127 protein-coding genes, 1 pseudogene and 1 other annotated feature (2 of these 129 cut by a window edge) are annotated in these 113,002 nt (G+C 44.6%); of the genes and pseudogenes, 38 read left to right on the forward strand and 90 right to left on the reverse strand.

Going from position 1 to position 113,002, the window contains the following annotated elements; translation table 11 throughout:
• The 3 genes from mbl to QF06_RS21530 form a co-directional block, all read right to left on the reverse strand.
• Positions 1-778, reverse strand: the 5' portion of a protein-coding gene (gene mbl / locus QF06_RS16610; RefSeq protein WP_003227776.1) for a cell shape-determining protein Mbl. Its footprint begins 224 nt before the window's first position; 778 of the gene's 1,002 nt are visible here — the first part of the coding sequence; the start codon lies at positions 776-778; its stop codon lies off the left edge, out of view.
• Between the two features lie 165 nt (positions 779-943).
• Positions 944-1,225, reverse strand: a complete 282-nt coding sequence (spoIIID, locus tag QF06_RS16615; RefSeq protein WP_003221804.1) for a sporulation transcriptional regulator SpoIIID — start codon at positions 1,223-1,225, stop codon at positions 944-946.
• A 14-nt stretch (positions 1,226-1,239) separates the two neighbouring features.
• Entirely contained in the window at positions 1,240-1,350 is a 111-nt protein-coding gene (locus tag QF06_RS21530) for a protein usd (RefSeq protein ID WP_010886628.1), read from the reverse strand.
• 224 nt (positions 1,351-1,574) lie between these two features.
• On the opposite strand from QF06_RS21530, the gene QF06_RS16620 reads away from it, so the two are divergent.
• The gene (locus QF06_RS16620; protein ID WP_003227771.1) at positions 1,575-1,988 is read left to right on the forward strand and encodes a MarR family winged helix-turn-helix transcriptional regulator; all 414 of its coding nucleotides are present in this window, start codon (positions 1,575-1,577) and stop codon (positions 1,986-1,988) included.
• A 21-nt stretch (positions 1,989-2,009) separates the two neighbouring features.
• Positions 2,010-3,200, forward strand: a complete 1,191-nt coding sequence (locus QF06_RS16625) for an MFS transporter (RefSeq protein ID WP_021480789.1) — start codon at positions 2,010-2,012, stop codon at positions 3,198-3,200.
• Positions 3,201-3,281: 81 nt separating this feature from the next.
• On the opposite strand, the gene QF06_RS16630 is transcribed toward QF06_RS16625, so the two are convergent.
• From QF06_RS16630 to QF06_RS16650, 5 genes are all read right to left on the reverse strand, one after another.
• A complete protein-coding gene (locus tag QF06_RS16630; RefSeq protein WP_041850431.1) occupies positions 3,282-4,688 on the reverse strand; it encodes a right-handed parallel beta-helix repeat-containing protein in 1,407 nt (468 codons plus the stop codon).
• 104 nt (positions 4,689-4,792) lie between these two features.
• On the reverse strand, positions 4,793-6,265 hold the full coding sequence (gene pucI / locus QF06_RS16635; protein ID WP_014481153.1) for an allantoin permease: 1,473 nt from the start codon (positions 6,263-6,265) through the stop codon (positions 4,793-4,795).
• Between the two features lie 180 nt (positions 6,266-6,445).
• Complete coding sequence (locus tag QF06_RS16640; protein ID WP_032727108.1) at positions 6,446-7,804, reverse strand: MFS transporter; 1,359 nt, start codon at positions 7,802-7,804, stop codon at positions 6,446-6,448.
• Complete coding sequence (locus QF06_RS16645; protein ID WP_003227761.1) at positions 7,804-8,373, reverse strand: hydrolase; 570 nt, start codon at positions 8,371-8,373, stop codon at positions 7,804-7,806. The genes QF06_RS16640 and QF06_RS16645 overlap by 1 nt, the downstream gene beginning before the upstream one ends.
• A gap of 186 nt (positions 8,374-8,559) precedes the next feature.
• Positions 8,560-9,021, reverse strand: a complete 462-nt coding sequence (locus QF06_RS16650; protein WP_072175615.1) for a hypothetical protein — start codon at positions 9,019-9,021, stop codon at positions 8,560-8,562.
• A gap of 281 nt (positions 9,022-9,302) precedes the next feature.
• Between QF06_RS16650 and amtB the strand changes: the two genes are divergently transcribed.
• The 3 genes from amtB to bcrC all read left to right on the forward strand — a co-directional run bounded on the left by amtB (position 9,303) and on the right by bcrC (position 11,641).
• A complete protein-coding gene (gene amtB, locus QF06_RS16655; RefSeq protein ID WP_015251031.1) occupies positions 9,303-10,517 on the forward strand; it encodes an ammonium transporter AmtB in 1,215 nt (404 codons plus the stop codon).
• A gap of 11 nt (positions 10,518-10,528) precedes the next feature.
• A complete protein-coding gene (locus QF06_RS16660) occupies positions 10,529-10,879 on the forward strand; it encodes a P-II family nitrogen regulator (protein WP_003221829.1) in 351 nt (116 codons plus the stop codon).
• A gap of 180 nt (positions 10,880-11,059) precedes the next feature.
• Positions 11,060-11,641, forward strand: a complete 582-nt coding sequence (gene bcrC / locus QF06_RS16665) for an undecaprenyl-diphosphate phosphatase BcrC (RefSeq protein ID WP_003243362.1) — start codon at positions 11,060-11,062, stop codon at positions 11,639-11,641.
• A 40-nt stretch (positions 11,642-11,681) separates the two neighbouring features.
• On the opposite strand, the gene QF06_RS16670 is transcribed toward bcrC, so the two are convergent.
• Together QF06_RS16670 and spoIIQ are read right to left on the reverse strand one after the other, a co-directional pair.
• Positions 11,682-12,104 (reverse strand): VanZ family protein, encoded by a 423-nt coding sequence (locus QF06_RS16670; protein ID WP_029726047.1) that lies wholly within the window; start codon positions 12,102-12,104, stop codon positions 11,682-11,684.
• A 110-nt stretch (positions 12,105-12,214) separates the two neighbouring features.
• Positions 12,215-13,087 (reverse strand): stage II sporulation protein SpoIIQ, encoded by an 873-nt coding sequence (spoIIQ, locus tag QF06_RS16675; protein WP_014481160.1) that lies wholly within the window; start codon positions 13,085-13,087, stop codon positions 12,215-12,217.
• 140 nt (positions 13,088-13,227) lie between these two features.
• Here spoIIQ and QF06_RS16680 point away from each other — a divergent pair, with 140 nt between their 5' ends.
• The 3 genes from QF06_RS16680 (at position 13,228) to QF06_RS21920 (ending at position 14,524) form a co-directional block, all read left to right on the forward strand.
• On the forward strand, positions 13,228-13,719 hold the full coding sequence (locus QF06_RS16680; RefSeq protein WP_072692832.1) for a GNAT family N-acetyltransferase: 492 nt from the start codon (positions 13,228-13,230) through the stop codon (positions 13,717-13,719).
• Positions 13,716-14,234, forward strand: coding sequence for a DUF5362 family protein (locus QF06_RS16685; RefSeq protein ID WP_033884923.1), 519 nt, complete (start codon positions 13,716-13,718; stop codon positions 14,232-14,234). Before QF06_RS16680 ends, QF06_RS16685 begins: the two co-directional genes overlap by 4 nt.
• 158 nt (positions 14,235-14,392) lie before the next feature.
• Positions 14,393-14,524 carry a hypothetical protein gene (locus QF06_RS21920; RefSeq protein WP_032729201.1) on the forward strand — a complete coding sequence of 44 codons (132 nt, stop codon included), beginning with the start codon at positions 14,393-14,395 and terminating at the stop codon, positions 14,522-14,524.
• Here QF06_RS21920 and QF06_RS16690 read toward each other — a convergent pair.
• On the reverse strand, positions 14,521-14,955 hold the full coding sequence (locus QF06_RS16690) for a DUF5392 family protein (RefSeq protein ID WP_003244359.1): 435 nt from the start codon (positions 14,953-14,955) through the stop codon (positions 14,521-14,523). The two genes, QF06_RS21920 and QF06_RS16690, sit on opposite strands and share 4 nt — an antisense overlap.
• Positions 14,956-15,197: 242 nt before the next feature.
• Here QF06_RS16690 and cls (QF06_RS16695) point away from each other — a divergent pair, with 242 nt between their 5' ends.
• Complete coding sequence (gene cls, locus QF06_RS16695) at positions 15,198-16,646, forward strand: cardiolipin synthase (RefSeq protein ID WP_003243311.1); 1,449 nt, start codon at positions 15,198-15,200, stop codon at positions 16,644-16,646.
• 20 nt (positions 16,647-16,666) lie between these two features.
• On the opposite strand, the gene mta is transcribed toward cls (QF06_RS16695), so the two are convergent.
• The gene (gene mta, locus QF06_RS16700) at positions 16,667-17,440 is read right to left on the reverse strand and encodes a transcriptional activator Mta (RefSeq protein WP_043940212.1); all 774 of its coding nucleotides are present in this window, start codon (positions 17,438-17,440) and stop codon (positions 16,667-16,669) included.
• 144 nt (positions 17,441-17,584) lie between these two features.
• Between mta and QF06_RS16705 the strand changes: the two genes are divergently transcribed.
• Complete coding sequence (locus QF06_RS16705; RefSeq protein ID WP_014478231.1) at positions 17,585-17,968, forward strand: DUF5362 family protein; 384 nt, start codon at positions 17,585-17,587, stop codon at positions 17,966-17,968.
• 34 nt (positions 17,969-18,002) lie between these two features.
• On the opposite strand, the gene QF06_RS16710 is transcribed toward QF06_RS16705, so the two are convergent.
• From QF06_RS16710 to QF06_RS16795, 20 genes are all read right to left on the reverse strand, one after another.
• The gene (locus QF06_RS16710; RefSeq protein WP_029318720.1) at positions 18,003-18,644 is read right to left on the reverse strand and encodes an NAD(P)-dependent oxidoreductase; all 642 of its coding nucleotides are present in this window, start codon (positions 18,642-18,644) and stop codon (positions 18,003-18,005) included.
• 67 nt (positions 18,645-18,711) lie between these two features.
• Positions 18,712-19,113: an Rrf2 family transcriptional regulator gene (locus QF06_RS16715; protein WP_003227734.1), complete on the reverse strand. Its 402-nt coding sequence runs from the start codon at positions 19,111-19,113 to the stop codon at positions 18,712-18,714.
• A gap of 134 nt (positions 19,114-19,247) precedes the next feature.
• Complete coding sequence (ureC, locus tag QF06_RS16720; protein ID WP_015714862.1) at positions 19,248-20,957, reverse strand: urease subunit alpha; 1,710 nt, start codon at positions 20,955-20,957, stop codon at positions 19,248-19,250.
• Complete coding sequence (ureB, locus tag QF06_RS16725; protein WP_041850426.1) at positions 20,954-21,328, reverse strand: urease subunit beta; 375 nt, start codon at positions 21,326-21,328, stop codon at positions 20,954-20,956. Before ureB ends, ureC begins: the two co-directional genes overlap by 4 nt.
• Positions 21,325-21,642 carry an urease subunit gamma gene (gene ureA / locus QF06_RS16730; RefSeq protein WP_003227724.1) on the reverse strand — a complete coding sequence of 106 codons (318 nt, stop codon included), beginning with the start codon at positions 21,640-21,642 and terminating at the stop codon, positions 21,325-21,327. The genes ureB and ureA overlap by 4 nt, the downstream gene beginning before the upstream one ends.
• Positions 21,643-21,836: 194 nt before the next feature.
• Positions 21,837-21,995, reverse strand: a complete 159-nt coding sequence (locus tag QF06_RS21925; protein WP_120363539.1) for a hypothetical protein — start codon at positions 21,993-21,995, stop codon at positions 21,837-21,839.
• Positions 21,996-22,198: 203 nt separating this feature from the next.
• Entirely contained in the window at positions 22,199-22,462 is a 264-nt protein-coding gene (locus QF06_RS16735; RefSeq protein ID WP_231573524.1) for an ABC transporter, read from the reverse strand.
• Between the two features lie 220 nt (positions 22,463-22,682).
• The gene (gene csbD / locus QF06_RS16740; RefSeq protein WP_015251021.1) at positions 22,683-22,871 is read right to left on the reverse strand and encodes a stress response protein CsbD; all 189 of its coding nucleotides are present in this window, start codon (positions 22,869-22,871) and stop codon (positions 22,683-22,685) included.
• Between the two features lie 72 nt (positions 22,872-22,943).
• Positions 22,944-23,423, reverse strand: a complete 480-nt coding sequence (locus QF06_RS16745) for a hypothetical protein (protein WP_003244390.1) — start codon at positions 23,421-23,423, stop codon at positions 22,944-22,946.
• Positions 23,424-23,577: 154 nt separating this feature from the next.
• The gene (gene rapB / locus QF06_RS16750) at positions 23,578-24,711 is read right to left on the reverse strand and encodes a response regulator aspartate phosphatase RapB (RefSeq protein ID WP_003227715.1); all 1,134 of its coding nucleotides are present in this window, start codon (positions 24,709-24,711) and stop codon (positions 23,578-23,580) included.
• Between the two features lie 191 nt (positions 24,712-24,902).
• Entirely contained in the window at positions 24,903-25,928 is a 1,026-nt protein-coding gene (gene moaA / locus QF06_RS16755; RefSeq protein WP_043940213.1) for a GTP 3',8-cyclase MoaA, read from the reverse strand.
• 15 nt (positions 25,929-25,943) lie between these two features.
• On the reverse strand, positions 25,944-26,732 hold the full coding sequence (fdhD, locus tag QF06_RS16760) for a formate dehydrogenase accessory sulfurtransferase FdhD (protein WP_003227709.1): 789 nt from the start codon (positions 26,730-26,732) through the stop codon (positions 25,944-25,946).
• Between the two features lie 232 nt (positions 26,733-26,964).
• Positions 26,965-27,126 carry a hypothetical protein gene (locus QF06_RS21545; RefSeq protein ID WP_003227706.1) on the reverse strand — a complete coding sequence of 54 codons (162 nt, stop codon included), beginning with the start codon at positions 27,124-27,126 and terminating at the stop codon, positions 26,965-26,967.
• 94 nt (positions 27,127-27,220) lie between these two features.
• Complete coding sequence (locus tag QF06_RS16765; protein ID WP_003243553.1) at positions 27,221-27,895, reverse strand: vWA domain-containing protein; 675 nt, start codon at positions 27,893-27,895, stop codon at positions 27,221-27,223.
• Positions 27,896-27,947: 52 nt separating this feature from the next.
• Positions 27,948-28,088, reverse strand: coding sequence for a hypothetical protein (locus QF06_RS21930; RefSeq protein ID WP_003227702.1), 141 nt, complete (start codon positions 28,086-28,088; stop codon positions 27,948-27,950).
• A gap of 130 nt (positions 28,089-28,218) precedes the next feature.
• Positions 28,219-28,902 carry a vWA domain-containing protein gene (locus QF06_RS16775; RefSeq protein WP_003227700.1) on the reverse strand — a complete coding sequence of 228 codons (684 nt, stop codon included), beginning with the start codon at positions 28,900-28,902 and terminating at the stop codon, positions 28,219-28,221.
• A gap of 385 nt (positions 28,903-29,287) precedes the next feature.
• Entirely contained in the window at positions 29,288-30,319 is a 1,032-nt protein-coding gene (spoIID, locus tag QF06_RS16780) for a stage II sporulation protein D (RefSeq protein ID WP_029318715.1), read from the reverse strand.
• Positions 30,320-30,514: 195 nt separating this feature from the next.
• Positions 30,515-31,825 carry a UDP-N-acetylglucosamine 1-carboxyvinyltransferase gene (murA, locus tag QF06_RS16785; RefSeq protein WP_029726057.1) on the reverse strand — a complete coding sequence of 437 codons (1,311 nt, stop codon included), beginning with the start codon at positions 31,823-31,825 and terminating at the stop codon, positions 30,515-30,517.
• A 33-nt stretch (positions 31,826-31,858) separates the two neighbouring features.
• Positions 31,859-32,599, reverse strand: a complete 741-nt coding sequence (locus QF06_RS16790) for a YwmB family TATA-box binding protein (protein ID WP_043940214.1) — start codon at positions 32,597-32,599, stop codon at positions 31,859-31,861.
• Positions 32,600-32,733: 134 nt separating this feature from the next.
• A complete protein-coding gene (locus QF06_RS16795) occupies positions 32,734-32,964 on the reverse strand; it encodes a DUF1146 family protein (RefSeq protein ID WP_033883366.1) in 231 nt (76 codons plus the stop codon).
• 169 nt (positions 32,965-33,133) lie between these two features.
• On the opposite strand from QF06_RS16795, the gene QF06_RS16800 reads away from it, so the two are divergent.
• Entirely contained in the window at positions 33,134-33,607 is a 474-nt protein-coding gene (locus QF06_RS16800) for a hypothetical protein (RefSeq protein WP_043940215.1), read from the forward strand.
• 33 nt (positions 33,608-33,640) lie between these two features.
• On the opposite strand, the gene QF06_RS16805 is transcribed toward QF06_RS16800, so the two are convergent.
• The 18 genes from QF06_RS16805 to spoIIR all read right to left on the reverse strand — a co-directional run bounded on the left by QF06_RS16805 (position 33,641) and on the right by spoIIR (position 47,922).
• Positions 33,641-34,039: a F0F1 ATP synthase subunit epsilon gene (locus QF06_RS16805; RefSeq protein ID WP_021480810.1), complete on the reverse strand. Its 399-nt coding sequence runs from the start codon at positions 34,037-34,039 to the stop codon at positions 33,641-33,643.
• Positions 34,040-34,062: 23 nt separating this feature from the next.
• Positions 34,063-35,484, reverse strand: a complete 1,422-nt coding sequence (atpD, locus tag QF06_RS16810; RefSeq protein ID WP_003227686.1) for a F0F1 ATP synthase subunit beta — start codon at positions 35,482-35,484, stop codon at positions 34,063-34,065.
• Positions 35,485-35,509: 25 nt separating this feature from the next.
• Positions 35,510-36,373: an ATP synthase F1 subunit gamma gene (gene atpG, locus QF06_RS16815; RefSeq protein WP_003244388.1), complete on the reverse strand. Its 864-nt coding sequence runs from the start codon at positions 36,371-36,373 to the stop codon at positions 35,510-35,512.
• A gap of 76 nt (positions 36,374-36,449) precedes the next feature.
• On the reverse strand, positions 36,450-37,958 hold the full coding sequence (atpA, locus tag QF06_RS16820) for a F0F1 ATP synthase subunit alpha (protein WP_003243657.1): 1,509 nt from the start codon (positions 37,956-37,958) through the stop codon (positions 36,450-36,452).
• A gap of 16 nt (positions 37,959-37,974) precedes the next feature.
• Positions 37,975-38,520 (reverse strand): F0F1 ATP synthase subunit delta, encoded by a 546-nt coding sequence (locus QF06_RS16825; RefSeq protein ID WP_003243176.1) that lies wholly within the window; start codon positions 38,518-38,520, stop codon positions 37,975-37,977.
• A complete protein-coding gene (gene atpF / locus QF06_RS16830) occupies positions 38,517-39,029 on the reverse strand; it encodes a F0F1 ATP synthase subunit B (RefSeq protein WP_003244051.1) in 513 nt (170 codons plus the stop codon). The genes QF06_RS16825 and atpF overlap by 4 nt, the downstream gene beginning before the upstream one ends.
• Positions 39,030-39,191: 162 nt before the next feature.
• Complete coding sequence (gene atpE / locus QF06_RS16835; RefSeq protein WP_003151167.1) at positions 39,192-39,404, reverse strand: F0F1 ATP synthase subunit C; 213 nt, start codon at positions 39,402-39,404, stop codon at positions 39,192-39,194.
• Positions 39,405-39,449: 45 nt separating this feature from the next.
• Positions 39,450-40,184 carry a F0F1 ATP synthase subunit A gene (gene atpB / locus QF06_RS16840; protein WP_003242621.1) on the reverse strand — a complete coding sequence of 245 codons (735 nt, stop codon included), beginning with the start codon at positions 40,182-40,184 and terminating at the stop codon, positions 39,450-39,452.
• 7 nt (positions 40,185-40,191) lie between these two features.
• A complete protein-coding gene (gene atpI / locus QF06_RS16845; RefSeq protein ID WP_003243159.1) occupies positions 40,192-40,575 on the reverse strand; it encodes an ATP synthase subunit I in 384 nt (127 codons plus the stop codon).
• Between the two features lie 422 nt (positions 40,576-40,997).
• On the reverse strand, positions 40,998-41,627 hold the full coding sequence (upp, locus tag QF06_RS16850) for a uracil phosphoribosyltransferase (protein ID WP_003227670.1): 630 nt from the start codon (positions 41,625-41,627) through the stop codon (positions 40,998-41,000).
• A gap of 134 nt (positions 41,628-41,761) precedes the next feature.
• Positions 41,762-43,009 carry a serine hydroxymethyltransferase gene (glyA, locus tag QF06_RS16855; protein WP_043940216.1) on the reverse strand — a complete coding sequence of 416 codons (1,248 nt, stop codon included), beginning with the start codon at positions 43,007-43,009 and terminating at the stop codon, positions 41,762-41,764.
• Positions 43,010-43,215: 206 nt separating this feature from the next.
• Positions 43,216-43,758, reverse strand: a complete 543-nt coding sequence (locus QF06_RS16860) for a TIGR01440 family protein (protein ID WP_029318713.1) — start codon at positions 43,756-43,758, stop codon at positions 43,216-43,218.
• Between the two features lie 12 nt (positions 43,759-43,770).
• A complete protein-coding gene (gene rpiB / locus QF06_RS16865; RefSeq protein WP_043940217.1) occupies positions 43,771-44,220 on the reverse strand; it encodes a ribose 5-phosphate isomerase B in 450 nt (149 codons plus the stop codon).
• Between the two features lie 156 nt (positions 44,221-44,376).
• Complete coding sequence (prpB, locus tag QF06_RS16870; RefSeq protein WP_015384897.1) at positions 44,377-44,829, reverse strand: protein arginine phosphatase PrpB; 453 nt, start codon at positions 44,827-44,829, stop codon at positions 44,377-44,379.
• 75 nt (positions 44,830-44,904) lie between these two features.
• On the reverse strand, positions 44,905-45,462 hold the full coding sequence (locus QF06_RS16875; RefSeq protein WP_003227661.1) for a manganese efflux pump MntP: 558 nt from the start codon (positions 45,460-45,462) through the stop codon (positions 44,905-44,907).
• 78 nt (positions 45,463-45,540) lie between these two features.
• Positions 45,541-46,581, reverse strand: coding sequence for an L-threonylcarbamoyladenylate synthase (locus QF06_RS16880; protein ID WP_043940218.1), 1,041 nt, complete (start codon positions 46,579-46,581; stop codon positions 45,541-45,543).
• A 156-nt stretch (positions 46,582-46,737) separates the two neighbouring features.
• The gene (locus QF06_RS16885) at positions 46,738-47,181 is read right to left on the reverse strand and encodes a GNAT family N-acetyltransferase (protein WP_003244265.1); all 444 of its coding nucleotides are present in this window, start codon (positions 47,179-47,181) and stop codon (positions 46,738-46,740) included.
• Between the two features lie 66 nt (positions 47,182-47,247).
• Complete coding sequence (gene spoIIR / locus QF06_RS16890; RefSeq protein WP_003227654.1) at positions 47,248-47,922, reverse strand: stage II sporulation protein R; 675 nt, start codon at positions 47,920-47,922, stop codon at positions 47,248-47,250.
• Positions 47,923-48,062: 140 nt separating this feature from the next.
• Here spoIIR and QF06_RS16895 point away from each other — a divergent pair, with 140 nt between their 5' ends.
• Complete coding sequence (locus tag QF06_RS16895) at positions 48,063-48,425, forward strand: UPF0715 family protein (RefSeq protein ID WP_014478265.1); 363 nt, start codon at positions 48,063-48,065, stop codon at positions 48,423-48,425.
• 16 nt (positions 48,426-48,441) lie between these two features.
• Here the strand turns inward: QF06_RS16895 and QF06_RS16900 are convergent, their stop codons facing one another.
• Genes QF06_RS16900 through prfA form a run of 3 tightly spaced genes read right to left on the reverse strand, consistent with a single transcriptional unit; the run spans position 48,442 to position 50,727 of the window.
• Positions 48,442-48,729, reverse strand: a complete 288-nt coding sequence (locus tag QF06_RS16900; protein ID WP_003244050.1) for a DUF5316 family protein — start codon at positions 48,727-48,729, stop codon at positions 48,442-48,444.
• Positions 48,730-48,788: 59 nt separating this feature from the next.
• Complete coding sequence (gene prmC, locus QF06_RS16905; RefSeq protein ID WP_041850424.1) at positions 48,789-49,655, reverse strand: peptide chain release factor N(5)-glutamine methyltransferase; 867 nt, start codon at positions 49,653-49,655, stop codon at positions 48,789-48,791.
• Between the two features lies 1 nt (position 49,656).
• Positions 49,657-50,727, reverse strand: coding sequence for a peptide chain release factor 1 (prfA, locus tag QF06_RS16910; RefSeq protein WP_003227645.1), 1,071 nt, complete (start codon positions 50,725-50,727; stop codon positions 49,657-49,659).
• 125 nt (positions 50,728-50,852) lie between these two features.
• Between prfA and gloA2 the strand changes: the two genes are divergently transcribed.
• Positions 50,853-51,239, forward strand: a complete 387-nt coding sequence (gene gloA2 / locus QF06_RS16915; RefSeq protein WP_082044609.1) for an SMU1112c/YaeR family gloxylase I-like metalloprotein — start codon at positions 50,853-50,855, stop codon at positions 51,237-51,239.
• A 121-nt stretch (positions 51,240-51,360) separates the two neighbouring features.
• Positions 51,361-51,915 (forward strand): chromosome-anchoring protein RacA, encoded by a 555-nt coding sequence (gene racA, locus QF06_RS16920; RefSeq protein ID WP_015251007.1) that lies wholly within the window; start codon positions 51,361-51,363, stop codon positions 51,913-51,915.
• A gap of 33 nt (positions 51,916-51,948) precedes the next feature.
• Here the strand turns inward: racA and QF06_RS16925 are convergent, their stop codons facing one another.
• From QF06_RS16925 to spo0F, 11 genes are all read right to left on the reverse strand, one after another.
• Positions 51,949-52,908: an AEC family transporter gene (locus tag QF06_RS16925; RefSeq protein WP_003242497.1), complete on the reverse strand. Its 960-nt coding sequence runs from the start codon at positions 52,906-52,908 to the stop codon at positions 51,949-51,951.
• Between the two features lie 81 nt (positions 52,909-52,989).
• Positions 52,990-54,687, reverse strand: a complete 1,698-nt coding sequence (gene malS / locus QF06_RS16930) for an oxaloacetate-decarboxylating malate dehydrogenase (RefSeq protein ID WP_003244309.1) — start codon at positions 54,685-54,687, stop codon at positions 52,990-52,992.
• 289 nt (positions 54,688-54,976) lie between these two features.
• Complete coding sequence (locus QF06_RS16935; protein ID WP_024572668.1) at positions 54,977-55,564, reverse strand: thymidine kinase; 588 nt, start codon at positions 55,562-55,564, stop codon at positions 54,977-54,979.
• An 88-nt stretch (positions 55,565-55,652) separates the two neighbouring features.
• Positions 55,653-55,853, reverse strand: coding sequence for a 50S ribosomal protein L31 (gene rpmE, locus QF06_RS16940; protein ID WP_003151132.1), 201 nt, complete (start codon positions 55,851-55,853; stop codon positions 55,653-55,655).
• Between the two features lie 118 nt (positions 55,854-55,971).
• Entirely contained in the window at positions 55,972-57,255 is a 1,284-nt protein-coding gene (rho, locus tag QF06_RS16945; protein WP_003221939.1) for a transcription termination factor Rho, read from the reverse strand.
• Positions 57,256-57,285: 30 nt separating this feature from the next.
• Positions 57,286-57,447: a hypothetical protein gene (locus QF06_RS21935; RefSeq protein ID WP_003227632.1), complete on the reverse strand. Its 162-nt coding sequence runs from the start codon at positions 57,445-57,447 to the stop codon at positions 57,286-57,288.
• 214 nt (positions 57,448-57,661) lie between these two features.
• A complete protein-coding gene (gene glpX, locus QF06_RS16950; RefSeq protein ID WP_003242962.1) occupies positions 57,662-58,627 on the reverse strand; it encodes a class II fructose-bisphosphatase in 966 nt (321 codons plus the stop codon).
• Between the two features lie 30 nt (positions 58,628-58,657).
• Complete coding sequence (locus QF06_RS16955) at positions 58,658-59,947, reverse strand: UDP-N-acetylglucosamine 1-carboxyvinyltransferase (RefSeq protein ID WP_003227628.1); 1,290 nt, start codon at positions 59,945-59,947, stop codon at positions 58,658-58,660.
• A 378-nt stretch (positions 59,948-60,325) separates the two neighbouring features.
• Entirely contained in the window at positions 60,326-60,964 is a 639-nt protein-coding gene (gene fsa, locus QF06_RS16960; RefSeq protein WP_003227626.1) for a fructose-6-phosphate aldolase, read from the reverse strand.
• A gap of 119 nt (positions 60,965-61,083) precedes the next feature.
• Entirely contained in the window at positions 61,084-61,941 is an 858-nt protein-coding gene (locus QF06_RS16965) for a class II fructose-bisphosphate aldolase (protein ID WP_003243339.1), read from the reverse strand.
• Between the two features lie 180 nt (positions 61,942-62,121).
• Positions 62,122-62,496: a sporulation initiation phosphotransferase Spo0F gene (spo0F, locus tag QF06_RS16970; RefSeq protein WP_003227621.1), complete on the reverse strand. Its 375-nt coding sequence runs from the start codon at positions 62,494-62,496 to the stop codon at positions 62,122-62,124.
• Between the two features lie 165 nt (positions 62,497-62,661).
• Here spo0F and QF06_RS16975 point away from each other — a divergent pair, with 165 nt between their 5' ends.
• Positions 62,662-63,183: a DUF2529 domain-containing protein gene (locus tag QF06_RS16975; protein ID WP_041850423.1), complete on the forward strand. Its 522-nt coding sequence runs from the start codon at positions 62,662-62,664 to the stop codon at positions 63,181-63,183.
• 81 nt (positions 63,184-63,264) lie between these two features.
• Here the strand turns inward: QF06_RS16975 and pyrG are convergent, their stop codons facing one another.
• The 4 genes from pyrG to QF06_RS16995 form a co-directional block, all read right to left on the reverse strand.
• On the reverse strand, positions 63,265-64,872 hold the full coding sequence (gene pyrG / locus QF06_RS16980) for a glutamine hydrolyzing CTP synthase (protein ID WP_003227612.1): 1,608 nt from the start codon (positions 64,870-64,872) through the stop codon (positions 63,265-63,267).
• 241 nt (positions 64,873-65,113) lie between these two features.
• Complete coding sequence (gene rpoE, locus QF06_RS16985; RefSeq protein WP_014665742.1) at positions 65,114-65,635, reverse strand: DNA-directed RNA polymerase subunit delta; 522 nt, start codon at positions 65,633-65,635, stop codon at positions 65,114-65,116.
• A gap of 182 nt (positions 65,636-65,817) precedes the next feature.
• Entirely contained in the window at positions 65,818-66,957 is a 1,140-nt protein-coding gene (gene acdA / locus QF06_RS16990) for an acyl-CoA dehydrogenase AcdA (protein ID WP_043940219.1), read from the reverse strand.
• Positions 66,954-69,071 carry a heterodisulfide reductase-related iron-sulfur binding cluster gene (locus QF06_RS16995; protein WP_041850421.1) on the reverse strand — a complete coding sequence of 706 codons (2,118 nt, stop codon included), beginning with the start codon at positions 69,069-69,071 and terminating at the stop codon, positions 66,954-66,956. The genes acdA and QF06_RS16995 overlap by 4 nt, the downstream gene beginning before the upstream one ends.
• A gap of 154 nt (positions 69,072-69,225) precedes the next feature.
• Here QF06_RS16995 and cls (QF06_RS17000) point away from each other — a divergent pair, with 154 nt between their 5' ends.
• From cls (QF06_RS17000) to QF06_RS17010, 3 genes are all read left to right on the forward strand, one after another.
• Positions 69,226-70,422 (forward strand): cardiolipin synthase, encoded by a 1,197-nt coding sequence (gene cls, locus QF06_RS17000; RefSeq protein ID WP_003227602.1) that lies wholly within the window; start codon positions 69,226-69,228, stop codon positions 70,420-70,422.
• Between the two features lie 12 nt (positions 70,423-70,434).
• Positions 70,435-71,397 carry a UV DNA damage repair endonuclease UvsE gene (uvsE, locus tag QF06_RS17005; protein ID WP_003227599.1) on the forward strand — a complete coding sequence of 321 codons (963 nt, stop codon included), beginning with the start codon at positions 70,435-70,437 and terminating at the stop codon, positions 71,395-71,397.
• A gap of 80 nt (positions 71,398-71,477) precedes the next feature.
• Positions 71,478-71,750, forward strand: a complete 273-nt coding sequence (locus QF06_RS17010; protein WP_003227597.1) for a hypothetical protein — start codon at positions 71,478-71,480, stop codon at positions 71,748-71,750.
• Positions 71,751-71,791: 41 nt separating this feature from the next.
• On the opposite strand, the gene QF06_RS17015 is transcribed toward QF06_RS17010, so the two are convergent.
• The 9 genes and pseudogenes from QF06_RS17015 to arfM form a co-directional block, all read right to left on the reverse strand.
• Positions 71,792-72,316, reverse strand: a complete 525-nt coding sequence (locus tag QF06_RS17015; RefSeq protein WP_003227595.1) for a dihydrofolate reductase family protein — start codon at positions 72,314-72,316, stop codon at positions 71,792-71,794.
• A 9-nt stretch (positions 72,317-72,325) separates the two neighbouring features.
• A complete protein-coding gene (locus QF06_RS17020; protein WP_003227593.1) occupies positions 72,326-74,053 on the reverse strand; it encodes an ABC transporter ATP-binding protein in 1,728 nt (575 codons plus the stop codon).
• An 88-nt stretch (positions 74,054-74,141) separates the two neighbouring features.
• Entirely contained in the window at positions 74,142-75,644 is a 1,503-nt protein-coding gene (gene cls / locus QF06_RS17025) for a cardiolipin synthase (RefSeq protein WP_003227591.1), read from the reverse strand.
• A gap of 130 nt (positions 75,645-75,774) precedes the next feature.
• Positions 75,775-75,971: pseudogene (locus tag QF06_RS22185) on the reverse strand (YitT family protein); the annotation flags it as partial.
• A 158-nt stretch (positions 75,972-76,129) separates the two neighbouring features.
• Positions 76,130-76,801: a respiratory nitrate reductase subunit gamma gene (gene narI, locus QF06_RS17030; RefSeq protein ID WP_003227587.1), complete on the reverse strand. Its 672-nt coding sequence runs from the start codon at positions 76,799-76,801 to the stop codon at positions 76,130-76,132.
• Positions 76,798-77,352, reverse strand: a complete 555-nt coding sequence (narJ, locus tag QF06_RS17035; protein WP_003227586.1) for a nitrate reductase molybdenum cofactor assembly chaperone — start codon at positions 77,350-77,352, stop codon at positions 76,798-76,800. Before narJ ends, narI begins: the two co-directional genes overlap by 4 nt.
• A gap of 25 nt (positions 77,353-77,377) precedes the next feature.
• Positions 77,378-78,841: a nitrate reductase subunit beta gene (gene narH, locus QF06_RS17040; protein ID WP_043940220.1), complete on the reverse strand. Its 1,464-nt coding sequence runs from the start codon at positions 78,839-78,841 to the stop codon at positions 77,378-77,380.
• Positions 78,831-82,517 (reverse strand): nitrate reductase subunit alpha, encoded by a 3,687-nt coding sequence (locus tag QF06_RS17045; RefSeq protein WP_043940221.1) that lies wholly within the window; start codon positions 82,515-82,517, stop codon positions 78,831-78,833. The genes narH and QF06_RS17045 overlap by 11 nt, the downstream gene beginning before the upstream one ends.
• A gap of 194 nt (positions 82,518-82,711) precedes the next feature.
• Positions 82,712-83,188, reverse strand: a complete 477-nt coding sequence (gene arfM, locus QF06_RS17050; RefSeq protein ID WP_043940222.1) for a Crp/Fnr family transcriptional regulator ArfM — start codon at positions 83,186-83,188, stop codon at positions 82,712-82,714.
• 143 nt (positions 83,189-83,331) lie between these two features.
• On the opposite strand from arfM, the gene QF06_RS17055 reads away from it, so the two are divergent.
• Positions 83,332-84,051 (forward strand): YwiC-like family protein, encoded by a 720-nt coding sequence (locus QF06_RS17055; protein ID WP_014481214.1) that lies wholly within the window; start codon positions 83,332-83,334, stop codon positions 84,049-84,051.
• Positions 84,052-84,082: 31 nt separating this feature from the next.
• Here the strand turns inward: QF06_RS17055 and fnr are convergent, their stop codons facing one another.
• The 4 genes from fnr to QF06_RS17075 form a co-directional block, all read right to left on the reverse strand.
• Entirely contained in the window at positions 84,083-84,799 is a 717-nt protein-coding gene (fnr, locus tag QF06_RS17060) for a fumarate/nitrate reduction transcriptional regulator Fnr (protein ID WP_014481215.1), read from the reverse strand.
• 97 nt (positions 84,800-84,896) lie between these two features.
• The gene (narK, locus tag QF06_RS17065) at positions 84,897-86,084 is read right to left on the reverse strand and encodes a nitrate transporter NarK (RefSeq protein ID WP_015250995.1); all 1,188 of its coding nucleotides are present in this window, start codon (positions 86,082-86,084) and stop codon (positions 84,897-84,899) included.
• 135 nt (positions 86,085-86,219) lie between these two features.
• A complete protein-coding gene (gene argS / locus QF06_RS17070) occupies positions 86,220-87,890 on the reverse strand; it encodes an arginine--tRNA ligase (protein ID WP_015250994.1) in 1,671 nt (556 codons plus the stop codon).
• Positions 87,887-88,315, reverse strand: a complete 429-nt coding sequence (locus tag QF06_RS17075; RefSeq protein WP_003243604.1) for a YwiB family protein — start codon at positions 88,313-88,315, stop codon at positions 87,887-87,889. The genes argS and QF06_RS17075 overlap by 4 nt, the downstream gene beginning before the upstream one ends.
• 312 nt (positions 88,316-88,627) lie before the next feature.
• Between QF06_RS17075 and sboA the strand changes: the two genes are divergently transcribed.
• From sboA to albG, 9 genes are read left to right on the forward strand one after another with little or no spacing between them, the layout of a single operon-like run.
• Entirely contained in the window at positions 88,628-88,759 is a 132-nt protein-coding gene (gene sboA, locus QF06_RS17080) for a subtilosin A (protein WP_003222002.1), read from the forward strand.
• Complete coding sequence (gene sboX, locus QF06_RS21555) at positions 88,716-88,868, forward strand: bacteriocin-like protein SboX (RefSeq protein WP_010886632.1); 153 nt, start codon at positions 88,716-88,718, stop codon at positions 88,866-88,868. Before sboA ends, sboX begins: the two co-directional genes overlap by 44 nt.
• A gap of 24 nt (positions 88,869-88,892) precedes the next feature.
• On the forward strand, positions 88,893-90,239 hold the full coding sequence (albA, locus tag QF06_RS17085; RefSeq protein WP_015714887.1) for a subtilosin maturase AlbA: 1,347 nt from the start codon (positions 88,893-88,895) through the stop codon (positions 90,237-90,239).
• Between the two features lie 12 nt (positions 90,240-90,251).
• On the forward strand, positions 90,252-90,413 hold the full coding sequence (gene albB / locus QF06_RS17090; protein ID WP_003222006.1) for an antilisterial bacteriocin subtilosin biosynthesis protein AlbB: 162 nt from the start codon (positions 90,252-90,254) through the stop codon (positions 90,411-90,413).
• On the forward strand, positions 90,410-91,129 hold the full coding sequence (locus QF06_RS17095; protein ID WP_003227564.1) for an ABC transporter ATP-binding protein: 720 nt from the start codon (positions 90,410-90,412) through the stop codon (positions 91,127-91,129). The genes albB and QF06_RS17095 overlap by 4 nt, the downstream gene beginning before the upstream one ends.
• Complete coding sequence (gene albD, locus QF06_RS17100) at positions 91,122-92,432, forward strand: antilisterial bacteriocin subtilosin biosynthesis protein AlbD (RefSeq protein ID WP_003243158.1); 1,311 nt, start codon at positions 91,122-91,124, stop codon at positions 92,430-92,432. Before QF06_RS17095 ends, albD begins: the two co-directional genes overlap by 8 nt.
• Positions 92,422-93,582, forward strand: a complete 1,161-nt coding sequence (gene albE / locus QF06_RS17105) for an antilisterial bacteriocin subtilosin biosynthesis protein AlbE (RefSeq protein WP_010886633.1) — start codon at positions 92,422-92,424, stop codon at positions 93,580-93,582. Before albD ends, albE begins: the two co-directional genes overlap by 11 nt.
• Positions 93,583-93,586: 4 nt before the next feature.
• Positions 93,587-94,867: a M16 family metallopeptidase gene (locus QF06_RS17110; RefSeq protein WP_003227558.1), complete on the forward strand. Its 1,281-nt coding sequence runs from the start codon at positions 93,587-93,589 to the stop codon at positions 94,865-94,867.
• Positions 94,864-95,565, forward strand: coding sequence for an antilisterial bacteriocin subtilosin biosynthesis protein AlbG (gene albG, locus QF06_RS17115; protein WP_043940223.1), 702 nt, complete (start codon positions 94,864-94,866; stop codon positions 95,563-95,565). Before QF06_RS17110 ends, albG begins: the two co-directional genes overlap by 4 nt.
• A gap of 4 nt (positions 95,566-95,569) precedes the next feature.
• Here the strand turns inward: albG and QF06_RS17120 are convergent, their stop codons facing one another.
• Together QF06_RS17120 and QF06_RS17125 are read right to left on the reverse strand one after the other, a co-directional pair.
• The gene (locus tag QF06_RS17120) at positions 95,570-96,946 is read right to left on the reverse strand and encodes a YncE family protein (RefSeq protein ID WP_043940224.1); all 1,377 of its coding nucleotides are present in this window, start codon (positions 96,944-96,946) and stop codon (positions 95,570-95,572) included.
• A gap of 39 nt (positions 96,947-96,985) precedes the next feature.
• A complete protein-coding gene (locus tag QF06_RS17125) occupies positions 96,986-98,341 on the reverse strand; it encodes a YncE family protein (protein ID WP_043940225.1) in 1,356 nt (451 codons plus the stop codon).
• Positions 98,342-98,570: 229 nt separating this feature from the next.
• Here QF06_RS17125 and rapF point away from each other — a divergent pair, with 229 nt between their 5' ends.
• The 8 genes from rapF (at position 98,571) to QF06_RS17170 (ending at position 104,159) form a co-directional block, all read left to right on the forward strand.
• A complete protein-coding gene (gene rapF / locus QF06_RS17135; RefSeq protein ID WP_015250985.1) occupies positions 98,571-99,716 on the forward strand; it encodes a response regulator aspartate phosphatase RapF in 1,146 nt (381 codons plus the stop codon).
• Positions 99,700-99,819 (forward strand): phosphatase RapF inhibitor PhrF, encoded by a 120-nt coding sequence (gene phrF, locus QF06_RS17140; protein ID WP_009968329.1) that lies wholly within the window; start codon positions 99,700-99,702, stop codon positions 99,817-99,819. The genes rapF and phrF overlap by 17 nt, the downstream gene beginning before the upstream one ends.
• Before the next feature lie 252 nt (positions 99,820-100,071).
• A complete protein-coding gene (locus tag QF06_RS17145) occupies positions 100,072-100,551 on the forward strand; it encodes a hypothetical protein (RefSeq protein WP_015714892.1) in 480 nt (159 codons plus the stop codon).
• 148 nt (positions 100,552-100,699) lie between these two features.
• Entirely contained in the window at positions 100,700-101,488 is a 789-nt protein-coding gene (locus QF06_RS17150) for a membrane protein (protein ID WP_015714893.1), read from the forward strand.
• The gene (locus QF06_RS17155) at positions 101,475-102,149 is read left to right on the forward strand and encodes a hypothetical protein (protein WP_015714894.1); all 675 of its coding nucleotides are present in this window, start codon (positions 101,475-101,477) and stop codon (positions 102,147-102,149) included. The genes QF06_RS17150 and QF06_RS17155 overlap by 14 nt, the downstream gene beginning before the upstream one ends.
• 9 nt (positions 102,150-102,158) lie before the next feature.
• Positions 102,159-102,956, forward strand: coding sequence for a hypothetical protein (locus QF06_RS17160; protein ID WP_231573542.1), 798 nt, complete (start codon positions 102,159-102,161; stop codon positions 102,954-102,956).
• Between the two features lie 2 nt (positions 102,957-102,958).
• Positions 102,959-103,606 (forward strand): ABC transporter ATP-binding protein, encoded by a 648-nt coding sequence (locus QF06_RS17165; RefSeq protein WP_015714896.1) that lies wholly within the window; start codon positions 102,959-102,961, stop codon positions 103,604-103,606.
• The gene (locus QF06_RS17170; protein WP_015714897.1) at positions 103,599-104,159 is read left to right on the forward strand and encodes a hypothetical protein; all 561 of its coding nucleotides are present in this window, start codon (positions 103,599-103,601) and stop codon (positions 104,157-104,159) included. The genes QF06_RS17165 and QF06_RS17170 overlap by 8 nt, the downstream gene beginning before the upstream one ends.
• A gap of 48 nt (positions 104,160-104,207) precedes the next feature.
• Here the strand turns inward: QF06_RS17170 and speB are convergent, their stop codons facing one another.
• Together speB and speE are read right to left on the reverse strand one after the other, a co-directional pair.
• Positions 104,208-105,080 carry an agmatinase gene (gene speB, locus QF06_RS17175; protein WP_003227545.1) on the reverse strand — a complete coding sequence of 291 codons (873 nt, stop codon included), beginning with the start codon at positions 105,078-105,080 and terminating at the stop codon, positions 104,208-104,210.
• 60 nt (positions 105,081-105,140) lie between these two features.
• Positions 105,141-105,971, reverse strand: a complete 831-nt coding sequence (gene speE, locus QF06_RS17180; protein WP_003227543.1) for a spermidine synthase — start codon at positions 105,969-105,971, stop codon at positions 105,141-105,143.
• A gap of 201 nt (positions 105,972-106,172) precedes the next feature.
• Here speE and QF06_RS17185 point away from each other — a divergent pair, with 201 nt between their 5' ends.
• The gene (locus tag QF06_RS17185) at positions 106,173-108,248 is read left to right on the forward strand and encodes a transglycosylase domain-containing protein (protein ID WP_043940226.1); all 2,076 of its coding nucleotides are present in this window, start codon (positions 106,173-106,175) and stop codon (positions 108,246-108,248) included.
• A gap of 27 nt (positions 108,249-108,275) precedes the next feature.
• Here the strand turns inward: QF06_RS17185 and QF06_RS17190 are convergent, their stop codons facing one another.
• From QF06_RS17190 to QF06_RS17200, 3 genes are all read right to left on the reverse strand, one after another.
• Positions 108,276-108,713, reverse strand: a complete 438-nt coding sequence (locus QF06_RS17190; protein WP_231573525.1) for a hypothetical protein — start codon at positions 108,711-108,713, stop codon at positions 108,276-108,278.
• A gap of 135 nt (positions 108,714-108,848) precedes the next feature.
• On the reverse strand, positions 108,849-109,367 hold the full coding sequence (locus QF06_RS17195; protein ID WP_032727077.1) for a YwhD family protein: 519 nt from the start codon (positions 109,365-109,367) through the stop codon (positions 108,849-108,851).
• 13 nt (positions 109,368-109,380) lie between these two features.
• Positions 109,381-110,040 (reverse strand): site-2 protease family protein, encoded by a 660-nt coding sequence (locus QF06_RS17200; RefSeq protein ID WP_003243167.1) that lies wholly within the window; start codon positions 110,038-110,040, stop codon positions 109,381-109,383.
• Between the two features lie 108 nt (positions 110,041-110,148).
• Between QF06_RS17200 and QF06_RS17205 the strand changes: the two genes are divergently transcribed.
• Complete coding sequence (locus QF06_RS17205; protein ID WP_003222038.1) at positions 110,149-110,337, forward strand: 2-hydroxymuconate tautomerase; 189 nt, start codon at positions 110,149-110,151, stop codon at positions 110,335-110,337.
• Positions 110,338-110,379: 42 nt separating this feature from the next.
• Here QF06_RS17205 and QF06_RS17210 read toward each other — a convergent pair whose 3' ends face one another.
• Together QF06_RS17210 and thrS are read right to left on the reverse strand one after the other, a co-directional pair.
• Positions 110,380-110,799, reverse strand: a complete 420-nt coding sequence (locus QF06_RS17210) for a MarR family transcriptional regulator (RefSeq protein ID WP_021480847.1) — start codon at positions 110,797-110,799, stop codon at positions 110,380-110,382.
• A gap of 119 nt (positions 110,800-110,918) precedes the next feature.
• On the reverse strand, positions 110,919-112,835 hold the full coding sequence (gene thrS / locus QF06_RS17215; protein WP_043940227.1) for a threonine--tRNA ligase: 1,917 nt from the start codon (positions 112,833-112,835) through the stop codon (positions 110,919-110,921).
• Positions 112,836-112,888: 53 nt separating this feature from the next.
• Positions 112,889-113,002, reverse strand: a binding site (T-box leader) (it continues 108 nt past the right edge of the window).

Here is a 113,002-nt window from a genome sequence, read left to right on the forward strand (position 1 = left end):
TCGCAGCCTGAACAATAACAGCGACAGATTCACGAAGGGCTTCTTCAACTTCTTTACTGTTTACTGTAATTGTTCTTGGAAGACCGGAAACCATGTCCCGTCCGCGAATGGAAATTTCCTCGTGACGTGCGTCTGGGAAAACAGTTGCGACTTTAATCTTAATATCCTCCGCAGTACGTTCGCCGATCAGCAGCTTGTACTCGCGTTTGATATAATTTAAGATTTCCATGTCAAACTTGTCCCCAGCCATTTTAATAGAAGAGGAGGTGACAATATCGCCCATTGAAATAACCGCGATATCCGTCGTCCCGCCTCCGATGTCTACAACCATGTTACCGCTTGGCTGGAATATTTCCATACCCGCGCCGATAGCGGCAACTTTAGGTTCTTCTTCAAGGTACACATGTTTCCCGCCGCTTTTTTCTGCAGCTTCTTTAATTGCTTTTTGCTCAACGGATGTAATATTCGTCGGGCAGCAAATGAGCATGCGCGGCTTTGAGAACAGGCCTTTTACATTCAGCTTGTTAATAAAATGTTTCAGCATTGCTTCTGTTACTTCAAAGTCAGCAATAACTCCGTCTTTCAGCGGGCGAATCGCAACAATATTCCCAGGTGTACGTCCAACCATTCGTCTTGCCTCTTCGCCAACCGCCAGCACTTTGCCGCTGTTTTTATCAAGTGCAACAACGGAAGGTTCATTCAGAACAATTCCTTTACCTTTAACATGGATCAGTACATTTGCAGTACCGAGGTCAATACCAATATCCCTTGCAAACATCTATTTATATCCTCCTTGAAAATCTGTTTCACAGTAAATATCCACATTGTGCCCTAATTATATATATTATCATAAAATATAGAAAAAAAGTTGGAAGCACAATAAGTTCTTTACAAATTTTTGCGGATGTTTTATGAACGATTTCAAGAAGGCAATGCCAGGTGATTACGATTGCTGAACAGGCTCTCCTTCGAGAATTTCATCTTTTTTATATTTGAGCTTTGTCGCTTCTCCTCCTCTTAAATGCCTGATGGATTTATGATAATCGAGTATTTCTTTCACTTCGTTTGCCAAGTCGGGGTTAATTTCAGGCAGACGCTCTGTTAAATCCTTGTGTACTGTACTTTTGGAAACACCAAATTCCTTCGCAATGACACGAACGGTTTTCTTTGTCTCCACGATGTACTTCCCTATCTTGATTGTTCGCTCTTTGATGTAATCGTGCACACCACTCGACCTCCCTAAAATGGATGTGAGAAGTGTGAAATGAGATCCGTATTCTGTAAAGAGTCGTTCATTATGCCGCTTCTTCGTTGTATGGTTTTAAAAGTAAGTTTGTGAAATATGCCCACGATCCCTCACCTCAAACACTCTCTTTGTTAGGTTTGTAACAGTGTATTAGCATTCTTTTGGGAATATGCTAAAAACTCAATAAGGACAAGGGGTGAAACGAACTTTTTCAGATTCAGCAAACTATTTCGCGTCACTAAATTTTCATCTTTACAACTATTGATCGCTCCTGTAAAATGAAATAAGCAATTAGTTACTTAGGTAAGTTTTTTAGAAGGAGACCGACATGTCCTACGTCAACAGACACCTCATTCATCAAATCAACCAAAGCGCCCGCCTGATTGCCAAGAAAGCCAATGAACAGCTAGAGCCATTCGGCCTTTATTCATCTCAATGGTCAGTTTTATATTGTTTGCGTACGATCGGACCAATGACTCAAAAAGAGATTTGGTCCTATTTAAATGTGGAAGCGCCGACTGTGACTCGGACGATCAAACGCCTGGAGGAGAACGGCTGGGTTCAGAGACGGCAAGGTGAAGACAAACGGGAAAAACTTGTTGTCCTCACAAAAGAAGCCGAGAAAAAATACGAAGAAATCAATGTGAAAATGCTGAAATTCGAGGAAGAGCTGCTTGCAGATTTCCGGGATGAAGATAAAGAAGCTTTTTCTCATTTATTCCGCATGTTTTTACAACAATGAAAATAAGGAAGTGACATACATTTGAAAAAAACGGATGCGATATGGACCAAGGATTTTATTATGGTCCTGCTTGTCAATTTATTTGTGTTTGTGTTCTTTTATACATTTTTAACTGTATTGCCGATCTATACGCTGCAAGAGCTTGGCGGCACAGAATCACAAGGCGGGCTTTTAATCAGCCTGTTCCTTCTGTCTGCGATCATTACACGGCCTTTCTCCGGAGCCATCGTTGAGCGTTTCGGGAAGAAAAGAATGGCGATTGTATCAATGGCGCTCTTCGCCCTATCATCTTTTCTGTATATGCCGATTCATAACTTTTCCCTGCTGCTCGGATTGCGGTTCTTCCAAGGGATTTGGTTCAGCATTTTAACGACTGTTACAGGTGCAATTGCCGCTGATATTATTCCAGCCAAACGGCGCGGTGAAGGGCTTGGATACTTTGCCATGTCTATGAACCTCGCTATGGCGATCGGGCCTTTCCTTGGCCTGAATTTGATGAGAGTGGTAAGCTTTCCTGTATTCTTTACAGCCTTTGCGCTGTTTATGGTTGCGGGCTTACTTGTTTCGTTCTTGATAAAAGTGCCGCAAAGTAAGGACAGCGGCACGACTGTATTCCGTTTTGCGTTCTCGGATATGTTTGAAAAGGGCGCACTCAAAATTGCGACGGTCGGTTTGTTTATTTCTTTCTGTTATTCAACAGTCACATCATATCTGTCTGTATTCGCCAAATCAGTTGACCTTTCGGATATCAGCGGATATTTCTTTGTTTGCTTTGCGGTGACAATGATGATTGCGCGCCCGTTCACAGGGAAATTGTTCGACAAAGTCGGACCGGGCATTGTCATTTACCCATCAATCCTGATTTTCTCTGTTGGACTCTGCATGCTGTCCTTCACACATAGCGGCTTAATGCTTCTGCTTTCAGGGGCGGTTATCGGTCTTGGCTACGGATCAATCGTTCCTTGCATGCAAACATTGGCGATACAGAAATCTCCGGCTCACCGCTCCGGTTTTGCAACGGCAACGTTCTTTACCTTCTTTGACAGCGGAATTGCTGTAGGATCGTATGTATTCGGATTGTTTGTAGCATCTGCCGGCTTCTCTGCCATTTATTTAACAGCGGGGCTGTTCGTTTTAATTGCTCTGCTTCTCTATACGTGGAGCCAGAAAAAACCTGCAGAGGCTGAAGGAAAAGTGTCTATTGCAGAATAAATTTCAGGCTGCCGGGAAATCCCGGCAGTCTTTTTTACATATAAAAAACGGCGCTCTCTAAGAGAACGCCGCTTATAGCAATTATTCAATGACAGGCCGCGCAGGTGAATCAGGATCTAACGAAAAATCATAGGACGCTTCATCACGAAACATCGGATCGGCATATATGGATTGCTGATCGTTTTTTGTTGCTTTTCGATACGACGAAAATGAATCATATTCTTTCTTTTTCCACATCCATATGCCGTCTTGATCCGCTTCCTTGTGGTACACGTTATGATTGACCGTATTTCCTTCATTTTCTGTAAAATCGTTTCCGATAAATAATCTGGAATCACCAGCCGTCAATATATTCTTTTCAATTGTGTTGTTTTTCGTATCGTACTGCAGCAGCAGCTGTCCGCCGTACAGTCCCTTTGTGTCATTCCGGTACATAATATTGCGGGCAATCAGAGAATTGCTGGTGCCGCCCCGCTTTTTGTCATATCCTCCGATTGAAATACCGGTGTACGCATTGTTGTACACTTTGTTGTCTGTGATCTGAATGGCATTTGCATACTTTCCTTTGTGTTCAGACGTTGCTTCAATCCCAATATCGTTATCGTAAACTGTGTTGTTCTTAATTTCGATATCGTGTCCTCCATCGACATAAATCCCGCCCGCTGAGTATTCATCTCCATAAGCAGGATTGCCGTAAGTCGAGTTTTGATAAACTGTATTGTTTTCTACGACTCCGTTTCGCACGTAATCGTTTTTATCCGCGGTTCCCTCATAACCAATTAGATCAATCCCGATGTTATTATTGTTGCGGACCACATTGCCTGCAACTGTGAAGCCGTCGATATTACCGTTCAGCACAACTGCTTCACTCGCTCCAAGCGTCAGTTTCTCAACTGTATTGTCCTCGATTCGGATGTCTTTCATGCTGCCAGTCCCATAAACTGCGATTCCGTGAGCATTTCCTTCATCCGCTGTTGTCTTAATCCCCCGGATGTGATTATCCTTAATGGCGATATGACTGCTGGACCCTGATACATAAATCCCTATAGCAGTTGCTTCCTCAGATGAAACAGAAAGATCTTGAATTGTTAAACCGCTGATGGCAATGTCATGTTTATCGTGAATACGAATAAGCGGTGTTTCATATTCAGCGTCCGCAACGGATTCACCGCTAATCACGACGTTTTCATTTTCATAGTTTCGGAATGTGATAGGCTTTCCGTCCGTACCGCTGTGCTTTACTTCAAGGGTCTCATGATACGTGCCCTCCCGAATCATGACAGTTGTGCCGGCAGCAGCCTTCTCAGATGCGTGTGCCAATGTACGAAACGGCTTTTCTTTTGTTCCTTCATTTTGATCACTGCCATTTGGCGAAACATACAGATAATCCCCAGATCCTTCCTCATTCGCTTTTGTCTTATCATAAACGAAAGCGAGGATGACAGACGTTAAAACACCCGCCAAAAGAATAAAATACCATTTTCTCATTTTCGATTCCCATTTCGTTTTAGAATAGATTTCTAAAACCATTATAAATGTTCTATTTATGGAAAACCATTCAAAAATATGAAAATATACCGTCTAAATAGATCTTATTCAGCCTGGCTGACCTGCGCATGTTCAACCGTTTCAATTGCCAATGATGCAGGCGGGTGAACACGCATCAGAACAATGTAGAAAAGAAAGGAGATTAGCACACCTACAAACCAAGATATATCGTATAAGCTCTTCAATGCAGGAACATACATGCCAATCAGCGAAATCAGCGCCCCTAACATTGTGGCTGCAAACGCACGGTAATTGTAGCCCTTCCAATACACATACCGTCCTGTTTCGGAATACAGGTCATCTACCGAGAGCTCACGTTTGCGAATGATAAAATAGTCGGCCATCATCACGCCTGCCACCGGTCCAAGCATGCCGCCTATTAAGCCAAGAAACGCATACACGCTTGTCGCGCTCTCCATCAGCTTCCATGGAACCGTAAATAAAGCGAGCAACGCTGTGATAAAGCTGCCACGTTTGAAATTGATATATTTCGGCAGGGCATTCGCTATATCATAAGCGGGCGATACGATGTTCGCCGCGACATTTACAGAGATCGTGGCGATGCAGAGCGTGATCACGGACAAAACGATGACATAAGGGTTATCAAATCGCGCCAAAATATCGACAACATCCCAAATCGGCTCTCCGAACGCGACCTGCGAGCCGGAGGTCACCGTAATACTTGCGAATGCGAACAGCGCAAACGTTCCCGGTAAACCGTAAAATTGTCCTTTGATTTGCTCTTTTTGTGTTTCAGCAAAGCGTGTAAAATCAGGTATATTTAAGATCAACGTCGCCCAGATGCCGATGATGCCAGTAACTCCGGCAGCAAACGGCCAGAATGTTTCTGAAAACGTATGAAACTTTCCTGGTTGAGAGTATATCGGGCCCAATCCTCCGGCAATATCAACGGCCCACCATACCATGCCGCCAAATACCAGATATACTAAAGGCCCTGCCCACACCTCAAAACGTTTAATCGACTCCATGCCGTGATGCAATACGAGTAAATGAATGGCCCAAAAGAATACAAAGGAAAGCAAACCGGACAAGTGAATGCCGAGAATGTTCCACTCGCCGCCAATTTCTCCCCAGCCTGGCCACATATTCAAAAGCAAAATGTTCAGTGCCGTGCTACCCGCAAAGGTTTGGATGCCAAGCCACATGATAGCTGTAAACGCCCTTAGAAGCGCGGGGATATTCGCGCCGTATATCCCGTAAGAAGCCCGAATGATCACGGGAAACGGCAGCCCGTATTTTGTCCCCGCATGGCCGTTTAAGGCAAGAGCGCCAAATAGGATAAGTGATGCCGTAATAATGATCGCCAGCACCTGCCAAGGCGAAAGGCCGATCGCAATTAATCCTCCCACGGTCGCGTAGGTCGGTATGTTATGTATACATCCCATCCAAATGGAGGCAAAGTTCATTGCTTTCCACGTCCGTTTTTCCTGTCCCAAAGGCACCAGATCTTCATTGCTCAGCCTGTTGGATTGCTGCTGACTCTCTTTTAATTTCATAGCCGGCTCCCCTTTCCATATTGTCTATATGTCGTCACACGTTATGTTTTTTGACATTAGATGTCACTTAATATAACTGAAGAGTCAGACAATAACACTGGCTATGATATACAATTTTCCCGTTTGTATTTGAACAGCTTAAACAAGAAAAAGAGACAGACCTCAGAGCCCGTCTCTTTCTTAAGATGCAGTTTTCATTAATGCAGCAAATCTCACAGCCATTAACAGGCTTGCTCCGCCCGCTATAATCATAATGATTCCCATCATATCAAAATGGGCTGCCGTGATTTCTTTACCAAAAAGAATGCCAAGGATCACCGAAGACAAAATCGATCCTAGGTAACGGCAGGTTTGAAACAGGCCTGAAGTCGTTCCTACCATGTTGGAAGGACTCGTTTCCAGCATCGCTGCCTGAAGCGCGACATTGCCCAGTCCGTAGCCTATACCCAGGAGCGACAGAATGAGCCCTTTACCGATGGTCTGGACATTGATAAAAAAGATGGTTAAGAGCACGGCTCCAGCCGTCATCAAAAGTGCTCCCGCAAAGATCGGCTTGACGACACCAGATCGGTCGATCCATTTGCCGGTTAGAGGTGACACAACGATGCTCATTCCAGACATAAACAGCATAAACAGGCCGCTCGTTTGAACAGAAAGATGCATTTCATCCTGAAAGTAACTTGGCAAACCAAAAAATAAACAATAGAAGAAAACATTCAATAATATAAACTGAACATACACGGCTGACAGGTTTCGCTGTGTTTTAAACAGACGGACATCAATAAACGGCTTATCCGTTTTCAGCTCGCGCCAGACAAACGCACAGAGCAGAAGTAAGCCAAGCACACCTTCAACCGCATGCGGCGACGTGCTGAACGACAGCAAAAAGGATAGAAGGAAAATGATTCCCCCGGCAAATAAAACAATTCCAAGAATGTCGAGCTGCCGAATAATGGTTTTGATTCCTGCCCCTTTTTTCTGATCTTTCGGGAACATATACAGGCCCAATAAGAAGCTGAGGATAATAAACGGCAAATTAACGATAAAGATCGCCGGCCAGCCTCCCCATACAATCAAAAACCCGCCGACTGTCGGCCCCAGCGCCGTCATGGCGGACGCAAAAATAGAGAGTACAGCCAAGGCTGAAGCTTGGCGCTCATGAATATGATTCCGAATCAAGCCGACACCTGACGGATAAATCGCACTGCTCCCCACCGATTGAAACAGCCGCATGACCAATAATGTCATAAACGTCGGCGCAAACGGCGCTCCGATGGCAGAAACCGCAACAAGAATAAGCCCGAATAAAAACAAGCGTTTCCGCCCAATCAAATCACCGAGCTTTCCCGTTACGGGCTGCGCTACGGCACTCGCCAAGTAAAACGAGGAAATCAGCCAGGAAACCGTTGTAAACGAGAGGTGAAACTCATGCTGGATGCTATGGAGCGCAAGAGAGATCATAGACGAGTTCAGCGGATTCAGCATTGTTCCCGAAGCCACAGCTGTTAAAAAAACAGCTCGGCTTTTTTTCGATAACATCATTTCACTTGTTCCAGAAACTCTTCCGTTGTCCGCGATTTACCGATTCTCGGGAAAATAAAGCGCAGTGTGGCTTCATGCTCTTCATCGCTAAATGTGGACATGGCATCTGTAATAAAAATCTGCTGATAGCCAAGCTGAAATGCCTCCCGTGCTGTGCTTTCCACCCCGATATTCGTTGCGATGCCGCACAATACAATCGTATCAATGCCGCGACGTCTCAGCTGCAAGTCTAAATCTGTGCCAAAAAAAGCACCCCATTGCCGTTTTGTCACAGTATAATCGCCATCCTGCACACCGATTTCCGGAACAAATTCGGCCCAGTCCGCCGGCATTTCCCCTGAACCTCCCTGCGCAGGCTCATCCGTTTGCGGCTTCAGGGCGTCCGCTCCATCATGAAAGGCTACATTTACAAAGCTGATGAACCCGTTATGTTTCCGAAATTCATCTACGAGCTTTTTCGCGTTCGGGACAACCTGGCCGCTTTGATCAATCGGCACAATCCCCTTTTGTAAATCAATGATAACCAATGCTGTTTTTTGAAAATCAATGTTGAGTGTATTCATCATACGTCTCCTCCTGATACTGTTAGTGTTTCTCACATTGCATATTTTACTCTTCACACTGCCTAAGTTCTTTTATGATGCTTGTGAAATTCTCAGAAGGAGCGTTTTCTCATGATTTTTCTTTTATGTAGTAGTAACAGGTTGTGCATACGAACAAACCGGCAAGCACAGTAATCATAAGGGGCGTCATCACTTCATCACCTGCCTGCTGTCTATCGGTTCCTGCCTGAAAATGCCCATGAATTTGCGGCGGTCCATCCAAAGCAGGATAAGACACATAACCATTAATATCGTGCTAAGATCCTGCACGCCAATGTCAAAACAATAGTTAATCAAGACGATGTTCACAATAATGGGCATAAAAATAACCGCCCCTAATGCAGCCGTTCGCGGAATCAGTAATAAAACAGCTGCCAGGATTTCACCAAAACCTATAAACAGTTCATAGACATGAGAATAACCGAAAAATGTCCACGCGATCGTAAACCCCTTCCCGGCAGCCGCCTCGATTTCAGGCGTCACCTCGCCAAACTGGCCAATTACCACTTTCGCCAGACCGTACACGAAAAAATTAAAGGCTAAAAACAATCGGAACGTCGCGGGAATCGACTTGCGTACCGCTTTCCTCAGCCTGCCGCCTTTCTTCATCATACATCCCCCTCAGTGTATTATTTGATATAGTACACTTAATACAGTATATAGTATTCTAATTAATGTCAATTCCCTTTTCAGCTCATATGAATAGCTTCTTTTATAGATACAAAGTCTTATATCGTAAAAAATGCCATTCTCCTTTCTTTCCGTCCCTCGATAACATTCCTTAAAAACCATGTCAGGAAATCTTACATGAAAATGTTTTATCATTCTTTTTTCTCTATAATGAAGAAATATAATAATTGCTTTTTATTCTGAAAGATACGGAGGAATGAGACATGCAAATGGGCGATACAGTTTTTATGTTCTTTTGCGCTTTACTCGTGTGGCTGATGACCCCGGGATTAGCGTTATTTTATGGAGGAATGGTAAAGAGCAAAAATGTGCTGAGCACTGCCATGCACAGTTTCTCTTCCATTGCCATCGTTTCCATCGTTTGGGTGCTGTTCGGATATACACTTGCCTTCGCACCAGGCAATTCAATCATCGGCGGGCTGGAGTGGGCCGGCCTCAAAGGGGTCGGATTTGATCCGGGAGATTACAGCGATACCATCCCCCACTCGTTATTTATGATGTTCCAAATGACGTTTGCCGTTCTGACTACAGCGATTATTTCCGGGGCCTTCGCAGAGCGGATGCGATTCGGCGCTTTTCTTTTATTCTCGGTTTTATGGGCCTCTTTGGTTTACACACCCGTAGCGCACTGGGTATGGGGCGGCGGCTGGATCGGCCAGCTTGGAGCGCTCGATTTTGCTGGCGGCAATGTTGTTCATATTTCCTCCGGTGTGGCAGGACTTGTTCTTGCCATTGTGCTCGGCAAACGGAAAGACGGTACAGCGTCTTCTCCGCATAACCTCATTTACACCTTCTTAGGAGGAGCTTTGATTTGGTTCGGCTGGTTCGGCTTTAACGTCGGCAGCGCTTTGACTTTAGATGGTGTAGCCATGTACGCGTTCATCAACACAAACACCGCGGCTGCAGCCGGGATCGCCGGCTGGATCTTAGTAGAATGGATCATTAACAAAAAACCGACAATGCTCGGAGCGGTATCTGGGGCAATCGCCGGGCTTGTCGCCATTACGCCGGCTGCCGGATTTGTCACACCGTTCGCTTCCATTATTATCGGCATCATCGGCGGAGCTGTTTGTTTCTGGGGAGTATTCTCGCTTAAAAAGAAATTCGGATACGACGACGCGCTTGACGCCTTTGGCCTGCACGGGATCGGCGGCACATGGGGCGGAATCGCAACAGGATTATTCGCAACAACCTCTGTTAACTCAGCGGGCGCAGATGGGTTATTTTACGGTGATGCAAGCTTAATCTGGAAACAAATCGTCGCCATCGCCGCCACTTATGTTTTTGTATTTATTGTCACTTTCGTTATTATTAAATTTGTAAGCCTCTTCCTTCCCCTTCGCGCAACTGAAGAAGAAGAGTCACTTGGGCTTGACTTAACGATGCACGGGGAAAAAGCATATCAAGATTCTATGTGAGGAGTGACGCTATGAGCGGTCAAATGTTCAAGGTAGAAATTGTAACGCGTCCGGCAAATTTTGAAAAGCTGAAGCAGGAACTCGGAAAAATCGGAGTGACCTCTCTGACTTTCTCCAATGTACACGGCTGCGGCCTTCAAAAAGCACATACGGAGCTCTATCGAGGGGTAAAAATAGAAAGCAATGTATACGAGCGTTTAAAAATAGAAATCGTGGTCAGCAAGGTTCCTGTTGATCAAGTGACAGAGACCGCTAAAAGGGTGCTGAAAACGGGATCACCGGGTGACGGTAAAATATTTGTCTATGAAATCAGCAATACGATCAACATCCGCACAGGCGAAGAAGGACCTGAAGCACTTTAATATCGGTACGAGATTCGGACACTCCGGATCTCTTTTTTTGTGCACAGAATCCCCCCAGAAACCGCGATTCCTCTTCGAATTCTCTTCAAGCGCCGTTATTTCAGACAATCTCTATTTTTATTTGAAACTTTTCATGAGTAAGATTAGTCTACTAAATATAAAAATGTAAAAGGTGATTATTTGAACTACGAAATTTTTAAAGCAATCCATGGACTATCTCATCACAATTCAGTTCTCGATTCCATTATGGTCTTCATCACGGAATATGCCATTGTCGCCTATGCCCTTATCCTATTGGCAATCTGGCTGTTTGGGAACACACAAAGCAGAAAACATGTGCTATACGCAGGCATCACAGGAATTGCAGGCCTTGTGATCAACTATTTGATTACGCTTGTTTATTTCGAACCGCGCCCGTTCGTTGCGCATACAGTGCATACACTGATTCCGCATGCTGCGGATGCTTCATTTCCAAGTGACCACACGACAGGTGCATTAGCGATTTCTATTGCGATGCTTTTCAGAAACCGCAAAATCGGCTGGCCGCTTGTCATTTTTGGGCTTTTGACAGGCTTTTCGAGAATTTGGGTGGGACATCACTATCCGGTAGATGTATTGGGCAGCCTCGTTGTCGCCATCATTATCGGGTTCCTTTTCTTTAGATTTTCAGACCTGCTTCGCCCGTTCGTCGATTTGGTCGTGAGGATCTACGAAGCCATTATCAATAAACTGACGAAAAAACCAACCGATCAAAATTTCTAAGAAAGACAAAAGCCGGCGTCTGAAATCAAGACAGCCGGCTTTAATATTTTTCATACATCTCTTGTTTTCTTCGCTTCGCCAACACATATAAACCATAAAACAATCCAATACCAACAGCATCGATGAGCACATCCCGGATACAACCATTCCTGCTGAAGAAGAGCTGAAGAACTTCTGTGAAAAAAGCAAACGCGAACGAGCCGGCTGCAGCTGATCTTATGCTGCCCCGCTGTTTCCACAGCAAATAGGTCAGCACAAAGAAGGAAAACGCGTGCCCGATTTTTTGAATAAGCGCTTCAGGTATAGCAAGCTCTGTAAAATCCATGTCTAAAAAACGAGACATATCAGGGTGCGGCTGAAAATGAAAAGCCACCGTTTGTGACACGACCATGCCGCTGAAGCTTTCCGTACAGACAGAGAGCAGGATAAAAAAGATCCAGCCTGCGAGCAATAGGCGGTTCATGACATAACCTCCTTTATAACGTACGTGCCTACATGTAACTACATAGACGGTAAAACAAAGCAAAAAGTAACAGAAAAAAACGCCCATCACAAGGATAGACGTTTTCTTCATTAAGACTGTTCAGTGTCTTCTGTTGTGCTGCTTTCTTTAGAACCAGATTTGTCAGTTGAATCATCCTTTTTCTCACCGGATTTTTCTTCTGTTCCTTTTTCAGTTGATCCGTCCTTTTTCTCGGAAGATTGCTGAATGGATTCTTCTGTTTCTTGGGTGGCAGCTTTTTCTTCAGCAGCTGCTGCTTTTTCAATAGAAGAAACTGGTTTGTCCATAAAGTTTAACGGATTCATTGCGACCCCATCTTTACGGATTTCAAAGTGCACGTGGTTTCCGCTGTCTTCACTGTAAAGGTTCTTGCCAGATTTTCCGATCACTTGATTTTGTTTTACTTTGTCACCTTGCTCAACGCTTACTTCGGAAAGAGATTGATACACAGTCGATAAACCGTCGGCATGTTCTACTTCCACAACATATCCCAGCACTGGATCTTTTTCAGCTTTAACAACCGTACCGCTCAGAGAAGCAGAGACATCGAAATCTTTTCCGTCTTTCTCAGCTAAGTCAATTCCTTTGCTTAGGCTGTACGTGTTATTATAGGTAACGAGTGCTGCTTCTTTCTCTTCTTTTGCGGCATCGGTTTCATAGAACTTTTTCACAACAGAAACGTTTTCAGAATCAACAACCGGCATTGCGACATTTTCCATTGACTTTCCTACTTCAACTGCATCGTCGTTGTTGTCATATGCGGAGTTTCCGCCGTTATCAGCCAACTGATCCTTTACCTCATCATTTGATACTGATTGATACCAAAGGACAGCTGTTAAAATGACGGCCGCACTGACTAAGTAAATTGCAGGGAACACCCAGCGTTTACGAAAAAACTGCTGAAGTTTTTTGACTTGAGAAGTTTTCTTTTCTTCCTCTCTCATTGTTTCATCACCTCAGCAACATTCTGAACACTTTTCTGAAAATATATACAACCTATCCAAAAAAACTTTTTTAGATGTAGTTTGCACAGACTGAACGAAAATATGTATTTTTTTGAGAGGAGTGCCAAAAACGTATGAACATGACATTGCGTCTTGCTGAACATAAAGACTTGGAGGCTGTTGTGGCGATTTATAATTCAACGATTGCTTCTCGAATGGTAACAGCCGATACCGAACCGGTAACTCCTGAAGACCGGATGGAATGGTTTTTGGGACATACAGAGTCACGCCCGCTCTATGTGGCCGAGGACGAAAACGGAAACGTCGCTGCCTGGATCAGCTTTGAAACATTTTATGGAAGGCCAGCCTATAATAAAACAGCGGAGGTCAGCATATACATTGACGAAGCATGCCGCGGCAAAGGTGTTGGATCATATTTGCTTCAAGAAGCGCTCCGCATTGCCCCGAATCTTGGCATCCGCTCACTTATGGCCTTCATTTTCGGGCATAATAAACCAAGCCTGAAGCTGTTTGAAAAGCACGGGTTTGCAGAATGGGGACTATTCCCCGGCATCGCCGAAATGGACGGGAAAAGATACGATTTAAAAATTTTAGGGAGAGAGCTTTCATGATTAGTCTGGATAAAGATGAAAACGAAATTGAAAATCATAATGAAGAAAATAGCCTTGTTGAACAGGAGACTGCACCTGTTGAACAGGAGACCCGCCAGCTGAGCGCCTCCGCTGTCAAGTCGCTATCCGACATTGCCAAGTGGGGCAAAATTTCTGGCATCTTGTTAATCATTATGGGATCGCTTGTCACTCTGTCTGCTTTGATGACAGTGATTGGCGCCATCCCGGGCGTACTGCTCATTATATCAGGCGTATTTTTGATGCGCTCAGCAAAAGCAGCCGCGGAAACCGAAGGAAATCTAGCCGGCAGCGCTGGCGAAAGCATGCTTGAAAATTACGGGACATTTATAAAAATGCAGCTGTTTTATGCAGCATCTAGTATCGTTACTGTCCTGATCGGGATCATTGTAGCCATTTTCGTGCTGGTGGTAATCGGCATTGCTGCTTTTGAGAACACGCCTTCGTATGATGATCCGGATTCTTATTATTATGAGGATGATCCGGTGTTTGAATAATGATGAGACAGGACAGGGCATGAGTTCCATATAAACGGAACCATGCCTATTTTATTTGACTATTCAAAGCAGGCCGGCGTAAACACCAAATCCTGAAGCAAGCATACAATAGACATCTCTAGTAGAGGAAATCAACAAAGCAACGCTGTTACCCAGAAATGAATATCAAAAAAACGGATGAAGTCGGAATCAATCCGAAACCGCACTTTTTATTTCGGGTGTCTGCATGCAAAAAAACACACCTGGATCGTCTGGAAAAACTCAACAATCCGGGTGCAGCTCTTCTTTAATACATTTTTTTGCGTCTGTCTTCCTCAGTCAAAAATTCAACAAAACTCCGCATCGCAAAAGGCTCTTCCTTTATTTGTCGTGCGTAGGAGCTTTTCCGCTCTTCTGAAAGGATTTCGCTCTTTTTGATCCTGTTCAGCATATAGATGTGAACCGTTTTTTGGATTTGTTTATGCTGATAGCCTGCCTCTTTAAAAAATGCGAGCCCGAGCGCCGCCAAAAGGGCGAATATGCCTGCGCTGATCAGGGACTCCCTGTCAGCTGAAGCATGAAATAGAAAAGCAGCTAAATTAAAGAGAGAGAATGCAGCAAGCGGAATAGCAAGAAAACGGTAAATGACGGTTTTTTTCATGAAAGGCTGTACGGCCTTTTGAATTTTTTGCATTTCTGTTTTGATGAACCCCGGCATTTGTTCGACTCTGTAAAAGTTCATATAATCCTCCCCCTTTATTTGATGTTTCAAGCTTCACGAACGTTATCATATGTGTTTATTTTAACGCAGGTGCAAGCTGGTTTTAAAGAAATCTGCCCGTATTTTTCACGAAGAATCTGGATCGCCGCTCTTTATTCTTTTAAAATGTGAGTGTTATAATTTGTAATGGGAATCAGATCACTGTTATTCATGGAATACTAATGGCAATCTTCTTGATAAATATGAATGAGCGGGGTTACAAAGTGAGTATTTCTTCCATCCTTTTATCACTTTTTTTCATTTTAAATATTCTTTTGGCCATCATTGTCATCTTCAAAGAACGGCGCGATGCCAGTGCATCTTGGGCGTGGCTGCTTGTTCTTTTCTTTATTCCCGTTTTAGGCTTTATTTTATACTTATTATTCGGCCATAATCTCAGACGCAAGCATTTGTTTCAATGGGAAGACCGGAAAAAGATTGGAATTGAAAGGCTGCTGAAGCATCAGCTTGAAGATTTAGAAACCAAGCAATTTCAGTTTAACAACCGGGCAACCTTTGATAACAAAGATTTAATTTATATGCTGATTATGAATAACCATGCTGTGTTTACAGAGGATAATTCAGTTGACGTCATTACAGATGGACGGGATAAATTTCAGCGGCTGCTGAGTGACATTTCAAAGGCTAAGGATCATATCCATTTACAGTATTATATTTATAAAGGCGATGAATTAGGCAAAAAATTGCGGGACGCTCTCATCCAAAAGGCGAAAGAAGGTGTTCAGGTCAGAGTGCTTTATGATGAACTCGGGTCCAGAACGCTGAGAAAAAAGTTTTTTAAAGAGCTTCGCGAGGCTGGCGGGCATGTGGAGGTCTTTTTCCCGTCAAAGCTCAGGCCGATTAACCTGCGGCTGAATTACCGGAACCATCGAAAGCTTGTGATCATAGACGGTATGACCGGTTATGTCGGAGGCTTTAACGTCGGAGATGAGTATCTAGGGCTTAATCCGAAATTCGGTTATTGGCGGGATACGCATATCCGGCTGCAAGGAACGGCCGTGCACGCCATCCAAACACGGTTCATCCTTGACTGGAACCAAGCTTCTCATCACCATACGCTGACATATATTCCAAATCACTTTCCTGATTACGGCCCAAAAGGCAACGTCGGGATGCAGATTGTCACAAGCGGCCCTGATTCGGAATGGGAACAAATTAAAAATGGCTACATCAAAATGATTTCGAACGCCAAGCGTTCCATTTTGATACAAACACCTTATTTTATCCCAGATGCAAGCCTGCTGGATGCTTTAAGGATCGCTTGCCTTTCGGGCATTGACGTTAACATTATGATTCCGAACAAGCCCGATCATGCCTTTGTATACTGGGCAACACTTTCGTATATCGGCGATCTGCTGAAAGCCGGAGCCACTGTCTATATTTACGATAACGGCTTTATTCACGCGAAAACCATCGTGGTGGATGACGAAATCGCTTCAGTCGGCACAGCGAACATTGATGTCCGAAGCTTCAGGCTGAATTTTGAGGTTAATGCATTTATATACGATATCACCATTGCTAAAAAACTGGTTTCAACTTTTAAAGAAGATTTGCTAGTATCCAGAAAATTCACCTATGAGGAGTATCTGCAGCGCCCGTTGTGGATTCGAATAAAAGAATCCGTCTCGCGGCTGTTGTCGCCGATCTTATAAGATGTGCAAACCCCCGGCCTTTACGGCCGGGGGTTTTCCTGATGGTCACAGTAAATGATGATCGCCTCCCGCAAAAAAGCGGCAAGACCTTCTCCATATTGATTGATTGAATCGGTAAATCGCTCGTCAGTGATATACACTTCCCCGAGTCCTCTGAAAATGTCGAGTGTGCAATCGTAATGATATTGGCAAATATGATCGCGAAATGCCCCCACTGCGGCCTGAACCTCTGCATCATCGGGCCCATGTTTCATTCGCGCCGCAATTCGTCTGTAAATCGAATCAAATTCAGCCATGATCGTGCGCCAATCATCTGCCGAGTATGCAGATGTCCTTTTCTCTGTTTCTTCTGCGATTTCCTTACCATACAGCTTTCTGACTTCGTCAGCGTATGTCTGCTGATGCTCTTCAATGTCTTTCATGCTTAATCCGGCAAATAAATCTCTCTTATTCATCGTTTCCCCTCCATCAACGGACAAAAGCGTCCTGTCAATTGTTTGAATCATCTCATCCATTCTTTGTTTTTTCTTCATCAATATCTCCTTTTGCGACTGAAGTGCCGCTTTCCGGTCAAAATTCGGATGATCCAGCATCTCCTTAATCTCATCCAGACGAAACCCGATTTCCTTGAAAAATAAAATCTGCTGCAGTCTTTCCAGGTCTGCGTCACTGTACAAACGATACCCAGCATCAGTAAGCGCTGAAGGATTCAGAAGCCCAATATTGTCATAGTGATGAAGCGTCCGAATGCTAACGCCTGATATCTCCGCCACTTGTTTAACTTGATATTTCATACATAACACCTCCTCTTTTTTATCGTAAACAATCACGCAACGTTAGGGTCAATCCCCAAAATGTTATTTTCTATATACAAAACTTCTCACAAATAGTGTATAAAAGAAAAGTGAGTATTTTTTTGTAAAGGGGAGCCAGTATACATGAATCCTGAAACAATGAACAAAACCCTCATCAGCATTTCGAAATGGGGAAAAGCTACAGGCATTTTATTTATTATTATGGGCGCAATTACCGCGCTTTCAGGCGCGTTCATTTTTCTAATCGGTGCCGTGCCAGGCGTACTGCAAATTATTTCCGGTATCTTTTTGATGAGGTCAGCTAGGGAAGCAGGCCAAATGGCTGAACACAATAGCGGACAGTCTGAAGACTTAATGCTGGAGAATTACGCGAAATTCGTAAAGATGCAAGGGATTTATTTGATCGTAAGCATTGCTGTATCCATTCTTGCGATTATCGCCTTCTTCATCTTTTTAATGCTTGGGATTGCTGACGGCCTTTTCAGCGATACGTACAGCACTTATTAATGAGAAAAACCCGGAGCTGGCTCCGGGTTTTTTATTATTCCGCTTCGCTTACCACTGTGAAGCGTTCATTTTTGTGTTCGGGATGTTCAAGCTCGTCCAACACGGCAATGGCATAATCTGCATAGCTGATATAGCTGTCGCCTTTTGCATTTACGATGACATTGTCTTTTCCTTTTTGGTAAGAGCCAGTCCGTTTTCCTGCCGGATCAAAAAATGCCGCAGGACTGAGGAACGTCCAGGAAATGGAGTCTGTCTGCTGCAAATCTTTCAGGTTCTCGCCTTGATTTGATGCAGTTGGCAAATATTCTTTCGGAAATTCCGGCGTATCCATTAAACGGGTTGTTTTGGCTTCATCAACAAACAGGCTTCCCGCTCCTCCAACAACAAGCAATCTTGTGCGCTTCGCGTCCTTTAAGATGTTGATGAGTGCTCTTCCTGCTTCAACATGAAGATGTTCCTGGCCGGGTGCTGCTCCAAAAGCGTTTACGACTGCGTCGAAAGGCTTGATGTCTTCCGCAGTCAGTTCAAACACATCTTTTTCCAAAACCGCTACGTCCTGCCCCTGCACTTTTGAAGCGTTTCTGACGATGGCTGTCACTTCATGGCCTCTTGTTTTCGCTTCTTTCAAAATCTCGTTTCCCGCTTTCCCGCTTGCGCCGATAATACCAATTTTCATTTTTCATTTCCTCCTTATTTGTAACAATTTTAGTTACATGTTAGCGGTGAGAAGTCATCCCTTTTGATTAAAAGAGATGATTCATAACATCTTTTAATGACTTGCTTGCCAGTTCATTTTCCATCGCTCTTTGCACACTTTCAAACGTTTCATCCAGAGCGTTCTGAATTTTTTTCCCTACCGGACATTTCGGATTCGGGTTTTCATGAACCGCAAAGAGTTCTTCTTGCTTTTGGACAGCCCGGTACACTTCTAAAAGAGAAATATCAGCAGGATCTTTTTTGAGGCTTGCACCCGGCACCCCGGCGCGTGATGTGAGAATATCAGCTTTTTTCAGCAGGCTGATCATTCTTCGCACAACTACCGGATTCGTGTTGACACTGTCTGCAATGATTTCTGAAGATGTTTTTTCATCCATCGAGATGAGGGATAAAATATGAATGGCAACAGCAAGACGGCTGTTAATCATGTTTTTTCACCACCGTTGTAACTATAATAGTTACATTTGATTCGTTTGTCAACATCTAATATACACTAAATACACGGGTTTTGTGCACCGTTTTTAGTCAATAGAACGGCCGGATGCACTCCGGCCGCGTCTTATCAGAATAAGAAATATCTTTGTCCAAGTGGGACATAATCGACAGGCTGGCAAGACAATTCCTCCCCGTCAGCAAAGACCTGATAGGTTTTTGGATCAATCTCAATCTTCGGCAAAGCCGAATTCAGCTTCATATCCAGCTTGCTCAGCTTTCTGATATTTTTGACTGGAGAAATCCTTTTTTCCAGCCCTAAGCTTTCCGCCACACCACGCTCTATGCTTGCCTGAGACATAAATGTAATCGAGGTTGAACGGTTGGCTTTTCCGTAAGACGCATACATTTGGCGCATGAAAACCGGTTCAGGAGTCGGGATGGACGCGTTCGGATCTCCCATTTGCGCACGTGCAATCATGCCGCCCTTTAAGACCAGTTCCGGTTTTACGCCGAAAAATACCGGGTCCCACAGAACGAGATCAGCAAGCTTCCCTTTTTCCACCGAGCCGACTTCATGGCTGAGCCCGTGCGTAATTGCCGGATTAATCGTGTATTTGGCAATGTACCGTTTTGCGCGTACATTGTCATTTCCGTTTTCGCCGGCAAGAGCGCCGCGCTGTTTTTTCATTTTATCGGCTACCTGCCATGTTCGGATGATCACTTCACCGACCCGCCCCATCGCTTGGGAATCCGATGATGTCATGCTGATCGCACCGATATCATGGAGAATATCCTCCGCGGCAATCGTCGCAGCCCTGATTCTGGAATGGCTGAACGCCACATCTTCAGGCACTTTCGCATCTAAATGGTGGCAGACCATCATCATGTCAAGATGCTCATCCATCGTATTAACGGTATAAGGAATGGTTGGCGTTGTAGATGACGGCAGAATGTTCGCGTAAGAGGCGAGCTTCATAATATCCGGGGCATGGCCGCCGCCTGCACCTTCAATGTGATAAGTATGAATGACCCGGTCCCCGATTGCGTCGAGCGTGTTTTCCAAAAAGCCCGCTTCGTTAATCGTATCGGTATGGATGGCAACTTGAATATCAGTCTCGTCCACGACTTCCATACACGTTTTAATGGCGCTTGGCGTCGTGCCCCAGTCTTCATGAAGCTTAAGGCCGATGGCGCCTGCTTCCACCTGCTCGATCAGCGGCGCTTTATCGGATGCATTCCCTTTCCCTAAGAAGCCGACATTGATCGGAAACTCCTCGGCCGCTTCCAGCATCCTTGCCATATACCACGCGCCGGATGTACATGTTGTCGCTTTGCTTCCTGTAGCGGGTCCTGTTCCGCCTCCCAAAAGGGTTGTCACACCTGAAGAAAGCGCAACTTCCATCTGCTGAGGACAAATAAAATGAATGTGCGTGTCCACTCCCCCGGCTGTTAAAATTTTGCCTTCACCGGAAATCACCTCTGTCCCCGCTCCTATGACCATGTGCGGATCGACTCCATCCATGATATCAGGATTTCCGCTTTTTCCGACACCGACAATCCGGCCGTCTTTCACACCGACATCCGCTTTGACAATGCCTGTGTAATCCAATAGCACGACGTTGGTGATAACCAAATCCAAAGCGCCGTCCTTCCCTGTGATTCTGCCGTTTTGGCCCATGCCGTCGCGGATAGTTTTTCCGCCGCCAAAGATCATTTCTTCACCATATACTGTGAAATCCCTTTCGACTTCGATCCATAAATCCGTGTCGCCCAATCTGATTTTATCGCCCGTTGTCGGGCCAAACAGTTCCGCATATTCCTCCCGTGACATTTTCATCGGATTACACCCTCCATCCAGCCGGCTTGTTTTAAGTTGGCCAACGTTTTTTCTTTGCCGCGTTCATCGATAAACGTGTCGGCCATTCCGTTCAGCCCTCTAATTGTCTTGCGTCCTCTGATTTCCACTAGTGAGACCGTTTTCTGCTCTCCAGGCTCAAAACGGACCGACGTGCCTGATGGAACATCAAGACGCATGCCGATCGCCAGCTCACGGTCAAATAATAAAGCCCCGTTGGCCTCCGCAAAATGAAAATGCGAACCGACTTGAATGGAGCGTGATCCGGTGTTTTTTACCGTTACCTCCCGTATCTCACGCCCTTCATTAATCGTAATGGTTCCCTCAACAATTTGAAATGCTCCCGGCTTCATGACTTCACCTCCGCAGAAATTGGCTGATGTACCGTAACAAGCTTTACTCCATCCGGAAATGTGGCCTCCACCTGAATGCTGTCAAGCATCTCAGGCACCCCCTCCATCACATCTTTTTCCGTTAATACATGGCGGCCGGCTTCCATCAGCTCTGCTACTCCCTTCCCATCACGTGCGCCTTCCATAATAAAGCAGGTGATATAAGCAGCAGCCTCAGGATAGTTCAGCAGAACGCCCCGCGCCTTTCGCTGTTTGGCTAATTCCCCCGCTGCAAAAATGAGCAATTTTTCTTGTTCAACCGGTGTCAGTTTCATCTGTAGTCCTCCTTCTTTTGTCATATAAAGCAGATGCGGCTACTACGAATTTGCGGAACAGTCAGGCGGGACATCACCTCCCTTTCTTCGAGAATGGGGGTCATACGGAAAGATGCCTTTCAAAGCGGCATGCCGTTTCTTCATCAGCCTTGCCATGGTCAACAACCGTTCCCCTGTCGATTACAGAAAGATAGTCAGCACAGATTAACGCGTTTTCCAGACTGCGCTCGACTAAGATAACAAATGTCTTTTTTTCTGGAAATTTCTATAATAACTTGTCTGACTAGTTCGACAATTAAAATCTGAATTCCTTCCAATTGTTTATTAAGTAAAATATTTTTCAGATTTACCATCAGCGCTCTGGCGATTGCAAGCTGCTGCTGTTGGCCGCCTTTTCGCTTTGAACAAACGTTTGATTAAAATAAATAGCCCCCCTGTTTAGCCGGAAGCAGGCCTATGGAGTGGATGGCCGACTCCATTTCGGCCTAATACAGCGACAATCTGCCCCGGGCGAAGCTAAGGCTGTGCAAAACCATCGATTGATCATAACCAGACGTTATATTCCTGATGGCAGCCCGTTGTTTTGCTCCGCAACCGGAAGCATGGCATGGAGTCCAGTCTGAGGCGCCGTCCTCCACGATACCGAGAACCCGACTATTGCCATTAACTCCGCATCATGGACGGTCAATTCGCTGATCGCCACCGTTCCTCTTAACGAGTGAAGAAATCCGGCCCTCATTGAACGAATCCCCGCTTGTGTCGATATCAACTGTTTTTTCGCACTCCCGTTGCTTCCGACACTTTCTTCGGTGCAGTACATTCCGTCATCAAAACCCCTTTGTTTGATTTCTTCAAATGATGTTATAAAAGTTTACAACTTATGTCATTATTATATAGAAGAGGCCTATTAATTCAAAGAATATTTAAAAAATTTAGTTACATTGACCAAATCAGCTTCTTTTTTTGTTATATTTATTCACATCAGAAAAAGCGAACAAAAAAAGACAAGAAACATTTCGTTTCCTGCCTCTTCCGTACGATTAATCTTTATCTGAAAATTTATCCTTGGCTTTCCCGATATCCTTTTGGATTTCGCCTTTTGCCTTATCTTTTTTGCCTTCAGCCTGCATGTCCGTTTTGTCAGCCATATCTCCGACTTTATCCTTCACTTCTCCTTTGGCTTTATTGAAGCCGCCCTTCATTTTGTCTTTTACACTATCGTTACCCATGTTAATTCTCCCCTCTCAATTATGTGTGTACTTGTTACCTTCCCGATCTGAGAGGCAATAAACATTCTAATGTTATTTATCGATTTCGTAGCGCTCTCCGTAACGGAGCACCTTGTATATCGCCAGCCCGTCTGATGACTTTTTCTCCGAATATCGGACCGGCAGCAGGGCAAAAAACACATAATACGTAGAAAAATAGACAAACTGATAGAAAAACACATTCGGCTTTAATACACTGTGTATAATCAGCAGATTGATTGCAAAAATCGTGATGAGGTTAAACAAGCAGCCCCCTGCATACACGAGTGCATTTGAGAATCGATTGTCAATTTTCAACTCCCCGTACCGGCAAAAAGAATCGATAAAATAAATCGTTCTGAACCGTATGGGTCCAATTTTAAGCAGCGTTTTTCCCATGCCTATATCCAACGATCCCTTTCCGCCAAAAATAAAAGCCATAAAGCTGTGCCCTGAAACATGTATAATCTGTACAAGCGGCAGAACAATGAGGAAAGACCACAGAAACTTCACCATATCATTAAAACCAAACATTGAATTCCCCCTCACATGCATATCTGCATCCCAAAACGGCTTTTGTTCAAAAAACAGTGCTGTAGCGATTTTTCCTGTTCTCCCCGGAAATAAACGTTCCGATGCTCCCCTTTTTTTGCATAAAAAAAACCATCTGCCAGCAGATGGTTTTGTCTCATACTTCATATAAACAATCGTTCCTTTGAATCATCTCTCTCATGCTGACCGCTTTTTCATAAAAATACACCGCTTCTTTATATTGTTCGCGATGACTGAAATAAGAGGCAGCATCTAAAGCAAATTCTTCAATATATACATACAGGCCCTTTTCTTCCATATAATCAAATACTTCTTGAATCATATTCAAATTGACAGATTCCACATATAATGCCTGCAGAAATTTATATTTTGCCAGACTGAAGAAGTCGTTTCGTTTTTGGGCAATGGCAATCCCTTTTTCATAGTACCGTATCGCGGCTTCGCTATCTTGTTTTTTGAAAAGAACGCGAGTCAGGCTGAAGAGCGCTTTTGGAAGCTGTTCCAGCTGATAATCCTCGAAGACAGGAAGCGCTTTTTCAAAGTATTCGGCGGCCTGATCCAGCTCCCCCTTGTCATCATAGCAATTACCAATATTATAAAGGGCTGATCCGATCAAACGGGGCTGTCCTTCCAATAAAGCAAGGCGATACGCGTCATCTAAATGTTCAAGCGCTTTTTCATAATTTCTGTAGTCAATGTAGTTTCCTGATATGACGAAATGGCATTGAATTCTTCTGACTCTGTAAAAATCGTGAGCCTTATACGTCTCCAGCGCCTGTACAGCATGGTTCATGGAAAAGTGCGTCTGCTTCATAATATAAAAGACTTCCGCCACTTTAAAATGAAATTCCGCTCTTTCAATTTCATCTTCTACAAACGCAAGCATCTTCTCAGCTTTCCGATAAAAGGATATAGCCGAGATGTAATTGTTCTGTTCAAATTCGTACATTCCTCTAAACAAGTGAAAATAATACTCAGATAATCCGGAGATGCTGTCCTGATTGCTTTCCAGCGTTTTGATCAATTCACGATATTGAAGCTGAGATTCCTCGTGCAGGTCAGGCTTTACATAATCCAGCATAATTTGGTGCCGGTAGCTGATCAGCTGATAATACAGGAGAAGCAGCTGATCCTCTTCCATCTGTTCGATATCTAGATCAATTTCTTCTTTCAGCTTTACGGCATCAGCCACTTGAAATGCTAAAATGTGCTTATACCACTTATTGATTTTCACTCCTACTTGAGATGACGGGATCTCGTACGCGGCCATGCCCCTCCAACCCTTTCTATTTTCTAATTGGTTATATTTTATCATAATGTATGGCTTTGGAATTAAATTTTCTTACAATGATTCCTTCTTTATGCCTATCCTTATATATTTCGGTTTTTCTACGTATTTTTTGCACTCGGATTCTAATAAAAAAGCTTACCGGACAGTGCCGATAAGCTTTTGACTTCAAATTAACCGCCAATATAAGACATTTCCACTTTCTTTTTGCCAGATGCTTTTGATAGCGTACGATCGACTGAATACTGATCGATCCGATTTTTCCATACTGTCCCGATCATTTCTGATAGTTCGTCATCACTTAATTCCTGGCGAACCGGAGCTCTGAGGTCAAATCCGCTTGAAGCGAATAAGCAGGTAAACAGCTCTCCTCTCGCAGAAAGACGGGCTCTGTTGCAAGATCCGCAGAATGCATCAGATACAGATGATATGACGCCAATTTCTCCGGAGCCGTCCAAGTAGCGGAATCTGGAAGCCACTTCGCCTATATAATTAGGCGCTATCGGCTCAACCGGCATGTGTTTATTGATCAAATCTATGATTTCCGCCTTTGTCATGACGTCTTTCTTTTCCCATTGGTTGGTGTTGCCTACGTCCATAAATTCAATGAATCTCAGGATATGCCCTTTTTCTTTAAAATAACGGGCCATAGGCAGTATATCTTTTTCATTGACGCCTTTTTGAACGACCATATTGATTTTAACACCGAGCCCCGCTTGCTTCGCCGCTTCAATGCCTTCCAGCACCTTGCTGACAGAAACACCGCGCCCGTTTATCTTCTTAAAACGCTCGTCTTCTAAAGAATCAAGGCTGATCGTAACCCTTTTCAGCCCAGCCTCCTTGAGCCTCTTAGCATAAACAGGCAGCAGTGATCCGTTTGTCGTCATCGCGATGTCACGAATACCCGGTATGCGGGTCAGTTTTTTGATTAATTCCGGCATATCCTTTCTCATGAGGGGCTCTCCGCCGGTCAAGCGGATTTTTTCAACGCCAAATCTTGTGACAAACAATGTCGCAAGCCGTTCCAGCTCCTCAAATGAAAGCAGCTCCTCTTTCTTTAAAAAAGGATAATCCGGGCCGAATAATTCGGCGGGCATACAGTACGTGCATCGGAAGTTGCAGCGGTCTGTAACAGAAATGCGAAGGTCTCTCAGCGGTCTGTTTCTTTTATCCAACATCTGACGCGACTCTGTAATCATAGCTACAGCCCCTTCCTACTCCCTGATTCTCTCAGGGTGTGTATATACATTAAATGATCCGTTTCTGACAAATCCAATCGCTGTGATATTCAATTCTTCAGCCATTTGAATCGCAAGCTCCGTCGGGGCCGATTTGGAAATGACAATCGACACGCCGATTTTGGCCGCTTTTAACAGGACCTCTGATGAGATTCTGCCGCTGAACACAATCAGTTTGTCGCGTACGGACATCCCGTTTAGAAGGCAGTGTCCGTATAGTTTATCAAGTGCGTTGTGCCGACCGATATCGGTGCGCATCAACAGAAGCTTCTCTGTGTCGCAAAGCGCCGCATTATGGACGCCTCCCGTATCCTGAAACGTCCCGCTCCCTTGCTGCATGTCTTTCATAAGCGCCAGACATGCCTCAGGCGATATCTTGATTTGGCTGACAGCCGTCTTGGCTGTTTTGACATCCTGCTGAAAATAAAAATGACGGCCCTTTCCGCAGCATGAGCCGATCACCCGTTTCGTATAATCCTTTTGATCCAATGTCTCAGGGTGAACGAGGTCGACATATACAAAACCGAGACTTTCATCTATTGTAAACCTTTTAATTTCTTTTTGAAATCGTATAACACCCTCTGATGCGAGAAATCCGATGACAAGCTCTTCGATATGCTCAGGCGTACAAACGAGCGTCACAAATTCACTGCCATTCAGTATTACTGTCAAAGGGAATTCCGTCACCATCCGGTCTTCTACTTTGCTTATTTCCCCTTGTTCATAGCGCCATACATCCCTGACCGCAGTTACTTTATCGTTCAATGTCTCTTCCCCTCCGCAATGTTCCTGCCTTTATATTTTTTCACACTCCTCGGATTTTGTCGAATTCTGAGACACAAAAAGAGCCCTCTATATAAAGGGCTTTCACAGGATGTGATGACGGCGGTGTTTAGGCAGGGCGCCTAAGCATTTAGCCGCCGTTCCTTTTACCAATGTGCATTGACAACGAACGCGGGGTTTGTCGACACGCTGAGAGCCCTCTATATAAAGGACTCTATGTTTGATTATGCTGATTCTTTTTCAGAACCGTAAACAGCACAATAGCTGCGATCAAGGTGAGAATGCTGACAAAAAAGAAGGCTGCCAGTTTTAGAAGAACACCAAGCAATATGAATGCAACGGTGGCTATAAGAAAAATCATTCCGAATAATTTCATATGTTCAACCCCTTTTTAGGGTATGATTCCCGCCCAAATTGTTTTTAAACCAATAAAAAAAGGCGACTGGGGGAGCGCCTGATCTTTAGGTTCCTTACTCAGTAAATTTTTGTGCTTCTTTTTCCCAAGCCTGTTCGAACTCATCCGCACTGTTCGCTGAAATATATTCTCCACCGCCAGCGACAGCTGCTTGTTTCATCTCTTCATTACCCTTGACATCAAAGTTGAAGCCAATGATGTTTACAATCGTATCCACATTTGATGCACGGAGCTTTTCGATTTCTGCCGCAGGGTCTCCGCCGCACGTTTCTTCACCGTCAGTGATTAAATACACCACGTTTTTCCCGTCTGCGTCAAATGCTTCAAATTCTTTTCTTGTGTCTGCAAGTGCTTTGGCAATCGGTGTCCATCCAGTCGGCTTGAGCTCACTCAATGAATTGTCAAACAGAGACCCTTCATATGGATGAAGGCCGTAAATGGTTTCCGTCGTACTGCACGAAAGGGCTTTACCGGACAGTTTATTGTTCCCTGCATGCCCGAAAACGCGAAGCATAAGATTTGTATCCTTCGGAAGAAGTTCGGCAAAAGATTTTACTGATTTTTTGGCAATGTCTATTTTGCGCTCTCCTCCTGTTTTTTGAACCATGCTTCCGCTTCCGTCAAACAAAACAGCTACATTTGTATCAGCCTGTTTCTCAGCGGCAAAAGACGGGGAGGCAATGGAAACAGTCAACAATCCAATGATACCGGCAGCCAGCAATTTTTTCATATGATTACTTCCTTTCTTTTTCATATTTTCCAACTATATGTTGGATTCTTCTTTATGCTAGAATACGAAAATGCAAAAAGATATAGGACATGCTGCCTTTTGTGCTGCTTTCACGATCTGTCCAAAATCGCTTGAAATGCCGTTCATTTTTAGCCATTTCCGCCCAGAAAGCATAAACAGCTTGTGTGATCATTCATTCTTTTTTCGCCTTGATTATGACAGAAAAACGGAAATCTGCTACTATGCTACAGGCAGACAGCTAATTAGTTTTGAAGTTTTTGTTACATACAAAAAGAGGCTGACCATCACCAGCCTCTTTTTTCTTATTTAGATAACATTAGTGATTGCTGAGTGAAAATTTTCTCAACATCTTTTTGGGTATAAGCCGGGAAGTATTCACCGCCGCCTACTTTCGCAATTGCGTTCAGCTGGCCTTTGTATCCCTCTTTATAATCAAAGCCGATCACATTAACAGTGATATTGTCTTTTTGCAGTTCCTTTGCGGTTTTAATCGGGTTTCCTCCGCACGTTTCCTCACCGTCTGTCAACAGATACACCACTTTTTCCCCTTTTGCATCAAGCTGGTCAAAAGAAGATTTCGCCTCGTTCAGCGCTTTGGCAATTGGCGTCCAGCCAGTAGGCCCAATTGTATTGAGAGAATTGAGGAAGCTTTGCTCGTTAAAGCTTTGGAAGCCGTATACGTTGCGAATGGCTTCGCATGACTGAACTTTTCCGGAATTTTTATTATTTCCTTCAGAGCCAAACACGCTCATTTTCACCTGAGTTCCTTCTGGCAGTGAGCTCGCAAACTTTGAAATTTCTTTTTTGGCTGAATTAAATTTAGATACACCGTCTATTCTTTTCGCCATACTTCCGCTGGCATCAAGCAAGACCGCCACGTTCGCCGGCGCTTTAGCCTCCGTTTCTGTCTTTTCAGCTGCAAAAGCAGGTGAAGTTAATCCAAATAGCAATCCTGTCATCATGATCAGTGAAAATCTTTTCTTCATGTTCGTACCCCTTTACCAATTTGTTTCTGCGTGCAGATGTTCAACGCTGAACATAATCTATCGTAATCAACAAAAACCGAGAAATAAATAGGGCGGGCTTCCCCATTGCTGTTGTTTACTTTTGCATAGAAACCTATGTTTTTATTAGTGATTTCCACCTAACGCCCCTATGAAAAGAGAAGATTGTCCGCCTTTCGGCTTTCGTTATATGAGTCTGTCGAAGTCTGTCGACAAATGTGGATGACTTTACCACAATCTCAAAGCCTGAAATCAGGAAAAAAGGACTGATCCTTAAAGACGGCCAGAAGCTCCTCTAAACCGTTTCAGCTGCTCTTAGATAAAAGATATTCAGGAACAGAAAAAGACGCCCAATGAGCGTCTTTTTCTACTTTTTCGCCATATATTTATTCAAAAACGAATCTGCCTCAGAAATTTGTGTGCCTTGGTAATAATACTTTACAATGTCATCAACCGTTTTGCCTTCTTTCGCCATAAAATTCGCTCCGTATTGGCTCATCCCCACACCGTGGCCAAATCCTCTCGTCGTGACTGTAATTGTGTCTCCATTTCGCTTCCATTCAAAATCTGCGGAGTTGAGACCCAGCTTTTCACGTATGTCTCTTCCTTTCAGCGTCTTGCCGTTAATGACGGCAGTTGCAACCTGGTGGCCCGGTGTCTCGCCGGTAATCTTCCCTACTGCGCTAGATCCATCCAGCTTGACGCCAAGCTTTTGCTGAAATTCTGCCGCTGTAAAGGTTTTCGTTGCCTTATATTTCGGAGACTTTTTATCCCATGGGCTTTTGACGCTTTTTAAATATGGGATAGCACTTGTCCAATATGCTTCTGCATTCTCTGTGTAGCCGTTGCTTGTGGAGAAAAAGGAGGCTTCAATCGGCTGGTTGTTGTACGTTAAGATTTTGCCTTGCGTACTGGCTACCGCAGCTGTGATTTTCTTCAGTTTTGTCTCATAGCTTGTGCCCCACTGTTTTTTCAGCTCCGCTTTGTTTTTATACACCTGGAACATCTGTGTATCATCCACCAGTGAGCCTTTAGGAGCCTCAACCGCTGAATTTGACACCATCAGTCTGACAATAAATGTTCTGGCGGCGAGGGCCTGGGCTTTCAGTGCTTCAGATTCAAAGGTTGCCGGCATTTCGGAGGCGACGACTCCAATCACATACTCTTCAAGCGGAATGTCTTCTACGGATTGATTTGCGGTTCGATAGACGGGAATAGAAACAGGTGAAGCTTTCAATGTTTCTGCTCCTTTCGATGCTGGTTTCGTGCTGACTGCTGTCTTTTCTGATTCTACGCTGGCCCCTGCTTCCTTATTATGCTGGAATGGTATAACCAAGAGTGTGGGAACCAAGAGAATCAATGCACATAGTACGGATAGTGTGATTGCGAATTGTTTCATATTCAGCTGCCTCCTGCTCGGGATTCGACTCTAGTCTAGTCTATGGGCAGGGACAAGCTAATATGACTCTCGTTTTGGACAGAAACTTTATTTGTCATTTACGTATTCTTTTTTGCTATTTTGCGCATAATGATGATAATACACAAAAAATAAAAAACCAGTATGCCAGAGTGACATACTGATTTTCAAGTAAGTTTATGCATTTAAGTCAGAAACGACTTCTTTATTCTCTTGCTCAGAAGCAGACTCATCATTTACACGTTCGATGTCTGCGCCCAGAGCGGCAAGCTTCTGATGGAAATCAACGTAACCGCGGTCTAAGTGCTTCAATTCAGTAACACGTGTGTGACCTTCAGCCACTAACCCCGCAAGAATCAGCGCTGCACCTGCACGCAAATCAGTCGCTGCAACTTCAGCTCCCTGAAGCTGTACAGGACCGTTAATGATGACAGAACGTCCTTCAATCTTGATATCACCATTCATACGGCGGAATTCTTCCGCATGCATAAAACGGTTTTCAAAAACGGTTTCTGTAATCATGCTTGTGCCGCTTGCACGAAGCAGAAGCGCCATCATTTGTGACTGCATATCAGTCGGGAAGCCCGGGTGAGGCATTGTTTTGATGTCAATCGGTTTAAGTTCTTTCGGGCCGATGACACGCAGACCTTCACCTTCATCCTTAATTGTTACACCCATCTCTTCCATTTTTGCAATTAAAGAGGTGAGGTGCTCAGGAACCGCTCCTTTTACTAATACGTTTCCTTCAGTGATTGCAGCAGCAACCATAAATGTGCCCGCTTCAATACGGTCAGGAATAATATGGTGTTTTACGCCGTGAAGCTTTTCGACTCCTTCAATTTTGATGGTGCCGGTGCCAGCTCCGCGGATTTTTCCGCCCATGCCGTTGATATAGTTTGCTAAATCAACGATTTCGGGTTCTTTTGCCACGTTTTCCAGCGTTGTTGTTCCTTCAGCTAGAGCGGCTGCCATAATCAGGTTCTCTGTAGCTCCTACACTTGGGAAGTCCAGATAAATTTTTGCGCCTTGCAGTCGGCCTTTTACTTCAGCTTCAATGAAGCCATTACCGACTTTGATTTTTGCGCCCATTGCTTCAAAACCTTTTAAATGCTGATCAATCGGTCTGGAACCAATTGCGCATCCGCCCGGAAGTGCAACTCTTGCATGACCTGTACGCGCAAGAAGCGGCCCCATGACAAGCACAGACGCACGCATTTTACGAACATATTCAAAAGGTGCTTCAGTTTGCAAAGCGTATGAAGCATTTACAGTCACTTCATTATTTTCAAAATGCACATCTGCTCCTAAATGACGCAACACTTCGTTAATTGTATATACATCGGAGAGCGTAGGTACATCACAAATTACGCTTTTTTCTTCACTTGCTAATAAAGATGCAGCGATAACAGGTAAAACGGCATTTTTAGCGCCTTCAACTTTGACTGTGCCGTTTAACTTCTGACCGCCGCGGACGATGATTTTTTCCAAGGTATTCCCCTCCGCGTCCCTAAATTCTCTATATTAATATTCAGTCGTAACGATTGGTGTGCCAACCGTAACGGTATGTTTTCCGCCCATTCCTGCACTTCTAAGTGCAATTTGCAAATTCATTTTATGTTTCGAGGTCATAATGTACTCTTCCCACTCATCTGTAAACGCAGAAATAGAAACGAAATTTGGCTCAACTACATGTTCTACTGATCTTGCTTGAAATTCATTTAATAACTGATTTGCTTTTTTTTGCAAAACAATATTCATATTATCATCTAAGTGACCATTTAGACAAGTAAAAATAACTACTTTTTCTTGGAATATCCCAAGTGTCTCCCGTTCAAACTGTTCATATGTATCATTCCAGCTATCCGGTGTCTCTAGACTCATTTGCTCATATAATAAATACGAAGTTGGATTGTGTTTTTTGAGGGTTGTGACAAGCTGCAGTCTAAAAGAAGTGCGATTTTTTTTGTCAGTATATGTGCCAATTGCCTTTACGACTTTATCTTCCTGTGCAATCGTCCAATCATATTGACGATACTCTGATTTTAAACGTTGCACTTTTTGATAAAATTCTTTTTCGGTCAGTGACATGTTTTGTTTTGCATGCAATGTCCACTTATCTATTAGCACATCTTGGCGTTCCATCCCCTCTGCCATCTGTGCTAACGGCGTTAATTCACTCGCATGAATGGTATGGAAAACAGCAATGACGAAGCTTAACATGACGGAAATGATAATAGCGTGGCTTACTTGTTTTTTCTTCATGTTCATCTCTCCCCCTTATCCCCAGTTTTACCGGAGGCAAGAGGCGCCATACGTAAAAATCTTCGTCAAAACTCGAGCTATTCGCCTCAACCCGCTTCTCCCAACCATTTAATGATAATAATGTTCAAAACCTATTAAAATAGATAGGGAAGCTGCTGTGAATAATTGAGGTAATCTAAAAAGAAATTGGCAACGGCCGTTCCAATGGCGATTGTCAGCAAAATCATCAGGAGTCTTGCCTGCACGACTTTGCCTTTTTTTATTAACGGATCTATATTGACGGCTTGCAACGCCCACCAAGTCACTGCTATAAAAAACAGGTGAACGACAATGCCGATTGCAGCCTGCTGTCCCAATACACTCATCTATTACACTCCTTTCTCTGCGTTCATACCCTTTCTTATTATATAAGAAGCACAGATAAAGATGATACATTTTATACAGAACGGAATAATCACCCAAATCTAGGGCTAATCCCCGCTTAAAGTGCGATTCTTTTACATGGTATACTTTATTGGAAAGGAGCTGGCAAATGTGAATCATTCTTTTTTTCAGCCTGAAAAGCAATATGGTGAGGACCTGCCAATTTTTGATCAGGAATGGGAAGCAATTGCATTCTATTACGATTATAGACAGTCACAGATTGAAGAACTGAATGAATTGTGTCAGTTTTTTAACATTTCTCTTACTTATACGAGAGAAAGCCTTGAAGAGCTTGAAAACCTCTATTTTCAAAGTATACAAGAACTTTTGCTTGCTGATTGGAATCTTCCTATTGAAGAATTCGAGAAAATGATCAGTGTTTATCTTATAGATTGCGTGATTGCCCGCCATGAAGATGCTGAATGGGTTGTAAAACCTTATCCCTATAAAGACGGCGCTTATACACTTGGCTTTAGAAGACATCGCAAATCGTGGCATACAATGAATGCCTGTGATGGTTTATACCTGCGCCAAAAAGAGGATCGCCCGCTGCTGTCGCTGTTTGATTCTCTTGTTCGTTCATAAAAAAATCCTTCTCATAAAGAGAAGGATTTTTTCTTATTTCCCTGCTACATCCAATCTGTTCAAAGCCCGCTGTAATGCAAGCTCAGCCCGACGAATGTCAGTATCATCTGATTGAGTATTCAAACGCTCCTGCGCCCGCTGGCGTGCAGCTTCAGCGCGCTCTTTATCGATGCCTTCTGCTGTCTCGGCAGCCTGGGCAAGGATGGTGACCTGATCAGGACGGACTTCGACAAATCCGCCGCTGACGGCAACCATTTCAGTCTGCCCGTCTTTTTTCAGACGGACAGCGCCGATTTTAAGAGGAGCCACGGTTGGAATATGGCCTGGCAAAATACCGAGATCGCCGCTTTCGGCTCTCACACTCACCATTTCGATATCCGCATCGTATACTGGGCCGTCGGGAGTAACGATATTGACTTTAACGGTCTTCATGCTTTTACCCTCCTAGGACCAGATTAAACTTCTACACCCATTTCTTTTGCTTTCTCAACAACTTCTTCGATACGGCCTACAAGACGGAACGCATCTTCTGGAAGATGGTCGTATTTACCGGCTAAGATTTCTTTGAAGCCTTGTACCGTCTCTTTTACAGGCACGTAAGAACCTTTTTGTCCAGTGAACTGTTCAGCCACGTGGAAGTTCTGAGAAAGGAAGAACTGGATACGGCGTGCGCGGTGAACGACAAGTTTGTCTTCCTCGCCTAATTCATCCATACCGAGAATCGCAATGATATCTTGAAGCTCTTTGTAACGCTGAAGCGTTGACTGTACTTCACGCGCAACCGCATAATGCTCTTCTCCGACAATTTCAGGAGCAAGGGCGCGTGATGTAGATGCCAACGGATCAACCGCAGGGTAAATACCCATTTCAGTTAATTTACGCTCAAGGTTTGTTGTCGCATCCAAGTGAGCGAACGTTGTCGCCGGCGCCGGGTCAGTGTAGTCATCGGCAGGCACGTAGATCGCCTGGATAGATGTAACTGATCCAACGTTCGTAGACGTGATACGCTCTTGGAGCTGACCCATCTCAGTTGCAAGCGTCGGCTGATAACCAACCGCTGAAGGCATACGGCCAAGAAGGGCTGAAACCTCTGAACCCGCTTGTGTGAAACGGAAAATGTTATCGATGAAGAACAGTACGTCCTGTCCTTGTACATCACGGAAGTGCTCAGCCATTGTAAGGCCTGTCAAAGCAACACGCATACGTGCGCCCGGCGGCTCGTTCATTTGTCCGAATACCATGGCTGTTTTGTTGATTACGCCAGAGTCACTCATTTCGTAGAAAAGGTCGTTTCCTTCACGAGTACGCTCTCCTACGCCGGCGAATACAGAGATACCGCCGTGCTCTTGCGCGATGTTGTTGATTAATTCCTGGATTAATACGGTTTTACCTACACCGGCACCACCGAACAATCCGATTTTACCGCCCTTAATGTAAGGAGCAAGCAAATCAACAACTTTAATACCTGTTTCAAGAATTTCAACTTCTGTTGAAAGCTGATCGAATGAAGGCGCCTGTCTGTGAATCGGATCCTTTTTCGCATCCGCAGGAACCGGCTCATTCAAATCAATATTTTCTCCGAGAACGTTAAATACACGTCCAAGTGTTACATCACCAACCGGTACTGAGATTGGCGCTCCTGTATCTACAGCTTCCATACCGCGCTGAACACCATCCGTAGATGCCATTGCGATTGTACGGACTGTATCATCACCTAAATGAAGAGCGACCTCAAGCGTTAAATCAATACCTACTTCGTTTTCACTTGCAGCTGGCTGTGAAATTTTAATCGCATTATAAATTTCAGGCAAGTGACCGTCTTCAAAACGCACGTCGACGACCGGTCCTAATACCTGGCTAACGCGTCCTTTCTTCATCGCTATCCCTCCTGACAAAATCTTTCTATTCTAAAGCGGCTGCTCCGCCGACAATTTCCGTAATTTCTTGTGTGATGGCTGCTTGGCGAGCGCGGTTGTAAGAAAGCGAAAGTGAATCGATAAGTTCCTTCGCGTTGTCTGTCGCGTTTTTCATCGCCGTCATTCTTGCAGCGTGCTCACTTGCTTTACTGTCAAGAAGCGCACCGAAGATTAAGCTTTCTGCATATTGAGGAAGCAAAACCTCCAGAACCTCCTCTTCAGATGGTTCAAATTCATAAGACGCCGTTCTTTTTCCGCCGCCGCTGCCCAAATCAGATAACGGCAGAAGTTTTTTCTCCGTTACTTCTTGAGTAATGGCGCTGACAAAATGGTTATAAACAAGGTGCAATTCATCAAACGCACCGTCTATAAACATTTGAATCGTTTGACGGGCAAGATCTTTAATTTCTGTAAACGTTACTTCATCTCCAAGTCCTGTTAACTCGGAAATGATCGGAATCTCCCGTTTCTTAAAGAAATCACGGCCCACTCTTCCGATGGCAATCACCGCATACTCATCCTTAGACTGATGACGTTCTTGCATGGCCTGATAAGCACTCCGTAAAACCGAACTGTTAAAAGCGCCGGCAAGACCGCGGTCAGACGTAATGACAAGGTATGCCGTTTTTTTCACTTCTCTGCTGAGAAGCATCGGGTGCTTCACGTTGCCGGAAACTCTTCCGACGTTTGACACAACCTCTTGGATTTTATCCATATATGGCACAAATGATTTTGCATTGTTTTCAGCACGATTCAGCTTAGCCGCAGATACCATCTGCATGGCTTTTGTAATCTGACTTGTTTTTTTCGTTGACGTGATCCTTGACTTAATATCGCGTAATGAGGCCAAAGATTTCACCACCTTTTCTCTTCATCTGCGTAAAAAGAGAGAAAAAGAGAACCTTTTTCTCTCATCAGCATTCGAGTTAGTTGCTTGGTGCAAATGTGCGTTTGAAGCCTTCGATTGCAGCTTTGAAGTCTTCATCAGCAGGAAGGTTTCCTGTTTTCGCAATTCCGTCAAGCAGGTCTTTATGGTTTTGGTCAAGGTACATGTAGTACTCTTCTTCAAAACGTCTGATATCCGCCACAGGAATATCATCGAGATATCCTTTTGTCAGCGCATAAAGAATAGCTACTTGCTTTTCAACCGGAAGCGGCTTGTTCAGATCCTGCTTCAGCACTTCAACTGTACGCGCACCGCGGTTCAGTTTTGCCTGAGTCGCTTGGTCGAGGTCAGAACCGAATTGAGCGAATGCTTCCAGCTCACGGTATGACGCAAGGTCAAGACGCAAAGTACCTGATACTTTTTTCATCGCTTTGATTTGCGCTGAGCCGCCGACACGGGATACAGACAATCCGGCATTGATCGCTGGACGTACGCCTGAGAAGAACAAATCAGATTGCAGGAAGATCTGTCCGTCGGTGATGGAAATGACGTTCGTCGGAATATAAGCAGAGATATCTCCGGCTTGTGTTTCTACGAACGGCAGAGCTGTAATTGATCCTGCGCCTTTCGCGTCGCTAAGCTTTGCTGCACGCTCAAGCAGACGGGAATGAAGATAGAATACATCCCCAGGGAACGCTTCACGGCCTGGCGGACGGCGAAGAAGCAAGGACAGCTCACGGTAAGCGGCCGCTTGTTTAGAAAGATCATCGTATACAACAAGAACGTGCTTGCCGTTGTACATAAATTCTTCTGCCATTGTAACCCCAGCATACGGTGCCAGGTACAGAAGCGGTGCCGGCTGTGAGGCAGACGCCGTTACAACAATTGTATAATCAAGCGCGCCGTGTTTACGCAATGTTTCTACTACGCCGCGGACTGTTGATTCTTTTTGGCCGATCGCAACATATACGCAGATCATGTCTTGGTCTTTTTGGTTCAGGATCGCATCGATCGCAACAGATGTTTTACCTGTTTGACGGTCACCGATGATCAGCTCACGCTGGCCGCGGCCGATTGGAATCAGTGCATCGATCGCTTTGATACCGGTTTGAAGCGGTTCATGAACGGATTTACGGTCCATAACGCCTGGTGCAGGGCTTTCAATCGGACGAGTTTTGCTTGTAAGGATCGGGCCAAGTCCGTCTACCGGTTGGCCTAGCGGGTTTACAATACGGCCGATTAACTCTTCACCAACAGGAACCTCCATGATGCGGCCTGTTCTTTTTACTTCGTCTCCCTCACGGATCTCACTGAAAGGTCCTAAGATGACGATACCTACGTTTGATTCTTCAAGGTTTTGAGCCATACCCAAAACACCGTTTGAAAATTCGACAAGTTCACCGGCCATACAGTTGTCAAGGCCGTGCACACGTGCAATACCGTCACCGACTTGGATGACTGTACCTACGTCTTGAACTTCAATATCAGATTGATAATTTTGTATTTGCTGTTTTATCAGCGTGCTAATCTCTTCAGCTTTGATGCTCACTTAGGTTTCACCCCTTCTATCGATTTTCCCCGGCTAATTGACGTTCGATGCGCTGAAGCTTCCCGCTTACGCTGCCGTCATAAATCCGGTTTCCAATGCGGACTTTAATGCCGCCTATTAAATCCGTCTGCACTTCATTTCTGATTCTCAGTGAAGCGACTCCAGCTTTTTTTGCAAACACTTGTGATAATGGTAACATTTCTGCATCCGTCAGCGGTTTCACTGAATATACGATTGCGTCTTCTGTTTGACGGGCCACATTTGCGAGTTTGATAAACTCATCTGTGAGCTCAGGGACAATCGCGGCACGATGGCGGTCAATCAAAAGAAAAATCGTATTGAGTACGGACTGTGACAAAGAGCCAAATGCATTTTGAATCAGCTCTTTTTTCTTCGCAGCCGGCACCTTCGGATGGTTCAACACATCATTAAGCGCTTTTTCATTTTGAAATACTTGTTTTACAACAATTAGCTCTTCTTCTACTTGATTCAGCTGAGCGGACTCATTGGCTATATCAAAAAGAGCTGATGCATATCGTTTAGAGACAGCTGATCCACTCATCGGCTTTCTCCTACCTCTTTAAGATAGTCCTGGATCAATTTCTCTTGCGCTTGTTCATCCAGTTCTTTTTCGATCACTTTCGACGCAATCATGACAGAAAGAGACGCTACTTGCTCACGGAGAGCAGAAACCGCCTGTTCTTTTTCCTTCACGATTTCAGTTCTTGCTGCTTCTTTCAGACGTTCAGATTCTGCACGTGCAGCCTGAATAATCTCTTCTTTTTGCTTCTCTCCCAGTTTCTTTGCGTTTTCGATAAGAGTTTGGGATTCCTGTCTTGCTTCTTTTAAAAGAACGCGCTGCTCTTCAATCAGCTGCTGCGCTTCTTTATTTTTTTCTTCAGCAGACGTAATTTCTCCAGCGATGTGGTCTTCACGCTGTTTCATTATGTTTAATAGCGGCCCTAAAGCGTATTTCTTCAGAAGCGCTAATAAGATTAACATAGCTAACAGTTGGAACAGGATATCTCCGCCGTTAAACGACAATCCTAGTTCAAGTGGTAATTGAGACATCTACTACGGCAACTCCCTTCTGCAGGTTTTTCTTTGCTGATCCAGCAGCCGCACTTGTCTCTTTTCAGCCGGCAAGGCGGGATGCTTATCAGACATAAAGCAATGGCGAAGGTTCTCTTGGAATGATCTTCGCCATTTTTAGTTCATATAAGGCTTTTATGCTTAGCCAAAGAACGCTAAGAATGCGATAACGACAGCGATAATAGGAAGGGCTTCAACTAATGCGATACCCATGAACATAAGAGTTCTCAGTTCTTTACCTGCTTCCGGCTGACGGGCAATCCCCTCTACCGTACGTGAAACAATCAAACCGTTACCAATACCTGCACCAAGTGCGCCTAAACCAATTGCAATCGCAGCTGCTATTAAATTCATGAAAAAGTTCCTCCTTTAAAATGTTATCCGTTTGGATATAATGTTTTAATGATCATGACTGATTTTATGAGACATGTACACCATCGTCAGCATTGTAAAGATAAATGCCTGGATAGCACCAATAAATAAACTGAATGCTTGCCATGCCAGCATCGGCAGAATGGCACCGATTGTACCGACAAGACCGAGAGCCACGCTTTGCGAATAATGGCTTGTTGCTAATCCCGCAAGCAGGCCGAGAAGAATCTCACCGGCGAAGATGTTACCATACAGCCGCAAACCTAGAGTCAGCGTATTCGCAAACTCTTCGATGATTTTCATCGGGAGCATGAATGGAACAGGTCTTAAATAGTCTTTGGAATATTCCTTGAGCCCTTTCATCTTCACACCATAGTAGTGGGTTAAAGCAACAACCATCACGGCTAGCGTTAATGTAATGGCAGGATCGGCTGTCGGAGACTTCCACCAGAGCTCATGTCCGATTGTAATAGAGAACGGCAGCCCCAGCATATTCGACACAAATATGTACATCAGCAATGTGACACCAAGTGCCAAGAAGTTAGCCCCTGTTTTTAAATCCATTGTACTGCCAATAATATTGCGGACGAAATCAACAATCCATTCCATAAAGTTCTGGGCTTTTCCGGGACGGATCGAAAGCGTTCTTGTCGTCAATATAGCAATCAATAAAACAATCACACTCGCCACAGTAATCATCAGAATGTTTGTCAGATTAAAAGTAAGACCTAGAAATTCTATAGTTCTGTAACCATGATTCAAAGGGTTTTCACCTCTCTTCCATTGATGAACGTTTAAGCTGGATAAAGGAATCTATCATAATGACAGGGTATATTGTCATTAATCCAATAACTGTACTTGCCATATGAAAGTATTCGGGATTTTTATAGGCAACAGCCACAGCAAGAATCGCATTGCACCACCGCGCTGCGCTCCCGAGAGATCGTATGGACTTTCCTTTCTCAACAGCTCTGTCAAAAGCATTCATTCTTCTGACGAGCAGTAAAAAATTAAACAAACTGAAAACAGTTCCCAGAATAAGGCCTAAAAAAACGGTTTTATACGCTGTTAAACCATAACCCAGTACATACACTGCCAAAATGAACAATAAATATTTGCGTTGTCTGCTAAATGTAAGCTTGGGATCGTCCATCAATTATCTGTCTCCTGATGAAAAAATAATGTATAGCTTGGATACGGCAAAAATCAGCGGTTAACCCTTAGTAGAAGACCTTTTTTGACCGGCAAAACGGGCCTGTTCGAAAAAATCATTCATCCGCAAGCCTTGCAGGGATGCTGTTTCATTCGCTTAAATAAATCCTCATAATACGGGTTTGCTGAGAGGGTTTACATTGAGGATGAGGACTATAATGAAAGCTATGAAAACCTTCTCATAATACCCTCGTTTAGCATACAATAGCCCCTAACATGTGTCAATCTGTTTAAAGTTAAAAAACTTTTTATACTTTACGTCTCCACAGAATGTTCACATTTTCACCTATAATTGTATACAGATTCACCGAATAGCAAAAAACTGGATAAAAAAATGAAACCCCCTTTTGGGGATTTCATTTTTCATTTTGTTCCAAACATGCGGTCACCCGCATCTCCGAGACCTGGAACAATATATCCTTTTTCATTTAATTTTTCATCTAGCGCCGCAATGTAAATATCAACGTCCGAATGATGCTTCTGCAATTCTTCCACACCCTCCGGCGCTGCTACAAGACACATGAAACGGATATTTTTCGCACCGCGTTTTTTAAGGCTGTGAATGGCTTCAACTGCGGAACCGCCTGTAGCGAGCATCGGGTCAACCACGATGAATTCACGCTCTTCCACATCAGAAGGAAGCTTGACATAGTATTCCACGGGTTTTAAGGTTTCTGGATCACGGTAAAGGCCGACATGTCCCACTTTTGCCGCAGGAATCAGCTTTAAAATGCCGTCAACCATTCCCAATCCTGCTCTGAGGATAGGAACCACTCCGAGTTTTTTCCCTGAGATGACTTTCGATTTCGCAGCCTGAACCGGTGTATTGATATCCACTTCTTCCAGAGGAAGATCGCGGGTAATTTCAAATGCCATGAGTGTAGCCACTTCATCTACTAACTCTCTAAAATCCTTCGTACCTGTATTTTCATTCCGTATATATGTCAGCTTGTGCTGAATTAAAGGATGATCAAATACATAAACCTTTCCCATACTGTGTTTCAGCTCCTTTTTTATTGTCCCATCAACAATTACACACTTCTATTGATTCTACAAAAAAAGACATTGAGTTTCAAGAACATCGTCAAAAAACCCGCCGGGCATAAGCCCAAGCGGGTTTTAGGATCTTAATAATCTAATTCTTTATATAAAGGAAATTTATCAGTCAGAGCAGCTACACGCTGTCTTGCTTCTTCAAGTTTTCCTTCATCTTCGTGGTTTTTCAATGCAAGCGCAATGATAGCACCGACTTCTTCTAATGCGTCTCCGTCAAAACCGCGGCTGGTTACAGCAGCTGTACCAAGACGGATGCCGCTTGTTACGAAAGGTTTTTCAGGATCATATGGAATCGCGTTTTTGTTAGACGTAATACCGATTTCATCAAGTACATGCTCCGCAACCTTACCAGTCAGTCCGAGCGAACGAAGATCAACAAGGATAAGGTGGTTGTCTGTTCCGCCTGAAACGAGCTGGATGCCCTCTTTCGTTAAGGCTTCAGCCAGACGTTTCGCGTTTGAAATGACGTTTTGTGCATATGTTTTGAAATCGTCCTGCAATACTTCACCGAATGAAACAGCTTTTGCGGCAATAACGTGCATCAGCGGGCCGCCTTGAATTCCAGGGAAGATCGATTTATCAATTTTCTTGCCAAACTCTTCACGGCAAAGGATCATACCGCCTCGAGGACCGCGAAGTGTTTTATGTGTTGTTGTTGTAACGAAATCAGCGTAAGGAACCGGGTTTGGATGAAGGCCTGCCGCAACAAGTCCTGCGATATGTGCCATATCCACCATGAAGTAAGCGCCGACTTCATCAGCAATTTCACGGAATTTCTTAAAGTCGATTGTACGAGGATACGCACTTGCTCCTGCTACGATAAGCTTCGGTTTATGAGCGAGGGCTTTTTCACGCACGTCATCGTAATCAATATATTGAGTTTCTTTATCTACGCCGTACTCAACAAAGTTATATTGAACACCGCTGAAGTTGACTGGGCTTCCGTGTGTTAAATGGCCGCCGTGGGAGAGGTTCATCCCAAGTACAGTATCGCCTTGCTTCAAAATCGTGAAGTACACTGCCATGTTTGCTTGTGCGCCTGAATGAGGCTGAACGTTTACATGCTCCGCTCCAAAGATTTCCTTCGCGCGGTCACGGGCGATATCTTCAACGACATCGACGTGCTCGCATCCGCCGTAGTAGCGTTTGCCCGGATATCCTTCTGCGTACTTATTTGTCAAAACAGATCCTTGTGCTTCCATAACCGCTTCACTTACAAAGTTCTCAGAAGCAATCAATTCGATCTTAGTCTGTTGGCGTTCACGCTCATTTTTAATGGCGTTAAACACTTGTTCGTCTTGCGCAGGTAAATGTTTCATCAGCGAGATCCTCTCCTATCCGTATCCTGTTCTTTGTTTTTACCATCACTATTGTACATGGTTTTTAAGGCCGATGTAAAAGATTATTTTTAAAAAATCTAAATTTTTATTGGTAAAAACGAATATTAATAACTTAAATTTAATTTAAAGTTCGGAATTTATTTCACTGTCTTAAAATAAAAGAAAAGACTGGCTATGCAGTCCTTTCATTCGCACTCATAAACCGCCCGCACTCCGCCGATTAGTTTCGGCCGTGTACGCGCCAATGTCACATGAGCTGAACCGAGGCTGTTTTGAGAGACACGCACAGGGACAGCCACCGGCTTCAGATGCATGCCGATAAACGTATCGCCTATATCAATTCCGGCGTCAGCCTGAATGGCTTCAACAAGAACAGGAGACTTCATCTGCTTAAACGCATAAGACGCCATCGCTCCGCCCGCTTTTGGAACGGGCACGGCAGAAACGGTTGGAAGCCTGAACAGCTTGGCTGTTTCTGCTTCGACGACAAGCGCTCTGTTTAAATGCTCGCAGCATTGAAACGCCAGATGGATTCCCGTTTTTTCCCGGAGCTCAGCAAGTCCGCTGTAGATGCTTTCAGCGATATCTACACTGCCCGATGTGCCGATCCGGCTGCCGGCCACTTCGCTCGTGCTGCATCCAAGGACGAAGAGCTGATCTTGTTTCAATTCCGCTTGGTCCTGAAACTCAGACAGCATCGTCTTCCACGTTTGTTTCAACTCATTCATTAAACAGCACCCCTACAGGTTTTTCTCTTCATAATCTGAGATTTTCCCAATACGCGTTTGGTGTCTTCCCCCGGTAAACTCAGTAGTCAGCCAGATTTTTGCGATTTCCCGAGCCAAACCAGGTCCGATCACCCGTTCACCCATCGCAAGGATGTTTGTGTTATTATGCTCCCTCGTCGCCTTCGCGCTGAAGGTATCGTGCGCCAGCGCGCAGCGAATCCCTTTTACTTTATTAGCGGAAATGCTCATGCCGATGCCTGTCCCGCAAATTAAAATGCCTCTGTCAACTTCGCCGCTAATCACTTTTTCGGCCACCGGAAAAGCATAATCCGGATAATCGACAGAGCCGCTGCCGCAGTCACAGCCCATATCAATATATTCAATTTGCAATTCGTCCATTAACTCTTTGATTTCATTTCGAATGTGAACGCCGCCATGATCCGATGCAATGGCTACTTTCATCTGCTTTTCCTCCCAGCGTGTGTGATGCGGCCCGCCCGCTTTATTGACCGCGCAGCCTGTCCGCTCTTTGATTCACACCATATGATGTGCTTTTCACTATATTCTACTCCTTCACGCAGGATTTGCAAATGACCTGTTTACAGATTTTCTGACAACTTATCTGCGGTCTTTTTTCAGCTGTTTTGCCAGCTGCCGAAGAAGCTCTTCAAGCTCATCTCGCGTTTGTTTATAGATGTCAATTGAGCCGCCGAACGGATCGATGACATCACCATGGCTGCCTGTGACATATTCTTTTAACGTAAACACTTTATCACGATAACGTCCAAATTGGCTGGCAATGATCTGCTTGTGCTGATGGGTCATAGCCAGAACCAAATCAGCCGACTCCATATGTTCTTCAGTTAATGGAGAAGACACATGATTAAGGGCAATATGTTTTTCAAACAGCGCTTCGACTGCATGAGGCGTCGCTTTCCCATTAGGTGAAGCAAACACACCTGCCGAGCGGACATTGACATTCAGCCCTTCCATTTCTGCAATTGATTTAAAAAGCGCCTCAGCCATTGGGCTGCGGCACGTATTTCCAGTACAGACAAAAATAATATCCATGTCAGTCACCCCTTATTTTTCTCTATTATATATGAAGAAAAAAGAAACGGCGACTTCGTTTCTTTTATTGGTATATTAAATTGGCAAAAGCAGCTTTAATCCAAACACGATTAATATGATGCCCCCGAGCGCTTCGCTGTATGTGCCAAGCCATGACTGCACTTGTTTTCCGACCAGCAGGCCCAGCCATGTCAACATCATGCTGAACAGCCCGAACAGGGTAATTGTGAGGAGCGGATGCGAGCCGTATATCCCCAAGCTCAAGCCGACGGAAAAGCTGTCAAGGCTGACGCCGATGGCAAACAGCAATAAGCCCGGCCCTGCCGGTGACATGAATCGTTCTTCTGACTGTTTAAAAGAGGCCATAAGCATTTGAACCCCAAGAACAAAAAGCAGCGCCCCACCGATATAAACCGCTAACACGCCGAGGAGCCCTGACAGCATGTTACCGGCCGCCATCCCTGCGAGAGGCATGATGACGTGAAAGAGGCCGATGATGAAACCAATATAGAATATCTGCTTCTTTCTAAGTTTGACCATGCCCATTCCAAGGCCGACAGAAAAAGCATCCATCCCTAAAGCAAACGCCATGATGCTTAATGTAATCAGTTCGCCTATAAACAAATCCGACATACATAAATAACCCCCTTGGACACGCCCCGCTTTTTTAGCCTATGCGTGTCCAAAAAGGGTTAGAACATCTGACTGCTTTCAGCGAATCACTCTTCCTCCGGCGGCTTTCATCAGCCTGTTCATAATAGCAAGACCGACACCTGTATCCGGAAAGGATTCCGCTATAATGAAATCCACCTTATTCTCATCAAAGCTGCGCAAAGCATCATACAGCCCTGCCGCAACAGTCTCAAGCTGAGCCCGTCTTCCGCAGCTCTTCACATAATCAGCGGAATAAACGCCCGCTTTTTCTTCTGTCGTCAGGACACCGACCCGTCTTCCACCCTGTTGATATTCTTGAATGAGGTGCTGAATGCGCTCTGGGCTGCCTTCGCAAATGGCAAGAGGCGCTGTCGGCGCATAATGTGTATATTTCATCCCTGGAGAAATCGGCTTCTCGTTTTGGTCGCTGAGCCCTTTATCCACATGGATCGGCCCGATCACCGCTTCAATTTGTTCCTTCGTAATGCCGCCCGGACGCAGGAGAACAGGGATGTCGTCCGCACATGAAAGCACGGTTGATTCGACCCCGATTCCGGTAGGGCCTCCATCCATAATACCGGCTATGCGGCCATCCAAGTCGTGTGCCACATGCTCCGCTTTTGTGGGACTTGGCTTGCCTGATAGATTGGCGCTCGGTGCTGCAATCGGCAGTCCCGATTCGCGAATCAATGCAAGAGCAAGCGGATGATCCGGCATTCTAATGGCAACCGTTTCAAGACCTGCCGTTACACGAGGTGAAAGCGCACCAGGTTTGCAAGGCAGAATGAGCGTAAGTGCTCCCGGCCAAAACCGTTTCATCAATGTTTTCGCCCTTTCCGGCGCTGGGCCCGTTAAATCCTCAAGCTGGCTGATATCCGCAATGTGGACAATCAGGGGATTATCGCTCGGCCGCCCTTTCGCCTCATATATTTTTTTGACGGCATCCGTACTTTTTGCGTTTGCGCCTAGGCCATATACTGTTTCTGTCGGAAAGGCAACGACCTCATTTTCTCGGAGCAAAGCGGCTGCTTGTGTAATTTGTGGATCATTTGTGGATAACTCGTCAGTTACATCCACAAACCATCTTTTCGTTTTCATTTCTGACCAAACTCCTTATTCACAACAATAAAACGATTGTTTTACGCGTGTAATCCTTTTGAAAGTATAAAAGATGTCCTGTAATAAAACAAGCGTTATCCACAAATTGTGGACAACGCTAATAAAGAAGTGGATAAGTATGTGTATAAACTGCACTTATCCAGACGCTTTTTTCATCAAAACGGCTCCTTCTGTTTGCCGCGATTCACAGAAGTGATCAGAAGAAAACAGCTCCTCCGGTACACTCTCAGCTCTTTCAAAACCCATGGCCGTCAGAAAATCCGCAGAGGAATGCTGATTTGCTACTAGGTACACGGTTTTGATCTGATGCTTTTCGCACAGCACCTCCATGCTTTGAAAAAGCGTGACGATATGGCCTTGGTGAAGCTTGTCCGATATGACAAGTGATCGCAGCAGCCCCTGGTCACAGCTTATTTTTTCAATACCGAGGCATCCGGCAATGTTTTTCTCACTGTCCTCCAGCATAAGAAATTGAGTGAAGCCTTCTTTCACACCTTCATAGCTGGTTTTCGCCTGTTTTAAAAATGCCTCGAGCACATCTCCGTCTTTTTCCCTTGCCACCCGCAGTTGATAAAACATCCGTTCACCCCGTTTTTGCGTTCTTTCTTCCAATCTATGAGGCAAATCTATTTTTAGACCAGATGATTAGGAAAAAAGGTCGGAAATCCATTCGACTAAAAAGAATTTCACTTCTGTGCCGTCTTCTTTTTCTTCGTTCTCTTCTTTTTTGGCTTTTTCCGCTTTAGCGGTTACGTCCTCAAGCACTTTTTCAGTCTGCTTTTTTGAGGCTTCTTTATCTTCTTGTTCTTTGACGGCTTCCCCGTTAGAAAAATCAAGAAAGCAGAGGGGCGGGAACAGCACACACCACCAGTTGGCGCCGTCTCCGTTTCCAAGCGTAATCAAAATCGCTTCATACTCACCAGCAGGATATACCATGTTGCCGTAAAGCTTTGTCGGAAACGAGATTTTGTCAAAATCAACGGATATCGACTGATTCGCTCCTTCTTTCTCCATTGTTTCCTTTGCAATTGCTTTGATTTCAGGCAGCTTTGAACGAATCACGCGACGCGCTTCTTCAATAGAAGTAATATCCTTTACCCAAGTTGTGATTTCTTTATTCACCGCGTCTCTTATATGACGTTTTAATTGCTGGTCTTGATCACTATCGCTGTTTGCCAGTATTCTCAAACGAATCGCCTGATCAGGTATGACCACCGGCTGATTTTCCGATTTTTGTGCCGTCTCTTCTTTTGCCAGCCCTACGAGCGCTCCGGATAATAAAAGAAAGATATATATACAAATGATTACTGTTTTTTTCATCGGTCCCCACCGTTCCTCTCCGTGCTTTGTTTCTAGCCCTATTATGGACAAGGAGAGCCTGGGATAAACGTGCAGGGTGAAAAAAATCTAGCAAGCTGTTAATCTTATTTATGGTACGATAGTGTTTTAGGAGGTTTAAGATGAAATACAATTATACAGTGCTGTTATCAGCATTCACGATGTCCGTTCTTTATTCAGTAATTTATATTCATTCATTTATCATTGCCGCTCTCATCACAATGGCATTTTATTTTCTGTTTCCTTATTTGATCTTCGCACTGCCGCTTCAAATCATGATGAATAAAAAGCCGAAACGTTTCAGCCCTTTGTATCTGCTGTATTACCTTGCCGCTGCTTTTATTGCCAACGCGATCATTTTCGGCGTGCTTCAGCCTTCGGGACAATCTCTGTTTCAAAATACAGCCTTTTATCTTTTCGCTGTATTAACAGCTCTTATCTATTGGATATGGGATTCTGTTTTACTGCAAAAAAAGGAAGCCTAAGAGGCTTCCTTTTTTATTAAAACAAAATCGTCAGTAAATAACATAGAATGGAAGGTATCGCCGCAACAAAGAAAGCGGCCGCCATTTTCATGCGAGATGTACGGCCTTCTTTGGTTTCTGAATGGTAGTTTGCCCGCTGATCGCTTCCGCTTACAGCCAAACCCGATGTAATGATCGCGAGCCCCACTAAAACGAGAGACGCAACGCCAAAAATCGCTTCATATGAAAGAGCCTGCGGAAAAATGGTGCCAATCATGCTCTCAATCGCAATGAGCAGGATTCCTGCTGTCAGGGCCTTTTTCATGTTTACATCCCCTTTGCTGGTGTTAAACAGCTTGATCCATTCACTCGCCAGCAAGCTGCTTATTTATTTTTATGAATCAGAGCGCATATGGTTCTGTCTTTTCCATTAATATCTTTCAGCACTTCCACTTCCGCCCCCTTAAACGCCTTGAGGATCAGGTCTTTGACCGCCGCTCCCTGTTTCCACCCGATTTCAAAAACGACAAATACTTTATCCTTCATGACAAGCGGAATGTCTTCCATAAACCGCTTATAAAATTTCAGCCCATCTCCGCCATCGGTGAGCGCGTGCAGCGGCTCATGAAAACGGACAATTTCCGATAGATCAGCCATTTCTTCCTCTGAAATATATGGCGGGTTTGAGACAATGATATCCGCTTTTTTTCCCGCCTTAATAAAAGGCTCAAGCAGATCGCCCTGATAAAAGCGCACATTTGCTCCGAGTTTTTCTGCATTGGCAGAGGCGACTTGCAGCGCCTCTTTCGAAATATCGACCGCCGACACAGAAAAGTTTTGGTTTTCAAGCGCAAGCGTGACGGCTATTGCGCCGCTCCCTGTACCAACGTCAACAACTTCGAGCTTGCCGTCTTCAGAAAAGACACTCCGATATTTTTCAAGCAAATGAAAGACAACTTCTTCAGTTTCCGGCCGCGGGATCAGCACATCATCATTCACCATAAATTCCCGTCCATAAAAAAACTCTTTTCCTATAATGTATTGAACCGGCACGCCCTCTTTATGCATCTCAACGTGACGCTTAAAGCGATACAGCTCGTCTTCACCAATCGGTTCCTGTAAGCTTGCGAGCAGTTTGCTTCTCTCCATTCCGGTATCATAAAGCAATAGGAGCTCGGCAGCATTTTCTTCTCTTCCCGCTTCGGTTAAATAAGAAGAAGCCCATTTCAGGGCTTCGAATATCGTCTTCATCTTAACCTTCCGACTGCTGAAGCTTGCTTGCCTGATCTTCAACAATCAGCGCTTCAACCACTTCGTCAAGTTTTCCTTCAAGAATCTGATCAAGCTTTTGAATCGTCAAACCGATTCTGTGATCCGTCACACGGTTTTGCGGGAAGTTGTATGTGCGGATACGTTCAGAGCGGTCACCAGATCCGACTGCTGATTTCCGTGTTTGATCATATTCAGCCTGGGCTTCCTGCTGAAATTTATCATAGATTCTGGCACGGAGAACCTTCATTGCTTTTTCTTTGTTCTTAATTTGAGATTTTTCATCCTGGCATGATACAACAACACCTGTCGGCAAGTGAGTCAGACGAACCGCAGACATTGTTGTGTTAACGCTTTGTCCGCCCGGTCCGCTTGAAGCAAATGTATCGACACGGATATCCTTCTCATGGATGTCGACCTCTACCTCTTCTGCCTCAGGAAGACATGCCACTGTTGCAGTGGATGTATGGATGCGTCCGCCTGATTCTGTTTCCGGAACACGCTGTACGCGGTGGGCGCCGTTTTCATATTTGAGTTTAGAATACGCGCCGCTTCCTGTAATCATAAAGATGATCTCTTTGTAGCCGCCCGTTCCGGTTACATTCGCTTCCATGACCTCTGTTTTCCAGCCCTGAAGCTCAGCATAACGGGAATACATTCTGTACAGATTGCCCGCGAATAAAGCGGCTTCCTCGCCTCCCGCGGCTCCGCGGATCTCCATAATAACGTTTTTATCATCATTAGGATCTTTCGGGATCAAGAGCACTTTCAGCCGTTCTGACAGTGTTTCCGTTTCCTTCTGAAGTTCAGAAATCTCTTCCTTCACCATATCGCGCATCTCAGCGTCCAACTTCTCTTCAAGCATCGCTTTTGCATCAGCCAGCTGTTCTGACGCATCTCTGTATTGTCTATATACGTCAACTGTTTCTTGTATATCAGATTGCTCTTTTGAATATTCTCTTAGCTTTTTCGGATCGTTGACTACTTCTGGATCGCTCAAAAGCTCATTTAATTTTTCGTATCGTTCTTCAATTGATTTTAAACGGTCTAACACGGTCTTCACCTCTGTTTTCCTGTGCGTAACATTCTCATTATAGTATAGTGATTAACCCCAGTCAAAAGCATTTCAATCCCAGCTGGAAAAGCCCCCTCTGCTATACTGGAATTCGAGGAGGGATGATGTTGCTGAAATCCATACATCATATTGCAATCATATGTTCAGATTACGAAAAGTCGAAAGCTTTCTACGTACATAAGCTTTGTTTTCAGGTGATTCAAGAAACGTACCGCGAAGAGCGCGGCTCCTATAAGCTTGATTTGTCGCTTAACGGCTCGTATGTCATTGAGCTGTTCTCGTTTCCCGATCCGCCCGAACGACAAACCCGGCCTGAAGCCGCAGGCCTGCGTCACCTCGCCTTTACAGTCGTCAGCTTGGATAAGGCGGTTCAGGAGCTTCATGAAAAAGGAATCGAAACAGAGCCAATCAGAACAGATCCGCTGACCGGCAAGCGTTTCACCTTCTTTTTTGATCCTGACCAGCTTCCATTAGAACTGTATGAACAATAACAGTTTTTGAAGAAAAAAAGGAGATACCCACTTTCTTTGCCGAATCTTTTCTTGTTTTGTCTAACGGGAAGGGAACCGCATTCTATGGTCGAATACCTAGCTTAAAAGGAGGTATGGGATCATGAATACAAATATGGTAGCAAGTGAACTCGGCGTCTCCGCAAAAACGGTGCAGCGGTGGGTGAAGCAGCTGAATCTTCCGGCCGAACGCAATGAGCTCGGACACTATTCGTTCACGGCAGAAGACGTGAAGGTTCTAAAATCCGTTCAAAAACAAATCTCTGAAGGCACGGCGATTCAGGATATTCATCTGCCGAAAAGCGCTAAAAAGCGCACAGGCTTCCTTGTCCAAAAAACAAGTAGCGACACAGAACGAAGAATCGAGCAGCTTGAACAAAAGCTGGACACCCTTTTACAGCAAAGGCAGGACGAAAGCGAATTGATGGCAAGGATGTCGGAACTGGAACGCCAGCTGAAACAAAAAGCCGATGAAGGTGTATCTTACCAGCTGCTTCAGCACCGCAGAGAAATCGATGATATTCTTGCAGATCTGCAATCACTGACCTCACAAATGAAAGAATTCACCGCTCAGCCGATCCCCGAGACTGCTGCTGCTTCTGAAAAAACCAAAACAAGAAAAAAACCGCTGCTGTCACTGTTCAAATTTCAAACCTAAAGCAAAAAGCTCCCGTAAAGGGAGCTTTTTTTGTTACGCAGTAAGCGCGATAATGATTGGAAGTGAAATCAATGACAGAATCGCACTGACCACAAACGCAGTTGCAGTTTCTTCTTCTTGTTTCTCGAAACGAGTCGCAATCATGGCTGCAACGGCAGAACCAGGGAATGCAACAAGAAGGATTGCTTTTGTTGTTTGGTCAGCCGGAAGTCCGATAGCAAGAGCAATCAAGAACATTAACGCAGGCTGAACCGCAACTTTTAGTAACGCAATACCGATAGCCGGCATACTGAGTTTAATTTTACGAATACCAACGGTAACACCGACAGCAAAGAGAGCAACACCAGATGTTGTGCTTCCAAGCTGATCGAGCATTTTAACACCCAGCTCAGGAAGAGTGAAATTGAAAACCAGCACCAAGATCATACTGATTAACGGAGCAGCTGCAAGCGGCTCACAAAGACCATGCAGGATTGATTTTCCTGTCATCTTCCAGAAGCTGTCGCCACTCTCTTCGTTTTTCTTAGAAGACTCACCAACAGTAGCGATAATGATCGCGAGCGGATCAAGAATCGCGTTAACCACGATACCTGTGACCGCGATCGGAATCGCAACTTCATTCGCTCCGAATAAGCTTCCCAATACCGGGATACCCATAAATGCGAATGTCGGCTGTGCAGAGTTCAAAGAAAATACAGATGAGTTCGTTAAATCATACTTGAAAATAAATCTGCAAACCAAAAGAATGATGATATAGAAACCAACAATCCCAATAATTAAAGAAATCATTAAAGGTACTTGTGATAAAAATTCACTTCTGGAAGTTGTCAAAATACCAGCGATAAAGTGAGCTGGAAGTGCGTATTTCGTTACTAACGTACTTACCCCTTTTGCCGACTTGGCATCATAACTTCCAAAATGTCCTGCAAACCAACCCAGCACGATAACAAAGAAGATCGGCGCCAGGAGGATTAAGATATCTAAGATGCTCAAAATATTCTCCTCCAAATCCTATGTCCGTATACTTTAGCTTTACAAAAAGCTTTCCCTCGGACAGAAAAATTTACTCGCTAATTATTTCGCGATGACTTTTTTGTATTCAGGTGTCCACATTGCATCAAGTACCGCTTGTTTCACATCTTCAGGCTGACGATTTGCCACGCCATCTTTAATTGCTGCTTCAGCAACGGCAATCGCAACTTGGATAGAAACCTCTTGAAGCTTATCAATGCTTGGAAGCAATCCTGCTCCAGGTGTTTCAAGATCAACCATTTCAGCAATCGCATCAGCAGTTGCAGCAAACATAGCAGGTGTAATGATACGCGCTTCAGCTACAATTGAACCAAGTCCAAGACCAGGGAACGCGAATGCGTTGTTAGATTGTCCGATTTCATAAGAAACACCGTTGTATTCTACATTGTCAAATGGGCTTCCTGTTGCAATAAGCACTTTTCCGTCAGTCCATTTGAACAGATCTTCAGGAACAGCTTCAGCAAGGTGAGTCGGGTTAGACATCGGCATGATAACCGGACGGTCTACGTGAGATGCCATTTCTTTTACAATTTCCTCTGTGAATGCACCTGAAACCCCAGAAGTACCAATCAAGATCGTTGGTTTCGCTTGACGAACCACTTCATCGAATGGAATTTGACCTTTTTCATCGCGCTTCCAGTCTTTCACTTCATCCGCATTGCGAAGGTAAGGTTTTTGGAAATCAAGGATGCCTTCGATGTCTTCAGTCAGCAAGCCTCTGTAATCAAGTGTGTAGAAACGTTTGTTAGCTTCTTCTTCAGATAATCCGGCAAGCACCATTGTGTCACGGATTTGGTCAGCAATACCGATACCAGCAGAACCAGCACCGAAGATAACAACACGCTGATCTTTAATAGAAGCGCCGGTTTTCTTCATAGCGGCAAGCACACCTGCAAGTGTAATCGCGCCAGTACCTTGAATATCATCATTAAATGTCAGGATTTCATGATTGTATTTTTTCATGATGTTGCGTGCATTTTTGTTGCCAAGGTCTTCCCAGTGAAGAAGCGCTTTAGGGAAGAATTTCAATGCAGCTTTTACATAAGCGTCAATGAAAGCTTCGTAGCGTTCACCTTGAACACGTTCATGCTTGTTACCAATATATAAAGGATCGTTTAGAAGTTTTTCGTTATTCGTACCGACATCAAGCACAACCGGGATAACACGGCTAGGGTCAATACCAGCTGCAGCAGTGTAAACAGCCAATTTACCGATTGCGATATTAATACCGCCTACACCCCAGTCACCGATACCGAGAATGCTTTCGGAGTCAGTAGCAACGATAAGATCAATATCGCCTGCTGTCGCATGAAGGTTTTCAAACGCTTTTTCAATACCGTCAATGTTGTCGATTGACAAGTAGATTCCTTGAGGTCTTCTATATTCATGGCTGTATTCCTGAATCGCTTCACCAACTGTTGGCGTGTACACAACAGGAAGCATTTCGCGAAGATGGTTTTTCAGCAATTTATAGAAAAGAACTTCGTTACGGTTTGCAAGATCACTTAAGTAAACATTTTGACGAAGGCGGTCAGGCTGCGCTTGGAATTGCTCGTACGCGCGTTGTGCTTGTTGATCAAGAGAAAGTACAGTTGGCGGCAGAAGCCCTTCTAAGCCGAGTTCTTGTCTTTCTTCTAGTGAAAAAGCAACGCCTTTATTTAAAGTAGGAATAGATAAAACTTCTTTTCCTCTAAGAGTTGTTTCTAAGTGGCCTTCTTTCGTTTTTTTTATGTTATTCAAGCAAATCTCCTTCTTTCTTGAAATAGTTAACCAAGTTAAGTAATAACCCATCTAAAATATGACCGATCATGATCTTTATGCGACTTTGTGACAATTATTCGAACAATGTCTCAAAACTATTTACATTACGTAAGCTATTGTATGCCTGTCAAAATCAAAATTCAAGGGAAGAAAATTACTTAATTTTTTAATATACTTATTTAAATTTTTTAATTAAATATTATCAGAATATAAAAAAAACACCGGTGTTTTTAGCCGGTGCATTCTATCTTTATACCCATGTTTTGGACTATTTTTTAGATTTTCCTGGGACTTCGTGATGATGTCTGCATCTTGCTTCATACGATTCAGATGCACCAACCAAAATGACCGGATCATCGTAAGAAGCAGGTTTGCCGTCAATGAGGCGCTGTGTTCTGCTCGCCGGTGATCCGCAAACAGAACAGACGGCTTGCAGCTTTGTCACACTTTCCGCAATCGCCATGATATTCGGGACGACACCGAACGGCTCTCCCCTAAAATCCATATCAAGGCCTGCTGCTATCACACGGTAGCCTTTATCGGCAAGAGATGATAAAACCTCAACAATTTCCTGATCAAAAAACTGCACTTCATCAACCGCAACCACATCTGTACTTTCACTGATGTGATCCCAAATGTCCGCAGCAGACGAAATGGCATAGCTCGTCATCGATGTTCCATTATGGGAGACAACAGCAGCTTCGCTGTATCGGTTATCAATTACAGGCTTAAATACCCTGACTTCCTGCTTGGCGTAAGTCGCTCTCTTCACTCTTCTGATCAGCTCTTCAGATTTCCCCGAGAACATGCTGCCGCAAATCAGCTCAAGCCACCCGCTTTGTTTCATTATGTACATAGGCTTCGCTCCCCTCTCTCTGCCAGCTGTGTTTTAGACAATATAAAAAACAGGCAAGACTGCTGCTTGCCTGTTGAGAAATCTATTATTACTTAAGACCGTATTTTTTGTTAAAGCGATCAACACGACCATCAGCAGAAGCGAATTTTTGACGGCCAGTGTAGAATGGGTGGCATTCAGAGCAAATCTCAACGCGTACCTCTTCTTTTACTGAGCCTGTTTCAAATTCATTTCCGCAAGCGCATTTAACTGTTGCTTTTTTGAAATTAGGATGAATTCCTGCTTTCATTGTATCCATCTCCTTCCGCCCTGAATCCCGTGTGGAAACAGAGTTATTATTTCGGAGCATTGTCCGAAACGCATATGAGAAAATTATATCAGTGATTTACTTCTTTTGCAAATACAATTTACCTTCTTGCAGATGATAGATTTGCCTGTTTCCATTCTTGATTGAGAATATCGAAAAATTCCTGGTTTGTTTTGGTTTTTTTCATTTTTCTCATGAACTTTTCTGCGAAATCAGGTGAATCAGACATCGTTTTGCGGATAGACCATAAACGATCAAGATGCTCTTTAGGCACAAGCAGCTCTTCTTTGCGCGTTCCTGAACGGCGGATATCGATGGCAGGGAAGATGCGGCGCTCGGCAAGAGAGCGGTCAAGATGGAGCTCCATGTTGCCTGTTCCCTTGAATTCTTCATAAATGACATCATCCATACGTGAACCTGTATCGACCAGAGCCGTAGCAAGGATGGTTAAGCTGCCGCCCTCTTCGATATTTCTCGCAGCCCCGAAGAAGCGTTTCGGACGGTGGAACGCCGCTGGGTCAATCCCCCCGGAAAGCGTTCTTCCGCTTGGCGGAATCACTAAGTTGTAGGCGCGGGCAAGCCGTGTGATGCTGTCCATCAGGATAATGACGTCTTTTTTGTGTTCCACGAGACGCATTGCACGTTCAAGCACAAGCTCGGCCACTTTGATATGGTTTTCCGGCACTTCATCAAACGTTGAGCTGACGACATCCCCAGCTACAGAGCGCTCGATATCGGTTACTTCCTCAGGTCTTTCGTCAATTAAAAGCACGATCAGCTCTGCTTCAGGCTGGTTCGCTGTAATGCTGTTGGCAATTTCCTTCAGCAGCATCGTTTTTCCGGCTTTTGGCGGCGCAACAATCAATCCGCGCTGCCCAAATCCAACCGGCGCCATCATGTCCATAATTCTTGTAGACAAGAAGTTCGGCTTTGTTTCAAGCACCATTTGACGATCCGGGTAAAGTGGCGTAAGAGCCGGGAAATGCACACGCTCTTTTGCAGATTCGGGATCATCCCCATTTACTGCTTCAACGTGCAAAAGTCCATAGTAACGCTCATTTTCTTTTGGCGGGCGAACCTTGCCAGATACTTTGTCTCCGTTCCGCAAATCGAAACGGCGGATTTGTGAAGCTGAGATGTAAATGTCTTCTGAGCTTGGAGAGTAGTTGATCGGTCTCAGGAATCCGAAACCTTCAGACTGGATGATCTCGAGAACGCCTTCCATAAACAGCAGATCTTCCTGTTCTGCATTCGCTTTCAGAATGGCGAAAATGAGTTCTTTTTTTGTCAGTTTGCTGTAATAGGAGATTTTATAATGTCTTGCAAGTTCATAAAGCTCTTTCAATTTCATATTTTCCAAAGAGGAAATAGATACGTCTTTCATAAAAACACCACGCTTTTCATAGTCAATATCTTACTCTGAACATGTCATCTGCTGCTTTTGCACAACATCCGCCAAAGCACATTCTTTTTTTAACATAAAGGAACTTCTATCGGTAACACTTCCACCCATGATCGGCGCTTTTGTTAAAAGGATTGTCTTAATGAGTTTTGAAGGAAGCGAGGACAAAAACATGAGAAGATCAATACTTATATCGTCTGTATGCGGTAGAAATTGAAACTTTCCTAGTGCTTAAAAGAAGGTATTACGCAGTAAAATTCGCAGCACTCTTTATTTTTACCTTATTTCAAAAAATTATTCAACTGAAATAAGGTTTTGACACGGAATTGATAGAGTTGACGCTTTTCTGCAAAAGTTAAAGCGGGCTCACACCCGCTTTTTCTGTACGTTATGGACGGATTACAAGATTTGGTTTCTTTTTCAAGCTATGTCTGCCGTCAACGAAACGAACAGTGCCCGATTTTGCACGGATAACTAAGCTTTCAGTTGTACCGACAGAGCCTTTGAATTGAACTCCTTTTAACAGCTCGCCGTCAGTAACCCCTGTAGCTGCAAAAATCGCGTCATCACCCTTCACAAGGTCTTCCATGCGAAGGACTTTGCTTAAATCAAGGCCCATTTTGTGACAGCGAGTGATTTCTTCTTCGCTTTGCGGAAGAAGTTTACCAATGATTTCTCCGCCGAGTGCTTTTAGCGCAACAGCGGAAAGCACACCCTCAGGAGCGCCGCCTGATCCGAACAGGATATCAACGCCCGTGTGGTCGAAAGCCGTGTTGATGGCGCCTGCGACATCGCCGTCATTGATCAATTTGATTCTGGCGCCGGCCTCACGAAGCTCGGAAATGATTTTTGCGTGTCTTTCACGGTTTAAAATTGTGGCAACGACGTCCTCAACGTCCTTGTTTTTCGCTTTTGCCACCGCTTTAAGGTTGTCAATGACAGGTGCTTCGATGTCAATGCAGCCCACCGCTTCCGGACCGACTGCGATTTTTTGCATATACATGTCAGGAGCATTCAGAAGCGTGCCATGGTCTGCGACCGCGATAACCGTCAGCGCGTTCCAGCCGCCGCTTGCTAAGATGTTTGTGCCTTCAAGAGGGTCAACTGCGACATCAACGCGAGGGCCGTACCCGTTTCCGAGTTTTTCCCCGATATACAGCATTGGCGCTTCGTCCATTTCCCCTTCACCGATTACAACGGTCCCTTTCATCGGCACTGTATCAAAAACGTCTCTCATTGCACTTGTTGCCGCTTCATCAGCCTCATCTTTTTTTCCCCGGCCCATCCATCTTGCTGATGCCAATGCCGCAGCTTCTGTCACACGTACCAATTCCATTGATAAACTTCTTTCCATTTCAACACGATCTCCTCTCACAAGAAACCATTATGAATTTTGAAGCTGTTCTATTTCTTCGTCAGTCATTCTTTCACGCCAAATTGTCGCTCCAAGCCCCTCAAGCTTCTTCTCAAGGCTGCTGTATCCGCGGTCAATATGCTCCAGTCCCGTAATTTCCGTGACGCCATCAGCCATCAGTCCGGCTACCACCAAGCAGGCTCCGGCACGCAGATCACTTGCCTTCACTTTTGCGCCTTGAAGCTCGACAGGACCTGTGATGATGGCAGATCTGCCTTCTACTTTCATATTGGCACCCATTCGTCTCAGCTCATCAATGTGCTTGAATCTTGCCGAGTAGATGGTGTCTGTGACGACACTCGTCCCTTTCGCCCTTGTCAGGAGCGCCGTCATCGGCTGCTGTAAATCAGTCGGAAACCCCGGGTATACGAGGGTTTTGACGTCAACCGGCTTTAAGTTCTTCTGCCCGCCGACAATGAGAAGCTGGTCGTCGCTTGTTTCGATATGATAGCCCATTTCTCTCAGCTTTGCCGTTAACGACTCTAGATGAGTGGGAATGACGTTATCGATAATGACTTCCTTGCCCATTGCAGCCCCTGCAATCATAAATGTCCCGGCCTCAATTCTGTCCGGAATGATCGTATGCTTGCAGCCGTGCAGTTCCTTCACGCCGTCGATTCGAATCACATTGGTGCCCGCACCTTTGATTTTGGCGCCCATGCTGGTAAGCAATGTCGCGACGTCAATGATCTCAGGCTCCTTGGCAGCGTTTTCGATGATCGTTTTCCCTTCTGCCAAAACAGCGGCGAGCATAATGTTAATCGTTGCCCCAACGCTTACGACATCTAAATAAATCCGTGCGCCTCTCAGCCTTTCAGCTCGCAAATAAATGGCGCCTTGTTCATTGGTTACTTCAGCTCCGAGTGCTTCAAAGCCTTTGATATGCTGATCAATCGGACGGGGCCCTAAGTGACAGCCGCCAGGCAATCCAATGACCGCCTGCTTGAAGCGGCCGAGCATCGCCCCCATTAAATAATATGACGCGCGAAGCTTTTTTACTTTCCCGTTAGGAAGCGGCATGCTGATCATCGACGTAGGGTCAACAACCATTTCCCCATTCTCAAAATGCACGTTGCCGCCGATTTCCTTTAACAGGTCACGCAGCGTTTCAATATCTGAAATCTCTGGAAGCCCTTCAATTGTCACCTCGGAATTTGCCAAAATGGTTGCAGGTATTAACGCAACAGCGCTGTTTTTAGCGCCGCTGATATGTACTGTACCGTTTAACGAGTCACCGCCGGCAATATTCAACTTTTCCATGATAGTCTCCTTCCATAAGAAGATAGCTGCGGAGCTAAATAAAATGTCATTTTATTCTGTCTCTGCAAATAAAGCTCATGTCCAAAATCTAGCCAATTCGAAGAGAAAGAATACAACACATTGTAAAATATCAGGAAGAAAATAGCGAAGCTTTGGGGGGTACAGGTTTCAAAAGATGCACAGAGACCCGCCGGCTCGAGAGACATCGTCGTCATCCGGCAAAAGCAGTACGCATACCCTTCATTCCGATATCAGCTTCTGCAGCCCAATGATTCCTTCTCTGTAAAGCGGCGTCAGCATCTGAAGATCCGCTGTATCAGGTCGGTGAAATACAAAGGCCGCGGCAAACAGGCATAAAGCTGTTTGCCGCCCCTTTCATTATTTGTTCCAGTCTGCCAGGAATTGTTCGATTCCTTTGTCTGTTAACGGGTGTTTAGTGAGCGCATGAATGACTTTCAGCGGCATTGTGCCGATATGAGCCCCTCTAAGAGCAGCTTCTGTCACGTGCTGCGGATGGCGGATTGACGCTGCAATGATTTGCGTGTCAAGGCCGTGAATATCAAAAATCTGTTTAACTTCTGAAATCAGGTCAAGCCCGTTGTGGCCGATGTCATCTAAACGTCCCAGGAATGGAGATACATATGTTGCCCCCGCTCTGGCAGCAAGAAGCGCCTGGTTGGCATTGAAGATCAATGTAACGTTTGTTTTGATGCCTAAGTCAGTAAGTGCTCTTACCGCTTTTAAACCGTCAGACGTCATTGGGATTTTCACCGTAATGTTCGGAGCGATCTTCGCCAGTTCTTTTCCTTCCTCGATCATTTCCTCAGCTTTCAAAGAAATAACCTCTGCGCTTACAGACCCTTTCACGACGTCTGTGATCTCGCGAAGACGGTCGTGGAATGATACGTTAGCTTCCTTTGCTACTAAACTAGGATTCGTCGTTACACCGGCGAGAATTCCTAATTCATTCGCTTCTCTAATTTCATCGATATTGGCTGTATCAACAAAGAATAACATTTTCAAAAAGCCTCCCTGATTAAGAAATTTTCTGAACTGCGAATATGATTGCGCTTTCTAAAGATAGACGGAAAACCGCCTGTCAAGCTGTCAGGCGGCTATAAAAAGTTCCAATTGAATTAAGCTTGGTTTGAAGAACCAAATTCACGCATTTTACCGATAACTGTTTCTTTGATCGCTTCACGAGCTGGTCCAAGGTATTTACGTGGATCGTACTCGTCAGGCTTAGCTGCCAATGTTTCGCGAACAGCTTTTGCAGAAGAAATTTGGTTTTCAGTATTCACGTTGATTTTAGCTGTACCAAGTGAAATTGATTTTTTGATGTCAGCAGTCGGAATTCCAGTACCGCCGTGAAGAACTAGCGGAAGACCAGTTGATTTTCCGATCTCTTCCATTTCTTTGAAGCCAAGGTTTGGCTCACCTTTGTAAGGGCCGTGAACAGAACCTAATGCAGGTGCAAGGCAGTCGATGCCAGTGCGCTCAACAAGCTCTTGGCACTCTTTAGGATCAGCGTAGATTACGCCTTCAGCGATAACGTCATCTTCTTGTCCGCCTACTGTTCCAAGCTCAGCTTCTACAGATACTCCGTGGAAATGAGCAAGCTCAACAACTTTAGCAGTTGTTGCTACGTTTTCTTCAAATGGATGGTGAGAAGCGTCGATCATTACAGATGTGAAACCTGCATGAATCGCTTTCGCACAAGATTCAAAGCTTGAACCATGGTCTAAGTGAATCGCAACAGGAACTGTCACTTTGTACTCTTCCATAAGTGCTTTTACCATAGCAACGACTGTTTTGAAGCCGCCCATGTAGCGTCCCGCACCTTCGGAAACACCAAGGATCACTGGAGATTTTTCTTCTTCAGCTGCTTGTAAAATCGCTTGAGTAAACTCAAGGTTGTTTAAGTTAAATTGTCCTACAGCGTACCCTTTTTCTTTAGCTGTATTCAACATTTCCGTCATAGAAACTAAAGGCATGTCGAATGTCCTCCTTATGTAGCCTGATTGTCTTCTAGCGAAAAAAGCTTTCCACCCTAGCATGACCCATATATTGCTGTCATATGTAAATACTCAGATCGCTTTTTCTCCATAACTAGGATACCAACTTTTCGACAAATCGGCAACATAATGACATGATTCATTTGTTTCTTCTTTTTGTCAGTTAGACTTCAGGGGCAGATATTTTTTGACGGCGTCTCTGATTTCGTCGATGTCAAACGGCTTTGCAAAGTGCGTCAGGGCGCCCAATTCCTTCGATTCCTGGATCATGTCGAGCTCTCCGTATGCCGTCATGATAATGACCCGGATGTTTTCGTCAATGACCTTCATCCGTTTTAAGATTTCGATTCCGTCCATGCCGGGAATTTTCATGTCCAAAAGCACAAGGTCGGGCCGTTCTTTTGTCACAATGTCAAGCGCCTGCAGGCCGTTCGCAGCCTGAAACGTCTGGTAGCCTTCTTTATTGAACACTTCATTTAGCAAAATACGAATGCCGTATTGATCATCAACGATTAAAATTTTTTCATTCATCATTTTACACCCCAATATTATGATTTTCGTCAAAAGTAAGCAGTATTGTATGTATTCTGTTTGATTTTCCTATTTCCTTTAATTATAATAGTCTACTTTACGACATTTTCTGAGCATTTTCTCTTTTGTTGTATACTGATATTGTACGTTATAAAGGAGGATTCACTTATGTTGAAAATATTCACGACGCAGTTAACAGGTATTTTTTCCCGCATTCAGGATAAGGAATCTGACGCGATTGAAGATGGGGCGCGGCTGCTTGCTCAAGCGGTGATCAGCGGGCATTCCATTTATTTATACGGAGCAAATGAGCTTCAGGGCGTCTTTTATGAGGCCACCGAAAGCAAAGAACCCTTCCCATCTGTCAAAGCCTTTCCAGAAAGCGCTGAGGAAGTGACAGAAAGCGACAGGGTGCTGATGTTTTGCTCAGGGACGGGCACAGCCGAAGAACAGGCCCTCGCAAAAGAGCTTTATGAAAAAGGTGCGGGAGTCGTATGCGTATCGCCCGCAGCCAAAGACAGTGCGGGAATAGAACAGTATTGTGATGTGCATATTGATTCTAAATTAAAAATGCCGCTTGTTCCTGATGAAGAAGGCACCCGTTACGGGTTTCCCTCTTTAATGACTGCACTGTATGTCTATCACGCTTTATCGTTTACACTAAAAGAAATTCTGCAAGAGTATGCATAATATCTTATTGTACATGCTGGAACTTGCCGGAAACAAATAAAAAAGACTTGCCCGCTTTTGACAAACGGCAAGTCTTTTTTATTACTTCTGATTTGCAGCTTCGACAGACGCTCCGATAAAGCCTTTGAATAGAGGCTGAGGTCTTGTCGGTCTTGACTTGAACTCTGGGTGGAACTGAGAAGCCACGAACCAAGGGTGGTCTTTCAGCTCGATGATTTCAACAAGGCGTCCATCAGGGCTTGTGCCTGAGAATACGAAGCCTTGCTCTTCCATTTGCTGTCTGAATTCATTGTTAAACTCATAGCGGTGGCGGTGGCGCTCGTACACCACTTCATCCTGATACACTTCAAAGGCTTTCGTGCCTTCTTCAAGCTTACAAGGGTAAAGGCCGAGACGAAGCGTTCCCCCAAGATCCTCAACATCCTTTTGTTCAGGAAGAAGATCAATGATCGGGTATTGAGTTGACGGATCAATTTCCGCTGAGTGAGCGCCTTTTAAGCCCAATACGTTTCGTGCGTATTCAATAGACGCCACCTGCATGCCCAAGCAAATGCCCAAGAACGGAATGTTGTTTTCGCGCGCGTATTTTGTCGCGACGATTTTTCCTTCAACACCGCGGTCTCCGAATCCGCCCGGCACAATGATGCCGTCTGTTCCGCTTGTGAGTTCTGCGATATTGTTTTCTGTCACTTCTTCCGCGTTGATCCACTTCACTTTTACATCTGTGTCAAACGCATAGCCCGCATGGCGGAGAGACTCGACAACAGAAATGTATGCGTCAGGAAGCTCAACGTATTTGCCGACAAGGCCGATTGTAATCGTTTGAGACAGGTTGCTGACTTTGTTAACAAGCTCTTTCCACTCGGACATTTCCGCTTCTTTGCATGCCAATTTCATGTGCTCGCAAACAAGCTTATCAAGCCCTTGTTTTTGAAGCTCCAGCGGAATGGAGTAAAGGTTGTCCGCATCTTCACATTCAATAACCGCTTTTGTATCGATGTCGCAGAAAAGCGCGATTTTATCTTTCATATCTTGAGAAATCGGCATTTCTGTACGAACGACGATGATGTTTGGCTGAATGCCCAAGCTGCGCAATTCTTTTACGCTGTGCTGTGTCGGTTTTGTTTTTAATTCGCCAGCAGCTTTAATGTAAGGTACGAGCGTACAGTGGATGTACATTACGTTTTCACGGCCGATATCGCTCTTCATTTGGCGGATCGCTTCAAGGAATGGCAGTGATTCGATGTCTCCGACAGTACCGCCGATTTCTGTAATGACAACATCTGCGTTTGTCTCTTTCCCTGCGCGGTAAACACGGTCTTTCAATTCGTTTGTGATGTGCGGAATGACCTGTACGGTTCCGCCAAGGTAATCCCCGCGGCGTTCTTTTTTAAGAACTGTTGAATAGATTTTACCTGTTGTCACGTTGCTGAATTTATTCAGGTTAATGTCGATAAAACGCTCATAGTGACCAAGGTCCAAGTCTGTTTCAGCGCCGTCATCCGTTACGAATACTTCACCGTGCTGGTACGGGCTCATTGTTCCCGGGTCAACGTTGATGTATGGATCGAATTTCTGAATCGTCACGTTCAGTCCGCGGTTTTTCAGCAAACGCCCTAATGAAGCTGCTACAATACCCTTTCCAAGTGAGGATACAACTCCCCCGGTTACAAAAATATATTTCGTCATTTCGTTTGCTCCTCTCTTCGCTCTTAGCTACATTTTTAAAATGTACTATTTTATAAAAAATCATTTAGCCTTTTAAATGATTTATAAGAAAAATGAGGGGTGAAAATAAGAAAGCTCCCTTTCAATTTCTTGAAAGGGAGCATAACGTACTATGTTCTCTCTTCGTTTTTGAAGAGCCCAAAATACATACTACATAGTTCGACTATGAAAGTCAAGATCGTTTTGAAGATGAAATCTGATACTATTTAATTTCCTCTTCTTCATCATCATAGTCTTCATCATCTTCATCAACAATATCTTCTTCGATCTCAAGATCGTCGTCGTCTTCGTCAAGATCTTCATCGTCAAAATCGTCGGCTTCAAGATCGAGTTCTTCCTCAACTTCATCCAAATCAAGGTCGTCTTCGTCGATCTCTTCAAACTCGTCAAGATCAAGATCTTCTTCGACTGCTTTCTTCGCTTTTTTCTTTTTCGCCTTGACTGTCGGCTGAGTTTCTTCATCAAGCTGATCATACGGATACCAGCTGCGAAGCCCCCACGTCTGGTCAGAAAGCGCCAGGAAGCGGCCGTCAATGTTTAAATCTGTATAAAATTGAGCGATGCGGTCTCCAAGCTCTTCTTTTTTCACGCCGAGCAAAGATGCGATTTCATTTAAAAGCTCCTGAAAAGGAACTGGTTTTTTATGTTCTTCAAATAATTCGTGAGCGATTTCAACTAAAGCCATTTCCTTTAGCTCTTCCTGTGAATATTGTTTGATACCCAAGGTCGGACACTCCCTTTCTATTACTTATATGTATCTGTTTTATCAATAATGAAAGCGATTTTGTATCGTTCTTATACAAACCATACCTCTCATTATAAACAAAATAAAACAGAATATGCTACCCTTAACAGCGTTAATTTAAATAATTTTACAAGAGTGATCCGACTGAGAGATGTTTTCCGTTAATCCGCGAGCATTCTGGAGATGACCAGTCTTTGAATTTCTTGGGTGCCTTCATAGATTTGCGTGATTTTTGCATCACGCATATAGCGTTCTACCGGATAATCTTTTGTATAGCCGTAGCCGCCGAAAATCTGCACTGCTTCGGTCGTTACCTTCATCGCCGTATCTCCAGCCATCAGTTTGGACATGGCGGAAGCTTTTCCATATGGAAGACCCGATGATTCTAACCACGCAGCCTGATAGGTCAATAGCCTTGAAGCTTCTATCATTGTCGCCATATCCGCGAGTTTAAAAGCGATGCCCTGCTGCTCGCCAATCGATTTTCCGAATTGCTTTCGCTCTTTTGCATATTGAAGCGCCGCATCAAGCGCTCCTTGGGCGATGCCTACGGCTTTTGCAGCTATGCCGTTTCTGCCTCCGTCAAGCGTCTTCATCGCGATTTTGAAGCCTTCTCCTTCTTCTCCGAGACGCTTTGATACGGGCACTACACAATCTTCGAACATGATTTCCGTTGTCGGTGAAGAACGGATGCCCAGCTTCTTTTCTTTCTTGCCTGTAAAAAATCCTTCAAAATCCTTTTCTACTATAAAAGCGGTAATGCCTTTTTTCTTTTTCTCGGGATCGGTGACAGCAAAAACAATGTAAATATCAGCAACGCCGCCGTTTGTGATAAACACTTTGGAACCATTCAACACATAGTCATCGCCGATTCGTTCAGCTGTTGTTTTCATGCTGCCGGCGTCAGAGCCAGACCGTGCTTCGGTCAAAGCGAATGCGCCGATTTTCTCTCCGAGGGCCAGCTGTGTTAAGTACTCTGTCTTCTGTTCCTCCGTCCCAAAGGCAAACAGCGGCCAGCTGCAAAGAGAGATATGGGCGGAAAGCGTCACTCCGGTGGATGCGCACACTTTTGACAGCTCCTCCACCGCGATGACGTAGGCCAAATAGTCACTTCCGATTCCGCCGTAATCTTCAGGCCATGGAATTCCCGTCAGCCCCAGATTTGCCATTTCCCGAAACAGCTCGCGATCGAAGCGTTCTTGTTCGTCCCGTTCTGCCGCTGTCGGGGCCACCTCATGCTTCGCAAAATCGCGCACCAATTTTCGTATCATCTCATGTTCTTCTGATAATGAAAAATTCATTGCTTCTCCCCCATTTTCAGATCAGCGCCTAAAACGGATTGAGCCAGAAGCTCGACTATGTCGTACGTTTTGACTTGGTCTTCAGCTTCCTTCGCCTTTGTGCCGTCCCCAAGCATTGTGAGACAGTACGGACAGCCGGAACTGATCACCGATGGGTTGACTGCGAGCGCTTGCTCTGTCCTGGCGACGTTAATCCTGTTGCCTGTTTCTTCCTCCATCCACATTAATCCCCCGCCGGCTCCGCAGCACATGCCGGTTTCCCGGTTTCTCTCCATTTCAACAAGCTGCACGCCCGGAATGGCTTTCAAAATCTCTCTCGGCGGATCATAGACTTCATTGTACCGGCCCAAATAGCACGAATCATGGAAGGTAATCGTCTCATGAAGCGGGTGCTGCGGCTTTAATTTTCCGTTTTTCACAAGCTCGGCCAGCACTTCTGTATGATGATAAACCTCGCCTTCAAATCCGAAATCCGGATATTCATTTTTAAATAAATTGTATGCATGGGGATCGATCGTAACGATTTTTTTGACATCATTTTTTTCAAATTCAGAAATATTCTTCTCAGCCAGCTCTTGGAACAAAAATTCATTTCCGAGGCGGCGCGGCGTGTCTCCTGAATTTTTTTCTTTATTGCCGAGGATCGCGAAGGACACGCCCGCGTGATTGAGCAGCTTGGCAAAGGAAATTGCGATTTTCTGGCTTCTGTTGTCGTAAGACCCCATGGAGCCTACCCAGAAAAGGTACTCAAATTCTTTTCCTTCTTTTTTCATTTCTTTTACAGTCGGAATCTCAGCATCCGGCGCCTCGTTACGCCAATTTTCACGTTCCTTGCGGTTGAGTCCCCACGGATTCCCCTGCCGCTCAATACTTGTCATTGCGCGCTGGGCGTCACTGTCCATTTTTCCTTCTGTCAGTACGAGGTAGCGGCGGAGATCGATGATTTTATCCACGTGCTCATTCATGACCGGGCATTGATCCTCACAGTTCCGGCAAGTGGTGCATGCCCAAATTTCTTCCTCTGTGATGACGTCGCCGATCAAGCTTGGATTGTAATCAAGCGCCGCTGCGGCTTCCTGCGATCCGCTGCCCGCTGACGCCGCAGCCAGCTGATTGCCTCTCGTATGCCGAAACGCTGCTGCGGGCACCCATGGGGAGCGAGAGGTGACGGCAGCGCCTTTTTCCGTGAGATGGTCTCTGAGACGCAAAATCAAGTCCATCGGAGACAGCATTTTTCCGGTGCCTGTTGCAGGACACATATTGGTACAGCGGCCGCACTCGACACACGCGTATAGATCAAGCAGCTGAGACTGTCTGAAATCCTCAATTTTTCCCGCTCCGTAGCTTTCTTTCGTTTCGTCGGTAAAATCAATTTTTTCAAGTTTTCCGGCAGATTCCATTCGATTGAAAAAGACGTTTGCCGGGCCGGCGATTAAATGGGCATGCTTCGACTGAGGCACGTACACTAAAAAGCTAAGCAAAAATAGGAGATGGATCCACCATGCGGTATAGAAAATCACCGCCGCGCCTGTTTTCCCGACACCGCTAAGCATAAACGCAATACCTGAGGCAATTGGCTCGCTCCAAGAAAGCCCATGCTCATGCCAAATCAGATTCATCCCGTTCCCAAGCAGAACGGTCAGCATTAATCCTCCGATAAAAATGAGAACGAGTCCGGCTTTGAAACCGCGTTTCAGCCTCACGAGCTTTTCGATATAACGTCTGTAGAATGCCCACCCAACAGCAATTAAAATGAGAAACGTAACAATTTCCTGAAAAAAGGTGAAGGCGGGATAGACCGGGCCAAGCGGCAGATTCCGGCCGGGAGCCAGTCCTTTGATGATAAAGTCAATTGCTCCGAACTGAACCAATATAAATCCGTAGAAAAACATGACGTGAATGATTCCGCTTTTCTTGTCCTTGAGCAGTTTTTTCTGTCCGAATACATTCACCCATATGGCGTGAAGCCGTTCCTTGAACCGTTGATCAAATTGTTCTTTCTGGCCGAGCTTGATGTAGGCCAGTCTCGTTTTGACCAAGTAAACAAACAAATAGACAGCGTAAGCGGTTACAATCAGAAATAATAATGCATTTGCGATGAGAAAGCCGCTCATTCCAATTCCCCCTTTTTACTGATAAAGACCGCGATCCCCTACCCCCGAATCTGTATAAGATTATCTTTATGATAAATAATGAATGAGTGTTCAGTCAATAATTAAATTCCTGCTGTTCGGGCACACTACCTTTACTACGGAAAGGAGTGCCGGTATGAAGGTATTTATCGTGATTATGATCATTGTCGTTATTTTCTTTGCCTTGATTCTGCTTGATATCTTCATGGGCCGTGCCGGATACAGAAAAAAGGCGTACGAGCCTGTTTTTTCAAAAAAGAAGAGTGACATCGAATTGATCCACTGCGGCGCTGATCTCGTTGAGCGGATGATGAATGATATTCGCCAGGCCGCCTCTTCTGTTCACATGATGTTTTTTATTATGAAAAATGATGAGGTCAGCCACAATATGTATACCTTGCTGAAAACAAAAGCCCAAGCTGGCGTATCCGTTTATTTGCTTCTGGATTGGGCGGGCTGCCGGGCAATTAAAAAAACGGCGCTTCAGACGATGAAAAATGCCGGCGTCCATGTCCATGTGATGAATCGTCCCCGTTTTCCTTTTTTCTTTTTTCACATGCAAAAACGGAATCACCGGAAGATTACGGTGATAGACGGAAAAATCGGTTATATCGGCGGGTTTAATATCGCCGAAGAATATCTTGGAAAGAAGGCGAAGTTCGGCAATTGGGAGGATTATCATCTGCGCATGATCGGAGAAGGCGTACATGATCTTCAAACGCTTTTTGCTTCTGATCTAAAACGAAATACCGGAATCGAACTGGGTTCGGATGTTTGGCCAAAGCTTCAGCAAGGGACTATTTCTCACAAGATCTATGCGACCGACGGTTATTCCCTTGAAAACATATACTTGGCCAACATTGCCCAAGCGAAGAATCGCCTTACGGTTTGCACGCCTTATTACATTCCATCAAAACCGCTTCAAGAGGCCCTTATTAACGCAAGAAAAAACGGCGTATCCGTGAGAATCATTGTACCGATGAAATCAGACCATCCGCTGGTACGAGAAGCGGCTTTTACGTATTATTCGGAGCTCTTGGATGCCGGCTGTCTTATTTATCGTTATTATCAAGGGTTTTATCATGTAAAAGCCCTCATCATAGACGACCATCTCAGCATTATCGGAACAGCCAACTTCGATAAACGGAGCCTGTTCTTAAATGAAGAGGTGAATGTTGAAATTGATGACGAAGCGTTTACAAGTGAAGTCTATGCCACAATTGAGGAGGATATGAAAAAGTCGGAGCTGCTGACGATGGAGGATTTCAGCAAGCGCACATTCAGGCAGCGCCCGGCGGAATGGCTCGGCAGGGCATTATCTTATTTCTTATAAAGGAGAGTTCCTATGATTTTCAGATTCGGGTTCGTTTCAAATGCGATGAGCCTTTGGGATGCGTCTCCCGCTAAAACATTGACATTCGCGCGTTATTCAAAGCTTTCAAAGACTGAAAGAAAAGAAGCGCTTCTGACTGTGACAAAAGCCAATTTGCGCAATACGATGAGAACCCTTCACTATATCATCGGCCACGGCATTCCTTTGTACCGTTTTTCCAGTTCGATTGTGCCGCTGGCTACGCATCCCGACGTGATGTGGGATTTTGTAACACCGTTTCAAAAAGAGTTTCGGGAGATTGGAGAGCTTGTTAAAACCCATCAACTGCGAACAAGCTTTCATCCAAATCAATTCACTCTGTTTACGAGCCCGAAGGAATCCGTCACAAAAAATGCGGTAACAGATATGGCGTATCACTACCGCATGCTTGAGGCCATGGGCATTGCTGATCGCTCCGTTATCAACATTCATATTGGCGGCGCTTACGGAAATAAAGACACCGCCACTGCACAATTTCATCAAAATATAAAACAGCTGCCGCAGGAGATCAAAGAGCGGATGACACTTGAAAATGATGATAAAACATATACAACGGAAGAAACGCTTCAGGTCTGTGAGCAGGAGGATGTTCCGTTTGTCTTTGACTTTCATCATTTTTACGCCAATCCAGACGATCACGCCGACCTGAATGTAGCACTGCCCCGCATGATCAAAACGTGGGAGCGGATCGGCCTTCAGCCAAAGGTTCACTTGTCTTCCCCAAAATCGGAGCAAGCGATACGCAGCCACGCCGATTATGTTGACGCCAACTTTTTGCTGCCACTGTTGGAACGCTTTAGGCAATGGGGAACTAATATTGATTTCATGATTGAAGCAAAGCAGAAAGACAAGGCGCTTCTCCGCTTGATGGATGAATTAAGCTCCATCCGCGGTGTCAAACGCATCGGGGGCGGTGCGCTGCAATGGAAGTCATAAATGTGCAAAAATAGGTTTACGACTTGTCAGCTTTGGGAACTTAGGCTATATAAGACAACAATCGATGGAGGAGAAAGATCATGAAAAATATCAAGTCTCTGAAAGTAGCCGCACAGGCCTTTACTTTAAGAAATTTGATTCATCTTTATAAAATGTGCCATTCCGGAAGCCACGAGGTTTATATTTATTCAAAGAAAACGATGTGCAAAATCAAAAGCTTAATTGAGCTTGAAACGTTCCGCATGGCTCATAATGAAAAGGAATATCTGATCGTAGTTGAAGGAACAAAAGCATCACAGCTCATTGAAAAATTCCAAAATCTCATCGAGCCTGCTGAGAGAGAAGCGCTCTAACTTACATACAAAAAAGGATAGACATCTGTCTATCCTTTTTCTTATGCTCTTACATAATGGAGCTGAACCGCTTGTCCAAATTGTTTTGTCCCTTTTAACCGCAGTTTTGTTTCATTTGTTAGTTCGTGAAACAGCGGGATGCCGCTTCCTAAAACGACGGGAATAACAGTGATGATGAATTCGTCGATGGCATCTTCTTTCATAAAGTCATTCACAAGCTCTGCCCCGCCAGCTATCCAGATGTTTGAGCCTTTTTCCTGTTTCAAACGGGCAGTGAAGGCTCTGGCTCCCTCATTGATAAACGTCACATGTTCATCTTGATAACTGTCGGGCGATCCTGTAAAAACATAGCAGGTTTTATCCTGATACGGGAAAACCGGTGTTAGCACTTTAACGTGCTCATATGTGCTCCGCCCTAAAATGACTGTATCAACAGTCTGATAAAAATCACTGTAGCCGTTGTCACCTTCACCTTCAAATTCATCCAGCCAATCGATGCTTCCATCTTCTTTTGCGATCATCCCGTCCAATGAAACAGCAATGTACAGCACAGTTTTTCTTTCCATGTTCTCCTCCTATCGATGCACCATTTGCCCGAATTGCGCTTGATGCAGCCTGCTGTATAGGCCTCCGGCTTCGATCAGGTCTTGATGACGGCCTTGTTCTTCAATACCGTTGTTTGTGACGACTACAATTCTGTCCGCGTCTTTGATTGTTGCCAGCCTGTGGGCGATGACAAGCGTCGTGCGCCCCTCAGACAACTCTTGAAGCGCCTTTTGGATCGCCGCTTCCGTCTCTGTATCAAGGGCTGAGGTGGCTTCGTCGAGAATCAAGATCGACGGATTTTTCAAGAACATCCTTGCAATTGACAGACGCTGTTTTTGCCCGCCGGAAAGCTTCACGCCGCGTTCGCCAATCATAGTATCCAACCCATCGGGCATGTTATGGACGAGCTCTTCCAGATGCGCCTGCTTCACAGCTTGCCAAATGTCTTCTTCTGATGCGCCTAGTCGGCCGTAGGCGATATTTTCTCTAAGCGTGCCCGAGAATAAGAAAACGTCCTGCTGCACGACGCCAATCTGCCCGCGCAACGAAGAAAGCGTCATGTCTTTTATACTGATGCCGTCAATCGTAATGTCGCCCTCCGATGCTTCATAAAAACGCGGAAGCAGACTGCAAAGCGTTGATTTCCCAGCACCTGACGGACCGACGAACGCCACCGTTTCCCCCGCTTGAATGGATAGGTTGATGTCATTGAGGACATTGTGATGGTCATCATAGCCAAACGAAACATGTTTATAGCGGATATTGCCCTTCAGGCCGGAAACATCTCTCGCATCAGGTGAATCCTGAATGTCCGGCTCTGTCTCCATGAGCTCCATATAGCTTTTGAAACCCGCGATCCCCCTCGGATACATTTCGATAATGGCATTAATTTTGTCAATAGGCCTGAACAGCACATTTGTCAGGAGCACAAACGCCACAAATTCCCCGTACGATAAGGAGCCGCGAATGACAAACCACGTCCCGCACAAAAGGACAAACAGCGTGACAAACCGGGTCAGCATATAGCTGATTGACCCGTTTTTCGCCATGATTTTGTAGGAAGAAAGCTTTGTGACACGAAAACGCTGGTTGTTGACGGCGAAGCGTTCTTTTTCAAACGCTTCATTTCCGAACGCCTGCACAAGCCGGATGCCGCCGATGTTATTTTCTACACGCGCGCTGAAGTCTCCGATATCCTTGTTCAGCGTGGTAAATGCTTTGGTCATTTTTTTGTTGAAATAAAGCGCTAGCCAAATGACGATCGGCATAATGATAAACGTTAATAAAGCAAGCTGCCAGTTAATAAACAGCATCACTCCGAACGCCCCGAGAATGGTCATGACCGCAATGAATAAGTCTTCCGGACCGTGATGGGCGACTTCACCGATATACATTAAATCGTTCGTGAGCTTCGACATCAGCGTTCCCGTCTTGTTGTTGTCGTAAAATTTGAACGAGAGCTTTTGCAAATGGTCAAAAAGCGACTTTCTCATATCAGTCTCAATATTGATACCAAGCATGTGTCCCCAGTAGGTCACGATATACTGAAGAGCCGAGCTGAGCGCGTACACCGCAAATAACCCGATTGAGGTCGCGATGATCAGCCCCCAGTCCCTGCCCGGCAGCAAGGTATCAATAAAATAATTAACAATCAAAGGAAAACTCAGCTCCATTAAACCTCCCGCGATCGCTGAGAAAAAGTCGAGAAAGAACAACGTTTTATATGGTTTATAGTATGAAAAAAATTGCCGCAGCACCCTATCTTCCCCCAATGTATAAATAACTGATAATATTTCTCAATTATACTATACACGGGCTGTTTTGAAAGATCAGATTTCTTTTTTCTTACAGAACACCTGAAAACAGGCGGGCAAACGACTCTTTTGTCCGGTCAGCCACGCCTCTTTTATAAAAGCCGACAGGGCTGAGCTTTTCACTTTCCTGCATATCCTCTTCAAAATGGGCCTCAAGGGTTCGGATCGCTTCGGCATCCGTGAAGAACACATTCACTTCAAAGTTGAGCTGAAAGCTGCGCATGTCCATATTCGCGGTACCGACGGAGGCGAGATCGCCATCAATGATCATGACTTTTTGATGCATGAAGCCTTTTTGGTAGGAGTACACTTCAATGCCCTCAAGGAGCAGCTCCGGGAAATAGGACCTCGACGCGTATTGGGTCAAAAAGCTGTCGTTCTTCTCCGGCACCATAACCCTTACCTCTACCCCCTTTGTCGCCGCTGCTTTTAGCGCCGTGCGAATGGATTCATTGGGGACAAAATAGGGCGTGGCGATCCATATTGATTTCTGCGCTGAAGAAATCATTTCATAATAAAGGTCGCTCATGCTTTCCTTCATGTCAGGGCCTGTCGCGACAATTTGATAAATGCCTCCTCCTTCCACGGGAACCGGGGTATTGTACTCCTCTTGATCAATTAGCACTTCATTGGAGACATATTCCCAATCCAGCATAAAGATAGCGTGGAGCGTTTGCACAATTTCCCCCTCAAGCCGCAGGTGTGTATCTCTCCAAAATCCGATGTACGGATCTCTGCTGATATATTCCTTCCCAACATTTAATCCGCCCACAAAACCGGTTTTCCCATCGATGATCACGATTTTTCGGTGATTTCTGAAATTCAGCTTCTGGTTGAAAAACCCGTATTTCAGCGGAGAAAACGGGACGATGTCCACCCCCGCTTGTTCCATTCTCATAATATCTCTTCTTGCCAGCTTCATGCTTCCTGCCGCATCGTATAAAAACCTCACCTCGACACCCTGGCGCGCTTTCTCCATCATAATATCCATCATGCCGCGTCCGAGCATGTCTGATTTAAACATGTAGTATTCAATATGTATGTAAGATTCCGCTTTTCTCATTGCTTTGAAAATGTCCGGGAAGGTTTCTTCGCCGTTTTTCAGCACTTTGATGTTGCTTTTCGTATTGATATTCATATGGGCAGCCCTGATGGAATATGTAAAGAACCTCTCTTGATTGTCCTTCAGCCCTGTCACTTCGGGCGTTTCCTCCTTGTCAAACAGCTTCCTGAGCTTTTCCCTGTTGTACATTCGTTTTGTCTTAAACAGCTTTCCCTTTACATAAAGCTGTCCCGAAAACAGATAAAACACGTAGCCGACGATTGGAAAAAAGACAAGAATATGGATCCATAGCAGCGTGTGCTGCGAGGTGCGGTTTTCAAGAATTAATGAATAGATGCTGAACAAAATAATGCTTATATAGCAAAGCAATCCTCCGTAAAACTCAAGCCTGGAAACCGGAAAAAACCAAATGACATATGCCCCGATGAGCATCATATATAAAAAGAAAAATTCCAGTCTCCTTTTCAGCATCCTGATTCTCTCCAATCTGATTCAATTACCTCTGTATTACCTCTTTTTTCTAATCGATAAACCTTGTAAGTAAAAAACCTCTCCGCCAAAGGAGGAGAGGTTTAGAGAAAACTAACTGTCACGGAATTCATCCGCATCGTTTCTGCAGAAATAAAGCAAGACTATTGGCAACGCCGAGTGACAACATGAGCGGCAAGCTGAACCCGCTCAGCACTCCGGCAAGCGCCGAAAAGAAGGCGGCGCTGTGACTGCAAATACGGTGGATAGAGTAAATTTGATACCCATTCTGATGAGAGAAAATATATAAAACGGGAAATTGATCAGAAAGATATAAGGAGTTAGTCAGGCTGAATCATAATCTGGCTGTTCCGCCGGTTTAAAATGAGTAAAATCCTTGATGTTATTTCCATATACAAACATAACAGGATTCCCGGCAGCCCAGCCATTACCTTGGCAGAAAAAACCCCCTCTTGCAAGGGGGATTTTCACGAGCGTTTCCGATATACAACGTAGCTGCGGGTCAGATACTTGAGCGGCAGACTGAACACATGAACCAATCTCGTAAACGGCCACAGGATAAAAACGACGTATCCTATCACAATATGAAACTTAAACCATAGCGGGACACTCTCCATCAAAGAGGCGTCAGGCCTGAACAAAACGATTTCCCTGAACCAGGGCCCGACTGTGGTCCGGTAATCAAATCCTTTCGAATCAATGTTGAGAAACGTGGCCGCAACGCCTGACAGCATCATGAACAGCAGCAGGAGGAGCGTAAGGATATCGGATGGCGAGCTCGTTTTGCGGATCCTTTTGTCAAACAGCCTTCTGTACGTCAGGATGACAAGTCCGGTACATGCCGCAATGCCCGCCGGCAAGCCAGCGCCAATGGCCATTTTGTGATACATATGCTCTGAAATGCCAAGGGAAGCATACACGCCTTCCGGGATCAGAATCCCCATGACATGCCCACCGACAACGCACAGCAGTCCCCAGTGAAAAAGTGTGCTGCCCGCGGCGAGTTTTTTCTTTTCTAACATCTCGCTTGATTTCGCCGTCCAGCCAAATTGGTCATGCTGATAGCGGTAAATATGGCCGCCGATAAAGATTGTCAATACAATGTATGGCATAATACCCCAGAGGATCTGCCCGCTCATGCCTGAACAGCCCCTTCAACGCTTTCACGTACGCCAATGTTTTCAAGCGCGGCCAGCAGCACGTGCAGCAGTTCAGCGTATATACTGTCATTTTTTTCGAGACGGGATGCCAGCTCCCTCACATTGGACAGATATTTCTCAAACACGCTTCTCGCTGCTTCAATTTCTGCAGCCGCAGCAAATTCCAGCATCAGCGGCAGATAATCAGGCAGCTCTTTCTCTGTCGGCAGGAAACCGGATTGCTCGTATGCGTTTTTTAAATGCAGCAATTCAATGCCGCGTTCCCTTTGCTCGCCCGAGTTAAAGTAGGTGACATACATATTTGTTTTTTTCCCAAAGTCGAACGTATAGACATAGTGTTCAATCAGCGCTTCCGGTGAAAAGCTGGCTGACGCCTCGAAAAAGTGCAGCAGCTTCTCCCGGATTTGCCGGTTGCTGATTTCATGGATAAGAGCCTTCCAATCGGGAATCTCGGCTCTCCACTCTTCATCCGGATAAGAGAGAAGAGAGGAAAGAGCGGAGAACGTCATTTGCCGGTCTGTGGTGTTCATCTTGTTACACCTCATTTATCAAAAGTTAGAAACAGGAGCCGGGGCCGCCTGAAAATGATAAGCCGCAGCTCCCTTGTTCAGCATATAAATCTGAAACTTCTTCTCGATGACTGCTCGGTATCACAAAGCGGTCATCATATTTGGCAATCGCAAGCAGCCGATACATATCTTCAATTTGCTGTTCTGTTAAGCCGACACTGGAGACCAGTTCCGGGTCGATTGATTTATTCGTCTGGATCGCTCTCATATACTGGCGCATGACAGACATTTTCTTCAACGTTGACCGAATATGATCCGTATCACCGGCTGTTAACAGCTGCGCCAAATAATCTATCGGGATTCTCATTTGGTCGATAGCCGGAAAAATATCTTCCGCGGATTGCCGGCTGCCTTTTCCTTCAAAGAGATTCATAATCGGGCTGAGCGGCGGAATGTACCACACCATTGGCAGGGTGCGGTACTCTGGATGAAGCGGCAGCGCAATCTTCCAGTCAATGATCATTTTATAAATCGGCGATTGCTGCGCAGCCTCTATCCAATCAGACGGAATGCCTTGTTCTTTTGCCAGCTTGGCAACCTCAGGATCATTTGGGTCAAGAAAAACGTCCAATTGTGAATGGTAGAGATCCTTTTCATTTTCAACAGATGCCGCTTCCTCCACTTTGTCCGCGTCATACAGCATGACGCCGAGGTAGCGGATTCTGCCAACACACGTCTCAGAGCAGATGGTTGGCAGTCCCGCCTCCAAACGCGGAAAGCAGAGTGTGCATTTTTCCGCTTTGTTCGTTTGCCAGTTAAAATAGACTTTTTTATAAGGACAGGATGAGACGCAATATCTCCATGAACGGCATGCGTTTTGATCCACAAGCACAATGCCGTCCTCCTCGCGTTTGTACATGGCGCCGGATGGACAGGATGAGACGCATGCCGGGTTGATGCAGTGCTCGCAAATACGGGGCAAATACATCATAAAGACGTCATCGAATTCTGTTTTGATCGATTCCTCCATCTTTTGTACGTTGGGATCTTCAAGTCCCGTAATGTGGCCGCCTGCGAGATCGTCCTCCCAGTTCGGTCCCCATTCGATATTCATGAAATCCCCCGTCAAGGACGATTTCGGGCGTGCTACCGGCTGGTGTTTTTTCTGCGGGCTGTTCGTTAATGTTTCATAATCATAGTTCCAAGGTTCATAGTAATCATCAATTGACGGCTGATTCGGATTATAGAAAAGGCCTGCAAGCCGATTGGTTTTCGAGCCCGATTTCAGCTCGAGCTTTCCTTTTTTCAATGTCCAGCCGCCTTTATATTTGTCCTGGTCCTCCCATTGCTTCGGGTAGCCGATGCCCGGCTTTGTTTCTACATTATTGAAGTACATATATTCCGCACCGGAACGGTTTGTCCACGTGTTTTTGCAAGTGACGCTGCACGTGTGGCAGCCGATGCATTTATCCAAGTTCATGACCATACCGATTTGCGCTTTAATCTTCAAGCCAATCGACCTCCTTCAGCTTGCGGATGACGACATTCAGGTCGCGCTGATTCCCCGTTGGGCCGTAATAGTTAAAGCCGTAGCTGAGCTGGGCGTAGCCCCCGATCATCTGTGTCGGCTTGACGTGAATCCTTGTCGGGCTGTTATGGGTGCCTCCGCGGTTATTTGTCAGTTTCGTGCCGGGCACGTTGATGTGGCGGTCCTGGGCATGGTGCATAAACGCCATTCCTTTAGGAATCCGATGAGACAAAACGGCTCTCGCGACGACTACGCCATTTCGGTTGAAGCATTCAATCCAATTGTTGTCTTTGATATCCGTATCCTCTGCATCATCTTTATTCATCCATACGGTCGGCCCGCCGCGGAACAGCGTCAGCATCGGCAGGGAATCAAAATACATGCTGTGGACAGACCATTTATTATGCGGCGTCAAATAATTAAGGACGATTTCTTTTCCCTCTTGATCAGGCCGCTTGCTCAGAAACGGGCGATGCTGGAGGATCGGTTTGAATGTCGCCATCGTTTCACCGAATTCCATCATCAGTTCATGATCGACATAATAGGATTGTCTGCCTGTCAGCGTCCGCCACGGAATTAATTTTTCAACATTCGTTGTAAACGGCGAATACCTGCGCCCTCCTTTTTCAGAGCCGGAAAACGCTGGAGACGTGATCACCGTTTTCGGCTGGGCTGTAATTTGTTCGAACGTAAAGCATTCTTCCTCGCGTTCTTCCGCCAGGTCTTTCAGCTTCAGGTTCGTGATGTTTTCAAGTGATTCCCATGCTTTGACGGCGACCTTTCCATTCGAAGTGGATGATAGGGTTAAAATCGCTTCTGCTGCCTGCTTTGCTTCACTTATATTTGGACATCCCTTTGCGACACTGTCCGAGGTGATTTCTCCCAATCTCTGTTTGAGTGATTCATATTCATCGGCTATTGACCAGCTCATCCCTTTTGTTCCGCTCGGCTTTAAAGCAACGTTCGGACCAAGTGCAGTCATTTTATGAAAAATGTGTTTGTAATCCCGTTCAACGACTTGGATGTTCGGCATCGTTTTTCCCGGAATGGCTTCACATTCGCCTTTGCTCCAGTCATTGATTTTGCCGAATGGCTGGGCCAATTCCTGCATGGTGTCATGGAGGAGCGGCGTCGCAACCACTTCTTTCACGGGCTCCATATCGACTTCTTCTGCCAGATCGGAAACGGCTTTTGACAGCGCCTTGAAAATATCCCAGTCTGACTTCGATTCCCACGGAGCCGAGATCGCAGGAGCAAATGGATGAATGAACGGATGCATATCTGTGCTGCTGAGATCGTGTTTTTCATACCATGTCGCCGCCGGCAGCACGATATCGGAATACAGCGCCGTACCGGCCATTCGGAAGTCAAGATTGATTAACAAGTCGAGCTTTCCTTCCGGCGCCTGCTCCCGCCATTTGATTTCTTCAGGGCGGATGCTGTCGCTGTCGTCATTCATCAAGCCGTTTGTCGTCCCTAACAAATGCTTGAGAAAATATTCATGCCCTTTTCCTGAGCTCGAGATCAGATTTGCCCGCCATACGAAGAGATTTCTTGGGAAATTCACTTCATTATCAGGATCTTCAATCGCGAATTTCAGTTTTTTCTCTTGGAGCTGTGAGGCCACGTACGCACCAACGTCTTCAGGTGTTTCTGCCCCTGCTTTTTCAGCTTCTTTATACAGATCGATGCCATTTTGATTGAAAGTCGGGTAAGACGGAAGCCACCCCAGCCGCGCGGCCAGCACATTGTAATCAGCGTGGTGCTTGTAGCGGGATGACGCAGCAATCGGCGATGCCAAATCACTGATCGGCTGGTCCTCATACCGCCACTGATCTGTCGCAAAGTAGAAAAATGAGGTGCCGTTTTGCAGCTTGGGCACGCCTTCCCAGTCCTTTGCAGTTGCAATGGTCTGCCACCCTTCAGCAGGTCGGAGCTTTTCCTGCCCCACGTAATGGGCCCAGCCTCCGCCGTTTACGCCTTGGGCGCCTACAAGTAAAACAAGATTTAACACCGCTCGGTAGATCGTGTCGGAGTTGAACCAGTGGTTAATGCCGGCCCCTACGATAATCATGGATCGGCCGTCTGTATCGATCGCATTTTGGGCAAACTCTCTGGCAATCTTAACGACAGCTTCTTTTTTGATTCCTGTCATTTGTTCCTGCCAGGCAGGCGTAAACGGCTCAGGATCATCATAGGAGACAGCCGATCGTTCGCCGATGCCCCGGTTCACGCCGTAGTTAGCCAGTATCAAGTCAAACACGGTCGTGACGTACGTCTCTTCACCGTTCAGGTTCATTTTTTTAATAGGAAGATCCCGCTCGAGCACTTTGTTTCCGTCATTTGAAAAATAAGGAATGCGCACCGTGCCGATTTCATCCTCTATTCCGAGCACAGAGAGACGGGGTTCAATCGGTTCCCCGGTTTCTTCATCAATCATGTGCAGGTTCCATTTCTGCTGCCCGTCCCAGCGCGAGCCCATTGTCCCTTGGGGTATGGCAAATGAACTTGTCTGTTCATCCCAAACCGCAGGCTTCCACTGATCATGCTTTGTCTTCCGCCCGATGTCCTTCGCATGCAGAAACCGTCCCGCTGTGTATACGCCATTTTCTTTTGACAGGGTGACGAGAAATGGAAAATCAGTGTATTGCTTCGCGTACTCAATAAAACGTTCAGTTTCTTGGTTCACGTAAAATTCCTGCAGAATGACGTGACCCATCGCCATCGCAAGCGCCCCGTCAGTCCCTTGGCGAATACTCAGCCAGTCATCCGCGAACTTTGAGGATTCCGCAAAATCCGGACTGATCGAAATGACCTTAGCGCCTTTATAGCGGGCCTCCGCCAAAAAATGCGCGTCAGGCGTTCTCGTTAACGGAACGTTGGAGCCCCATGTGATGATATAGCCGGAATTGTACCAATCACTGCTTTCCGGAACGTCCGTCTGGTCACCCCAAATTTGCGGGGATGCTGGTGGAAGATCCGCATACCAGTCATAAAAACTGAGCATAGGGCCTCCGATTAACGACATAAACCGGGAGCCTGATGCATGGCTGATCATGGACATGGCCGGAATCGGAGAAAAACCGACGTTTCGGTCAGGCCCGTATTTCATCACTGTATACAACAGAGAGGCTGAAATCAGCTTCAGCACCTCCGGCCATTCAGCTCGCACAAAACCGCCTTTCCCTCTCGCCTGTTTATAGGACTTCGCTTTTTCAGGGTTTTCGACGATCGATTTCCAGGCTTCCAATGGATTTTGATGTTCTTGCAGTGCCTCCCGCCATAAATTAATCAGTACACCGCGCACATATGGATATTTCACACGCAGCGGGCTGTAGATATACCATGAAAAACTGGCCCCCCGCGGGCAGCCTCTCGGTTCAAAATCAGGCATATCCGGGCCTGTTGATGGATAATTCAAATTTTGCCCTTCCCACGTGACAATTCCGTTTTTCACATAAATATTCCAGCTGCAAGACCCTGTACAGTTAACGCCGTGGGTGGAGCGAACGACTTTGTCGTACTGCCATCTGTTTCTGTATACATTCTCCCAATCGCGATCTTCGCGGGTGGTTTGGCTATGTTTATTTGAATGGTGTTCGATAGGAGAGAAATAATTCAATCTCCTAAACAACGGACTCCTTTTCTTTTTCTTCATGAGAGTTCACTCCTTCCGAGTCAGGTGATACTAAGTTCACTATAAACAGAGACAGCGTGTTTCCTTGTGAACTATGTCACACACTCTGATTTTGTCACAAAATGTTCACACAAAGGAGAAGGAAGGCTGCGTTCAGGCAGAACGCTTGGGTCATTAGCCGCCTTTCATTCAAAGATCAAAAAAACCGGCTCTATTTAAGAACCGGGCTCAACGTTTTCATCCTGTGATGTATGCAAATACCGCAAAAATAATTGATAGGAACAAAAAACATTTTGCTGAAGCATAGCCAAAAAGTTCATTTGCAGCTGCGGATGATAAGACATCATTTTCTTAAATATGTAATATGGGATGTTGAGAATCAGAATGTCTGAAGTAGCATTGACTGAGATAAAGGGCGATAAATAAAGCCCGCCTTTTTCATCAATCGGAAACACATCGCCTTTTTCCCACAGCGCAACGGTTTTCGACCCTTCAGGGAGCCTTGTGTCCATAAAACGGACACTGCCTTTTAATACAATATAAACAGATTGAGAATGAAGAAAAGATGGAGACTGATCACATGAACCGCGGATAAACGTGCCGTTTTTCAGCAAGGTTTCGACAATGGATAGAGGCACTTCATTAAACATAGGAAGTTGTTTCAGAAATAATAAATAGTCACACTGATTCATAGGAAAACCTCCTGTGCTAAGGATAGCTTTAGTGTAGCTCGACTGAGCCTGTACAGCAGTGATGTATTTCACAGCCTGTATGATGAATGTCACTTATCAGGAGGGTGAATGCATTTATAATGAAAGAAAAAAGGAGGATTTCGATGAAGGCGCTGATTCCGAAGCAGCACGGGGCGTGGGCGATGCTGCTGATCCCATTTTTACTCGGCATGGTCAAGGGAGGCCCCGTTATTTGGCATATTCCGCTCTTCCTTGGTTGGCTTTTCCTATACTTAGCGGTTTATCCCGTTACGCTTGCCTTAAAAAAGAAACAAAGCAAACCATATCAAAAGTGGATGTGTTATTACGGTTTTCCCGCCTGCTGCTTTTTGATGATCTCGGTCTTTCATAAGCCGCCTCTCATCTGGGTGGGCGTTTCTTTACTGCCGCTGTTTCTCATACATATGTATTTTGCCCGCAGAAAAAACGAACGAGCCTTATTGAATGATGTTGCAGGTGTCTTGTTCTTTTGTTCGGGCGGGTTTGCGAGCTGCTGGCTGGGGATGGGAACCCTTGACGGCTGGGCTTGGTTTATTTTCTTGCAGTCTGCTTTATTTTTTATCGGGAGTTCCTTTTATGTGAAATCGGTGATCCGCGAGAGAAAAAACAGGGCATTTGCATACTGGTCATGGGGATATCACCTGCTGCTCCCCTTTTTATCCGCTCTTTTCGGAGCAGGATGGGCGTTTCTCGCTTTTATCCCGAGCAGCTTGCGGGCATGGTTTTTTCATGGAAGGGATTGGCCCGTAAAAACGATTGGCATTCTGGAAATCGTGAATGCCTGCTTCTTTCTTGCCGTCATGTGCCTGTTTATCACAAGGTAAAAAAACAAGGACACCGCTGTCCTTGTTTTTTTCAGTCAATATTGCAAATCTCCAGCGGGCAATTTTCACACTCAATCTCACATCGTAAATAGTCCCGCTTGTGCAAAATAATTTTTCCGGATTCGTCTATCGAAATAACCCCTTTTTTGCGGAGATCTCCCAGCATACGGTTGATGCTTTCCCGTGCAGCCGCACAAAACTTTGCCAAATCCTGATTTGTCAGGACAATGTTAATCAGAATGCCGTCGCTTCGCTCCACTCCGTAGCTGTTTGATAAGCGGATAAGGGTAGAATAGAGCGCCCCCTTTTTGCCATGAAGAAGCAGATCCCTGATTTTGGACTGAATCTTCCGGAGGTGCGTGCTCATCCATTTCATGAACTCAAATGTCAAAGCGCCGTTTTGGATTAATTCTTTTTCCAGTTTATTTTTATTAATGACGAGCACCTCGCCATCCTCTAGCACTTTTGCACTGAGCATATACCTTGGTTCTTCAGTGAAAAGTGTTAATTCTCCGACGATATCATGCTTTTGGCAGATTCTAAGCGTCAGGTCTTTTCCGTCAGATGTCAGCTTGCCGATTTCAATGAGTCCTGATTGAATCAGATAAAGCTCTTCTGCATCCATTCCTTCTCGAAACAAATACGTGTGTTTTTCCATTTTTCTTTTCGTGCTGATCGATTCCAGCAATTCATGCAGATCGCTGGATATAAGATCACTATCAGATGGTCGAACAGAGAGAAAATTCATGAGCTCACCTCGAAGAAAGTCACGTTGTGTGTTTATTGTAACGTGAATTGATTTGTACCCATCGAGAAAAAACTAACAATCTTGTGAATGCCCAGTGTTAGTTGATGCTCTGGCTGTTTCTCTCCGTGTGTGTTTTCATTCTTTCCTGCCAATACATCCATATGACAAGGACAAAACTGGCTAACGCCACCTCTGAAAGCGCCATAAACCCGATCGCGTACTGGCCTGTTGCCTGAAACACACTCGCCAATATGAGCGGAGGAAAAAAGCCGCCTAATCCGCCCATGGCAGACACAATCCCATTGGCAATCCCCGCTTGCTTCGAAAAATAGAAAGGCACCAGTTTAAAAACAGTCCCATTTCCTACGCCTGAGCAGACGGCCACAGTTAATGATCCAAACGTATAAAGGCCGATTGTCGGCGAGAACGATAGGATAATGCCTGATAATGTAAGCCCGGCAAAAACAAACATCAAGATGCGGAGCGGGCTCATTTTATCAGCCAGGAATCCGCCCGCAGGCCTGAGCAGCGTAGAAACCGCAATAAAGCCAGCCGTCCGCAAGCCGGCATCTGCAGGATTCAGCCCAAAATGCTCCACCAGAAAGTTCGGCAGATAGATAGTGAAGGCGACAAAGGCACCGAACGTAATAAAATAAAACAGGCTCAGAAACCATAGCACATGATTTCGGTAAACGGCTTTGATTTGAGTCTTAACAGAAACTTTGACCTTCTTCTCATGCCTGTCGCCAAACAAAACGTGCAGTAAGGCAAAGACAGCCAGCAAAACCAAATACATCTGCACGGTTGATTTCCACCCGACGGCTTGAGCGATAACCGGCGCTGCAAATGTCGTAACGGCTGTCCCGATATTTCCTGCACCGTAAATCCCATTGACGACACCGTGCTTTTCTTTCGGATAATATTTCGGGAGGGAGGTCACCCCAATGGAAAACACCGCTCCCCCGATCCCTAAGAAAAAGCCGCCTGCGATTAAATCAAACAGAGAATCCGCGATACTGATCCAAAATACAGGAAATAAAAGCAGGATGAAGCTGACCATAAACATGAGCCGCGCGCCAAACCTGTTCGTTAAATACCCTAAAGGAATGCGGAGAAGCGACCCGAGGATCACAGGAATCGCGGTCACTAAAGAAATCTCACCCTTGCTTAAATGAATATCTAATGTGATTTGGGAAATGAGTGATGAAATCAGCACCCAAACCATAAACCCTGCCACCAAGCTTAATGACTGTAACGATAATTGAATGTGTTGACGGTTGATCATTTGGCTTGCCCCTTTCAATGATTCAATAATCAGTCTTATCATACAAAAACTCGGCAAACAGGATTGTGAATTACATCACACGTTTTTCTCATAAAAAAAGGACAAAGCCCGAAGACTTTGTCCTTTTGTTCGTGATTACATTTTTTCCGGAGCCGATACGCCGATCAGCTGAAGCGCATTGTTCAGCGTAATTTGCGTTGCCTTCATTAAAGCCAGGCGCGCGCGGCTTTTCTCTTCATTTTCAGGGTCGATGACTTTCTCTGCGTTGTAGAAGCTGTGCAGAGCAGAAGCCAGATCATAAATATAGTTAGTGACACGGTGCGGAATTCGTTTTTCCGCTGCTTCCGCCACTGCCTCTGGGAAGCCGCCGATCGTTTTCAGCAGATCGTATTCTTTTTCTGATTGAATATGGCTGAAATCAAGATCTGCCGCCGGTTTAAGCCCCTGCTCTTCCCCTTGGCGAAGCATGCTGCAAATACGTGCATGCGCGTATTGTGCATAATACACAGGGTTTTCGTTAGATGTTGATACAGCAAGATCTAAGTCAAAATCCATATGGGTGTCTGCACTTCGCATTGCAAAGAAGTAACGCACGGCATCCAAGCCGACTTCTTCAATCAGGTCACGCATCGTTACGGCTTTACCGGTCCGTTTGCTCATTTTCATTTTCTCGCCGTTTTTGTAAAGGTGAACGAGCTGAATGATTTCTACTTCAAGCGTTCCTTTTTCATACCCCAGCGCTTCGATTGCCGCTTTCATACGCGGGATGTAGCCGTGGTGATCGGCGCCCCAAACGTTGATCAGCTTATCAAAGCCGCGGTCAAGCTTGTCCTTATGATACGCGATATCAGGAAGCAGGTACGTGTACGTGCCGTCCTTCTTGATCAATACGCGGTCTTTATCATCGCCGAACGTCGTGGAACGGAACCAAGTCGCGCCGTCTTCTTCATAGACATGGCCTTTTTCGCGGAGCGCTTCAAGCGCCGTGTCGATTTTTCCATTTTGGTACAGTGAAGTTTCGGAATACCACACATCAAACGGCACACGGAAGTTTTCCAAGTCCTTGCGAAGCTTGTCCAGCTCGTATTTCAGGCCGTATTCACGGAAAAACGCGAGGCGTTCACTTTCCTCTTCGTTAACGAAACGGTCACCGTATTCCTCAGCGAGACGCTTTCCGATCGCAATGATATCCTCGCCGCGGTAGCCATCCTCCGGCATCGGTTTTTCCAATCCGAGCGCTTCAAAGTAACGGACTTCAACAGAAAGCGCCAGATTGTTGATTTGGTTTCCCGCATCGTTAATGTAGTATTCGCGGCTTACATCGTAACCCGCTTTTGAAAGCACGTTGCACAAGGAATCGCCGACAGCCGCCCCGCGCGCATGCCCGAGGTGAAGGTCTCCCGTCGGATTCGCTGATACGAATTCTACCTGAACTCGTTCACCGTTTCCGATGTTCGTTTCCCCGTATGCTTCCCCTGCTTCCAGTACAGACGGAATCAGCTTTGTTAAATATTGATTGTTCATATAGAAATTGATAAAACCCGGGCCGGCGATATCCAGTTTTTCAATCGAAGCCTTTCCTTTATCAAAATGAGCGACAATCTCTTCAGCGATTTGACGCGGCGCTTTTTTTGCCACTCTTGCCAACTGCATCGCCATATTCGTTGAGTAGTCGCCGTGTGTTTTATCTTTCGGTGTTTCTAAAACAACATTGGGAATCTGGCTTTCTTCAGCCAGTCCCGCTTTCAGAACGGCCGCTTTGATTTCTTCTTTCAGCACGTCCTTCATTTGTTCCGCAATGTTCATGCGTGAGTTCCTCCCTCATACGTGATCGTCATATTATGTAAATGCTCCTGCTCGTCTCCGACATGCATGTCATATGCGATGCTGATACGGCCTTTTTCTTCATCGAGATCAGATTGAATCGATTTTGTGCTTGTTTTCAGCTCAAGCTCACCAAATGACATTTTATATTTAGCAATTGTGGAAGCTCCCGTTACGAAACGCTGATTCATTTTGACAGCGCCTGACCTCATGACCAGGACTTCGCCTTCGCTTACTTTCACAATCGTTTTGACTTTGCCTAAGTCGTGTTCTTCATAATAAGATAGATACACTTTATTTTGTTTTACATAGTAAAATCCGGTGGTGCGGAATTCGATGACTTCTTGGTTTCCGTCATCCTCGATCACAGACTTCACATGGAGTGTTATCGGTGTCTCTTGCTTCATTCTGACACGTCCTTTTCATCATTCCACTTTGACTTGAATAGTATAATCATTCGGTTTGTAAACTTCAACTGCTTCTATCTTACCATCATTGCTCATCAGATTTGAAGATAAACCTCATAAAAAGCATTTCCTTATATAGAAGAGAAAATCATATCACTAATTACCTTTAGGAAATGTTACATTTTTCCGAAATCTATCATTTCCTTTTCACATTTTTTTCAAAATATATGTATTGAATTAGTAATTTGATAGTTTTAAGATAAAAGTACAACATAGATCTGCTAGAAAAACAAAAAAAGGGAGGATTCAATTATGAAAAAAGCTGTCATTGTAGAAAACAAAGGTTGTGCAACATGCTCGATCGGAGCCGCTTGTCTAGTGGACGGTCCTATCCCTGATTTTGAAATTGCCGGTGCAACAGGTCTATTCGGTCTATGGGGGTAAGGATCTCCCAAAAGGGCATAGTCATTCTACTATGCCCTTTTTAAGTAAATTACAATTTTTAACTAAAATCTACCTCTTGGATATACATACACAACCGTTTTTCATTTGAATCATATGTATAGGGGATGGTATTTTGTTTATAGAGCAGATGTTTCCATTTATTAATGAAAGTGTAAGAGTTCACCAGCTTCCTGAGGGCGGCGTGTTAGAAATCGACTACTTGCGCGATAATGTCTCCATTTCTGACTTTGAGTATTTGGATCTCAACAAAACGGCTTACGAGCTCTGCATGCGCATGGATGGCCAAAAAACAGCTGAGCAGATTTTAGCTGAGCAATGTGCAGTGTATGATGAATCACCGGAAGACCATAAAGATTGGTATTACGACATGCTCAACATGCTCCAGAACAAGCAGGTTATTCAGCTTGGAAACCGGGCCAGCCGCCATACAATCACCACGAGCGGAAGCAATGAATTTCCGATGCCCCTGCACGCCACCTTTGAACTGACGCACCGCTGTAATTTGAAATGCGCCCACTGTTATTTGGAAAGCTCACCTGAAGCGCTCGGCACCGTGTCGATTGAGCAATTCAAAAAAACGGCTGATATGCTGTTTGATAACGGTGTATTGACATGCGAAATCACGGGTGGGGAAATTTTTGTCCATCCAAACGCCAATGAGATTCTTGACTATGTGTGTAAAAAGTTCAAAAAAGTCGCTGTCTTAACAAACGGAACACTCATGCGAAAAGAGAGTTTGGAGCTTTTGAAGGCTTACAAGCAAAAAATCATCGTCGGCATTTCTCTTGATAGTGTCAATTCCGAGGTCCATGACTCCTTTAGAGGGAGAAAAGGCTCTTTTGCCCAAACTTGTAAAACGATAAAATTGTTGAGTGACCACGGTATATTTGTCAGAGTCGCTATGTCTGTCTTCGAAAAAAACATGTGGGAAATCCACGATATGGCCCAAAAGGTTCGGGATCTCGGGGCGAAGGCGTTTTCTTACAATTGGGTTGATGATTTCGGAAGAGGCAGAGATATTGTCCATCCAACGAAAGACGCCGAGCAGCACCGCAAGTTTATGGAATACGAGCAAAATGTGATTGATGAGTTTAAAGATCTGATTCCGATTATTCCCTATGAGAGAAAACGCGCGGCAAATTGCGGCGCTGGCTGGAAGTCCATTGTGATCAGCCCGTTCGGCGAAGTACGTCCTTGCGCCCTCTTTCCAAAGGAATTTTCATTGGGAAATATTTTTCATGATTCCTATGAAAGCATCTTTAACTCCCCTCTCGTCCATAAACTGTGGCAAGCGCAAGCGCCGCGGTTCAGCGAACATTGCATGAAAGACAAATGCCCGTTCAGCGGCTATTGCGGAGGCTGTTACTTAAAAGGGCTGAACTCTAACAAATATCACCGAAAAAACATTTGCTCTTGGGCGAAAAATGAACAATTAGAAGACGTGGTCCAGCTTATTTAGGAGGGAAACGATTTGTCACCAGCACAAAGAAGAATTTTACTGTATATCCTTTCATTTATCTTTGTCATCGGCGCAGTCGTCTATTTTGTCAAAAGCGATTATCTGTTTACGCTGATTTTCATTGCCATTGCCATTCTGTTCGGGATGCGCGCGCGGAAGGCTGACTCGCGATGAGCATTTTGGATATACACGATGTATCCGTTTGGTATGAACGGGACAACGTCATCTTAGAACAAGTGGATTTACATTTAGAAAAAGGCGCCGTTTACGGGTTACTTGGGGTAAACGGCGCCGGAAAAACGACACTGATTAATACGCTGACAGGCGTGAACCGCAATTTCAGCGGGCGTTTTACACTGTGCGGAATTGAAGCGGAGGCCGGCATGCCGCAGAAAACATCAGATCAGCTGAAGACTCACCGTTACTTCGCCGCCGATTATCCGCTGCTATTTACAGAAATTACGGCGAAGGACTATGTGTCTTTCGTCCATTCGCTTTATCAAAAGGATTTTTCAGAGCAGCAGTTTGCCAGTTTGGCCGAGGCCTTTCATTTTTCGAAATACATCAATAGGAGAATTTCGGAGCTGTCCTTGGGGAACAGGCAAAAGGTTGTATTGATGACAGGCTTATTGCTGCGCGCTCCCCTGTTTATTTTGGATGAGCCGCTCGTCGGTTTGGATGTGGAATCGATAGAGGTCTTTTATCAGAAAATGCGTGAGTACTGTGAAGCAGGCGGAACCATTTTGTTTTCTTCTCATCTGCTCGATGTCGTGCAAAGATTTTGTGATTATGCGGCTATTCTTCACAACAAACAGATCCAAAAGGTCATTCCGATTGGAGAGGAGACCGATCTGCGGCGGGAATTTTTCGAGGTGATCGGCCATGAATAACATAATCCCTATCATGTCTTTGCTGTTCAAACAGCTTTACAGCCGGCAAGGGAAAAAGGACGCCATCCGCATTGCCGCAGGCCTTGTCATTCTGGCCGTGTTTGAAATCGGGCTGATCCGCCAGGCCGGCATTGATGAATCGGTGTTGCGCAAAACGTATATCATACTCGCGCTTCTTTTGATGAACACATATATGGTGTTTCTTTCCGTGACATCACAATGGAAGGAATCTTATATGAAGCTGAGCTGCCTGCTGCCGATTTCTTCACGGAGCTTTTGGCTCGCCCAGAGTGTCGTTTTGTTTGTCGATACCTGTTTGAGAAGAACTTTATTCTTTTTTATTTTACCGCTGTTCTTATTTGGAAACGGAACGCTGTCAGGGGCGCAAACATTGTTTTGGCTCGGCAGGTTTTCGTTTTTTACCGTTTACTCCATTATTTTCGGAGTTGTGCTAAGCAACCACTTCGTCAAAAAGAAGAACTTGATGTTTCTGCTGCATGCGGCGATATTCGCCTGTGTATGTATCAGCGCCGCTTTGATGCCGGCCGCCACGATTCCGCTTTGCGCGGTTCATATCCTGTGGGCGGTGGTCATTGACTTTCCTGTCTTTCTGCAGGCGCCTCCGCAGCAGGGCAAGATGCATTCATTTATGCGGCGATCTGAATTTTCGTTTTACAAAAGAGAATGGAACCGATTTATCTCTTCTAAAGCGATGCTGTTAAATTACGCGGTAATGGCGGTATTCAGCGGCTTCTTTTCGTTCCAGATGATGAACACCGGCATCTTCAATCAGCAAGTGATTTATATCGTGATTTCCGCGCTTTTGCTCATCTGCTCGCCGATCGCCCTTTTGTATTCGATTGAAAAAAATGACCGGATGCTGCTCATCACGCTTCCGATCAAGCGAAAAACGATGTTTTGGGCGAAATATCGCTTTTATTCAGGCCTATTGGCAGGCGGATTTCTCCTTGTCGTGATGATTGTGGGTTTCATCAGCGGCCGTTCGATTTCAGTTCTCACTTTTTTGCAGTGCATTGAGTTGCTGCTGGCGGGAGCGTATATCAGGTTAACTGCGGATGAAAAAAGGCCCTCCTTCAGCTGGCAGACGGAGCAGCAGCTATGGAGCGGTTTCTCAAAATATCGGTCTTATCTGTTTTGTCTTCCCCTATTCTTAGCCATATTAGCCGGCACCGCTGTATCCTTGGCGGTCATTCCGATAGCCGGTCTGGTCATAGTCTATTACCTGCAAAAACAGGATGGTGGTTTCTTTGATACAAGCAAAAGAGAACGGCTTGGAAGTTAACCTGCTGAAGACTCATCAATTTTCAACTATTTCAATCGCCGCGAGCTTTCTGAAACCGATCGAAAGCGCGGCGGAACCTGAGGAAGAAACGATTTATTTTTACGGCGCCGCCGCATACCTGAAGGAGCAAATCATTGACGCTTTTGGTTATGCTGCCGGCAGCCGTTTCATGTACTCAGCGAATCTCTTTTTTGATCAGCAGCTGAAAACCTGCGGGACCCGTTTGATTCACCCATTATATAACGGGAATCTTCATGTTGACGCCCTGATGAAAACTTTTGCAGACTTGTCTTTCCCTTCTTCTCTTTCATTCGAAGCATTTGAAAAGGCCAGGAATGAGCTGCTGCTGAAAATCGAAAAGAAATTCACTGATCCCTTCTCCTACTCGGCGGCTCGCTTGGCTGAGGAGGTCTTCGGAAACCCGATGTACGGCACAGGCATGTTTGGCCGGAGAGACAGGATAAAGGCGATTCATCCTAAACGGTTTCTCGACGCAACGGACTTTATCGTTGATTTAGTGTCCCAGCAAAAACAGCTGAACATATTGGGACAAGTACAAGCATGTGATGTTCGGGGACATGCCCCGCAAACGTCCGCTGTAACGTCCGGAAGAATACCCGTAAACCGGCATGTTTTTGAAACAGAGACACGCAGCGCTGCAGGTCCTTCCGTCTTGACACTCGGATTTGACTGCGGAGAGATGAAAGATGCCAGCGATTATATCAAAATACAGCTAATAGACGGATTACTGGGAAAGTACGGCCATTCCGCTTTATTCAAGCACTTCAGAGAGAAGGATCTGGCAGTCTATCACGTTATCACCCGTTACGATGTCATGAACAATTTGCTGCTTGTTTCAATATGTACAGATCAGCTTCATGAGAAAGACATTCCCCCGCGCGTTTTGGAAGCTGTCTCAGCTTTTCATACAGATGAGCGGGAACTAGAACAGGCAAAGCAGTTTTTACGCAATGAATTGCTGCTGCAATTCGATTCTCCCGAAGGTCTATTGGCCTATATGGGGGTCCTGCGCCGCTTCTCCTGCACGAAAGAAGCCTTGCTGGATGGCATCTCAGCGGTTACATGCCGTGATGTATTGCAATTCATAGCGACCATCAATTATATCGGAGCTCATGTAGTAAGGGGATGAAGAGATGGAAAAGAAAGCCTTTTTTCAACAGCTGGATGAACGAACCGATATCAGATACACAGACAGCGGACTAAAAATATTCAGATTGAAATTCCCCCGCGCCCACCTGCGGCTGTGCAATGTAAAAATCGATTTTGGAAGCCGGGATGTATGTATACGGGCAGAATCCGGTGATACACTGCTTCCGTATGGCACAGCACATTTTTTAGAGCATCTTCTCTTCTGGCATAACGGCCGCAATCTGTACAGTGATTTTTTTGCGCATGGCGCGCTTTTAAACGCATTCACTACCTACACCGATACCAATTTCATGTTTACCTCATTACCGGATCGGCTCAGACAAACGATTCCCATCCTGCTTGATGCTTTATGGAACCACTCATTTGACAAGAAGATTGTCGCTCAGGAAAAAGCTGTGATTACAAGCGAAATTCAAACAGCACACCTTAACCATCAGCTCTCATATCATTATCAGCTGATCAGCATGCTTTCTCCCTCCTCACCAGCTGCCGTTTTCCCCGCAGGCAGAATCGAAGATATTGAGGCGCTGGACATCAGTGATTTACAAAAAGCCTATAAGGCTGCCTACCAAGCCCATCGGATGACGCTGTTTTTGATTGGGGGCTCAGAAAATACAGAAACGCTTTTGCCTCCTCACCTCCAGCTGGAAAAGCGTCCGGATTATCATGCTGAAAGAAAAATCATCCCGGCATGCCCTCCAGCCCTCTCACAAAAAATGGTGCTGGGTGATGAGGAGCGGATGGAAGATACATGGACCGGATTACAGATCGGCGCACTTCCCGGGCAAAACGATCTGTTGTCGATAAAGCTTTATTGGGATATCGCGGCTCGTATTCTATTTCAATTAGATTCACCGTTTTTTCAAGAGATTCAGCAAACGTACCGCCTGGAAATCGATCGCTTGTCAGCCGAGACTTATATCTATGAGGATGGCGGTTTCTTGATCCTTCACAGTCAAGGGACCCATTCTTCAGCTTATATCGATGTGGCTTCATACTATGTCACACAGAAGAAAGAACAGGTTGCCGCCTGGCTTCAATACGGCAAGGACTCTTTGACAGACGCGATCATTTATGACAGCGATTATGTGCGTAAATGCTTCGAGTGGGCAGCCGAGTGTGACAGGTGCGATTGCTCGTTTCTTGACATGTACCACATCATTCAAGATATGGATGCGCAGGTTTTCTTGTCTCTCATTGATGCAATGGCATCTTCTAACAAAGCGATCATTCACGTTTCTCAGAAAGAGGCGATCAGACAATGAAAAAAAACACTGTCTTTACCCTTTTATTGCTGCTTATAGGTATGGCGGCTTATTCCTTCGGCTGGGTTCAGGCCGTTGCCGAAGCCGCCGCCCAATATGTACAGATGATCAACAATGACGCTGTGCGGCTCGGGCTGCTGGCTTGTACCGCTGCCCTCCTGATGCTGCCTGCTTTTCTCTATCTTCATTATGTCACCCAATCCGTGAAAAACATGACAGCAGCTTTTCAGAAACTCACACAGTCTCATCAAAGCTGCTGTGACTTTCAGCAACACAACTTGTGCAGCCGATATGCAGAAGACGTCAAATCGCTGCGTGACAGCTATAAAAACGTCCGCCAAACATACGTGATGGCTGCCGTGTTGTGCCAAGTCATCATATTCGGCTGCATGTTCGAAATCGTTAAAGCCGTCCCTTTCCGCCTTCACACGCACCCTGCCCTTTCAATGGGACTTGCGATGCTACTGATTCTGTATTTATTGTTTTGCATGCGAACGTATTTGCGGCAGCTTTTCCGGCACGGCAGCCTGTTCAGAAAAGTGTTTGCGGGAGTGCTGGCAGCAGCCGGGGTTTGGTGGATGCTCAGTTTCTCTATAAGTGAACTTCTGTTTCTGATTATCCTGGGTGCCATCCAACAAATCGGATCATTTATTTATAAACGATTCTCTTATCGCAGCACCGCTTCTCTTGATCTATAAATAGCTACATCGCAATCGCAGACGGACCCGCGCCAACCGGAATCACCTTCACGGCTGTATAATCACTTGTGCGGTACACAGTCACAGCATTGTCGTTGGGCTGTGCCGCATAAATATACTGTTTGTCCGGCGTTACGGCGAGGTCAAAAGCGCGGGGGAGAGACACGTTTGCAATGATCCTCTGTCTGGCCGTATTAACTACGTATAAGTTATTAATGAGAAACGGTTCACTATATGGCTCTAGAAAATAAGCTCTAGTGCTATCGAGAGAAAATACAATCGTCCTCAGCGTTTCAAATAAACGGCTGAAGTCCCCTCCCCTGCTTAATGGTGACAAACTAATCTCCGTTACACCTTTCGGCCACAGCTCACCATTCAACACGTACGCAAAATTTCCAGCGTAAGGAGTTGCAATTAAACTGGGAAATTCAAATGAATCTATGATACTTTCTACCAACTGCCCAGTATTTGCATCATATTTATCAACCGACCAACTGCTTCCATTAGCGGTATAGACATACTGTCCATTCGGATCAAGAGCAAAGTCTAAAGCGCCGGGTATCGGAATGACATCAATGACCGATTGAGAGGCCGTGTTAATCACATATATAGATCCGGCGGCCATCACGTATGCGAACTCATCTGTTGGATCAAATTCGATCTTTCTCGGCCCTCCTCCAACAGTAATGGTATTTATGATAGTTAATGTTTTATTATCAATCACTGAGACAAGGTTGGTATTTCCATGGAGGATATACGTGAATGCTTTATCGAAAGTAACGCCTAGATTAGTTGGGACAGCAGAAAACGGGATTGTTTTTACAACAGTGTTTAAATCTGCATCAATAACCGAAACCGTGCTGTCTCCAGTATTGGCAGTAAACACATACGATTGAGGGTCTGGTGATGGCGGTAAAACAAGTGTCCCGGTCACCGTAAGCGGACTGCCGTAGAAAGGCGGTACAATGAGCAGATCTTCCACTGTTATTTGACTGAAATCAGGACAGCGGCCAGACTGTGCTGCATAATAAACAACTTGATCAATCTCTTCAGTATGAATCACAGAAACCGCCCCATTGCCTTGTCCATATTGATTTCGCACAGGCGACACACTGACAAGAAGCGTAATGGTCCCTTGTACTCTCACAGCATATCGAACACCGATATCTTCTGGTTCCGGCCCAGTCTGGATTAAGCAAGGCTCACTGATACAGGACAAATTGTCTGTACTCCATGTAACAGCCGCTGACGCTTCGGCCGAATCAACCTTGAAGCCCTCAGGGATATCTATCGGCACTTGAAACGGCGCTTCCCGGCTAATTTCCTCATCACAAAAACAGAAACAATTTTCCTGTAAAGCAGAAAGATCATTCTTTTTCATGATTTCACGTCCTTTTAGAAATGCACAACATATAGTTGATTAAATCGCAATAGCTCCCGGTGAAACCCCAAGAGATATGACAGTCTCCACGGAGTAATCATCCGTGTTGTAAACAGTGATGCTCTGTTCTAGAACATGAGTTGCATACAGAAACTCGCCATTCGGGGTAAACGCAAAGTCTCTTGCCGACTGCGGAACATTTCCTATAACGCCTGCTCCATTTGGACTGACAGAATATAAATTGCCAGTGAAGCTGTCATGTAAATACACCTCTGATCCACTCGTAAACATTACATATAGCCCGTCAGGCTCCAGCTCTTGGGTATCCCTGATCGTAAACGTATTTAAATCAATAACCGTCAAATAATTGAATAAGAATTCTTGTTCTAATACATACGCATACCGCTCCGTAGAATCTGTTTCTATGGATGATACGATAAGCTCTCGTTCAAACGTTCCTAAGACTTCACCGGTAGATAAGTCCACTTTTTGCACTAACCCAAAATTAAGAACATAGGCGAACAACCCATTGGGGTCAATTGCAATATCAAAACCTTCTACAGGAATAGACCTCTCAACAGTCAACGTATCAATTCCAATCACATAAATGGCAGTACCGGTGAAAACATAAGCAAACTCATGATTAGGGATAAATCTAATCAATCGAGGCGGCTGATCCAGCAATATAGTTGCTGTCACTGTTAATGTGTCATAATCGATGACAGAAATCACATTATTGTTGGGATGTAAGACAAACACAGCGCTTTTATCTGGCGTAATTTCAATACCTGCCGGATTGTACGGAAGAGCAATCGTTGTCACAACAGTATGGGTGTTTGTATCAATCACAGAAACTGATTGATCATTTGGATTCGCTGTAAACGCGTAGACGGGTTCCGGCTCCGGTACAAGCACAATCGTCCCCGTCACCGATAAAGGACTGCCGTAAAACGGCGGAACAACAACAAGGTTCTCAATCGTGATGTCACTGATATCCGGGCAATCATCCGGTTCATCGGAATAATAGACGACTTGATCGATTTCTGCATTGTGAATGACGGAAACAGCCCCGTCCCCTTGTCCATATTGATTTCGCACAGGTGAGACACTGACGAGTAGCGTAACGGTTCCCTGCAGGCGCACTGCAAATTGAACACCGACCTCATCAGGCTCTGGCCCCGTTTGAATTAAGCAACGGTCACTGACACAAGAAAGGCTGTCTGCATTCCACGTCACGTTTGCAACAGCTTCAGCCGGATCAACGACAAACCCTTCAGGTAATTCAATCGGTGCTTGAAACATGGCTTCTCGGCTTGCTTCTCCCTCACAAAAACATAAGCACTCTTCTTGTTCTGCTCCTGCTTTTTCTTTAAAGGAAAGCTTATTTTTTCTCATACCTTCACTTCCTTTTCAGAAATACACTGCTCACGCAGATACAACAGAATATGGAAGGTGAATGTGTTTGCTTGTACAAATTGCCGAGGGTAAAAGTGGTTTTTAAAAAGTATTTCCTCCAACATGCGGTGTAACGAAAGAAAAAATTGCGGTTTTTTTGCGCTTCTCACAAGAATGTTGATGATAAAATATGACATATATAGAATTATGAAGGGAGGGATTTGCAAAAGTGACAGGTGTCATATCTTCTTCTTCCATCGGAGAAAAGATTAACGAATGGTATATGTACATACGCCGATTCAGCATACCCGATGCAGAATATTTGCGACGAGAAATCAAGCAAGAGCTGGATCAAATGGAAGAAGATCAAGACCTTCATTTGTACTATTCACTGATGGAGTTTCGGCACAACCTGATGCTTGAGTACCTTGAACCGTTAGAAAAAATGAGGATTGAGGAACAGCCGAGACTGTCTGATCTGCTGCTTGAGATTGATAAAAAACAGGCTCGTTTAACTGGTCTGCTTGAGTACTATTTTAATTTCTTCAGAGGCATGTATGAGCTGGATCAGCGGGAATATCTGTCGGCTATTAAATTTTTCAAAAAGGCCGAAAGCAAGCTGATATTCGTTAAGGATCGGATAGAGAAAGCTGAGTTTTTCTTTAAGATGTCTGAATCTTATTACTATATGAAACAAACGTATTTTTCAATGGACTATGCACGGCAAGCATATGAAATATACAAAGAAAATGAAGCTTATAATATAAGATTGCTGCAGTGTCATTCTTTATTTGCCACCAATTTTTTAGATTTAAAACAGTATGAGGATGCCGTCTCACATTTTCAAAAAGCTTATTCTATGGCAGAAGCTGAAAAGCAGCCCCAATTAATGGGAAGAACTTTGTACAATATCGGGCTTTGTAAAAACAGCCAAAGCCAATATGAGGATGCCATACCTTATTTCAAAAGAGCAATAGCTGTTTTTGAAGAATCAAATATTCTTCCTTCCTTACCTCAAGCGTATTTTTTAATTACACAGATCCATTATAAATTAGGAAAAATGGATAAAGCTCATGAATATCATAGTAAGGGAATGGCTTATTCACAAAAGGCCGGAGATGTAATATATTTATCAGAGTTTGAATTTTTGAAATCTTTATACTTATCAGGCCCGGATGAAGAAGCAATTCAAGGATTTTTTGATTTTCTCGAAAGTAAAATGTTGTATGCTGATCTTGAAGATTTCGCTATTGATGTGGCAAAATATTATCATGAACGTAAAAATTTTCAAAAAGCTTCTGCTTATTTTTTGAAGGTGGAACAAGTAAGGCAACTTATTCAAGGAGGAGTGAGTTTGTATGAAATTGAAGTCTAAACTATTACTCTCTTGTCTGGCTCTAAGCACTGTGTTCGTGGCAACAACTATTGCAAATGCACCTACACACCAAATTGAAGTTGCACAACGAGGAATGATTTAATGAATACAACCGGTTTTCACCGGTTGTTTTTTTGTTAAATACACAATCGGGACAAAAGTTTTATTTTTTGAATCTCTAAATATTATTACTAACTAATTTAAATTGGTTACCTAACCCACAAACATAGGAAACAAGATAATTTTTATTATATGAAAATAAAAATATGTTTACTTTTCCTTTTTTTTGAACTAATATATATATGACTTAAGTTCAGTATCACTTCAATTGGAGTTTAAAAATGGAGGATTTATTTTGAAAGTTCAATTCAAAAAAAGGATTAGTTTACTCATCATCATGTTTGGGATCGCAGTTTCCTCACTGGGTGTTACACAGGCGGTTCATGCAAAAGCAAATACGAGCGATTCAAGGGTGCATTTTACTTTCAGATGGTACAGCCCTTACGACTATACAACTGCTCGAAGAAAACAAAATAGAAGCTACATGTATATGCATCTCCTAAAGAAAGATGATGGAGGTAAATTTAATGTATGGGCAGAGGCAGATAAAAACGTTCACTCTGGCGGGCGCGACTGGCACAATGTATCCGGTGGTGGAACTCACGAAGGAACAGTACACCCGGGTCATACATACTTATTTTCCAACACTGCTGTTGAAGATTACGGGAGAAATGTACCCGTAAGGTTTGGCGGTTACAGCCGCAGCAGTGATTCCTTCTCAACTGATTGGAGTCCTGACAGCGTAAAACCTAAGGGAAATTACACAATCTATTAATAGCTTTCTCAAAACAAAGCGATCTTACATTAAACATGTAAGATCGCTTTTTAAGGTAAAAATAATATCCACTCTTCAAGATTGTTTATTAAAATAAAACTATCCAAAACTCACACAGAGTTTTAATAAAAAAACAGGAGCCTCGCACATGATTTCTTTCTTTTTAAAGCGTTTATTGAAAAATAAAGAGATTTATTTTTCTTTATTCATTAGTATCGTTCTTATGATCGTCAGTTATCTAGGTATACTCTTCTTTCATCAGAAGATCAATCTTCCTTATGAAATCCATAACTCACCGTTTTTATCGAATATTGCAGAAGGAAATACAACCTCAGCTCAGACTGTCTGGATTCTCATTCTTCCGTTATTAGCATCACTTCCAATGTCCGGTATGTACCGTGAAGATAAAAATACTGGATTTTTTATGAATGTTATAACAAAAACAACTAAAAAGAAATACTTTACAGTATTATTCGGATTGAATGTTGTGATTTCTTTTTTGGTTATTTTTTTACCGTTATTATTAAACCTTTACTTGCTGATGATGACATATCCTTCAGTAAATCCGGACGGAATCGTCAATTATATGGACCCAATCGTTTTGGGCGGAACTGATTTAGCAAACCTTTATTATGAAAACTCGCTGATTTATACTCTCATTTTATTTATACTAAATGGTTTGTACGGTGCCATTCTCTCTTCCATTGGATTAGCTTTATCATTTTTTATTAAAAAGAAATATTTTGTTTATATCATACCTTTCTTAATTAATTTGATAGGCTTTACTTTACTCAACAACCATTACAATCCAATGAAATATATTGTTAACGATGGAGGGTTTTTGAGTGTAGATAAGTTTATTTATTTGAACCTTAGCGTGTTCATTGTAACTACTTTACTTTATATGTGGGGAAAAAAACGCCGTGTTTTATTATAATACTCTAAAATCAACATTAAGAATGAAGTGGCCGGGTATCACCGTCGCATTACTGCTGCAGTTAATTGCTGTTTATTTCTTTTTTCATCAAGAAAATGGTAGTGATGATAGTTTTGTACTGGAAAATATTTTTTCCTATTGGCATCTCGTTTCTATTTTATGCCCTGCTGCCGTTGTATTTTCTGTTTTGATCTCATCCGATTACTTTTCAATTTATACTGTAATCCGAGTAAACAATGCACCTTATCTAACAATGATATACCTTTTAAAAACACTTTTATTTTCAGCAGTATACGGGATTATCATTATGGGTGAATTATATACTTTATGTGTATTCAATGATACGGGACTATTGTATGTGACCCCGATATCTTTCATCACTCATGTCTTTGCATTTATTTTCATTTGTTATGTTGTTTCATTTATTTTACTGTATTTGAATCAAATCATTGTAGTTTTTCTATTCATTCTTTTATTTTTAATTGATTACCTTGCATGTAATGGTATGCTCTTTTTAAATGGTTTTGTACTGGAATTAAGTGATTCGGCTGAATTATTATTGATTAGATTAGGGATTATGTTGTTATTATTCGGGATTTCTATAGAATCTATAAAGCGACGCAATTATTTACAGCAGGTTGAGGAGAAAGGAGCAAACTGATTGTCTTTTATGAATATGCTGAAACGTGATATTGTCATGCGTTTCAATGAAAGTAAGATTACATACTTTGTCATTAGCTTAGCTGTTGCCCTCCTTCTTTTATGCTTCCTCTGGAATAGCAATAAGACGGGACAGCTAGAACATCAAAGTTTTTCCGACAGCCTGACCACACTATTTCATTCGATGAATTTCTTTGATCTACATATCTTATATACACAGCATAGATTATCTATCCCTCTACAATGGATTAGTTTTCAAGTGCTGCCTTTGTTGATTGTGGGTAATTTTATGTTTAGTGACATTCAAATTTCTGGAGCTTATATCCTTCCAAAACTCCCCAAAAAAGGAGTATATATATTCAGCAAACTTCTGTCACTGTTTGTTCTGATTGTATCTATTTGGTGTGTATGGCTTTTTATATACATTATGTTATTTACCTCATTTAATGGCTTTACAGCAGAACTGAACAGCAAGGTAATATTATTTATGTTAATTCAAATCTTAGTTTCGTTTATGTATGCAGTTTTGCTAGAAACTTTAACTTTCATGATATCTTTTATATCAGCATTTATTATTATTGTTGCTTATATTGTAATATCTATTTTTTTTCACAGCTCTTTATTCATCGCTTCATTTGCTATGGCTGGAAAGTGGGCTTTTATTGATTATTCGCGCATGAACATTAACTACTCAGATGGTCGTTTTTTTCATGCCTCTGACTTTTTATTAATTGCACTTATTTTCTGTGCAGCTTGTACTTTTATTAGCCTAGTTTTTATTAAAAAAACAGATATTTTAGGAGAGTAAATATGACGTCGTATATCGAGTGTAAAAATATAGTAAAAAAATTAAAGGGAAATCATGTATTAGATGATATCAGTTTTTCAATTAAAGAAAACGAATTTGTCGTGTTAAGAGGCCATAATGGATCTGGAAAGACAATGATTTTAAGAGCCATCGCCGGACTGCTAACATTAACAAAAGGCGAAGTTTCTGTTAACGGCCTCGTGATCGGAAAAGATATTGACTTCTCTGAACATACAGGTCTGTTAATTGAATATCCGAGCTTCATCCCTGTCTATTCGGGATTTCAAAATCTGAAATTCCTTGCTTCTATCAAGAAAAAAGTATCTGATGAAGAAATCAAAGAAGTAATAAGAAAAGTTGGGTTAGACCCCGAAGATAAGCGTAAAGTCAAACGCTATTCTTTAGGGATGAAGCAACGCTTAGGAATTGCTCAAGCAATAATGGAAAAACCCAAATTACTTCTTTTAGATGAACCGACAAATGCCTTAGACAAAAAAGGGATTAATCTTATACTGGATATCCTAAAAACCGAAAAAGAAAACGGCACAACGATTGTAGTGGCTAGTCATGATGATACGCTATGTGAAAATAGTGTTGTCGACAGAATTATTGATATTAGTGAAGGTAAACTGGAGGATACAGATGAATAAACGTTGGATTTTCTTTATTGTTTTATTAATAATAGTAACATTCAGCTGTGTTCGTTTCTATACAGTGAATGCCCAAAATGATAAATATACTCCAAAAAATATTAATATTGCCGCAAACCAAACAATCGATACAGGAAAAGGAATAAAATTTCATATTTTAAAACCATTAAAGCCGGTCAAGTCATTTGATAAAGATACAAATTCCATAAAATATATATACATTTTGCCTTTTAATGCTGAAAATACTTCTAATCATAAAATTACTCTAGAAGATCTTTCACCGGACGGAAAAAACTTTTTATTTTTTGGTCAGTATCAATATAATAAACAATTGATGCCTTATAATTATGATTTGCCGGATAAGTATCAATTCAATACAGAGATTCCACCAGGGAAAACAGTACTAGGATATGTAGGATTAAGTTTGTATCCCGACGAAAAAGTAAATTATAAAAATTTCAATCCTGAATCATCAAAAGTATCTGCTTATTATACTGTAATAGACGACGAATCTAATAAAAGAATTTCTTATAAAATGACTTTAAATAATTAAAAGATAAAAAAGGGCCTGGATGTAATTCAGGCCCTTTTTTATTAAAAACTATTTCACAAACCCAAGCAGCATTTCACGGATGATTTTGCTGGCTGTGTTTGCCGTTTGCTCTGAGTGGTCGTATACCGGCGCGACTTCCACTAAATCAGCGCCCTTTACGTTTACCTCTGAACGCGCAATTTCATGGACGGATGCAAGCAGTTCTTTAGACGTGATGCCGCCGGCGTCAACCGTTCCTGTACCCGGTGCGTGTGCAGGGTCTAATACGTCAATGTCAATTGTGACATAAACCGGACGGCCCGCCAGCTTCGGAAGCACCTCTTTCAGCGGTTCAAGCACTTCAAATTTTGAGATGTGCATGCCGTTTTCCTTCGCCCATTCAAACTCTTCTTTCATGCCGGAACGGATTCCGAATGAATACACATTGTGCGGTCCGATCAATTCTGCCGCCTTACGGATCGGCGTGGAGTGAGAAAGCGGTTCTCCCTCATAATCAACACGAAGATCTGTATGTGCGTCAAAATGGATAATCGCAAGGTCTGGGTATTTCTTGTACATCGCTTTAATGACAGGCCATGACACGAGGTGCTCCCCGCCCATACCCATTGGGAACTTCCCTTTTTCTAAAATGCTGTCCACGTACTCTTCAATCATATCCAGGCTTCGCTGCGGATTTCCGAACGGCAGCGGAATGTCGCCAGCGTCAAAGAAGTTCAAGTCAGCCAGATCGCGGTCTAAATATGGGCTGTATTCCTCAAGGCCGATTGACACCTCACGGATTCTGCTTGGACCAAAGCGTGAGCCCGGGCGATAGCTGACTGTCCAGTCCATCGGCATGCCGTAAAGAATGGCGTCCGCCTCTTCCCACTCGGGACGGCTCGCGATAAATACTTTTCCTGAATAAGCTTCATCAAATCTCATCTATAATACCCTCGCTTTCCTGTAAAAAAGCGCAAGATTCGCTCCTGCGCCATACCTTCATTATTTAATCAGGTCACTCACAAATTTCGGCAGAACAAACGCCGCTTTATGAATATCTTTTGTGTAATATTTCGTCTCAATATCGAAGAAACGGCTGTCTTCCACTGCAAGCGGATCATATTTTTTCGAGCCAATTGTAAATGTCCACAAACCGCTCGGATATGTCGGAATGTTCGCCGTATACAGCTTCGTAATCGGGAAGATTTCCTTCACGTCGCGCTGTACATTTGTGATTAATTCCGGTGTAAACCATGGGTTGTCCGTCTGTGCGACAAAAATGCCGTCTTCTTTCAGCGCTTTAGCGATTCCTGCGTAGAATCCTTTTGTAAACAGGTTTACAGCCGGTCCGACTGGTTCAGTCGAATCTACCATGATGACGTCATATTGATTTTCAGATTTTGCAATGTGCATAAATCCGTCATCTACCTGCACGTCAACGCGCGGATCATCCAGTTTGCCTGCGATAGAAGGAAGGAACTTTTTAGAGTATTCGATAACCTTGCCGTCAATATCTACAAGTGTCGCTTTTTTCACGCTTGGGTGCTTCAGGATTTCTCTGATAACGCCGCCGTCACCGCCGCCGACTACGAGAACGTGCTCCGGATTTGGGTGCGTGAATAATGGGACATGCGCCACCATTTCGTGATAAACGAATTCGTCTTTTTCAGATGTCATCACCATGCCGTCCAAAAAAAGCATGTTGCCGAACTCTTCTGTTTCCACCATTTCTAAATGCTGAAACTCCGTTTGTTCTGTATGTAACGTCTTGTTAACCTTCATCGTAATGCCAAAGTTTTTCGTCTGCTTCTCTGTGTACCAAAGTTCGCTCAATTGTCATCTCCCTTTCGAGGCTGTATTCATTTATTGTAAGCGTCTTATCAGCTTTTATTCTCGGTTGAAATCTCATTTTCACCTAAGGAAAAAGTATAGAGGATGGCGGGGAAAAAGTAAAGATGCGTCCTGTTCTACGATGTTTAAAAACGATCTTTTTTTCTCATAATAGTAGAAACATAAAAAAAGGGGGAACCCGTTGTGGATGCAATGACAAATAAACGGCTGAGACTGACGCTGAAAACCGTTCGCGCCTTTATCTTTTTAGGGGCTTTTGCGGCCTTGGCGGCAGCTGCCATGTTTATGACTGTCATTTTGATAGCCAAATACCAGGGCGCTCCCTCGGTGCAAGTGCCGCAATCCACGATTTTGTATGCGAGTGACGGCTCAAAGCTCGGGGAAACGAACTACGGCGAAAAGCGCTATTGGGTCCCCTTAAAGGACATGAATCCGACGATCGTAAAAGCGACAGTGGCGATTGAAGACCAGAATTTCTACGATCATCACGGCTTTGATTATAAACGCATGGCCGGCGCGGCGCTTGCTGACCTCAAAGCATTTGCCAAGGTTCAGGGTGCAAGCACCATCACCCAGCAATATGCGAGAAACTTATACCTTGAACACGACAAAACGTGGAAACGGAAATGGAATGAGGCGTTCTACACGATCCGTCTGGAACAAAACTATTCTAAGGACGAGATATTAGAAGGCTATTTAAATACGATTTACTACGGACACGGCGCCTACGGCATTGAAGCAGCTTCCCGCCTGTATTTCGGCAAGCATGCCAAAAACCTGACGGATGCGGAGGCGGCGCTTTTGGCAGGTATCCCGAAAGGCCCTTCCGGCTATTCACCGTATGTCAATGAGACGAAGGCCAAGGAACGCCAGAAAACGATTGTGCGGATGATGGAAAAGCAGCAGATGATCAGCCAAAAGAAAGCGGATGAATTGATCAAGGAACCTCTTTCCTATCAGCCTTTGAATAAACAAGTTTCCAAGAGAAAGGCTCCTTATTTCTACGACAATGCGATGAGAGAGCTGGAGAAAAAGCTCGGCATGACACGGGAGCAAATTGAAACGAGCGGGTTAAACGTCTATACAACGGTAGATAAACGGATGCAGCGCATCGCCGAGGAGACCATTACCGAAACGGTTAACGCGGGCTCTGACATTCAAGTCGGGTTTTCAGCCATTGATCCCCGCACCGGAAACGTTCTCGCCCTTGTCGGCGGCAGGGATTATCAAAAAAGCCCGTTTGACCGGACGACACAGGCGAAGCGCCAGCCTGCTTCGACGATCAAGCCGTTGCTGTACTATAAAGCGATTCAGAGCGGATTTACGCCAGTCACTTTGATGAAAAGCGAAGAAACCGAGTTTCAAATTGATGCAAAGGGAGAAACCTATTCTCCAAGCAACTATAACGGGTACTACGCCAACAAGCCGATTACGCTTCTGCAGGCGCTGGCGCTTTCCGACAATATTTACGCTGTGAAAACGCATCTTTTTCTCGGCACGAACAAACTTGTAAAGACGGCAAAGGAATTCGGCATTACCGCCCATCTTCAAGCACTGCCGTCCCTGGCACTCGGCACCGAACCCGTACGTCCGATTGAGATGGTCAACGCCTATGCCATGCTCGCAAATGGCGGAAAGAAAATCGAACCGACTTTTATTTCAAGAGTAACGGACGCAGCCGGCCACGTGCTGTACGAAAACCCGAATCAGCATAAACAGGTGCTTGATGAAAAAGCCGCTTTTGTCACAGCGAGTATGATGACAGGCATGTTTGATACCGATTTAAATGGATATACGTCGGTTACGGGGCGAACGATAGCCAACCGCCTGACAAGAACGTATGCCGGAAAATCAGGAACCACCAGCGCAGACAGCTGGATGATCGGCTTCAATCCGAAGCTGGCCGCCGGTGTTTGGACCGGCTATGACAAAAACAGCACCATCGACTCGGTCGAAGAAAAAAGCTATGCTAAAACCATTTGGGCGGACTTCATGGAGGACGCGCTCAAAGGCGAACCGGAAACCGCGTTCAAGCCGCCAAAAGGCGTAACCGGTGTGTACATTGATCCGGAAACAGGCTACTCATCAGGTCCCGGCTGTGCCGCTAAGCATTACACATATTTTGTGAAAGGCACAGAACCAGCAAACGTGTGCTACGGGGCAGAACCAGCAAAACAAACAAAAGACCGGCTTCCATCCAAAGAAAAGCCCGCTTCCGAGAAAAAATGGTGGGACAAATGGCTGGGGCGGCATCATTGAAAATAACCCGGCTCCTCGGAGGCCGGGTTATTCGTATGGTTGGTCAATGACCCATGGAAGAAGCGTAACACAATCGAGCTGAATAATTGGTTTTGGAAAACCCTTAGGAATGTAAATTTGGTGTTGCGGCACTGAAAATGAAATATGCCACGAGAAATCAATCTTTTTCGGATTCCATTCTTGTTTTCCTTCAACAATACGGCCTACTATAAAATAACTCGCTATATAAAAGTGCAGATGATCTTTTACCCCATGATAATTTATATCTGTGCATTTGGACGGAATGAGGCCGAAACTTTCTAATACTTGTGCTTTTTGGACTGGCAGTTCATTCACTGCCTCGTAATAGTTAAGACAGTTACCGCATTCACACATATCCTCTATATCTTTCTCATATTGCTTTCTCGTTTCTTCCACGTCGGCTTTTATCAACCAATCGCCGACTCGAATGGTTTCGAACATCATATCCCCCTAAAAATGAAAAACCCCGAGTCTTGTTTCGGCTCGGGATTTTCCATGTCCTATTTCTGTATCACCAGTTTACTCAATGTTTATGAAAAATATCTCAAATACTTTAAAAATTCACAGAAAATTCATAAATTAATTGTTTTCCGGAAGCAGGCTCTTTTTTAACTCATCTGAGGAACGGTCCCATAGGCCCTGATCATGCTTTTTCAGAAATTCGCCTAGTACACGCTTCGAGCTGTCGTCCATTTTATCAACGATGATTTTCCGTTTCATGGATTTATCCATCAAATTCACATGCTCAGGCAGCGACTTGTAGCCTCTTCTGATACTTCTGTCGACCGTCATTTCACAGGCTGTCACACCAGCGTAATAAGGCCCCTCTTCTTTTCTGTCAATCGTTACCCACACAAGCCAGTATGGTTTTCCGTTCGGCACTTCTTCTTTATTCGGGAGAAATTTAATTCCTTTTTCAACGGTGCTGCGGGCATGCATGGCGCCGATGTCTACGAACGCTTCTTTTTCTTCTACATCAACGAATACGGGAGAAATGTTATCAAGGCTGAGTGCCCCTACGCCAAAACCGCCGTGTCCGTCTGTCGGATCACTTTTGATAATATTAAACCCGATTGATTTTTTCTTTTTTTCTTCCATGAAGTTCTACCTCCTACAAAAGCGGTTGAAATATCGCTGAAAACAGCTTTAAAATCGAATCTCTTCCTGCATTGAGCATCGGCCACAGCACGTAAGATCCTAGCGGTGTCACAAACAGCACCAAAAATACGATAAAGCCGTAGCTCTCCGCCTGCGTCATTTTGGCACGCACGCCCGGCGGAACGAGATCTTCTATAATTCGATAGCCATCGAGCGGAGGAAGCGGCAGCAGATTAAATAAAAACAAGACAAGATTCAGCTGTATCCAAATAGAAAAAAACTGATCCAGCCCCGTGCTGAACGCCGCAAGCATTTCCATTCCGTACGCATGCATCAACACTAACAAAAAGAAACCAATAAACGCAAGAATCAGGTTACTGACGGGCCCGGCTATAGATACGAGCACACCGGCAAGCCGAGGCTTCTTAAAGAAGCGTCTATTCACGGGAATGGGGCGCGCCCACCCGAAGCCGGCCACCAAAATCAAAATGGTTCCGAACGGATCAAGGTGTTTAATGGGATTCAGCGTCAGTCTTCCTTGTTTTTTCGCCGTATCGTCACCGAATTTGTATGCGACATAAGCGTGGGCAAGCTCGTGCATCGTAAACGACACAATTAGCGTGATGACGAGGTATGGCATTAAAGATAACGGATAATATAAAAAACGGTCCAAGTGAGATATCCCTCTTTCTCAAAATGCAAGAATTTACTTTATTCAGTATACTATAAGAAGCCTCTTTTTCTAAAGAGAGGAAACGAGATAAAGGAGGATTCAGCACCCATGCCATACGTAACTGTCAAAATGCTCGAAGGCCGTACAGACGAGCAAAAACGCAATCTTGTCGAGAAAGTAACAGAAGCCGTAAAGGAAACAACCGGTGCTTCTGAAGAAAAAATTGTTGTCTTTATAGAAGAAATGAGAAAAGACCATTATGCCGTCGCAGGCAAACGCCTGAGCGATATGGAATAATCTCTATAAAGCCGGCGCTTCGCGCACCGGCTTTTATTATCCCTATTGAGCCAGCTTCGCAATAATCGCCAAGAACGTCTTTTTCTCTTCGGCTGTTAAACGTTTAAACATCCCGTCAATCAGCTGCTGGCGGTTTTCGATCATTTGTTCAGCCGCTCCCCGGCCCGATTCAGAAAGCGTAATCCATACAGTGCGGCGGTCATTATTATTTCTGGATCTCTCAATAAACCCTTCCTGCTCTAAATGATTCAGAGCTGTGGTCGTGGCAGAGGGAGACAGTGTGACCTCCTTCAAAATATCCTTTATGGTGCAGCTCCCATGTCTGTATATGATCCGCAGAATAAACCCTCTTACATTATTCACGTGTTTCGGAACGGTGGCTTCATCTAATTGCTTCGTGCTTTTCAAATATTTTGTAAGTGCGTGATCCAGCAAATTTGCTTCCAGTTTGTCATGGTCCATGTCAATTTCCCCATTTCGAGATGCATTCATAACATACGAACGATATGATTTACTTATTATTTTACTGATTCCGAATAGGGAAAGTCAAAAAAGCAAAATATGAATTCACAGCTTTTATCCTACATGCCTCGATTTTCCACCTGTTTCACAAGCTCATCTTTAAATGTCTGAAAAGGAACTTGTTCATTCTGCTGATATCCGAATTGGCGGACGTTTACCGCATCCTCCTGCTCCTCATGATCTCCAAGCACCAGCACGTACGGAATTTTTTGCACCTGCGATTCTCTGATTTTATAGCCCAGCTTCTCATTGCGCTCATCAATGCCGGCTCTTATCCCCGCCTGCTTCAGCTCCGCCTGCACCTTTCTGCAATAGTCTAAGTGAACGTGCGAAACCGGTATGATTTGAACCTGGATCGGTGCGAGCCAGACTGGAAAAGCCCCGCCGTAATGCTCGATCAAAATGCCGAAGAAACGGTCGATTGAGCCGAAAACCGCTCTGTGGATGACAACGGGACGAACCTTCTCATTGAGTTCGTTGATATATGTTAAATCAAATTTTTCCGGCATTTGAAAATCAAGCTGAATTGTCGCGCATTGGTGGCTCCGTTTCAGGGCATCTTTTATATGGAAATCAATTTTCGGCCCGTAAAACGCCCCATCGCCTTCATTGATCTCATAAGAGAGGCCAAGCTCCTCAAGGACGCGTGCTAAGGCACGTTCCGACGCTTCCCAAAGGCTGTCATCGCCTAATGAATCCTCCGGGCGAGTCGAAAGCTCAACAGAATACTCGAAACCAAATGTCCGATATACCTCATCAATCAGCCGAATCGCTTCTTTGATCTCACTCTCAATCTGATCCTCCCGAACGAAAATATGGGCGTCATCCTGACAGAACGTCCGAACGCGAAGCATTCCGTTTAAAGCGCCGCTGTATTCATGGCGGTGCACCTGTCCGAATTCCGCCATGCGAATCGGCAGATCCCGATAAGAATACAGGCTGTTTTTAAAGATGAGCATGTGGCCGGGGCAATTCATCGGCTTCATTGCGAATCTTGTATCATCCACTTCTGAAAAGTACATATTGTCGCGATAATGGTCCCAATGGCCTGACTGCTCCCATAACCGCTGATTCATCATAAACGGCGTACGCACCTCATCGTAGCCGGCATTTGTTTGCAGCTCACGCGAGAAGCGCTCCAGCTCATTGCGGACAATCTGCCCTTTCGGCAAATAAAACGGCATCCCCGGCGCTTCTTCAGAAAACATAAACAGCCCTAACTGTTTGCCGAGCTTGCGATGGTCTCGTTTTGCCGCTTCTTCTAGCATATGCAGGTGCGCATCCAAATCTTTTTTCTTTTGAAACGCAACCCCGTACACCCGCTGCAGGACTTCATTTTTGCTGTCTCCGCGCCAATAAGCGCCTGATACTCTTGTCAGTTTGAACGCCTTGATCATCCCTGTAGAAGGAAGATGCGGCCCTCGGCACAGGTCAACGAATTCCCCTTGCTGGTACAGTGTGATATCCTCCCCGCGCGGAATATCCTTTAAAATCTCAAGCTTGAGCCGCTCGTCTTTTTGTGCAAACAGCTCTTCAGCTTCTTCGTAAGAAACCTCTATACGTTTGATTTCAAGGTTCTCATTTATTATGTTTTTCATTTCTTTTTCGATGGCCTCTAAGTCTCCTGATGCCAAGCTTTTCCCCAGCTTCATGTCATAGTAGAAGCCGTCTAAAATCACAGGCCCTACCCCCAATGACACTTCGCCGTACAGCCGTTTTACTGCTTGGGCCAGCACGTGCGCTGTTGTGTGGCGAAGCACCTGCAAGCCTTCTTGTGAATCGAGTGTGACAATCGAAAGCTCAGCATCCTCCTCCAGCTTGAAACTGAGATCAACAAGCTTGCCGTTGACCTGACCTGCGGCCGCCTTCTTTTGCAGACTGGAACTGATCGAACCAGCCGCTTCTTTGATTGTGATGCCTTTCGGATATTCCTGGATCTGTCCGTCCGGAAGCTGAATGTGTACATGTTTGCTCATTTTAGAACACTCCTTATTCATTGTTGTATATAAAAAAACACACCCGTCCCGCAGATAGGGACGAGTGTGTGATTAACCCGTGGTTCCACCCAAGTTCCCGACAAATACTATGTTGTCGGCTCGGTGCTGTAACGCAGCATAGACGGCATTGGTTACTTCAGTTCCCC

Origin of the sequence: Bacillus sp. YP1 (assembly GCF_000877815.1) — a bacterium.
In the GTDB taxonomy this organism is placed as follows: domain Bacteria; phylum Bacillota; class Bacilli; order Bacillales; family Bacillaceae; genus Bacillus; species Bacillus subtilis.

What these genes read in the sequence shown, in the direction of transcription:
- spo0F (WP_003227621.1), bottom strand. Translation starts at nt 62,496, where the DNA reads ATGATGAATGAAAAAATTTTAATCGTTGATGATCAATACGGCATTCGT.
- QF06_RS16860 (WP_029318713.1), bottom strand. Translation starts at nt 43,758, where the DNA reads ATGAATGAGTTGAAACAAACGTGGAAGACGATGCTGTCTGAGTTTCAG.
- ureA (WP_003227724.1), bottom strand. Translation starts at nt 21,642, where the DNA reads ATGAAACTGACACCGGTTGAACAAGAAAAATTGCTCATTTTTGCAGCG.
- pyrG (WP_003227612.1), bottom strand. Translation starts at nt 64,872, where the DNA reads ATGACGAAATATATTTTTGTAACCGGGGGAGTTGTATCCTCACTTGGA.
- QF06_RS17165 (WP_015714896.1), top strand. Translation starts at nt 102,959, where the DNA reads ATGACGTCGTATATCGAGTGTAAAAATATAGTAAAAAAATTAAAGGGA.
- amtB (WP_015251031.1), top strand. Translation starts at nt 9,303, where the DNA reads ATGCAAATGGGCGATACAGTTTTTATGTTCTTTTGCGCTTTACTCGTG.
- arfM (WP_043940222.1), bottom strand. Translation starts at nt 83,188, where the DNA reads ATGAATCAGTGTGACTATTTATTATTTCTGAAACAACTTCCTATGTTT.
- atpF (WP_003244051.1), bottom strand. Translation starts at nt 39,029, where the DNA reads ATGTCTCAATTACCACTTGAACTAGGATTGTCGTTTAACGGCGGAGAT.
- phrF (WP_009968329.1), top strand. Translation starts at nt 99,700, where the DNA reads ATGAAATTGAAGTCTAAACTATTACTCTCTTGTCTGGCTCTAAGCACT.
- QF06_RS17120 (WP_043940224.1), bottom strand. Translation starts at nt 96,946, where the DNA reads ATGAAAAAGAATGATCTTTCTGCTTTACAGGAAAATTGTTTCTGTTTT.
- QF06_RS17210 (WP_021480847.1), bottom strand. Translation starts at nt 110,799, where the DNA reads ATGGACCATGACAAACTGGAAGCAAATTTGCTGGATCACGCACTTACA.
- QF06_RS16685 (WP_033884923.1), top strand. Translation starts at nt 13,716, where the DNA reads ATGATTAGTCTGGATAAAGATGAAAACGAAATTGAAAATCATAATGAA.
- QF06_RS17110 (WP_003227558.1), top strand. Translation starts at nt 93,587, where the DNA reads ATGGAAAAGAAAGCCTTTTTTCAACAGCTGGATGAACGAACCGATATC.
- QF06_RS17205 (WP_003222038.1), top strand. Translation starts at nt 110,149, where the DNA reads ATGCCATACGTAACTGTCAAAATGCTCGAAGGCCGTACAGACGAGCAA.
- ureC (WP_015714862.1), bottom strand. Translation starts at nt 20,957, where the DNA reads ATGAAAATGTCACGGGAGGAATATGCGGAACTGTTTGGCCCGACAACG.
- glyA (WP_043940216.1), bottom strand. Translation starts at nt 43,009, where the DNA reads ATGAAACATTTACCTGCGCAAGACGAACAAGTGTTTAACGCCATTAAA.
- QF06_RS16650 (WP_072175615.1), bottom strand. Translation starts at nt 9,021, where the DNA reads ATGATGAAGAAAGGCGGCAGGCTGAGGAAAGCGGTACGCAAGTCGATT.
- QF06_RS21925 (WP_120363539.1), bottom strand. Translation starts at nt 21,995, where the DNA reads ATGGTAAATCTGAAAAATATTTTACTTAATAAACAATTGGAAGGAATT.
- csbD (WP_015251021.1), bottom strand. Translation starts at nt 22,871, where the DNA reads ATGGGTAACGATAGTGTAAAAGACAAAATGAAGGGCGGCTTCAATAAA.
- atpD (WP_003227686.1), bottom strand. Translation starts at nt 35,484, where the DNA reads ATGAAGAAAGGACGCGTTAGCCAGGTATTAGGACCGGTCGTCGACGTG.
- rpmE (WP_003151132.1), bottom strand. Translation starts at nt 55,853, where the DNA reads ATGAAAGCAGGAATTCATCCTAATTTCAAAAAAGCAACAGTTAAATGC.
- atpE (WP_003151167.1), bottom strand. Translation starts at nt 39,404, where the DNA reads ATGAATTTAATAGCAGCTGCGATTGCAATTGGTTTAGGCGCACTTGGT.
- QF06_RS16645 (WP_003227761.1), bottom strand. Translation starts at nt 8,373, where the DNA reads ATGATGAATACACTCAACATTGATTTTCAAAAAACAGCATTGGTTATC.
- QF06_RS21935 (WP_003227632.1), bottom strand. Translation starts at nt 57,447, where the DNA reads ATGTTTTTGTCCTCGCTTCCTTCAAAACTCATTAAGACAATCCTTTTA.
- QF06_RS16710 (WP_029318720.1), bottom strand. Translation starts at nt 18,644, where the DNA reads ATGAAAATTGGTATTATCGGCGCAAGCGGGAAAGCGGGAAACGAGATT.
- rho (WP_003221939.1), bottom strand. Translation starts at nt 57,255, where the DNA reads ATGAAAGACGTATCTATTTCCTCTTTGGAAAATATGAAATTGAAAGAG.
- QF06_RS17055 (WP_014481214.1), top strand. Translation starts at nt 83,332, where the DNA reads ATGAAGGCGCTGATTCCGAAGCAGCACGGGGCGTGGGCGATGCTGCTG.
- QF06_RS21930 (WP_003227702.1), bottom strand. Translation starts at nt 28,088, where the DNA reads ATGATCACACAAGCTGTTTATGCTTTCTGGGCGGAAATGGCTAAAAAT.
- mta (WP_043940212.1), bottom strand. Translation starts at nt 17,440, where the DNA reads ATGAAATATCAAGTTAAACAAGTGGCGGAGATATCAGGCGTTAGCATT.
- QF06_RS16995 (WP_041850421.1), bottom strand. Translation starts at nt 69,071, where the DNA reads ATGAGCGGCTTTCTCATCGCAAATGCATTATTATTTCTGATTGTAACC.
- sboA (WP_003222002.1), top strand. Translation starts at nt 88,628, where the DNA reads ATGAAAAAAGCTGTCATTGTAGAAAACAAAGGTTGTGCAACATGCTCG.
- QF06_RS16875 (WP_003227661.1), bottom strand. Translation starts at nt 45,462, where the DNA reads ATGTCGGATTTGTTTATAGGCGAACTGATTACATTAAGCATCATGGCG.
- QF06_RS16955 (WP_003227628.1), bottom strand. Translation starts at nt 59,947, where the DNA reads ATGGAAAAGTTGAATATTGCCGGCGGTGACTCGTTAAACGGTACAGTA.
- QF06_RS17125 (WP_043940225.1), bottom strand. Translation starts at nt 98,341, where the DNA reads ATGAGAAAAAATAAGCTTTCCTTTAAAGAAAAAGCAGGAGCAGAACAA.
- spoIIR (WP_003227654.1), bottom strand. Translation starts at nt 47,922, where the DNA reads ATGAAAAAAACAGTAATCATTTGTATATATATCTTTCTTTTATTATCC.
- QF06_RS16885 (WP_003244265.1), bottom strand. Translation starts at nt 47,181, where the DNA reads ATGTTTTATCAACTGCGGGTGGCAAGGGAAAAAGACGGAGATGTGCTC.
- QF06_RS16745 (WP_003244390.1), bottom strand. Translation starts at nt 23,423, where the DNA reads ATGTTTGGTTTTAATGATATGGTGAAGTTTCTGTGGTCTTTCCTCATT.
- albD (WP_003243158.1), top strand. Translation starts at nt 91,122, where the DNA reads ATGAATAACATAATCCCTATCATGTCTTTGCTGTTCAAACAGCTTTAC.
- QF06_RS16735 (WP_231573524.1), bottom strand. Translation starts at nt 22,462, where the DNA reads ATGTACTGCACCGAAGAAAGTGTCGGAAGCAACGGGAGTGCGAAAAAA.
- QF06_RS16805 (WP_021480810.1), bottom strand. Translation starts at nt 34,039, where the DNA reads ATGAAGACCGTTAAAGTCAATATCGTTACTCCCGACGGCCCAGTATAC.
- QF06_RS17190 (WP_231573525.1), bottom strand. Translation starts at nt 108,713, where the DNA reads ATGATGTTCGAAACCATTCGAGTCGGCGATTGGTTGATAAAAGCCGAC.
- QF06_RS17045 (WP_043940221.1), bottom strand. Translation starts at nt 82,517, where the DNA reads ATGAAGAAAAAGAAAAGGAGTCCGTTGTTTAGGAGATTGAATTATTTC.
- QF06_RS16965 (WP_003243339.1), bottom strand. Translation starts at nt 61,941, where the DNA reads ATGCCTTTAGTTTCTATGACGGAAATGTTGAATACAGCTAAAGAAAAA.
- ureB (WP_041850426.1), bottom strand. Translation starts at nt 21,328, where the DNA reads ATGAAGCCGGGAGCATTTCAAATTGTTGAGGGAACCATTACGATTAAT.
- acdA (WP_043940219.1), bottom strand. Translation starts at nt 66,957, where the DNA reads ATGAATTTTTCATTATCAGAAGAACATGAGATGATACGAAAATTGGTG.
- QF06_RS16765 (WP_003243553.1), bottom strand. Translation starts at nt 27,895, where the DNA reads ATGAAAAAATTGCTGGCTGCCGGTATCATTGGATTGTTGACTGTTTCC.
- QF06_RS16680 (WP_072692832.1), top strand. Translation starts at nt 13,228, where the DNA reads ATGACATTGCGTCTTGCTGAACATAAAGACTTGGAGGCTGTTGTGGCG.
- QF06_RS16690 (WP_003244359.1), bottom strand. Translation starts at nt 14,955, where the DNA reads ATGAACTTTTACAGAGTCGAACAAATGCCGGGGTTCATCAAAACAGAA.
- QF06_RS16935 (WP_024572668.1), bottom strand. Translation starts at nt 55,564, where the DNA reads ATGTACATAATGAAACAAAGCGGGTGGCTTGAGCTGATTTGCGGCAGC.
- QF06_RS16660 (WP_003221829.1), top strand. Translation starts at nt 10,529, where the DNA reads ATGAGCGGTCAAATGTTCAAGGTAGAAATTGTAACGCGTCCGGCAAAT.
- QF06_RS16790 (WP_043940214.1), bottom strand. Translation starts at nt 32,599, where the DNA reads ATGAAGAAAAAACAAGTAAGCCACGCTATTATCATTTCCGTCATGTTA.
- glpX (WP_003242962.1), bottom strand. Translation starts at nt 58,627, where the DNA reads ATGGAAAGAAGTTTATCAATGGAATTGGTACGTGTGACAGAAGCTGCG.
- QF06_RS16715 (WP_003227734.1), bottom strand. Translation starts at nt 19,113, where the DNA reads ATGATTAACAGCCGTCTTGCTGTTGCCATTCATATTTTATCCCTCATC.
- argS (WP_015250994.1), bottom strand. Translation starts at nt 87,890, where the DNA reads ATGAACATTGCGGAACAAATGAAGGACGTGCTGAAAGAAGAAATCAAA.
- cls (WP_003227602.1), top strand. Translation starts at nt 69,226, where the DNA reads ATGAAGGTATTTATCGTGATTATGATCATTGTCGTTATTTTCTTTGCC.
- upp (WP_003227670.1), bottom strand. Translation starts at nt 41,627, where the DNA reads ATGGGAAAGGTTTATGTATTTGATCATCCTTTAATTCAGCACAAGCTG.
- pucI (WP_014481153.1), bottom strand. Translation starts at nt 6,265, where the DNA reads ATGAAATTAAAAGAGAGTCAGCAGCAATCCAACAGGCTGAGCAATGAA.
- QF06_RS17160 (WP_231573542.1), top strand. Translation starts at nt 102,159, where the DNA reads ATGAATATGCTGAAACGTGATATTGTCATGCGTTTCAATGAAAGTAAG.
- QF06_RS16620 (WP_003227771.1), top strand. Translation starts at nt 1,575, where the DNA reads ATGTCCTACGTCAACAGACACCTCATTCATCAAATCAACCAAAGCGCC.
- QF06_RS16640 (WP_032727108.1), bottom strand. Translation starts at nt 7,804, where the DNA reads ATGTTATCGAAAAAAAGCCGAGCTGTTTTTTTAACAGCTGTGGCTTCG.
- narJ (WP_003227586.1), bottom strand. Translation starts at nt 77,352, where the DNA reads ATGAACACCACAGACCGGCAAATGACGTTCTCCGCTCTTTCCTCTCTT.
- QF06_RS17010 (WP_003227597.1), top strand. Translation starts at nt 71,478, where the DNA reads ATGAAAAATATCAAGTCTCTGAAAGTAGCCGCACAGGCCTTTACTTTA.
- atpI (WP_003243159.1), bottom strand. Translation starts at nt 40,575, where the DNA reads ATGGACGATCCCAAGCTTACATTTAGCAGACAACGCAAATATTTATTG.
- rapB (WP_003227715.1), bottom strand. Translation starts at nt 24,711, where the DNA reads ATGGCCGCGTACGAGATCCCGTCATCTCAAGTAGGAGTGAAAATCAAT.
- QF06_RS16900 (WP_003244050.1), bottom strand. Translation starts at nt 48,729, where the DNA reads ATGAAAAAGGCCCTGACAGCAGGAATCCTGCTCATTGCGATTGAGAGC.
- QF06_RS16895 (WP_014478265.1), top strand. Translation starts at nt 48,063, where the DNA reads ATGAAATACAATTATACAGTGCTGTTATCAGCATTCACGATGTCCGTT.
- QF06_RS17075 (WP_003243604.1), bottom strand. Translation starts at nt 88,315, where the DNA reads ATGAAGCAAGAGACACCGATAACACTCCATGTGAAGTCTGTGATCGAG.
- prpB (WP_015384897.1), bottom strand. Translation starts at nt 44,829, where the DNA reads ATGGATATTATTTTTGTCTGTACTGGAAATACGTGCCGCAGCCCAATG.
- prmC (WP_041850424.1), bottom strand. Translation starts at nt 49,655, where the DNA reads ATGAAGACGATATTCGAAGCCCTGAAATGGGCTTCTTCTTATTTAACC.
- rpiB (WP_043940217.1), bottom strand. Translation starts at nt 44,220, where the DNA reads ATGAAAGTAGCCATTGCATCGGATCATGGCGGCGTTCACATTCGAAAT.
- gloA2 (WP_082044609.1), top strand. Translation starts at nt 50,853, where the DNA reads ATGTTGCTGAAATCCATACATCATATTGCAATCATATGTTCAGATTAC.
- QF06_RS17095 (WP_003227564.1), top strand. Translation starts at nt 90,410, where the DNA reads ATGAGCATTTTGGATATACACGATGTATCCGTTTGGTATGAACGGGAC.
- narK (WP_015250995.1), bottom strand. Translation starts at nt 86,084, where the DNA reads ATGATCAACCGTCAACACATTCAATTATCGTTACAGTCATTAAGCTTG.
- QF06_RS16975 (WP_041850423.1), top strand. Translation starts at nt 62,662, where the DNA reads ATGTTGAAAATATTCACGACGCAGTTAACAGGTATTTTTTCCCGCATT.
- fsa (WP_003227626.1), bottom strand. Translation starts at nt 60,964, where the DNA reads ATGTTATTCTTTGTTGATACAGCCAATATCGATGAAATTAGAGAAGCG.
- QF06_RS17015 (WP_003227595.1), bottom strand. Translation starts at nt 72,316, where the DNA reads ATGGAAAGAAAAACTGTGCTGTACATTGCTGTTTCATTGGACGGGATG.
- spoIIQ (WP_014481160.1), bottom strand. Translation starts at nt 13,087, where the DNA reads ATGAGAGAGGAAGAAAAGAAAACTTCTCAAGTCAAAAAACTTCAGCAG.
- QF06_RS17170 (WP_015714897.1), top strand. Translation starts at nt 103,599, where the DNA reads ATGAATAAACGTTGGATTTTCTTTATTGTTTTATTAATAATAGTAACA.
- QF06_RS17150 (WP_015714893.1), top strand. Translation starts at nt 100,700, where the DNA reads ATGATTTCTTTCTTTTTAAAGCGTTTATTGAAAAATAAAGAGATTTAT.
- QF06_RS16705 (WP_014478231.1), top strand. Translation starts at nt 17,585, where the DNA reads ATGAATCCTGAAACAATGAACAAAACCCTCATCAGCATTTCGAAATGG.
- QF06_RS21545 (WP_003227706.1), bottom strand. Translation starts at nt 27,126, where the DNA reads ATGAAATTATTCGGAATGATTTTTCTTATAGCCACCGTTGCATTCATA.
- thrS (WP_043940227.1), bottom strand. Translation starts at nt 112,835, where the DNA reads ATGAGCAAACATGTACACATTCAGCTTCCGGACGGACAGATCCAGGAA.
- speB (WP_003227545.1), bottom strand. Translation starts at nt 105,080, where the DNA reads ATGAGATTTGATGAAGCTTATTCAGGAAAAGTATTTATCGCGAGCCGT.
- QF06_RS16880 (WP_043940218.1), bottom strand. Translation starts at nt 46,581, where the DNA reads ATGAAAACGAAAAGATGGTTTGTGGATGTAACTGACGAGTTATCCACA.
- cls (WP_003227591.1), bottom strand. Translation starts at nt 75,644, where the DNA reads ATGCTGAAAAGGAGACTGGAATTTTTCTTTTTATATATGATGCTCATC.
- moaA (WP_043940213.1), bottom strand. Translation starts at nt 25,928, where the DNA reads ATGATTACAGAGTCGCGTCAGATGTTGGATAAAAGAAACAGACCGCTG.
- QF06_RS21920 (WP_032729201.1), top strand. Translation starts at nt 14,393, where the DNA reads ATGAATATCAAAAAAACGGATGAAGTCGGAATCAATCCGAAACCGCAC.
- spoIID (WP_029318715.1), bottom strand. Translation starts at nt 30,319, where the DNA reads ATGAAACAATTCGCAATCACACTATCCGTACTATGTGCATTGATTCTC.
- QF06_RS16670 (WP_029726047.1), bottom strand. Translation starts at nt 12,104, where the DNA reads ATGAACCGCCTATTGCTCGCAGGCTGGATCTTTTTTATCCTGCTCTCT.
- QF06_RS16825 (WP_003243176.1), bottom strand. Translation starts at nt 38,520, where the DNA reads ATGAGTGGATCAGCTGTCTCTAAACGATATGCATCAGCTCTTTTTGAT.
- QF06_RS16795 (WP_033883366.1), bottom strand. Translation starts at nt 32,964, where the DNA reads ATGAGTGTATTGGGACAGCAGGCTGCAATCGGCATTGTCGTTCACCTG.
- fnr (WP_014481215.1), bottom strand. Translation starts at nt 84,799, where the DNA reads ATGAATTTTCTCTCTGTTCGACCATCTGATAGTGATCTTATATCCAGC.
- racA (WP_015251007.1), top strand. Translation starts at nt 51,361, where the DNA reads ATGAATACAAATATGGTAGCAAGTGAACTCGGCGTCTCCGCAAAAACG.
- uvsE (WP_003227599.1), top strand. Translation starts at nt 70,435, where the DNA reads ATGATTTTCAGATTCGGGTTCGTTTCAAATGCGATGAGCCTTTGGGAT.
- QF06_RS16630 (WP_041850431.1), bottom strand. Translation starts at nt 4,688, where the DNA reads ATGAGAAAATGGTATTTTATTCTTTTGGCGGGTGTTTTAACGTCTGTC.
- QF06_RS16775 (WP_003227700.1), bottom strand. Translation starts at nt 28,902, where the DNA reads ATGAAGAAAAGATTTTCACTGATCATGATGACAGGATTGCTATTTGGA.
- QF06_RS17195 (WP_032727077.1), bottom strand. Translation starts at nt 109,367, where the DNA reads ATGGAAGAAAAAAAGAAAAAATCAATCGGGTTTAATATTATCAAAAGT.
- albG (WP_043940223.1), top strand. Translation starts at nt 94,864, where the DNA reads ATGAAAAAAAACACTGTCTTTACCCTTTTATTGCTGCTTATAGGTATG.
- narI (WP_003227587.1), bottom strand. Translation starts at nt 76,801, where the DNA reads ATGAGCGGGCAGATCCTCTGGGGTATTATGCCATACATTGTATTGACA.